This window comes from Parabacteroides faecis, from assembly GCF_014647375.1.
In the GTDB taxonomy this organism is placed as follows: domain Bacteria; phylum Bacteroidota; class Bacteroidia; order Bacteroidales; family Tannerellaceae; genus Parabacteroides; species Parabacteroides faecis.
In genome coordinates this window covers 115,343-230,685 of the sequence record NZ_BMPB01000010.1, presented here as the reverse complement: position 1 = coordinate 230,685, position 115,343 = coordinate 115,343, and the positions used below count along the sequence as shown (strand labels likewise).

Genomic DNA, 115,343 nt, shown 5'->3' with positions numbered 1-115,343 from the left:
CTGGCTTCTCTCCAGACGTTCCTGTGTTTTACGGATAGCGATCATCTGTTCCTGACCGATCATATCCATTGCACCCTTCTTTATACCTATTTCTGTGAGCACATCGTCACTATCTAACTGTAGTAAAACATCCACTAAAGCGTTTCCTAAGCCTATCGTATTCATTTTTTCAAATTTTTTCTGCAAAGATATTGCATATTTCAAAAAGAACCTCTACTTTTGCAGTGCAATTTCAGAAAGGGATGCAAGATGTCCCCTGAAGGTTGAAAATTCTTCCTTAGCTCAGTTGGTTAGAGCATCTGACTGTTAATCAGAGGGTCCTTGGTTCAAGTCCAAGAGGAAGAGCAAAAAGACATCGGGAAAGACTGAAAGACATATTCTTCCTTAGCTCAGTTGGTTAGAGCATCTGACTGTTAATCAGAGGGTCCTTGGTTCAAGTCCAAGAGGAAGAGCAAAAGACATCGGGAAAGACTGAAAGACATATTTTCTTCCTTAGCTCAGTTGGTTAGAGCATCTGACTGTTAATCAGAGGGTCCTTGGTTCAAGTCCAAGAGGAAGAGCAAAAAAAGAGATACTTCAATGAGGTGTCTCTTTTTTTATATATCTCCTATTGGAATCACTCATAACTAAGACCGAAAACAACATATTCTAAAGATAAAAAACAGATAAGATAGCTTGTACAAATTTTATTTGAGCATATTTTCACCTTGAACAATTATTTAATTCTATTATCTCCCAATAATCCTCTAAGCTAAGTTTTCGATTAAATACTTCATAAGGTATATCAGGAACCAGGATTCCATTTTCATCCATCCCCGTTACCGGAGAATCGTACTTATATTCAGACATTGCACATACCACACTGATACCGGAGTTAGGTAATATATAATTTTCACAATTCCCACAGAAATCAATTGGAGCACCAGCTTTCTCTCCTACAACTATCCCGACTTTCATTCGACGGAAATCAGCAGCAAAATCAATTGCGGCAGAATAAGTTTTTCGAGACTGAAGGAGAAAGACTTTCCCCTTGAATCCTTTTTTATTTTTAGGATAAACCACTTTGTCTTTCAATACTCCGGTCTCCACATAGTTCAACATAGCACCTTTAAATCGCCTTACTTTATAATTCAACAACCATCGCTTCAAAAAAAATTCTTTCGATATTTGTTCTTTCCATCCTTTCATCATGTTCTCTGCATTCGACTTTGCCATTGATTTATTTACATGATAACTTACACCATCTTTAACCTTTGCAACATTCAGATATTTAAAAATCAATTTATTATATTCACTATTTCCCCCACCATTTTTAGTAATATCAATAAACAAATATTTAACATGTTCTTTATCCATTATTTCAAATGCAGCCGATAATGCCCGTTCAAACAACTTTAAATCAGCTCCAATATCACAAGAATTATAATGAAATATTGCAATAGAATCTTTTTCAAAAAATTCAAAATTAAATGTTTGTTTATAATCTGCTGTATACAATATTTTTTTTGTTTCTACCGTATCCATTTTTACTACACCCGTTTCAAGATTCTTTAAACAAATCAAATAAGGTGGATGTATATCATAAAAAGAAGAGCAGAAAAATGGCAAATTAGAATTAATATATTCCTCCTTTAATAAAGAACTATACTCCCAACTAAGCATATTAGAAATTTCTTGAACTACATCTCTGACATCTTTTTTATTGATGGATAATATTAAATTATTTTGCAAAAACAAAGAGCTATCCTTTATTAAAAAATAAGGCAAGCTATCTTTTTCATGAGTTCTTCCCCAAACCTTATTTGTTAAAATCAAAGTATGACCATCTGTAAGCCCATTTATTCTCAATAACAACCGATTAAAATCTTTACAGTCCATTGAATCAACGACCTGTTTGGTCAACCTTTGCTGCAATGAATCAAATTGCATTGGAGTATATTTTTTATATAGATTCGGGTGCTTATTTCTCAGTATATCAAAATAATAATCAATATCCGTTATCATTTCTTGACGAGATAGCTTTTGGGCATCAGAAAATTGAATACTCAATGTAAAAAACAAACAAAGTACATATGTAAAAGATATTTTCATTTGTATCAGATTATATTGTATGATGGAAATAAGACTCAAGATGATCCGTTTTATTGAAAAAGGTCGGACCATTGTTTTTAATCAATGATTTAATCGGGAAAAATATACGTTGCAATATACTATAGTCTTCTGTAATAATTTCAGCAGTTCCCGTTATTTCCTGTGAGAAGGGCAAATCTATGCCATAGCTTGTTTTCATACCATCCAGGAATTGTACCTCAACCTTATAAGTCTCTTTGCTCGGTACGGCAGATATAGTACGAATCGCACCTTTTAATATGCCATATTCCATATACGGATAATTATCAAGTTTGATATTGACTAACTGACCTGTTTTCACTTTTCCAGATTTGAGAACAGGCAACTCCAGTTTGCCAATAAAAAGGCCTCCGGAAGAAGGTACTATATTTGCGAAAGTTTCTCCTTGCGAAATATATTGATTTTCAGTCCAAAAAGTAGAAAATGATATTTGTCCGGAATAAGGAGAACGAAGCACATACATCTTATCCCATTGTCCTATCCGATCACGTAATGCTTCCAATTTCTGGCGTATATCGGCAAGATAACCCTGTTGCTGTTTGCGATAATCCAATTCGAGCTCCAACAAGTTTTGTTTTAATTGGGATAGTTGTGTTTTTATATTTGCCAGAGAAGCCATATTTCCTTCCTGAGAAATCCTTTTCTGAAGTAATACACTTTTAGATTGCTCCATTTCCATTGGAGAAATTATTTGTTTTTCATGTAAAGAAGAATCCCTTAAATAATCATTCCTGGCTAACTTCATCTCATTATCGAACAAATCAATTTGATTTTTAGCATGAATTACATAATTATTCATATATTCAATTTGTTCTTCCAATAACCTTTTGTTTTGAGCATGATAATTTAGTTCTACAAATTTACTGTAATTCACAAATGCCATTTTGAGATCGAGAAAATAAGGCATAACTTCACCTAACTGCTGCTCTTTGCTAAAAATCGCATCGACGGGACTTATCAATTCCGGCTGACTGTTATTATTGATCCAGGCATTCAGCTGTAACATATCTTTTGCAGAAGACGCACTTTCCTGTACTGCCAATAATTGGTTGACCGTAACAAGCTCTTTATCTTTAACGTCCAGATTGACTAAACGTCCTCCAACTTTAGAGACTAAAGCTATCGATGGATATTCGGTCGAAATAACAATTTTTGCATTGACAATATCCGGATATCTGAACATGGAACTACCAATTAGCAACACCAAAAAGATGATAAACATAACCATTATCCCTGTTCTCATCAACCAATTAGGCGTTTTTCCCAAAATGGCCTCTATTTCGTCACTCCTTACGTTCAATTTTATTGAATTATCCTTCAATTCCATATTAGTTTGCCAGTTCTAATTGGTTTTTAACTAAGTCATAATAATAGCCATGTTGTTCAACTAGTTCCGTATGAGTACCTTCGGCTACGATTTTACCATGATCCAGAACAACTATTTTATCAGCTTTTTTTACAGTGCTTAATCTATGGGCTACAATCACAACAGTACGCCCCTGATAAAAATCCTGAAGATTATCAATAATAATACGCTCATTATTCGCATCCAGGGAATTAGTTGCTTCGTCTAAAAAAATATATTCCGGATTTTTGTAAACAGCCCGCGCTATAAGAATACGTTGTTTTTGCCCTTGACTGATCCCGCTTCCTTCCTGCCCGATCTTTGTATTGTAACCCGCTGGCAGTTCTTCTATAAATTCATGAATATTGGCTACTTTTGCCGCATAATAAAGCTTGGTGGTATCCACTCTCTCGTCACCGATTGCTATATTTTCTGCAATTGTATCGGAAAAGAGAAAACCATCTTGCATAACAACACCACAAACAGATCGCCAATAATTAGTATCGATATTTTTAAGATTAGTAACACCGACATTTATCCCTCCGGATTGTGGTTCATAATACCCAAGAAGCATTTTCAATATGGTTGTTTTTCCACTACCGCTTTCCCCTACAATAGCTGTCACTTTATTATAAGGGAAAATAAGATTCAGCTTGTCCAATACAGGAGTAGATGAAGGACCTAAATAGCTAAAAGAAAGATCTTTTAGTACCAAATCCTTGTTCCCGGGTGATAGATTCTTCTGACGGGTTTCATTCATCTTATCTTCATCCGCCCGGAAATGCACTTCACCAAGTCTTTCCAAACTTATTTTAGCATCCTGATAAGAATGCACGAAACCTATAAAATTTTCAACAGGAGCTTTTAACTGCCCTATAATATAAGAGAGAGCCATCATCATACCCAATGTAATCTGACCTTGTATAACCAGATAAGCAGAAAAAACAGATAGTCCAATATTTAAAATATTAGAAATAAAGAATGCACCAATGCTTTGTATCTGGCTAACAGTCAATCCTTTTATGCTTACTTCAAATAATTCAGCCTGAATCGTCTCCCATTTCCATCTGATTTTACGTTCACAACCATTCAACTTTATTTCTTCTGCGCCCGTAATCAATTGAATAATACTAGACTGATTGCGAGCAGATTTGTCGAAGCGTTTAAAATCCAGTTCTCTACGTATTCCTAAAAAAAGCATTACCCATCCTACATAAACAGCGTGTCCCAATACGAAACAAACTAACATCCAAATATTATAGTATCCTAAAATAATAGCAAAAATAAAAAAATTGAAAAAAGAAAATAGTGTACTTAACGACGTTCCTGTAAAAAATTCCTGAATCCGTGAATGATCACCTATGCGCTGCATTATATCTCCAGTTTTTTTAGACTCAAAAAAATTAATCGGAAGTTTCAGCATTTTTGTTATAAAATCGGAAATCAAAGAGATATTGATACGGGTTGTTACATGCAAAAATATCCAACTTTGCACAAACCCCACAGCTAATTGACTGAAAGATAATACAAATTGTGCAACTAATACGAGAATAATAAAGTTCAAATCACTATTCAAGACACCAAAATCGACCATCGATTGAGTAATGAAAGGGAAAAGTAACTGAATAATCATCCCCATTACCATTCCTAAAATCACCTGAAAAAAAAGTTTTTTATGAGGTTTTATATAGGAGAAAAAATGTAGTAAACTATATTTTTTTGATTTATCTATTTCTGACTCACTGTCTGATTCATAAAAAGATAAAGAAGGAGATAGCATCAGAACCATTCCCTTATCTTTTTCATTCTCCTTCGTACTAATCCATCCATCTAAGAATTCAACGACCGAATAAGTAACTAAGCCAAAAGCTGGATCAGCAACATATACCTTCCCTTCAAAACCTTCTTTTCTCAATTTGACTTTGATTTTATACACTACAACAAAATGATCTTGTCGCCAATGAATTATACAAGGCAGAATGACCTCTTTCCGCAATCTATCGAAACTAGTCCGAAGTCCCATACTCCGAAACCCGATCTTTTCAGCAGCATCGGAAATACCAAGCATCGTAACACCGTTTCTGTTTGCGAAACATAAATCACGTAATTTATATAATTCAAATCTCCTACCATAGTAAGCTGAAACCATTCGTAAACAGCTTGGGCCACAATCCATAGAATCATGTTGTTGGTAAAAGGGAAATTTATTCATTACATTTGTATTTTAATCTATCTAGCTTGAATAAAATAATATTAATATCCAGCATCATGTTCTCTTAAAAGTCTCATTTTTCTATTGAAATATTCAATAATAACTGTTTCTGGTGAAACTTCTGTATAATTCAGATAACATAAGTCTTTCAGATGCTCTTTAGAAGTTTCTTTGATTTTTTGTGAGCAAGGTCCTAAACATAAAGGTAAATATTTACATTTTAGACACATTGCATTTTCAAATGTTGCTTTCGAATAACGTTTTACTCTTTCTGTTTCATTCCAAACTAACTCACCGGTTTCCTTCAATACACCGGTGACATAGTCATCTGAATAATCACGAGCTGTACATGAATAAACCTTACCATCATAATTTATTTCTGCATGATAAAAACGATCAACATAACACTTATAGTATTTACCTGGCTGAAAGGCATTTGAAGGACTGTCAAATTTAAACCCCAAATTATTACATATTTGAATAATTTTTTTTCGTTCTACATTTTCTAAATTATCTTTCCCCTTCTTATCAAATGTCTGCCAAACTCGTTGAAAATTAGGAGATATTCGTCTCCTATACTGAATAGGTATATTTTCAAATACTTCTTTTAACAGATTATCTTTTAACGTTTTATCATCATAATTTATTCGCAAAGTGATATGAGAATGTTCGTTTAATTCACAAATTCTATTTATATTATTCATGATTAAATCAAAAGAGGGGATTCCTTTCTCATTTCTTATTTTATTATGTCTGACAGGAGAACCATCAATAGTAATTTGGAAATCATTCATATTGATAGAAATCATTTTATAAATCATTTCCATATTGATCTTAGAAGCATTCGTTGTAACACTAGAACTATAAGGTATATTACTAGATGCACAAACTTCTTTTGCATAAGATGAAATAGGAAAAACGATCTCATCAAAATACAATAAAGGTTCACCACCAAACCAAGATAAATGTAATGAATCAATATGCCTCTTTTCAACCATATAATCAATATGTTTCTTTATAAGTTCGACTGTATTCTTACTCATATATCCTATAGGATGATTTTCATAACAGTACCAACAATTAAAATTACATTCAAGAGTCGGATTTATTACCAGATTATAATGTCTTGATTCAATAGTAGCTTTTCTATTTCTATATCTAATAATATCTATTTCATCTACATCCTCATTAATAATAAATCCCCAATCCACAAATTTCAAAAAGACGGAATTATAATTAATTTCAAAAGATATTAAGTCATTTAACAACAATTGCAATCTCTCATGTTCTATTTTCTTAACTGAAAAACAATGATTTGACAATCCATTGGAGTATATGACACTTCCATCATTTTCAATAAAATAATTATATTTGCTTGTTTTATACATAAGATCATTTTTTATTGTTTCTATTATATTCAATTATTCGCTTATAATCTTCTATTGTAAGTATCTTATTAAATACATCATATTCAATATCAGGTAATATAAAACCATTACAGGTTTCAACAGGAGGAGTATACCAAGAATAACGAAATGAGCAAGTAAATGAAATCTTTGAGTTTGGTAATGTATAATTAACTGGTCCGGATGGGAAAGGAATAGAGCTACCATTTTCCTCTCCCACAATAACTCCTATTTGCTTTCTTTTAAACTCCTCTGCTAATATAATAGCAGCAGAATAGGTCTCCCTTCCTTGAATTAAATACACATTGCCTTTGTAACATTTTTTTAGTGTTTTAGATTTCATTCTTTCCGACACAACCCTTGTGTGTTCAAATTTCAATAGTTTTTTTCTTTTTGACAACAAAATCATTTGCTTTCTCAACCTCCCCCATAAATTATCTGGAAAACGTTTGTTTAACCTTTCATAATTACGCTTTAATTGTTCTTCTACTACAATTTTAGTCACAAGCGTATGCATTACAGTCTTATTATTGTTTTTTTTCAGATATTGCAATAAAATATTATTATAATGTATAAAACCACCTCCATTTGATCTTACATCAATAAACAAATTTTTTATCTTCAATTCATTCATTTTCGCAAAACCTAAAGATAATGATTTTTCAAATTCTCTTTCATATTTATTAAAATCACAGGAATTATAAAATATTACAGCAACAGATTCTTCTGGATAGAAATTAAACAACAATTTCTCTCTTGTTACTCTCCTAAGAGAATCTAATTGAGAAATTACACGAGTAGTCGTATCACCCTTTTGATTTATTGATTTTATAATATATGGTAATTTCACACCGTGGAATACGGACAAATATTCTGGTACTATCTTACAGATATTTAATTCATTCATATGAATACCATACTCTTTAGAAGAAAAAGATTTAACTTCTATTATTATTTCTGTAATATCTTTATTATTAATAGATAAAACACGATCATTATTAAGCATAAATGTATTATCATTAACCTTCAAATTAAGAAATACAGAGGGATCACTATTAAATATTTTTTGTTTTGAAACTTGAGTATGTCCATCTGTATATTGATTTAATGATAATAATATTCTATTAAAATCTTTAACTTCCATATCCTCTTTACATTTCGACTTCAAATCAATTCTGAGTGAATCAAATTTAGATTCATTAGTTATTTTATACAAATATGGATGGTTACATTCCAAGGTCTTAAAATAGAAATCTATATCACCGTACATTTTTTCAGAAGTCATTTGTTGAGAAAAAGACAATTGACAAAACAAACAAAATATACATATAAAAAATGTTCTCATTTACGCTATTTTTATAACTTAGTTTTCAGACATATCATATACGAGCACATCTTATATGCTCAAAATGGCATGCAAATAACACAGATTTAAGCAGATAATCATAGATAATATTTTATTTGCAAGAATATAATATGTGATCATTGTCTGATTTGCATCATCTGCATGTCATTTGATTCTTCGCAGTATCCTCTTATGCTAATTAGCTAAAGAGGGCTTTGTTAATGTAGGTTTAGGAACTGTTGGTAAATCTAAACTAACACAGATAATACCATTTATATTAACGTCAATATCTCCACAAATTACACCACAATTACATTTTCCACAATTCCCTTTTGAGCATGAGAATATATTTACACCCCAATCATCATCTCCCCCAAGAACCTTTTCCATTCTCATACTATTAAGTGTTTCTTCACTAAATAAATCACAAGCTTCATCGAATTTCATATTCAACTCAATAGCTAACTTTTGTTTGTTTTTCAAATCACTCTCACCCATAATCATTAAGTTTAATAAAATTTATACTTCATTCAACTAGCACTTCTACTTATTGATATATTTTGAATCCACTCTCACTATACAACCTCCTTTCTTTATTGATTTGACATATATTTTAAAATATCTCTATTCATTGATAAATAATCATTAATAGAACAATTAAAAATCGTCAGATAATAGGATGATTGTTCTCTGATAAAAAGCCTATCCTCTACCAATTTTTCAATAGCCTGTTTATACAAAGCTGGAATCTGTTTTTCCCAAAATTCAAACACTTGATATTTTTCCTCTCGTGGCAAAAATAACTCTGCCACCAAAAATTTATTATAGAGAAGATCTATATCTTCCGTCTTATAGGGAAAACTGTTTCGGTATAAATGCCCTGCTTCAACATGTTTCAGTAATCTGCACCTTCCACCTTCCATCCATACCTTCATCGAAATAAACTGTTCATCCAAGCCATAGGCACGTAACCCCTTCAATCCTCCCAAATATTTCCAATAAGATTTATTGCTGGCATAAGCCGCTCCTAATAGACAAACAATGTCCACTACATTTTCTCCCGGATCAGGATCTTTCGTGTTCCATTTAGCCTGCAAATCCCCATCCCTGGAAAGATCAATGTAAGCGCCGTATGTTGTCGCCCTATTTGTTTCAATTACATCGTTTCCATTCTCATCCTTTTTAAATGATATAGATTGGCAACAAAATAATGCCCGCTTATCCTTATGAAGTTCTGCAACAATCAACTCCCCCCAATCTGTCTGAAAAAAACGCATATGTCCGTCTAACAACAAAAAGAATTCAGTCGGAGAGAGATCGATGCCTTCATCTCTTGATGCAGCTACTCCTCTTCTTTCAGGGTGATATATATAGGTAGTAGCAAACTCATTCGCAACAGTCTCATAATCAAAACCATCCTCAGAAGCATCATTAATCAAGATGATGTTTATTTTATCACCGGCTGTTTCCCGCAAATTCTTTACGGTATTATATATTTCTTCTCCTTCATTTAAGAATGGAATAATTACAGTTAATTCATTCATATAATTAGTTTTCAATTAAATGAGACATCACCTCACAATAATCCTTCAGTTCTATTATTTGTTGAATATAAAGATCTTTCAATATACTATTGATTGAACAGACTTTCATATATTTCATATTATCTCTATTCAATAAATAATTAATAACGTCTTTACGTATTATATATGAGTTATTACGCATTTGATCATCAAAGACTACACTGATTTGCCTATCATGTACCCGATAATAATATAAGATTTGCGGCAAATTACACAATTTACCTCCTGCTAAGACAATATCTGCCCACAACCTATAATCTTCAGCATATATAAATCGCTTATTATAACGAATATTGTGCGTTCGCAAAAAATCTGTCCTGATCACTCCTATGGTAAAACAATTAGCCTTAGTAAAGGCTAATTCTATTTCGTCAGAATCTAAAATCATTGGAATATAGGCTGCTTCACTCGAGCCAAAGCGTTTAAGACCTGCTCCACAAGCCGCTATCTCAGGATTATATTCCATATAATTATATTGAATCAATAATCTATCAGGATGCATCTTATCGTCCGCATCCATCCTTGCGATATATTTACCCTTTGCACGATCCAATCCGGCATTTAAGGAATCTATAAAACCATGAGGATTATTAATCAGAAATATACGTTCATCGGTATATTTTTGAGCAATTTGTACACTATTATCTGTTGAACCATCATTAATCAAAATCAATTCAAAATCTCGAAAAGACTGATTTAAGACACTCTCTATGGCTTCTTCTATGTAGTGTTCTACATTATAGAAAGGCATACAAACAGATATGGCCGGTTCTTTTCTCATAGAACACTTTTTTTAATTAAGCGAGAACAATAAAATCAACGCGAGTAGACGATACAAATCTAATTAATATTATTTATGTATCTCATTTTATTCAGGAAAAGTCAAGATATTGGCACATGTTACTTAACATCAAATCAGAATTTTGTTTTTTAAAGCAGTTCTTACCTCCATATCAATTGTATCATCGAACTTACGTGCATACAAACACAATGAAGATACCAGTAAAGGAAAATCGTCAAATCGTAAGACACGCGGGTATTCCGGACCTTTCTCCCAATCAATGTATCTAAGATTATTATTACATAAAGATTTCTTAAAAAAAGAATTCACCAACACGGTTTGAAAAAACATCTCATCGGGTATGTAAGTATTTCTGTAAAAGTCATATAATGGAGCTCCCGAAACACAATTCTGCTCAATAAACCGGACACAGTCATCTGTCAATGACCACCATTGCGATCCCCCATACGGATCAAAACCAGAAGGATAAACTCTTGTCATTCCCCGTTGCTTTTGAGCTTCAACAAGAAAACAAGCTCTTTCATATCCCGATTCATCAATAAGCCATTTATAAGTCAGTCTGTCCATACCTCCATTACCGCTCCAGTTTTGATAGGGCATAGGAAAATAGTTTATAAAATTCAAGCCATTATGCCGTTCAAAGAAATCTTTAATTACGCTATTGTTTTTTAATGGAAAATCCTGACCACTTAACAAATGGACATAATCGACCTTTATTCCAGTCTTTACGAGTAATTTAATCAAACTCATTGTAGCCTCAATTTGACTAAAACCTCCCCAGGATACTTTTACACGTTCATTACAAAAAAAGACACGATCCGGAATGAAATATTTTTTTTTCACAAAAGGGACTATATCTACTTTATTATCTACATGTACAAAAAAATAGTTACTGCCATCCTGCAGTGTATCTATCAGATCGGCTAACTGAGATGGATTTTTATGGCATAATATGAGATATGCAAATTTCATAACACATTTTATATGTTAATATACTTTTGTTTTCTAAGTCCACATATCAACGAAAACATAAATTGTGAATACATGTCAAAAGAGATTACGGAATCATTCAATTGTTCTTCTAAATAAGGAACAAGCTCCTTGGTAACTTTTTCCATAAGCATATTATCTTTCTTATCAATATGAGATAAAAAATAGGATATCATCTCTCTACTGATTTTCTGTGAAATGCTTATTTGTTGATTTTTATGTACAGACGAGACTTGCGTTTCGGATATACGGTATTTTAATAAAACCAATGGTATATTAGCCAACGGTCCGTATTTTACTAACTCTGTCCAGAATTTATAATCCTCTGCAAAAATATAATTATGATCATAACGTATATGATGATCCATTACTACTTTTCTTCGAATCATGGATGTAGGATTCGCTATAGCACAAAACAACATAAGTGATGTCAACACTTCATCCGGCAATACTGGCCGTTTTATTATATTTTGCTCATTTCCTATAAATGTAAAAAAACTACCGCTAGCAACTATAGTTGTATGCTTTTCCATAAAATCAAATTGTACCTGCAACCTATTTGGCATCATTATATCATCGGCATCCATTCTTGCAATATACTTCCCCCGGGATAAATCTATACCATTATTTAAAGTAGTCAGGTAATCGTGTGGGAATATTTCGTACCGGATTCTATCATCCCCATATTCCTGGACAATGTCACAACTGCTATCCGTAGAGCCATCATCCAATATAATAAACTCAAAATCTTCAAAGGTTTGAGACAATACGCTATCTATAGCCTCCCGTAAATATTTATCTGCATTATATACCGGCATTAATACTGTTACTGAAGGCTTATTCCCCCCACTTGTTTCCGGTTTTTCCGATACTTTTATATTTCTCATGGCTATTATATATATTCAGGTTTTTACAAACATACATATTATTTTCATATGATTTAGAAACTGTTTTGACTTAACAAAAGTATTTATCAACAAACTGAAAAAATTACAGATTTACAGACTATCCGAATATCAATACTTTATATCAAGTAGTCAAAGAAGGAGTTTATTTATACATCTGCATAGAAGTTATATTTTATACAAATCTCGAAGAGTTCACCAATAGCAGATTAATCTTAATAATAAATTATTACATCATAATGAAAGGTCAAAACAAAAATCTAATTCTTATTTCTGATATAAAGGATAATTATCGATAATAATAACACTTCAACAACTGACAGTTTCCGAATCATTCTGGAGACAGAAACTGTTCAAAAACATAAGATTCTGAGCTTAAATACCTTTGCAGAAACAGCTCGTTGACTTATATTCACACTGATCAAAGCCTACTCTTGATTATTCGCATGCATAATACATAGAACAAACTGTAACAATTGACATTTACCCCATAGGCATAAAACATTTATCTCATTTTTTGAACGTCTTCAGAACGACTGGCCCCAACAAGCCACTATCCCTCAACGGAGCGTCTTTGGATGGTCCGGAAATCGTCCAAGTCTTACGATTTTCTTCCGGTTGGCCGGCATCGTACACCAATCGGTTAAACCAGGTACCCGTAACCTCTACCGTCAATATATTCTTGCCTGTCTGAACGGCATCCGTAATATCCAGGCGATAAGGAGGAGTCCATAATACACGCAGCGGTTTTCCGTTCAGAGAAACACTGGCTATCATTTCTACAGCACCAAGATCCAGCGAATAACCGGCATACTCCTTCGCATTCTCTATATCGAAAGAGGTAGTATAAGTAACTGTACCAGAAAAAGCTTTCCCTTCCGGTGAAATATCCAGGTCTTTCCAAGCCTTCAGTTCATCCGTCTTTAATGAAGCAGGAGCGCCCCATCCATCCGGGAAAGCCAATGTCCATTCATTCCCTACCGGTATTGTTCCGGCTTCTTCCAATAAAACAGGTTTTGACTCACCCTTGCGATCATGCCGGAATACAACAAAACAACTTCCAGCCCGAGGCATATCTAAAGAAACAACAGTCCGATCTCCATCCTTACGGTTAACCGCCGGTTCCATTTCTCCCGTAACAGGGTCCCATATTTCCGCGTAACCTGAATTTCTGAAACTCAAATCGCCCTTAAAGCCCTGACCTTTAGGTGCAGTAACAAAATACCAGTCAGCTCCCTTTGTTTGCCTGTGCGACCATAACGCATCCCCTGTAGCCGTTACATCCGGAGACATCTTCAGCTCACGTAATGCTTCATCGAGAGACATGCCGCTTACGACCATTCCTTTTCCTATCCGGTTACAACCTTTCGACGCTTCTCCCCAAAGTGCATGAACCGCAGCATCGAAACGCTTTTGAGCCGACTCCTGTCCGGATAACGTGGCAAGTCCTTCCGGAGCATCTCCGATAACAACAGCACCTTCACGTACCAAAGCCAGAAGTTTCTCCAAGGTTTCCGGCAGCATCCGCTTGTTATCGTTCAACCATAATACGCTGTATTCGATACCTTCCGGAGTAACGATCTTACCATTCTTCACAGATAAACGGTTCAACAGAACATCCGGATTGCAATAATCATATTTGAAACCTTCCGGGAAAGGATAATTCTGATCCGGTTTATGGCTGATTTCATCCCCCAGATACCATAACACATCGGAAACAGGACGTCCACGTTCCAGCAGATAAGTACACCGGGAAAGATAATTAACAAACTCCGGCATATATTTCCACCATGTTTGCAGACGCAGAAAAGGTGTTCCGATCCCTGAACCGAACGAGGTGCCCGGCGGTAAAAAGTCTATACGCGGATTATGTGTATAAGTATGGAATACGAGATGAGTCACTCCTTCGACACTATTGACATTCATTACCTCCTTCAGCATCGACAGATGTTCGTCCCAGGTCAGTTCAAAAGAGGTAAATGCTTCGGCAGCCACACGGGGTTTACCATACATCCGGGCAGCAGAAGCCGTCGGCTTAATCGGTTTGAAGTTGTTTGAACCGACAAAACTTTCGGAAAGCGGTTGCCAGAATTCACACATCGGTATATCCGCATATTTGAAATATTCCAGTAAGTCAGCCGGGACTATATCTCCGGCAGCCGTTTCATACGAAACCGCCAGACCATTCTGATGTGCCAGCTGGACCATACGCCCGTAGAACTTATCTGCAAAAAGAGAACCGATCGTATTACGCCAATCCAATAAGAAGCGGGCTGTTGTTTCATGGTCATTCACCACGTAACCGAATACGGCAGGCAACCATTGACGAAGAGGATAACCCGATTTCAAACTAAATTCATTCTCCATCTCCTCCGTCCAGGTTTGTGTCTCACACTCCCAGCTATCCAACAACATACCATTTAACAAACCACCCTCCAACGGTCCGTTAGCCAGTCGGCCGATATAACTTGCATAATGTATATCAGGTCCGGTTTCCGACAATTTATTACATTCCCATCCGGTTCCTTCCTTTGGAGCCGGTCCGTTCTGTTTTCCGGTACAAACATGGCCAACCCGCAAGACCGTCCATTTTCCTTCGGGAACTTCCCAATTCAAATGTCCGTTCGCATCCATCGAAGAGGTGATGTCCTTTACCTGATCCAAAGAGACGAAAGCTTCGGGTGACTGTTGCGGCTCCTCTCCGGCACGGACAAAATCACGCAACGTCCATCCCGCCTCAGCTTCCCAGTTATTTTTCCGGGCAGCAGAATACAGGCTCATATGTGAAAGAAGCAAAGGACGCTTATGGGTAAAAGAGATACGGTACGTCTTTACGCCAGGAACTTCGGACAAGGCTAATGTAAAATACTTATTATCCTGCCAGCTGCTTTGCGGGGCATCTGTCTGCAGAATATCTTTCTCCGTTCCATCCGGCAATATAGCCTGAACCTTGATATTCACTCCCGGTTCGTAGCACCAGTTATAATTATAGTTACGAACTTCGGACAATTCGATTGTACGAAGAGGCGTCGGTTGGGAAAAAGAGACTTCCACCCAATGCGGTTGCCCTTCCTCCTGGTTGATCCAATGTCCCTGATCTTTATTTTCAATCAAAAAATCACTCCAAGGATAATCGATATTACTTCGGATAGATTGCGGTCGAAGTGGCTGGTTTGTATCATCCAGCGGAGTAGGAAAAGCCAGGACTGTGATATCTTTATAATCCCGCCAGTCTTCACTACTCGGTTGAGGAACCGCCAAATCCATTGCGACCTGTTTACCTCCGTCTATATCCGTCCGGCTCCATACCAGATGACGCATCGAATTTTCCGGTTTGATCCACGGACCGCCTGCCATCGACCAGCCCGGACAGTTCTGCATCGTAAAACGCAAACCCAACCGGCGGCATTCTTCTGCAGCATGTTTTATCGTTTCTTCCCACGAAGGGCTCAGGCAGGCTATTTGCGGTTCTACTCCCGGCCAGGGGCCGCCAAACTGTCCGTGAAACAACTGGATACCGGATAACCCGGCAGCTGAGAGTGCTTCCAAATCGGCTGTGATACCCGGTTTGGAAACATTCCCGCCAATCAGGTGGAACCAAGTTTCCGGATGATAAATTTTCGGAGGTAACTGAAAGTTCTTCACATCATTTTCTCCGAAAGGTTTGTACAATTCTTTTAAAGACGGGACACCCGGTAAATTTGTCTCTTCCTGCAACGTCGATGTACAGGCGTTCAGGCTGACAATCCCGGCTATTACCACTGACATATAAACAGAACGTCTCATTATCATCCGATTTTAAATTGTATTATTATTGACTATTTTGACACATTCAAGACAAGACTATGCTTACCGGCTTCCAGCTTGATCACTTTATCGCCTTTTACATAATCAGGTAAATAAAGGGTCGCCGTACTATTTGCCGGAACAACCACTTCATACGTGATCTTTTTCCTGTTCCACTCCCATTTGGAGATGATCTGCCCGTAAGGAGAATTATGTTGCGCTTCAAAATGCTTCAGTTCTTTTACAAAGTTGGGACGTAACAAGATATGTTTGAAACCAGGTTGTTCCGGATCGGGGAAAATACCTCCCAGTCCTTTATAGAACCAGCCGCCGATCTCTCCGAACATCATATGATTATCCGAAATATCGCGCTCAGCCTTCAAATCCCAGTTCTCCAGCAAAGTCGTTGCACCATTGACAATCCACCAACCCCATGACGGATAAGTATCTTGCGCAGCTACTTTATAGGCCACTTCGGGATATCCGTTTTCACTCAGGGCATTCAGGATCGCTTTCGCACCCAGGACACCGACATCCAGATGGAATCCGGCTTCTTCCACTTTCTTTGCCAGGTTTTGTGCCACCTTGGCAATCATTTCTTCAGGAACGATCTTCCATTGCAAAGGAACACTCAGTTCTGTCTGGGAACCCTCTGCATATATTCCAGTTTCCTTGTTCAGATATTTGTCATTTACTGCCTTTTTGATCTTTTCAGCCAGAGCTGTGTAATGTTCGTAATCTGCTTGTTTATTAAACAACCTGGCTGCATTTGCCAGAATCCTGGTATCGACATAGAAATAAACAGACGATGTAAATTCTTTATTTGAACGCGATTTAACCGGAACCCAGTCTCCACGTCCCCACGTTGTCAGATGGTTAGGACTTGTGCGATCCACATAATCGACATAACGTTTGATATTCTCGTAACAATCGGATAAAGGTTTGCTGTCACCATAAAACATATACAGGTTCCAGGGGATAATAGCTATCGTACTCGTCCAGTCCAATCCGTTGTCCGTACCATATCCCCAGCCACCTGTAGGGATAATATCAGGAAGTACACCGTTAGGCTGCTGTTCATCCCGATGGTCTGCCAGCCATTTCTCATATACTGTAATACCGTCAAAATTATACAAGGCGGTTTCTATAGCAAAGTGACCGTCTCCTGTCCAACCGTTCTTTTCACGTTGCGGACAGTCGGTCGGGTAACCCATCAAATTCGAGAGATAAGCATTATTGGTTGCCCACCATAATTTATTGACAAGTTCGCTCGATGTTTTGATTGTACCAACAGGCGGAACATCGCTGTGCATAAAATAGGCAGTCAGACTATTCTGATCCAATTCTATCGGCTTATCGCTGGTTACTTCCACATAACGGAATCCTTTATAATTGAACTTAGCCATAAACTCATCTTCGCCACCGCTCAGGATCAGAATATCCGTCTGGAAAGGATCTTTTTCCTTATCTCCCCTGTAATAAACATCGATATTGGACATATCGATACGGCCATTATCAAAAAGCCGTTCCCCATGCTTAATCCGAACCTCCGTACCTTCCTGTCCGGACAGCTTTATATTGGTCACACCCGACATATTCTGACCGAAATCGAATACATAGGTTTTATCATCTATCTTATTAAGAGATTTCGCCGGAAGAGTCAGTACATTATGGATCGGACGGATCTGTTGTGCCGTCACATTTTGAGAAGGAACACCTCTGAAACCGACTCCATGCCATTTGGAATCATCGAAGTCCGGAGTATTCCAGCCCTTTTGTTCTAGGCGGGCATCATAATGTTCTCCGGTATAAATACTATTGAAGGTCAATGCACCTGAAGATGTTTTCCAACTAAGGTCGGTCGGGATGGTTTCTACAGTTCCGTCGCTGTAAGTGATGCGAAGGTCCATACAGAAAGTCGGACGGTTACGCCAGGGAGCCCGGTCGAAGTCCCAAACTGCTTTCGACTGGTGGTTATACCAGCCATTTCCTAAAAGGACACCGATCGCATTCTGTCCGTTCCGAAGTTGTTCTGTCACGTCATAAGCGACATACAGGTTGCGTCTGTCAAAACGGGTGTACATCGGATCCAAGCGATGATTGCCTATTTTCTCACCATTGATATACAATTCATACAGACCGGCAACAGCAATATAGGCACGGGCCGATTTGATCGTTTTGTTGGTTGCAAATTTCTTACGAAAATAAGGGGCTGCCTCATAATTTATATCTTTTCCGTCGCCGATCCACGCTCCTTGCCAATTCTTTATATTCATCATTCCTGTTTCAAAAGAACTGACCGGCGAAGATACTTCTTTATTTTCCAGATCGCCACCTATCACCTTCCAGTAATATTTAGCAAAAGGTTCGAGTTGTTTACCAGCATAAGTGATCAACATATCTCCGGAGTTTATTTTTCCGGTATCCCATATATCAGCTTTCCCATTGACAACTTTCATCGAGTCTTTATCCACCAACACACGATATGAAGTCTGTTTCGCTCCTTGCCTGCTGTCATCCATCCTCCATGAAAGACGGGGAGCCGGATTATCGATACCTATCGGGGTTTCAAGGTGATCACTTTGTAAGCCGGTCAAACGAACGGACTGCCCGTTAGCGCCGGAATAACTGAAGAAAGTAGTAACAGTAATAAATAATATAAGCTTTTTCATCCGCTTGTTATTTTATAGTAAAATCATTTATATGAATTATCTTAGTCAGAACATTAGCCGTTCCAAAGCTCTATATTCTAAGCAAAATATTGGTTATAAAAATGATTTTTGATGTAATATATTTGATAGTATCTGTAATGATACCCTGTTTTTTTAAAAACTCAAAAGCCAGGCTTCCAGATCTTGCAACATTTCCTTATTGTATTTGAAATCTTTCCTGCTGCCCCATCCGTGTCCTCCGGAAGGATAGATAAAGAAAGAAGCCGGCACATTATTTTCCTTTAATGCCAGGTAATAAAGTGCACCGTTTTTGGTAGGAACCGCATCATCATCGTCCGAAAAAGCGATGTAAGCTCTCGGGGTTTCTTTAGTTACCTGCTTTTCATTGGAATACAGATCTTCCAGTTCCCGGGAAGCATCCTTTCCCAATAAATTATCATGAGTGCCGAGATGCGTAAATGATTTATCCATTGTGATCACAGGATAAAACAGCACCTGGAAAGCCGGCCGCACACTTGATTTTGCATGTGTTGCCATAGTGGAAGCCAGATGTCCGCCGGCCGAAGAGCCCATGATCCCTATATCAGCCGGATTAATATTCCACTCTTTCGCCTTCTCTTTTACCAGCCGAAGCGCCTCTTCTGCATCAGAAAACGGGACTTCCCGGTTTCCACGCGGCATACGATACTTCAGAACAACCAGAGTAATACCTAATTTATTAAAGAAAGGTGCCCACTCATATCCTTCATGCCCATAAGCCAAACCTCCGTAAGCCCCACCGGGACAAGCAATAACGGCACGTCCGGTCGCTTTCTCCTTCGAGGGTAAAAAAACACGTAACGAAGGTTTGTAATTCTGGATGTTGTCATCAAAAGGTGTCCGATCTATACCATTCGTATTCGGAAGTCCGTTGGTCCATAGATCTACATCAAACTCTTTTTCCGTAAATTGAGCAGCAACAGAATTGCTGAAGACAAGAAATGTCCAAAGAATAAAAACAAATGTTCTCATAATAATAAATTTAGAATCAGTTATATAAGATAGTGTGTATCTATCCAAAGAGAAAAGCCTGGTCCCTATCTGTAAACCAGGGGCCAGGCTCTTATAAAAAATCAGTTCGCACAATTAATTACCAATCCATTGCCTGACGGGACAAAGCGCAGGACATAGTCAGTATTATTGCCTTTAACGATATTACCTTTTTTACACGTTATAGTATAATTGAATCCTCTGAATTCCGATTGGATAGAAGATTTACCGAAATTCTTGAATGGCAACTGGCCGATCCTTTCCTGAGGAACTTTCAGTTCCAGAGCCCAATCCAATTTTTTTCCGGTAGCTTTACATGAAACATCGATCTTATCTTCATAAAATGTAAAGATAAAAGTATTTCCGCTTTTATCTTTGGATTCTACTTTCAACACACTATTCGAAGGTTCACTGACAACCGGGTCTGTCAGAACTACATCCGTTTTACTTCCATTCTTATCCAGTTCCACTACTCTGAGGCCCGTTTTATCTTCGGGTGTACTCCAGTAGAACCGGTCGATTACCGGCAATGTATAATAGAAAAATTGTCCGCCTGTACCCGGAGTATCCAGATATTCCGATTTCATTTTTTCATCGAATAAGTGAATATCCCTGAAGCAAAAACCATCTTTTTCCCAATACAGGTTAGAACGATAAAAGCGACTGTTATACCATACAGACTTATTTCCTTCCTTGCGGATATCGACCAGCGTAGTAATAGCAGTAGCCGGAGTTTTAGGGAATTGTTCCTTAAACCAACGACCGGATTCTTCGAGCGTTTCTACTTTGATCTTTCCGGCTTTACTTAATGAGTCGAATATCGGAAATTGAAGTTCCAACCCTTTACCCATACCTGACCATGTAAATGAATTTTCTTGTCCGGCCTGCGCATAATTAAATGCCAGACAGGGTTCATCAACTATAGACTCCATGAAATATTCAACCCATTTTTTATCACCGCCTCCGTCTTTATAAACAGGTTCAAGAGTGATGACTCCCTGATGATTCGTTCCGATCCCTGCATCGTACTGGTACATCGGATCGCTGCCTAACATACGGAATACCGGTACCGGGATTTGGAAATCATCTGTCTGGGCAGGCATATAAGCGTTCAGCTTACTGGGATAATAAGCCTGGTTCCAATAACCGCCCCATAAAGTATATCCGTCAGTTCCTACCTGGTCTTTACAGTTGCAGGAAGCGACAATGCCGTATTTTTTATACATATACTCCAATGTATGTGAATCAACATACCAGGAACCTACGGATTTAGGATACTTACCATAAATTTCCTTGAACTTTGCCATGTAGACATCAACCAGCTTTTCTCTTTCTGCCAGAGTATATCCCGGAGTAAAGGCGATATTGGCTGTCGATACCCATGAATGCTCTCCGCGCCATTTCAATCCGGCCGCTTCCACATGAGGCTGGGTGATTTCCCACCACGCACCGAGTTCACATTTAGGGCTAAGCTTGGTTTTCATCAATTTCTGGTATTCCGGATTGATCAGGGCATCGTACTGAAACAAGAAAGTAGCGGGAAAGTCATACCGATTGACAAGGTCTATCTGCTTTTCTACCGTTTCAAACATCAGTGCATCCGAATTTTCCAGGCGATAGTCTGTCTGGCGAATAAAATTGACGATGTTAATTATTCGCGGAGATTTCTCTTTTTTATTACTTGCCGTTTCTTTTGCTGTAATGCTATCTACCGAAAACATCAAAATACTCAACAGTAATAGTACAGTTACTTTTAAATTCATGATATTATTTTTTTATTCTTTATATCCTCATCTTTATCAAAAAAAGAAGAAAAAGCACACAACGACGCAAATTAATAAATAAAAATGCTTTTTACTTATTTGATATTTGACAAATATGTGTCATTTATGCGCTTTTTCTTCTTTCAAATTAATTATAGTATGGATTTTGCTCCAATGTATAATTACTCTTTATGATTTCTGAACGGGGAATCGGTAACCAATAGTGCTGCGGAAGGAAGTTGCGTTCCAAAACAGTGATTTCAGTATATTTGAAATTACCATTTTCATCCTTTTCTATTTTCATACCGATAGAATTTTTGTTTTCATACTCATCCGCGATTTTCCATCTTCTCAAATCGAAATAGCGTTGGTTCTCAAAACTTAATTCTATTCTACGTTCGTTACGAAGCTTTTCAAGCAATTCGGTGCCGGTGGCTGTTACCGGAGGCATTTCTACGCCTTCACGGGAACGTACTACATTGATAGCTTTACGGCATTCTTCTTCATTACCTAAATAATACTGAGCTTCTGCATAATTCAGATAAAATTCTGCCAGTCTGAAGAAAGTCCATGGAGCAGTAGTCGCTTCAGATTCATTAATAACCTGATTTTCGTCATGGAATTTATGCAAATAGTAACCGGTCTTAGAGCAGTTCCAACTTCCAATAGCTCCCTGTTCGCTATCTTGTCCGTTTGGAACAAATGTTTCAACCTCACGACCTCTGAACATTGCTCCATTATGAAGAATGGTTGCATAAAAGCGAGGGTCACGACCTTCATACGGATTTGCCGGATCATAACCGGAACCTGTTTCTGCCGGCTTTTTACCGGTAGCTTTCATTTCATAATCATCCACCAAATTCTGAATAGGACAATTACCACCCCAACCTCCATAACCGTTAGGTGAGTTAAACAAGTTCACTCTGTTTGCATTTGCCTTTGTATAATAACGTCTGAAAATGACTTCGTCATTATCTTCCAGGAAAAGAGTTCTATAGTCGGAAGCAAGGCTATAACCCGGCAGATCGATGACAGCTTTAGCCGCATCACGTGCCAATTCCCATTTCTTCAAATCATTAGAAGTATTTACCAGAGGACTTGCGGCATACAACAGCACCCTAGATTTCAAAGCCTTACAGGCATCAGCAGATGCACGACCTTTATTTTCACCCTCCATCTTGGCCGGTAAATGTTCAATAGCCTCGTCTAAATCCTGTAAGATGAAATCAACGCACTCTTCATAAGTATTTCGTGTTACAGAATAATCGGAATCTTCCAATGTATAAGCTTTTGTTATAATTGGAACACCTCCAAAACGCCATATCAGATTAGAATATACAAAAGCACGAATAAATTTCATCTCTCCATACAGACGACTCTTTAGTTCTTCCGAAACCTGAGCTTCTTCATATTTTGTAAAGAACGTATTGATGTTACGCAAATACTCATACGCTGTATTCCAGTAATTAAAATTAGAAAATCGGCCGGAGTCAAAATTCTCAACATTATCCGGGTTCATTTCCCCTCTGGCAACAATATTAGAACTACCATCCCCATGGCGAGTATATGACTCATCTGTAGCCGATGATGACATTGCTTCATCAAAACCATTCGGATAAGCATTATAACAGGCTGTAACATAAGCCGTAAGTAAAGCGTCATCATTAAAAACGGCATCCTCTGTAAGCGAATCTAGCGGTTTTTTATCCAAAAAATCGTTACAAGAACTAAAGCTTAACAGTGCAGAAACTGCCAAATATATTATCTTTTTCATTTCTTTCCTTTTTTAAAAAGTTAAGTTACATCCTAGATTAAAGATTCGCATTTGAGGATAATAGTTACCTTCTCCACTACCTTCCGGATCTACATATTTTATATGATCCAGGGTAAACAGATTCTGTCCGCTCAAATAAACTCTACAATTGGATATACGCAGTTTATTAAACCACAAATTAGGTAAAGTATATCCTATTTCCAGATTTTTCAAACGTACGAAAGAAGCATTTTGTGTCCAGAAACTACACGGGTTTTCGATACCATAGTTGATAGTTCCACCAGCACGAGGCATAGTTCCATCGATATTATTTTCTGTCCAACGATCTTCTGCTCTCCATTTATAGAAATTTGAAGTGTTATCCATACGACTGATTACATCTTTTACTGCACGAGCCTGTCCCTGGAATAATACGCTAATATCGAAGTTTTTCCAATCAGCAGATAAATTCAGGCCAAAGATAATTTCCGGGAAATTAGTTAATTTCTGGCGAACACGGTCCAGTGAAGTAATTTCACCATCACCATCCACATCTTCGAAAATCAAATCACCCGGCCGAGCTGCATCCAAATGGGGGTAGGCATCCAATGCGGCCTGATCTTTAAAGATACCTATAGCATGATACTGTAGACCAGCTCCCATTTGGCCTCCTGTTTCATTCATATATTCATGTCCCTCACCCCATGGAGTTTCATCCATGAACAATACTTTATTTCTAGCGAACATAAAGTTTCCACTTGCACGGAAATTTACTTCACCGATCTTATTGAAATGACTCAACTGAATTTCCATACCCTGGTTTTGAACTCTTCCGATATTTTCATTCGGTAAATCGATCAAACCTGTATATTTAGGAATAGAGGCATTACGTTTTGCCAAAATATTAGAACGTTTTGTTTTGAAATATTCAACTTCAAAGCCTAAAAGTCCATTCCAAAATGTTCCTTCAGCACCGATGTTCCAGGTATCAGCCACTTCCCACGTTACATTATTATTAGGGAAACCTTTTTGATACAGACCGACCATATCAGTTCCGCCAAATACGTAATTACGTCCCAGATTGTATTTCAGCAAATACTGGAAAGGATCGATATTGTCGTTACCCTGCTTACCAAATGATCCACGAATCTTCAAATTATTGATCCAATCGATATTATCCTTAATAAAGCTTTCTTCAGACATTCTCCAACCGGCGGATACTCCAGGGAAGAATCCCCAACGTTGCCCAGCCTGGAATATATACGATCCATCATAACGGAAGTTGAACTGAGCCATATACTTACCGGCAAAATCGTAAGCGACACGTCCGAAATAACTGCGGCGTGCACTTTCCGAGGCATCACCGGAGTTATCATAATAATCCTTGTTTGAAGTACCTGCAAACAGCTGGTCGATAGCCGTAGACATAAAGCTACCACGAGACGCCCAGAAATTATCCTTTCTATAGCTATTCTGTTCAAAACCTAAAATAGCATCTACTCCATGACTGCCAAATGTTTTCTTATACTTCAATTTAGCATTCAATGTCAATGACCAATCAGCTAAATGTTCTTGCTTCAATGAAGTCTGCTGAACAAGTGTGTTCATGTGTTCCGTATACGTATCAGTAGCCTCATCCCATGTGTAAAATGTCCAAGGCGTCTGCCATTTTTTATGGTCTTTTCCTATACGGTCATAAGCCATATAAGCATCTACTCCCAGACCATCTAACAACCAAGACAAATTCCAGTCTGCAGTAATAGTTCCATTAAACACTGCTTTCTTATCATATTCATAACCAGTCTTATCTGTAGCCATCACGATAGGGTTACTATCCAAACCATTCGTTGGCAATCCATTCGGATATTGAGCCAAAACGGTAGGATAAGATCTGGTAATACGCCAGAATATATCACCGGCACTCATACTCGGGAAATTAGCATCTTCCAAACGGGATGCGATATCTACCGAGATTTTCAGGTCTTTAGTGATTTTAGCATCGATATTTGAACGAACATCATATTGTTCATACTTTGTCGATCCATTTTTAAAAATACCATCCTGACTGGAGTAACCACCGCCTACATAGTAACTAACAACATCCGTACCACCGGAAACTGAAATATTATGCCTCTGTTGCAAAGCTCCTTTTTTAAGTACCTCATCCGCCCAATTTGTATTCGGATAATGTATTGGATCCTGTCCGTTTCTGAATAATTCAATTTCATCGGCTGTATAACGAGGATCACGTCCGTCGTAAGATTCCAGTTCATTCGTAACTTCAGCAAAAGTCGCAGCATCTGCCAAATCCGGTACACGTGTCGGTTGCTGTACACCAACATTGAAAGAATAACTGATCGACGGTTTTCCTGTTTTACCTCTCTTAGTCGTTACCAAAATAACACCATTGGCAGAACGAGAACCATAGATAGCGGCTGAAGCATCTTTCAAAACCGTAATACTTTCAATATCATTCGGGTTAAGTCTATCCAAAGAACCACGACCTGCAATACCATCGATCAGTATCAACGGATCATTATTACCGGTTGTACTCTTACCACGAATATTGATCGTTACTCCGTCAGCACCCGGTTCACCACTGCCATTACTTACAACCAGTCCTGGCAGACGACCCGCTAATGCCTGTCCCAAGTTCTGAGTCGGACTCTTGATGATATCATCGCCCTTTGCCGTTGCGATAGAACCGGTTACAACACCCTTCTTCTGTGTACCATAACCTACTACGACAACTTCCTCTAACGCCTGAGTATCTTCTTTCAGTACGACCTCAAAACTTTTCTTATTTCCGACTTTGATCTCCTGCGATAAATAGCCAATATATGAAACTTGAATTTTTGAACCAGCCGATACAGATAAAGAAAATTTCCCATCAATATCAGTCATGATACCGTTAGTCGTACCTGCTTCTATAACATTAGCCCCTATAATCGGGAGACCGGATTCATCAACAACCGTACCGGTTATAGTTTGAGTTTTTACCTGTTGGTTACTTTCAGGAGTAATCAGAATATGACTTCCCTGAATAGAGTATGAACAACCGGCATCTTTCAATATAGTATTTAAAACGTCACTTAATTTTGTGTTTGTATAAGGCTTGTTAATACGTTTATTCGTATTAACTAATTGGTCATTATAATCTACAGAAAGATCTGTTTGCTTTTCTATTTCAACAAAAGCTTCTTTCAGTGTCATTTGACCAGTAAGTGTAATTGATTGATTTTGAGCTTTTAGATTAAAAGAACAACACATGAAAAATGCAAAGCAAATAGGTTTAGCAAAAGTATTTACCATACATTTTCGTGATTTGTTATATATTTTCATAACTTTGTACATTTAAGAATTAAATTGAATACTATCTTTTTGATTTTAGGGCATATATAATGCTCCAAAAATCGGGATGATTTTCGATTTCAGTCCGGGAAGAAGTGATTGGCCGTCAGCTTCCCGGATACCTTTTTTTCATGATATCGTTATTTTTTTTAGTTATTACTGAATATATACATCATTGTTTACAATTTTATATTTAAAGTTAACTCCAATTCTTTTTAAAACAGTCAATGCATCTTCCAAGGACTCATGTGCATGGAAACGAACAGTAAATGTCATATTTGCAAACTTAGTATCATTATAATTGATTTTTACATTATATTGTCTTTCCAATGCCCGAAAAATATTCCCCAATGTTTCCTGTTGAAAAATTAAATAACCTTTTGTCCAGGAACTTAACCGGGAAGCATCCACAGAACACCTAACAAAAGATGCGTCAGCATGATTATAAACCAACTGTTCATTAGGATTCAATATGACAGAACCGGACGAACCTATTTTATCATCCACTTTAACTCTACCTGATTCCAAAACAGTCGTAGTCTCGTTTTCTTCCGGATAAGAATGTACATTGAACACGGTTCCTAAAGCTTCTACATCCAAGTAATTCGTCTTTACTATAAAAGGCCTTTTTGGGTCCTTCATTACTGTAAAATGAGCTTCCCCTGTTAGAAAGAGTGTTCGCGTATTTCCAAATTTTTCAGGGTAAATCAAAACAGAATTAGCATTTAACCAGACTGTTGATCCATCAGGTAAAGTAATTTGTTTTCTTTCGCCATTTGGAACAAAGCATTCCAACATATGCACATTTATTCCTGAATTTTCATAATACCATGTAGTAGTAAAAATACCTAATAGAGGTAATATAATAATTGCAGCAACAATGACCAACCGATGATAGAATTGATTTTGCCCGGAATGAATACGTTTATTTACCTTTTTCAATTCTGCGTAAGAATCAAAATCCATAGTTACAGGCAAGGAATTCCATATTTCTTCCAATACTTCCTCTTTTTCGCGGGTTTGTTCCGGTCTGATAAACCACGTTGCAAACCGATTACACACATCTTTAGGAAAATCATTTCCAAAGAAGCGAGAAAGTAATGTATGTAGATGCTTTTTATCCATATTTTATTTAGTCTGTACTATTAAGACAAATGGGATAAAAAATACACACAGTCAAAAATGATTTTTTTTCAAATAAAAAAAGGAAGTACTACTTTTAAGACTTTTCTCAAATCAGATAAAGCCTGAGTTATATGGTTTTCAACAGTTCTTTTGTTGATATTCAGCTGATGGGATATTTCTTCATTGGAAAGACCATCTTTTCGGCTCATTTTAAAAATGAGCTTTCTCTGAGGAGGCATATTGTCAATTGCTATGTCCAGCAAAAGTCCTAACTCTTCAGCTAAAATACGTTCTTCCAGCAAATCATCCACCCAGATAAATTGATTTCGGTATTTTTCCAAATGATCTTCATGAATTGCATGTAACTTATAATAATTATAAATCTCATTTCGAGCCATTCGGTACAAATACGCCTTGAATGATTCGGCAGAAGCCGCAAGTTTCCGATGAGTCCAGACCTTAACGAAAACATCCTGAGCAATATCCAATACCTCATCTTCATCCTTTATAAAACCGAGTAGAAATCGTTTTACTAAAGAATGATATGACATAAACAACATATTGAACGCCTCATGATCTCCTTTTCCTAATGCTTCCAGATACTTAGCTTCTAAGTCTCTATCCATTTGCTTATCTTGTTATTTGTGGCTATTATCGTCTCAAAAGTATGTCATATTCACGGAAAAAACAAATAAGCCAATCATTTAAGCCTGCAAAAAATCAGGAAACCGATCCTTTGTCAATAATTCAACCACAGTTTGAAAGCACTAATCTTCTCGCGGCTCACAATGATCTTATCTTTAAAAGGCGGTATTACTTTCACGACCACTTTTCCCAGGAAATAACTCTCTATTTTCTGGATAGCCTGAACGCTCACCACTGTTTGCCGGTTCGTCCGGAAAAAACGGTCCGGATCGAGCTGCTCGCACAACTTATCCAGAGACAGATCTATAATGTACTCCTTATTTGGGTGGGTAACGGCAAAAGTAATCTTATTTTCAGAATAGAAATAAGCAATATCATCGACCTGCAGAGTAAACAGCTTGTCTTCGCCCGAAATAAGGAAACGTGTCCTGTATTTTTTCGCAGGGCTGGTTATATTCTGTAGTATTTCCAGGATATCCCCTTGTTGACCGAACGGCCTGTAATACTTAGAGATCAATTTCTCAAACTTCTCCAAAGCTTCGGTTAACCGTTCTTTATCGATCGGTTTCAATAAATAATCTATACTGTTCACTTTAAAGGCACGGATCGCATATTCATCGTAAGCTGTCGTAAACACGATCATACTTTCGGGATTCGCCTGTTCAATAAAAGAAAAAGAAACGCCATCGGTCAACTGGATATCCAGAAACAGGATATCCGGATGCGGATTGCTGTTGAACCATTTCACAGCCCCCTCCACATTTCCAGGCAATAACAATATTTCCCATTCAGGACGCAACTCTGTCAACATCTTGTTCAGCAGACGGGCTGCCGGAATTTCGTCTTCAATAATAGCTGCTCTTATCTTATTCATTCAGCAAAGGAATTTTGACAGTAAAACATGTTGAATCATTCTCCACGATAATATCCCGATTATTCATCAGTTTATAGCGGGAGGACAAATTCCTGAGTCCGGTACCCGACTTCACGACATTTTGTTTAAGCCTTATCTGATTACTTACTACCAACATTTTCCTGTCTTCCGTAGTATTCAGATGAATGGTCATCGGATTATCCGAATTGATTATATTGTGTTTGATCACATTCTCGGTCAACAACTGTAAAGTAAAAGACGGTATTTTCTTTTCCAACAAAGAAGGATCGATTTTGTTGTCTACAAAAATACAATCCCCCAGTCTTACCTGATGCAGGAATATGAATGATTTCAAAAAAGTCAACTCCGAACTCAAAGTGACCAGTCCTTCCTGCTGGCTTTGCAAAATATACCGGTAGACTTCCGACAACCGCTGGGTAAACACCACGGCATTCCCCGGATTATATTCTATTTCCGAAATCAGAGTATTCAGATTATTAAATAAGAAATGCGGATTCAATTGATTCTGCAAGGCGACATATTGCGCCTTTATAGCGCTCTCTTCCAATTTATTCGCCTTTTCATGAAGGACGATCAACTGCCTGTAAAAATTCGCAACCATCGTGAGACTGACAATCACCATCTCCACCAGCCAGACAACAAAGATCATTCTAATACCAGCCCCTTTTAACGCGAAAGGTGAAGGAATCTCCAACAAAACCTTCACAATGGAAAACAACAGATAATTCAGCAAAAACAAAAGTCCCGCCATCAAAATGCAATTAATCATCAATTGATTTTTCCTCTTTACCAGGAACTGATAGCTTCTCTTCTGCCATTCATTGATCAGCATTATACTGAATCCTAATGCATTAAAAACAAACACAACCAACAGGAAAGCCCAGAAAGAAATCAGCAGATGCTGGTGCTGCGGAGAAAGATCCGAATAAAGCACCATAAAGAAGTAAGAGAAACAGGCTAACCCGGAAAAAAGGAAGAAATTAAAATAATGATTGTATTTGTTCTGCATAGCTTAATAATCTATTGTAAACACAAATGTAAGGTTTTAAAGAAATAAAGAGGGTATCTGATATCGATTTTCAGATATCCTCTTTATAAGAAAAATATATATCACGAACATATCAGAAGCAAATACCGACACGGAAACCCAGATTATTCTGTCCGTTCATCGAATAAGTCAGCAAATCCGTCTGGTTTGTGGCATAACTGTAATACAAAGCCACATGAAAACCTAAACGCTTGTCAGGTACCGGATAAATATTCATTCCCAATTCAGGCGATACATAAAAACCCCACGGATTCGAATAATAACGGACTGTCGTCATATAACTCGAGTTTTCCGCGTACATAGCTCCCAACCTGACACCGACATAGGGTTTCAGATAATCGTTCTGCCCAAGACGGTAAGAAGTGGAAAGACCGAAAGGTAATTGGAAAGCCGACAACTGCTGGTCAGTCGTCAACGACTCGGTCGGCGATAATTGTAATGTCTGCCGGTCTACATATTTATGATTCGTATGAAAACTCAGGAACGCTCCCAACGACCAACGGGGAGTTACATAATACCCTGCTTCAAAATTCATACCCCAACCACTTATTTTATCAGCAAAATCCGTACTGATCGGAGCATTCATCTGCCAGTCTACATTAAAATGCAACTTATCCTCTACCTGTGCCTGTCCTTTCAAACAGAAAACGGACAGCATCATCAACAATATGATTTGTTTTTTTAAAATGTATCTTATCGTTTTCATAATCTTCCGGTTTTATTATTTATCGGTATACAATATATTGAGATAAGGAGATTGTTCAAAAGCCTGTCCGACTGCACGAAGAGTCAACTGCATGTCGATACGCGAGTTGTTATACATCAGGCCTGAAGCATACGCATGCCAGATTACCGGCAGATCGACCTTTTTGCTCTCATCAGCAGGCTTAGCTGTCAGATCGACCATTTCCGCAACAAAGGTTCCTGTATCATAGCTATAAGAAACCGGGTACGGATAATACCAATCATTCCAAAATGGTCCCCAGAAACCAGCTCCCCACCAACCATAATAACCATAACCATAGCCCGGAGAAATAATCTGCGTGGTGCTCTGGGCATACGACAATTGCAAGCCGACATCAGCTTTATCCTTGTCATCGACCCGGGTATATCCACGGTCGTCCATCTCAGTCACTACCTCATTAATGATCTTTTGGGCATTCTCGTCTTTCCAGTATTGAGCTTTCATACCGCTACCGGCAATCAGGATGCTATCAGGAAGATAATAAGAACTGAATTTGTTAAACTGAATACTGTTATCATAATTCGTATAAACAGCATAATCACTGGACAGTTTATTCAGGTCCGGATCTTTCTCACAGGAAGAGAATAAAGCTGTCACAGCCAAAGCAAATAAAAACAACTTCTTCATACGTCTTTAAATTTTAAGTAACAGAATTAATTCAAAACTCACAACGAATGTTTTTAAAATCCATCCGATCATCTATTAATAACCAGTCCCGCCTCTTCGAATAGAGACTTATCCAAAACCTCCGGAATCACTTTTTCGTCTTCCGCGACTGGTTTACTCTCTGCCTGTACCGACCTATAGTCGGCACACGTAAACGAAGCTAACAGCCCCAACAGTAATGTGTTTGCCATTTCTCTCTACTATTTTAATCCTCCAATCATTCATTTCAGTGCAAACATATTATATAGATGTAATATAAACTTACTTTATTTTGCCGAAACGAAACAGGAATCTGCCGAAACGTATTTTTTCGTTACTGAAATGAAACAATACCTCGTCGACAGCAGGAAGGATTTTATATACGAAAAAAACACTTCCGTCTACAAATTCAAAAGCACTTTCCATACAGGATTATCTTCGCCGCATAATCATAAAACAAGATTGTTATGAACAAGCGAGAAGTCATTTCAGCAGTAGCAAGCCGCTCAGGAATAGCCCCGGAGGATTGCATCAAAGTATTCGATACGTTCGAAGAGGTTTTCAGTGAAGAAATAGCACGTAGTAAATGGAAAGGCACAATCTTCGAATGTGTTTACGATATCCTGACACGCATCAAAAACAAAAAAACAATTCAATAATGAATATGCATCGTATAATTACATTTTTATTCCTGCTTATCTGGTCTGTATCCATAACCAGAAGTTACGCCCAACAAACCGGGAACAACCAACCCGCACAAACACTACGCGGAACAGTTATCGACAAAGCATCCGGTCACCCGATGCCCGATGTTACGATCATGCTCCGGGATATGCCGGGAACAGGAACTACCACCGATGAGAAAGGCCAGTTCGTACTATCGGGCATTCCGGTAGGGCGACACAATGTAGAGGCGACTTTCCTGGGATACGAACCCGGTATATTCCGGGAAGTTCTTGTCACTTCCGCAAAAGAAGTGTATCTGGACATTTCACTGAAAGAGAACGTCCGGGAGTTAAGCGAAGTCGTTATCCGTCCGCAGATAAACAAAGAACAACCACTCAACAAGATGGCAGTCACCGGTGCCCGGATGCTCAGTGTGGAAGAAGCCAGCCGCTATGCCGGAGGACTGGATGATCCCGCACGCCTGGTCAGTTCTTTTGCCGGTGTAGCAGCCAATCTTTCCAGTAACGGCATATCTATCCATGGAAATGCTCCCCATCTGCTGCAATGGAGAATGGAAGATGTGGAAATACCCAACCCGAACCATTTTGCCGACATTTCGATACTGGGCGGTGGTGTCCTTTCCTCACTCAGCAGCCAGGTCCTGGGAAATTCCGATTTCTTCACCGGTGCATTTCCTGCCGAATACGGGAATGCTGTTTCCGGAGTTTTCGACATGAAACTGCGGAACGGCAACAACCGGAAAATGGAAAACACTTTACAGGCAGGTATATTAGGTTTAGATATCGCTTCGGAAGGACCGTTAAGTAAAAAGCATCAGGCTTCCTATATTTTCAACTACCGCTACTCCACGACCGGATTACTGAACCGTATCTATCCAGGATTGGATATGGGTGGTACACTCGATTACCAGGATCTCAATTTCAAACTGAATTTCCCGACACGTAAAGCCGGAACTTTCTCGGTGTGGGGAACCAGCCTGATCGACAAATACGAAGGTGATTTCGAAGAGAATCCGCAGGAATGGGAACATACCCGCGATAATTTCAAGTCGGAAGCCAAGCAATATATGGCAGCCGGAGGAATCAGTCACCGCTATTTCTTCCCGAACGCAGCGACACTGAAAACGACTTTGGCCGCCACCTATTCCGGAATGAATGCCACCGAAGATTCTTATGCACCGGACCATACTTTTACCCCGTTCACCTATCAGAAGTATAACAATACCAATTTAACTCTGACCTCTTCCTATAACAGGAAATTCAGTGCGCGGCATACCAACCAGACCGGTTTCACCTATACCCGGATGTTCTACGATATGAGATTAAACCTCGCACCGTATGAAACAGCTCCGTTAAATACCCTCTCCAAAGGGAAAGGACAAACCGACCTGATCTCTGTTTATAGCAGTTCTTCTTTTGGGATAACCAACCGGCTTTCTGTGAATGCAGGATTAAACAGCCAGGTCCTGACATTGAACAATCACTGGACTCTGGAACCCCGTTTAGGAATGAAATGGACACCTACCACACGGACCTCATTTGCCCTGGCTTACGGTTTACACAGCCGCATGGAAAAAATGGACGTCTATTTCGTCAATTCCAAGAGTTCCGGTAAGGAATCCGTCAATAAGAACCTCGATTTCACAAAAGCTCATCACCTGATGCTGACATTCGGCTACAAATTATCCGATAACCTGCTTCTCAAAGTCGAACCTTATGCCCAGTTCCTGTACGATGTTCCGGTCATTGCCGACAGTTCTTATTCCGTCCTCAACCGGAGAGAATTTTATGTGGAAGAAGCCCTGGTTAATAAAGGGAAAGGACGTAATATCGGAGTGGATATCACATTAGAAAAATATCTGAGCAGGGGATTATATTACCTGATAACGGCTTCCGTTTTCGATTCCAGATACAAGGGTGGAGACGGTGTCTGGCACAATACCCGGTTCAACCGCCGGTATATACTCAACACTTTGATCGGGAAAGAATGGATGCTAGGGAAAAACAGACAGAATATCCTGAGTGCCAATGCCAAATTCACTTTACAGGGAGGAGAACGTTATTCCCCTCTGGATACGGAAGCCAGTCTGGCCCACCCGGATAAAGAAGCACAATATGACGAAACACGTGCCTATTCACAACAATATCCGGTGATGTTCATCGCCAACTTCACCGTCAGTTATAAAATAAACAAAAAGAAAGTCGCACATGAATTTGCGATCAAGGCACTGAATGTAACAGGTACAAAGGAATATTACGGTTATCATTATAACCTGAAATCCGGTGTGATGGAACGTAACGGAAACAGTATTCCCATCAGTAACATCAGTTATAAGCTAGAATTTTAAGCGTTTTACAGACTGGTAACAAATAAAGTAGTAATTTCGGACACTTAAAGAGGATGCCGCTATATGACAGACAGCCCTATAAATAAACAAACTTTTCTGTATCGGTTTCTGGTCAGTTCCAGATACAGAATAGCTCGCCATATCTTGTTGCTCCTGGCAGTGGCGGCGGTGTCGCTCAACCAGAATATCTACACATACGGGGCAAAAGCAGAGTTATTGGACCATTACGTTTATCTGGCAGGTTTCTGTACGTTGATCTCTTATGTCATCGTCGGCTATCTCCATCTCTATCTGCTGGTTCCCAAACTATTGCTTAAAAAGAAATATCTGGTTTATATCCTATATTCGACCAGTTCCGTTTTACTGCTTATATTGATACGGTACGTACAGGAATACTGGATATTTACTTCATCCGGTATTCCTCCGGTCAGAAGTTCTTACTTCAACATAGTCAGTATCCTGGATAGTTTATCGGATTTCATGCTGAACATGATCTGTATTACCGGTATCTCCATGACTGTTCTACTGAAACACTGGATGATAGAGAATCAACGGGTGAACCAACTGGAAAAAAAGCAGATACAATCGGAAGTGGATAATCTGAAAGAACAGGTGAACCCTTCACTGCTATTCAACACGCTGAACCGGACTGCCGTATTATCGAAAAGCGAACCGCAAAAAGCAGCCGATATGGTACTGCAATTAAGCCAGCTACTACGTTATCAACTGTATGACGGAGCACGCGATAAAGTGCTACTGAATTCAGAGATCACTTTTGTGAACAATTATCTGGCACTGGAAAAATTTTATTCCGATTCATTCGATTATCAGATCGTTCCGGATAAAGAACTGACAGGAGTACTTATTCCTCCTCTCCTGCTTGTTCCGATTATCCAGTATGCCTTGAAAAAAGCAGGGAAACAAGAATGCAGACCATCTATTCTCCTGCAAGTCAATCGGAAAGGACAACAAATTGTCATTATCTGCCGGTTTAACGATACCGATACACCGGTTATCAAAGAGCTAGACGGCTTCAATGCACGTCTCGCCCTTCTCTACCCGGATAACTATTCATTATCCGTTACGCAGGACAAAGATCAGGGGATAAGTACTATTCTATTAAAATTGAATACACATGGTAAATAATACAGATCATATAGTTCCAGATTTCCTGCTAAATCCGCAGAAAAGGATCTACAGGCATCTCCTGTTACAACTGGTCGTTTTCCTTATCACGATCAATGTATTCTGGGATACGCCGGACGAACTGATTATTACTCCGCCACGTATCCGCTCATGGATCGGTTATTTCCTGATTATAAACATGCTCATTTATGTAAATGCTTATATATTAGTACCACGATTTCTGCTAAAAGGGCGTCTCCTTCTTTATCTGATAACAGCATCGGGCCTGATCCTCATTTCTATTGTGATATTAGGCACTCTCCAAACACTTTTTGAAGATACACGTTTTGAGAGCCTGCCCACCAGCCAGTCGGTAATCCTGTTAAATATCCTGTCCTCAACGATATCCAGCGGCTTACTGGTAGCCGGTTCGTCAGCCATGATTCTTTTTAAACATTGGATCAGCAATAACCTGCGTGTCAATGAACTGGAAGCCGCCACCCTGCAATCGGAACTGAAATTCCTAAAAAGCCAGATCAATCCGCATTTCCTGTTCAATATGCTGAATAATGTCTATGTGCTGATCAGGAAAGGACGTGATGAAGCAGCCGAAGTATTGTTCAAGCTGGAAGACCTGCTGCGTTATCAGTTTAATGACAGTACCCAGGACAGGATCCAACTCAGTTCGGATATTCGTTTTATGAACGATTTCCTGAATCTGGAGAAAATACGCCGCGACAATTTTAATTATACCATTTCCAAAGAAGGCGATATCAACAGTGTATGGTTACCTCCCCTGCTGTTCATCCCTTTTGTTGAAAATGCGGTCAAACACAATACGGACGGAGAGAATGCTTCATTCGTATATATTTCTTTCAACGTGCAGGATAACCGGTTGTTTTTCCGGTGTGAAAATTCAAAGCCTGCCGAAGAGGAAGAAAAGAACAACCGTATCGGTGGCCTGGGACTGAAAAACATCCGGAGGCGGTTGGAATTATTATATCCCGCCCGCCATTCCCTGGAAATCATAGAAGATAAACAAAGTTACATCGTTAATTTATACCTGGACTTATGAACTGTATCATCGTAGACGACGAACCTCTGGCCCGTGAAGCGGTAGAGATGCTGATAAATGAAACCGGAGAACTGACGCTGGCCGGTAGCTTCAATAATGCCACTTCGGCGGCCCGGTTTATCGGAGAACATCCGGTCGACCTGATCTTCCTGGACATCCGCATGCCTAAAGTAACCGGACTGGAATTCGCCCGTACCATACCCAAAAGCACCCTCGTCATATTCACAACTGCCTATGCCGAATATGCAATCGACAGCTATGAGGTGGACGCCGTCGACTACCTGGTCAAGCCGATTATCCCCGAAAGATTCCAAAAAGCAGTAGAGAAAGCCAAAACATATCATGCACTTTTGCTGACAGAAGAAAAGGAAAACATCGAAAATGTAGAAAGCGAGTTCATGTTTGTCAAATCCGAACGTCGTTTCTTCAAAGTCAATTTCAAAGATATATTGTTCATCGAAGGATTGAAAGACTATGTGATCATTCAGCTTCCCGATCAGCGTATCATCACTAAAACAAGCATGAAAGCGATACACGAACTGCTTCCCAAAGCATTCCTTCGGGTGAACCGTTCCTACATCGTCAATACCCAACAAATAGCATCTTTCGATAACAACGACATTTATATCGACAAATATGAGATTGCCATCGGTAACAACTACCGGGATATATTCTTCGATGAATTTGTTGCAAAAATGGGAAGGGTATAATCAGTCGACCGATAAAACAAAATACAGACAATAAGTAAGATAAGCTCAGTCCGGAAGGTAAAAAATTTACTTTTAGAACTGAGCTTTTCTATGTATAAAATACTACTTTTGTTAAGGCTAACGATAAATTCTACCATCATGAAACGACTACTGTTCTTCTATCTGTTTTCTCTCTGTTCTTCTGCCATCATGGCCCAAAATACGATTTATGTATCATCCGAAACCAAAGGTATAGAAAACGGAACGCTTGAATCTCCCTATCAAACAATCGAAGCGGCCTTGAAACAAGGGCTTAATTCCACCGGAAACGATACTGTCCGTATCCATGTCCAGGCGGGTTTCTATCCTTTAAATAAAACGATCCGGATAGAAAAAACTCCTTCTGCCCCTGTTCTCATTGAAGGAGATGAAAAAGATATGCCGGTATTCAGCGGGGCGATCACTCTTACTTCCTGGGAAAAGACACCGCAGGGATGGTGGAAAACACATATCGACGAAGTAACACGCTATGGAGTAAAGATTGAACAACTGTTTGTTAATGGAAACAGGGCTATCCGTGCCCGGACACCCGATAAAGGATGGTTCTTCGTGGAAGGAGCTGAAGAAACCGTTCATTATAAAGGGACAGGCCGATCCCCCGAATATGCGACACAACGCATCAGGGTAAAACCTGAAGATATGGAATCACTGAAAGGACTTTCTGCTGAAGAACTGAATAATGTTATGGTCATGTGTTACCATAAATGGGACAATACCCGCAAATATCTATCCCAGGCAATACCTGATTCTGGTTATTTCTTCCTGAACGGACAAGGGATGAAACCCTGGAACCCTATAGGGAAAGGAAGCCGGTTTATTCTAGAGAATTACAAACAAGCCATGAATACCGAAGGGGAATGGTTTCTGGAAACATCCGGCGACCTGTATTATATACCGCGTAAAGGAGAAGTGATGGAAACATCTGTCGCTTATGCCCCGGTTTTAAACAGATTACTTTCTATAAAAGGCGATAAAGACCGTCCGGTTAAGAATATTACATTCCGAAACCTGTCTTTTGAACATGCGGGATATGTAATGCCTAAAACCGGGAATGATCCGGCACAGGCCGCCTCACCTGACGATGCAGCTATCCAACTCGATCACGCAGACAATATCCGTTTTGAGAACTGCGTAATAAAGCATACGGGAAACTACGCCATCTGGTTCCGGAAAGCTTGTACGAATTGCAAACTGGAACACTCTTATCTAACCGACCTGGGAGCCGGAGCCGTTAAGATCGGGGAATATGAAACACCCGACCCTGCATATCTCACAAAGCATATTACAATCGATAACAACATTATCCAAAAGACCGGATTCGTCTTCCCTTGTGGAGTCGGAGTTGCTATTTTCAATTCATCCGACAACAAAGTGACTCACAACGAAATATCCGATCTGCTTTACTCCGGAGTTTCTGTCGGCTGGGTCTGGGGATACGGAAAAAGTTACGCTGTCAACAATGAGATCGCTTACAACAATATCCATCATATCGGTTGGGGAGAACTGTCGGATATGGGGGCCGTTTATACCCTCGGTATCTCACCCGGTACCCGGGTTTGCAATAATGTGATCCATCACATTTATTCTTACGACTATGGAGGCTGGGGACTTTATACGGATGAAGGAAGTACAGGTGTCGTTATGGAGAACAACCTGGTATACGGTTGTAAAAGCGGCGGTTTCCACCAACATTACGGAAAAGAGAACATCATACGAAACAATATTTTTGCCTTCAACCATTACCAGCAGTTACAATTTACAAGGGTTGAAGATCACCAATCCTTTAGTTTCACTTCCAATATTATATTAATGGACCACGGAGTATATCTTGCCGGCCCCTGGGACAAAGCCAATATGGATATGGATTACAATTGCTATTGGGATTTACGCGGTAATGCAGATCCAAAGTTTCTGGATTATGACCTGAAAACATGGAAAAAGATCAAAGATAAACATTCGATCATACAAGACCCGGGATTTAAAGCCCCTTACCAACTGGATTTCCAATTCAAAGATCAGAAAGCAATCCGGAAAATCAAATTCAAACCGTTTGATTACCAGAAAGCCGGAGTTTACGGCAGTAGCGAATGGATACAAAAAGCCCGGATGAGCAAAGAACGGGAAGAAGAATTTGACAGGATCGTCCGGAATAGGGAAGAATCGGTATCTGCCTTATATGATAGAACTATATCTGATATATAAATAGAATACCTTTGGTTATCAGAAGCTAATGAGCTACTACACATAGGGGTATCACAATTTGTGATACCCCCTAATTACAATTTAGGGAGCAGTTTACCTTTTGCTTTTACAGAACAAGGAGTTGCTATGTTATCTTCCGGTTGGATATGTCATCCCGAAAAAATAAAGTATTATCTTTGCAGCATGGGAAAAAATAAGTTAGCAAAGTTTGACGATATGGCGGAGTATCCGCATGTTTTCCAGTATCCGTTTGCCGTTCTGCAAGAGAAAGGATTTGAGTTGAAAGGACACTGGCACAAGGAGTTTTTCAAGAATGACAATCCGATCGTACTTGAATTGGGTTGTGGTAAAGGTGAATATACAGTAGGACTGGCACGCCTGTTCCCTGACAAAAATTTTATCGGTGTAGATATCAAGGGTGCCCGCATGTGGACCGGAGCCAAAGACTCTTACGAATCGGGTATGACCAACGTTGCTTTCCTGCGGACCAGCATCGAACTGATCTCACATTTCTTCGCAGCCGGAGAAGTAGCCGAAATATGGCTGACCTTCCCCGACCCACAGATGAAAAAGGTCAATAAGCGCCTGACTTCTACCCGTTTCATGAAGATGTACCGCGAAATACTGTCAGGCGACGGCATTATCCACCTCAAGACAGACAGTAACTTCATGTACACTTATACCTGTGAAATGGTAAAAGCCAACAAATATCCCGTATTGTTCAGCAACGACGACCTGTATCATTCAGGATTGGTAGACGATATCCTGTCTATCAAAACCTATTACGAACAACAATGGCTCGACCGCGGACTGAACATCAAATACATCAAGTTTGTTTGTGAAGAAAGAGACGAACTGATCGAACCGGACGTAGAGATCGAACTCGACCCCTACCGCAGTTTCAACCGGAGTAAGCGCAGCGCACTGGCTTCCGGCAAATAAGACAACCAATTATACAATTATATTATGGCTATATATCCTAAACTGATCATGGACGCACTGGCAAAAGTGCGTTACCCGGGGACAGGGAAAGACCTTGTCGAAATGGGCATGGTAGAAGACAACATACGGATCGACGGCAATAAGGTTAGTTTCTCCCTCCTTTTCGAGAAACCCAACGATCCGTTTATCAAATCAGTCGTAAAGGCTGCCGAAACAGCTATCCTGACTTATGTAGGTGAAGATGTAGACATCAAAGGAAACATCGAAGTACTGGCACGTCAGGCAGCACGTCCTGAACCGGATAAACTACTTCCGCAGGTAAAAAATATCATTGCCGTATCTTCCGGTAAAGGAGGTGTAGGTAAAAGTACAGTTGCCGCCAACCTCGCAGTAGCTCTTGCCGGGCTTGGTTATAAGGTAGGTTTACTGGATGCCGATATTTTCGGTCCTTCACAGCCCAAAATGTTCAATGTGGAAGATGCCCGTCCTTATATGGAAGAGGTAGACGGACGCGACCTGATCCAACCGGCAGAGAACTATGGAGTAAAATTGCTATCGATCGGTTTCTTCGTAAACAAGGAAGATGCGGTTTTATGGCGCGGAGCTATGGCAAGCAATGCATTGAAGCAACTGATCGGCGACGCCAACTGGGGCGATCTCGATTACTTTCTGATCGACCTGCCACCGGGAACAAGTGATATTCACCTGACAATGGTACAGACACTGGCTATCACCGGTGCCATCGTAGTCAGCACTCCGCAGGAAGTTGCCCTTGCCGATGCCCGCAAAGGTATCAGCATGTTCACAGGCGAAAAGATCAATGTGCCGGTATTGGGACTGGTTGAAAATATGGCCTGGTTCACCCCTGCCGAACTGCCGGAAAACAAATATTACCTGTTCGGAAAAGAAGGAGCCAAACGTCTGGCAGAAGAACTGAATGTCCCGCTGTTAGGACAAATACCTATCGTACAGAGTATCTGTGAAGGAGGTGACAACGGAACACCTGTTGCCCTGAATCCCGATACGATCACTGGAGCCGCATTCCGCAATTTAGCAGAAAACGTAATTGAACAGATCAATTACCGCAATGCAAACATGGCTCCCACACAACGGGTACATGTTTCAAAGACGTAATCTTTAAAAACAGAAATCATCCTATAAAGAAGAAGGTATCCTTTTGGGGATACCTTCTTCTTTTTGTCATATAGGCAGGGTTTCTTTTGCCTGGAGGTTAACTCTTTAAATATTATCTTAACCTATCTTATATATTTTATTTTCAGCAACGGCAAGTACGATTTTTTACCGAAATAAACAAGAGGGAACATCCAAATCACCTCGGCTGTCTCTTTGTTTTTCATGTCATCCCTGACTAAAATATATTTTTACTTTTTTATTCTTCTTTTAATTCGATGACATAATCCTTAGAGAACTAAGTCCGATATTGGTACAAAGTAGTGAAATAAATCTTAACAATACAATCTACATTATTAAATTTAACTAATCGTTTAACATAATTTATCCAACAGCGGAGATTTAGAAGCATACACTGAATCAACCAGCCTTTCAAAAATCATTTTATCACCTTAGTTCTCTAAGAACTTATATATTGTTTAACTTTAAATTATCCGCACATGGATTTAGTATCATTGAAAAGAAAACGGAAATTGATTGTGATTCTGCCACTTTGCGTAAGTTTCATTAGCAGTTATCCGCTCTGCGCCACCGCCGGTCCGGATGACACCCCGGTGTTGAAGATTACCCAAAGCACGCACCCATCCAAACGAACTGTCGAAGGAACTGTGTTTGATGCTTCCACAGGAGAGGTGTTGATTGGTGTAAACATCCGTATCAAAGGAACAACAAGCCAGGGTACTATCACAGACACTGAAGGTAGGTTCACAATCCCTGTTACAGGCAGTCAAACAGAGTTGTTATTTTCTTACATCGGTTACAAGGAACAGACAGTAGAGGTTGGCGATTTGGGAGTCCTCACTGTAAAAATGCAATCAGACAACGAAATGCTGGATGAAGTGGTTGTTGTAGGTGCCGGTACGCAGAAAAAAGTGTCGATTACAGGTGCTATTACATCAGTTGAAGGTATTACTTTAAAAACTCCGACTTCTTCGCTTACCAATTCTTTAGCCGGAAAATTGGCCGGTGTCATCTCGACTACCAGTACCGGTGAGCCCGGACAGGCTTCAGAGTTCTATATTCGGGGTATCAACACTTTCGGAGGGGTGGCAACTCCTTTGATCCTGCTCGACGGAGTAGAAATATCCAGTGGTGACCTGAATCGTATCCCGGCAGAGTCCATCGAAAGTTTTTCTTTACTGAAAGATGCATCGGCTACAGCCATCTACGGTAACCGAGGTGCCAATGGCGTTATGTTGGTTACAACTAAAAGTGGTGCTGAAAATTCGAAGACAACTGTCAACGTATCTTTGGAAACATCTTATTTCCAACCGATGAACAAAGTTGAATTCGCCAACGGTACCACGTTCATGCGAACCTATAACGAAGCAGAGCAAGCCCGCAGCCTCACACCGATTACCCCAAGATATTCGGAAGAACAGATTCTGAATACAATGAATGGAGTCAATCCATACATTTATCCGGATGTAGACTGGTACAAATTACTCTTCAAAGAGGGAAACTTTAACCAGCGCGCCAACATTAACGTGCAGGGCGGTGGTTCACGCGTCAAATATTATATGAGCTTGCAAGCTAACCACGATACGGGTTTACTCGATGCTCCATCCGATTACTACTACAATCCGAACATCAACAATTGGGAATACAATTTCCAGAACAACATCTCCTATAAGATGACCAGCACGACCACCATCGATATGAGAATGATGGCACAAATAGGAAACAGGAAGGGCCCCAATTACAGCACCTCAGACTTATACAAGAGCGTGATGGTAGCCAATCCGGTATCTTTCCCGGCTTATTTCCCGGCTCAAGACGGTGACGAACACATCCGTTTCGGTAACACACTGATCAAATCGGGAAAGTATGGACAAAACCCGTATGAATACATGATGAGTTCATTCAAGGAAAACAACTACAACACCTTGAATACCTCAATCGCCATCAATCAGGATTTCAGTTTCATCACCAAAGGGTTATCTGCCAAGGTGCTGGTAAATTTCAAAAACTATTCATCTTCTGACTACAACCGCACAATGGCATCCTACTTCTACGAAGCAAAAAACGGTTCTTATAACCCTGAAACAAACGAATACGAACTCACCCTGTTGCGAACAGGCGAAGACTTCGTCAAGCAATCGGACATCAGTAAAGCTGCCGACCAGACATTCTACCTTGATGCACGGCTGGATTGGAAACGTAGTTTCGGTTCTCATAACATGACAGCCATGTTCATGTATATGATGCGCGAATACCGGAACGGTGCCCTACCTAACCGTAACCAAGGTTATTCCGGTCGTCTTACCTATGATTATTCCAATAAATACTTGCTGGAGTTCAACTTCGGTTACAACGGTTCCGAACGTTTGGCTAAAGAAGACCGCTTCGAATTCTTCCCGGCAGCATCTGTAGGCTGGATAATCAGTAGCGAAAAATTCTGGGAACCCATCTCTGAATATGTTAATCACTTTAAAGTCAGAGGTTCTTACGGATTGGTTGGTAGCGATGCATTCAACAGCGGTGCACAACACTTTCTGTATCAAAACCAAGTGGGTATCGGTAACGGTAGCAGCTATACCACAGGCTTACCGACAAACTCAATCGAACGTAGCGGACACTCTTTCAATATATTGGCCGTACAAAATGCAGGATGGGAACACGTTAAGAAATTAGATATCGGTACCGACATCTCACTCTTCAACCAGGTAAACATCACATTCGATTATTTCCATGATCACCGCGACCGTATATTGATGAAACGTGCTTCCTTCCCCAAGATACTGGGATACTGGGGTTCTACCCCTTGGAGTAACATCGGAGAGGTGATAAACCAAGGCGTCGAATTAAGTGTTAACTGGAATAAACAAATAGGTAAAGACTGGATTGTGGATTTCCGCGGAAACTTCACTTATAACCAGAATGAATACAAATACGTAGACGAACCGGATTATCCTTACGTGTGGCAGACCGATACAGGGAAACCGCTGAACACCTTGAAAGGTTACATAGCAGAAGGTTTATTCACAAGCCAGGAAGAAATAGACAATTGGGCGGACCAATCACAACTGGGTGCCAACATCATGCCGGGTGACATCAAATACCGGGATATAAACGGGGACGGACAAATCACTTCGGAAGACAAAGTCTTGCTGTCTACCTACAATAATATGCCTCGTATCCAATACGGTTTGGGATTGAATGTCAGATACAAGAAAATCGATTTCGGTGTATTCTTCAACGGTTCGGCTAAACGCAAAATTATGATTAACTCCGGTTACGCTCCCTTTATCTCGGCTGGCGGTGATGGCGACAACTCCGAAACTCTGCCCCGTAACCTGATGCAGTGGATTGCCGACGAACACTGGTCTGTGGACAATCCCAACCCCAACGCCACCTATCCGCGTTTAGGCACTACCGATGCCGACATATCCAACAACACGCAAGAAAGTTCTTACTGGTTACGTAACGGGAACTTCCTGCGATTCAAAACATTGGAAGTCGGTTACAATTTCCCACATTGCCGTGTTTACTTCACAGGAGATAACCTGGCCGTTTTCAGTCCGTTCAAATTGTGGGATCCGGAACTTTCATGGAACGCTTATCCGTTACAGCGTACCTTTAATTTGGGAGTTCAACTTAGATTTTAAAAATACAACACACAATAAAGATATAAATATATGAAATTCATACAAAAAACCAATCGACTAATAAAAGCATCATTGTCGATATGCCTGCTGGGATTATCCGCGTGCAGTTATCTGGACGTTATTCCGCCGGCACAACCAGATTACGATGACACGATGAAAGATGAGGCCACTACATTAAGTTTTTTATTCACGGCCTATTCTTACATACCCGGTACGAATCCTTTCATCTATCAGCATATTGAAAACTCTGCAGACGAAATGGTACATCCCAAAGATTGGGGTGTAGAGGAGCAGCAAATGTTATTTGGAACCATATCCCCCTCATCCGATCCAGCCAAGTGGGAAAGTATTTACAATTATATCGGTTACGTCCATTATTTCATGGAACAATTGGAGTTGTTACACCCCGTAGGTGTCACGGAAGAGGATAAAAACCAATACCGGGCCGAAGCTTATTTCCTGGAAGCCTACTACCATTTCCGGGCATTGGAAGCATTCGGACCCTGTCCGATCATTCCGGCAAAAGTAGACCAAAACATCTCGAAAGACGACATTCCGGGACGTTCTCACTTCGATTACTGCGTCGATTACATCGTAGACAAATTGGATGAAGCGGCAAAGGTACTTCCCGTAAAACGTGAGACAGCCGACCTGGGACGTGCCGATGCCACTATTTGCAAATCTCTGAAAGCGCGAGTTCTGTTGTATGCAGCTTCTCCATTATGGAACGGTTCGTTCTACAATAAAAATTGGCGGAACCTGAACTACGAAACACCCGGATACGGAACAGAATTGGTTAGCTCCACTTACGACAAAACGAAATGGGACCGTGCTCTGACTGCTTGTAAGGAAGCCCTGCAAGCTGCCACAGATGCAGGCTATGAATTATTCGATATCGAAACGGCCAATGCAATCGCCGACCGTATGAAAATACCGTTGCCATTTATTCCCGGCCTGGAAGAAGACACGGAGAAAAACCGTGAATTCAAAGAACGTGTCCGTATGTTCCAGTATTTGTCTACAGCTACCGAAGGTGACAACAACAAAGAAATCATCTGGGGACAGATTGTATCGAGCAGCGGACTGGGAGAAGTAAACCCGAACATCAGCCGCATGCCTGAAAGAAGCATAAAAAAGAGTGACGGCAGTTGGGCCGGAGGTTATTCAGGTTGGGCTCCCACTTTAAATGCGGTAAAGCGTTTCTATACCGTAAACGGTGAAACTCCGGAAAACGATAAAAACTTCTACCCGGAAAGTAAGTGGTATGAACGTTACTACGAAGGTACTTCAAGTCCGGAACTGGAAACAGATGGTCTGGATAAAGAAGACGTTAAAAATGACATCATCAAATTCAATGTTCACCGTGAGGCCCGCTACTATGCATGGATTGCATTCGACGGCGGTCAATATTCACCTGTTATGGTTAATAACCAACCTCTATGGTTAAACTTTAAGAATTCCAACACCAATGGTTACAGACCCGGTTTACGCAATGTGTCAGGTACCGGTTTCCTGACAAAAAAGTTCATCACACCGGATCTTATCTATAACACCTCCGGCGGACTTAGCGGAAGCCGTATACGGGCACCTTTCATCCGTTTGGCGGAACTGTATTTGAATTTAGCAGAATGTTATGCAGCTCTGGAGCAGACAGACGATGCACTCAAACAATTGAATGTCATCCGCAAACGTGCGGGTATCAAAGAACTTACCAGTTCAGATTTGTCAACAATGAGCCTAACCGAATGGATCCGCAACGAACGTTTCGTCGAACTGTATCAGGAAGGCCACCGTTATTACGATGTACGTCGTTGGACTATCGCTCCCGAAGTTCTGAAAGCCGGTGAACGCTACGGACTGAACGGTATGACCACTGACCCTTCGTTTGAAGAGTTCAACAAACCGACGCTGATAAACCAGCCGATCAAATGGGATAACAAACAGTATCTGGCTCCTATCCTAAACAGTGAGATATATAGTAATCCGCAATTGGTACAAGCTCCCGGTTATTAATCTAAAAAACAATTTGTATGAAAACAAAACTAATATTGGCGGCAGGAACTTTAATCATATTAGGAGCCTGCAACGAATCAAAATATGAATTGGAGAATTTGGTTCCGGAACAATACCATAAAGTAATGTATATAAACAATTCCGGCACAAAAGATTTGACCTTATACAACACAGGTGAAGACAATACATACAACCTCTCCATTTACAAAGGCGGAAGCGAACCGGGATTAACAGCCAACGTTAATATCGGTGTGTTACCACAGGAAACCGTCGACAGTGAATATAGTTTGCCGGAGGGAATAAACTATAAGGTCATAAGCCCGGAATGCTATTCTTTCGAAACTACCCAGCTTAGCTTTGCGTCCGAAGAGCGTTTCAAAAACGTGACAGTCTCCATCAATGTGCCGAACGTTGAAAAGATTATGGCTAATAATCCCGAAGCTACATGTGTGTTACCTTTGTACATTTACAGTGAGACTGATTCCATAAATGTAAATAAGGACGAAGTATTTCTCAAAATAACGCAGGTACTCACACCGACATTAGGCTTCACAACCACCGATCTCACTTATAAACCGTACACAATCGGTTTTACAACTGAAACAGCCGAAATAGACTTCGGACTCGATACAGACAACAAATGGGATATCGACTGCCTATTCGAAGTAGATGCCAATTATGTGGATGAATACAATGCTAAAAACGGAACCTCTTTCGTAGCCTTACCAGACGATTGTTATTCATTTGAGAAAAGCGTGACACTTGCTAGCGGAGTAACTACTGAAAAAATGGTCGTTACGATTAATGGAAGCAGCCTGCAACCTATCGACTATATGTTGCCTGTACGACTTAAGGAAGCATCACTGTTCGAAGTTTCCGAAAAAGCCTTGTATCCGTTGGCTATCCGTATTGTCGGTAAGGAATTCGACCGCTCAAGCTGGTCCATTACTGCCAATACCGAAGAAAAGAGTGGCGAAGGTGTTGGTAACGGTGTAGCAACAAGCCTGTTAGATGGTAATATCAACACATTCTGGCACTCACAGTGGCAAGGTGGTTCAATCAATCTGCCTCACGAACTGGTAGTCGATGTTAAGGAAGTTGTTACCTTCTCCCACATCGGATTAACGGAAAGACAACATGCTCAATACAAAGACGTAAAAGCCGGTGAATTCTTCGTTAGCTCCGACAAGCAGACATGGACTTCTGTCGGTAAATTTAAAGCAGAGCAGGTATACGAAAACCAAATATTCCCCATAACTCCAACGAAAGGACGTTATTTCAAAATACAAATCACCGAAAGCAACAGAGAGCAGAACTCATCTCTCGCCGAGATTTATGCCTATGGTATAAAATAACCTCATATGAAACAGGTTATAGGACCTGCGATAGAGGGGCTATCCACTTTTGGATAGCCCCTCTTGTTTATTTTGATAATAATTCGCACTTATCATTGCATAAATAAAACACAAACAAAGGCACAGGAAAAACTTATAGACAAAAAGGCTTTTGATGGGATTTAGCAAAGGCTATTTTACTGTTACAAATTGCATGCACCAATTTATTTTGATGAAAAAGTAAAAAATGTTCTTTTTCTGTTAGGGTAAAATCGGATCAAGTTGTTCCTCTCATAAAAGCAAAATATGAAAAAACATTTATTACTACTAGCCATGTTCATTACCTCCTTATATGGCTGTTCATCTAAAAACAGTGAAGTTCAAACTTCATCTGATATAGAAACAATTCCTATAACAGACTTTGAAACAATTTACGGAAAACTTTCCGATTTTGCAGAAGAGGTAAAAATGATCCCTTTAGAGTTTACAGACGAATCTATATTAGGAGAAATAAGAAAAGTCGTAATGTCAGATAAATTTATCTTTATAATAGAACAAACTAATCGGGAAGGTGTATATGTATTTGATCATACCGGCAAGTATCTGTATCGCATAGGTACCCAGGGAGAAGGACCAGAGGAATTTGTTCATTTATCAGATTTCTCTATTGATGAGGAAGAAAACGTGATTTATCTGTGCGATAGTCCCAGGAAAAGGATATTAGCATTCACTTTTGAAAATAAGTTCATCAAAGATATACCGATGGATTATGATGCCACGTGCTTTGAATACCAAAATGGACTCTTTTTCTTATACAAAGAATATTCGCAATCTTGTACACCTTCTTATTCGTTAGTCGTTAAGGATCAAAACGGAAACTTAGTCGAAAAATATTATCCAATGCCAAAAGATGTAGTAGAATATAACTCCGCCTGTATCTTTCGTAAAAGAGAAAACAATATCCTATTCGCACAAGACTTAAATGACTCTGTTCTTCTTTTATCAGAAAACAAGCTAACCCCTTTATACTACATTGATTATAAAGACAGAACTATGAGTGAAGAAGATAGAAGCGATTTAAAAAATCATGTTCGTCCTCCCCTGGATATACTTTTAGAGAAAAAGACATTAGGAGGTATCAGCGATATATTTGAAATCCATGATAAAGTTTTTATCAAACATATAGATATAGCTATTCCGATGCTGACCGTTTATGAGAAGAAAAAAAGATATGTTAAAACATTTCGATTTCTAGAAGATGAATTTCTATTTCTTGCAACTGGACACCCTATTGGTCAATACAAAGATTATCTCCTTTCATTACAGGAGCAGGAACAGATACAAAACAGCATGGACTACTTTGATACCTGGATAAAAGATGGGTATTTAAATTTAGATAAAAACAAAGCTGATGAATTAAGAAAAATGATAGAAGAAAAACTACCTAACAGAAATACAGATGAATGTAACCCAGTCCTCTTTATGATAAAAGTAAAGAAATAAAAAAAAAGCAAGGGCTCACGTCAGAAACCCTGCATATCTTTTTCCTGTACAGAAAATAGCATCCCAACAAACATTGAATATCATATCAAAAAGAGTACCTTAAAGCGACTAAAAATGATCTTATGAAAAACTATTTTGCTATTACAATTTGTATCCTTCAATTTTTTTTGATGAAAAAGTAAAAAACTTCATCTTTCAGCTAGGGCTAAATCAAAAAAAGTTGTTCTTCCTACATTATATATAGATATATGGTAAACTTTAAATATATACTATTATTAATAAGCATTACATTATTAGCTTATTATCTCATATTCCAAAATGATTTTCTATATTGGGGGAATGGTCAATGTATAGATTTGATCCGTGTAATAGATAATCAAGGGGGAGGTCCTAATGAATATCTGAGACTAGGAGAAATAAATATTAATATTACGTCTAAGGAACTTATAATAGCAGATGCAAAATATCCATAGCTAACAAGACAATATAGTGAAAGAACAAAGTGTCTAATATGTAATTCTCAATAATATGGAACAACTTATATCCAAATTCCTCTGTTTCTCCTTGGTTGGCCTACTTGGTATGGTCATTGATTTTACTGTAACATATATCTGTAAAGAGCATCTGAGATGGCAAAAGTATCTGTCAAATACATTAGGTTTTCTGACTGCTGTTTGCTCCAATTTCATATTTAACCGATCTTGGACATTTGAGAGCCGGAATCCGGCAATAGGAAAAGAGTTTGCGACTTTTACATTTGTATCATTGATTGGGTTAATGATAAATAGTGCAGCTTTATGGTTGTTGCATCAACGTCTGAAAGTTCCTTTCTATTATGCCAAAGTAGTAGCTACAGGAATAACAGTCGTATGGAATTTCTTTGCTAATCTATGTTTTACATTTAATGAATCTTGCCCGTGAAGAAGGGGCGTTTTTTAGTAGAAGAACGGAGCTCTAAAGAGGAAGAGCAGAGTATCAGTTTCCGGAGAGGAAAAATCTCAATAGATGCGAATATTAAACGATTACGCCAGATCATTCAAATAAAACACTTAAAAACAAAGTAGAAACTAAACTTCTGTTTATATTTGCAAATGATATGCAGACAGGCAAAGCGTTGCCGGATGCAACTTATTAGCAAAACATAAGCGTTTAAAGATATTATCCTAACAATGAAATCTCGACAATTTCAACTACTCTGGATAATAGACAACAAAACGCTCATGTTCTTTTCCTTGTTATACACTGACAGGTATATTATGTACTTGTGTATTCAGGATAAAGAGCGTGAGTCTGTTGTTTATATCAGAGTTGTGGGCAGTCGAGAGCCTCATTGTTAGATATATCAACAGTTCTCACGCTTCCTTTATATAAAAACCATCCACTTCGGGAACTGATGGATAAAACTCCATTTGGATTATGGGCCGATCACTTCTAATACAGCAACTAAAGGATGGTAATGAAAAAGTCTTTGAACAGATAGTTAAATCCTACTGGCCTCGTTTATATGCATTTGCCAATATTTATGTGATAAACAAAGAGGCTGCAAAAGAGATTGTGCAGGATACATTTCTGGTTCTTTGGAGTCAAAGGAAGTATCTGGAAGATAATACCTGCCTGATCACTTATCTGATGGTTGTCGGTCGTAATAAATGTCTAAACTATTTAAAGAGCCTGCAACTGCATACAATACCGATAGATGATCTGAATGAATGTACCGTTTATCAAAGAAGCAATGTATATGTTCTTGAAGATGATTCACTTGAAATACTTATCACAAAGGAATTGGCTCAGGCAATAGCAACCTCTTTAGAAAAATTACCAGCGCAGACCAAAGAGATTTTTATGCTAAGCCGATATAACGGACTCAAGAATAAAGAAATTGCAGACCAGCTAGGCATTTCAACAAAAAGCGTTGAATATCATATTAAAAACGCCTTAAAGCAACTAAAAAGCGATCTTATAAAAGACTATTTTACTATTGCCATTTGCATCCTTCAATTTATTTTGATGAAAAAGTAAAAAAACTTCATTCTCATGCTAGGGTAAAATCAAAAAAAGTTGTTCCTCTTATAAAACCAATTCTCGCAAGCTTAAACATTTCGTGAGAATGTATATTTTATTATTCAATGAAAGATTGTCATTAATAACTATATAACACTACTCATTATGATTAAAACAGTTAGGCTTTATACATTATGTATATTATCACTTTCGAGCATTTTTTCATGTACAGATAATATATCTGAAAGTGAAATCACCACTATCAAATTAACCCCTAATAAGGAGAGCCATTTACTTTTATCAAGTATTATTGACTCTCTACATATTCTACCATTAGAAACAACAGAACAAGCACTTCTAAGTGATATAAGGGAACTCGAATATGACGAAGGGTTATATTTTATTCAAAATGACCAGGATATGCTTATATACATTTTCAATAGAAATGGAAAATTTAACTGTAAACCAGCTAAGAAAGGACAGGGACCAGGAGAAATTCGTTTTCCACAAAATTTCGCCTTGAATAAAATAGATAAAGAAATCTGGTTGACAAATAATAACTCATTTTATAAATATAATTATGCGGGTAAATATCTAGGGAATAAGCCATACAGCCTTGCATTCAGCGATTTTTGTATAGAAAAAAATGGTAATATTTATTTTTATACCAATAAAACTAATAATTCTCATATCGGAGATGGCTTCTTAACTGGAAACATTACAATGCTAAGTCCTCAAGGAGAAAAGAAGACATGGTTTAAATCAAAAGCAGCCTTACAACATGAGCCCAATAAATCATATATGAGTTTTTTCACTAGAATTCCTTTTTCAGAACAGGAAGATGGTAAAATAACATGCCATTATGCATTTTGTGACACCATCTATTCTATACATAAGGATTGTATAACTCCTTCATATGTCATTGATTTTGGCGAAAATAAATCAAAAATAGATTTGGATCAAATACCTGGATCTGATGTCGACGAGTACATTCATGCTCATCCCAAAACAGTATGGTATGCTCGAGAAGTTCTTGAAACTTCAAATATAGTAAGATTCTCATACAATTTTGGATTTGAATCTTATGCAGATGTATATTATAACAAAAGTAATGGTCATATATTGGAAGGTAAACCAATAAATGATTTACTCGGAGGATATATCAAAATATTAGGAAAGAGAGGAAATACAATTATTGGATGTATACCTGCTATAGATATACAATTAAGTGATAAACTTTCTTCTTTCATTTCCCAGGAAAAATTGTCGGAACTAAAAAAAATCACACCTGAGAGCAACCCTATTCTAATAGAATTCACATTAAAAGACTTTTAATAAAATCATAAAGAAAAGAGCAGGGCCTCCCGTCGGAAACCCTGCTCATCTTTTTCCTGTACAGGAAATCAACATCACATCTCATCAAAAAGCAAATCTAACCCCGAACTGTACCGATGCACAGAGTGGCTGCTCTTTCCGGATCGTTTCAACCACACTCTTATCATCAAAATAATAGGCGATGCCGGGTTCGGCATAGATACTAACGGGTTTTGCTATATCATATTGTACCCCAAGCGATGCTAAGGCAGAGAACTGCACTTTATCAACATCAAGGTCTGTTTTACTTTTACGCTGACGGGTATTATTCAGATAATAATCCGTATTCAGACTCCCGTCCACACACATCTCCGCCATTGCTCCCGCAGAAGCGTAAAGAGATAAACGGTCTTTCTTCCAGATGGTATAATTCACTTTCACGGGTATTCCGAGATAGTGCAACCGCTGTTCCTGTTTGTAATAGTCACCTTCACCGGCAGTCAGTTCCGAAGAAAGGAAAGTGTAAACCAATCCGCTCTCCAGCGAAAAACGGTCACTGATCTTTTTCTTCACCGTCACACCTGCAGAAAGAGGGAAACGATGTTTCACCTTTGTCCCCGTCGGGCGTTGGTAATTTTCAGCAGCGATCTTCTCAAACATTGTAAAATCATCTGCATCCCGGAAGTAAGGAGCATTCGACGCCACATTTTTCATATAGTCGTCGAATGTCCCTGAACCCGGGTTATTATTCACACTTACATCCGAACGGGTTGCCGACATGCTGAACATCTGCAAACCTCCTGTGGCAGAGGTATTACCGTTAAACATATTTCCGGCATATAAACCGAATGTCCATCCTTTCGGGGAAGAAGCAGCTTTCACCGGAACCGGTTCATAACTCTTCTCCGGAACATATTCGTACCGTCCGCTTTCCACTACCGAACGATTATTGTACGAATTATTTTCCACGACATTCTCTTCTGTTATCTCCGCATGAAAATAGGCAGAGATAGACATATACACTTCCGACACCACCTGCGACAAGTCAGGCAATTCCGCTTCAACCTTTTTTACTTTAGCGACCAACGCCTTAGCGATCGGTTGCGGTTTTACAGGCTCAACAGGTACGACCGGTACAGGTGTAACAGCCGGATTCTCACTTTGTGGAACAGGAAGAACGATGTCCGACAAGACCGGTTCTATCTCCTTATCTATCCCCATAAAGTAAAGAGCAGAACCCAAAACTGCCAAAAAAGACACTGCTGCCGCCAACCAACGATAAGGGAAGCGACGAACTTCAGGAGCCGGAGCGAACGCAGCTTCCAGCCTCTCCCAGCCATCCTCCGGTAACGGCAAGCGGTATTCAACCGACCGATTCCGGTATTCCTCTATTAATTTATCTTCCATCTTCATCTTCTGGCTTCTTTCTGAATGTAATCGTTTACTTTCTTTATCAGCATTGCTTTCGCCCGGCACAACTGCGACGATGATGATCGTTCGTTTATGTGTAAAAGCTCGGCAATCTCTTTATGACTTCGTTCTTCAAATGTATATAAGTTAAACACAGTGCGATAGCCCGTCGGTAACTCCTGGACGAACTTCATCAGGACCGACGTCGGGATCTGTTCGATCTCCTCCGGAGGCTCTTCTTCTGTTTCAGCAATAATATCAAGGGGGACTACTTGTTTGAGGACGTCCTTTTTTCGAAGGTACTCCAATGCCGTATTTACAAATATACGGCTCATCCACGCTTTCAAACTCCCTTCTCCACGGTACGAAAAACTTGAGAAGGAGGAGAATACTTTCAAAAATCCGTCATGCAACAGATCGTAAGCTACGTCCATACCTCCTGTGTACCGGAAGCAGATGCTCAACATCTGTTCCGCATAAGTATCGTAGAGTTCTTTACGGGCTGCATTTGCACCCCGCATACACTGCTTTATCAGTTCTGCTTCACCCATCAACGCCGCGCGTGTTTATTATATAAATGTATTGACTGCGGGAATACTGCATGCGATTTCAAAAATTTTCTGCCAAAGTAGTAAAATAATACGGATATATCTCCTTCCACAGGGAAATAAAAGAAGTGACGTTTCTGCCTTCATCCCCTATAAGACACTATGTATAAACAACTTGAACTAAACCTTCTCAAAAAACAAAGAGATGTATCTTTACGACACATCTCCCCTAAAAATAATTCCCGGTAACCCGGTTTTCTTTAAACACACAATTATCTTGTCTGCATCTCTTTTACAAACTCATCGGTTGTATATACTTTTTCAGCCAACAATGAGAAATTTATAAAAGCAGCAGTATCCGCATCCATTCCCTGTATGCGTGCCGAAGCAGTAGCGTCGAAAACGACAGCGGCTTCGAACCCCCGCTCCTGCAATTCACGTAAATGGGATTCTGCACATAAATTACCTGACATACCGCAAATCACGACTTTATTGATCCCCCGTTTCCTCAACTGAAGGATCAGGTCGTTGTTTTCAGGACCGAACAGTTTGTGAGGAGCTGTAACAATAACTTTGTTTGTATTATTAATGTAAGGCTTATAGATATCCAGCCAGTCCGCTCCGGAACCTTCAAAACCTTCATCTGTCAACTGTCCCTTTCGCTCAAACATGCCGTTCTCATGCATCATTTTCTCTACAGGACCTTCGAACGTCCATTCATGGTCATGTTTGTAATAGTAATGCGGAGAGATGAAAACCAGCATATCTTTTTGAGCTGCCACATCAAATATCTGCCGCAAATGTTCTACCGTACCGTTCTTGGTTATATTCTCCCCAAACAATCCCCAACCTTTACCCTCTTCACTAAGGAAATCATTTTGAGGGTCAGTCATTACAATAGCAGTATGCTCATCAATAATAAATTCGTCTTTCGCTTTCTTCTCTTTCATTTCGTTTTCTTTTTTGTTTTCATTACTAACTCCGGCAAACACCATACCTGTTCCTGCAACCAAAACCAAACAGGCGACTAAAAATCTTTTCATTTTCATTGTCGTACTTCTTTCTAAGTGATTATACCTAATAAGTGATTGTCTTTTTGCTATAGCGTTTCATACCACTCATTTTTCTGATTGCAAAGTTACAATGCGGCATATCGTCCGGGAATAACAATATCGCCATTACATTTAGCAATTATCCCCAGGTAAAATTGACAAATCAACAGGTAAAACTGTTATCAAAGCAAATGATGAAACAATCTAAGGAAACGAAATCTACAAAATTTCGAACAGTCAGGATCAATCGAAAATAACACACGATCAACCTTTCCTACAACAGAACTCTCCGGAAGATAGCCGAATGACCTGCTGTCGTAAGATTCAGATGCATTATCTCCTAACACAAAATAATAATTCTGTTTTACCCGGTAAGACGAATCGGCTCTACCATTTATATATATCTTTTTCTTTCTTACAAAGGAAGAAGCATACTCATTATCAAGTATCTTCTTTAGACTCAAATAGGTCTTTTCATTAAATGTAACAGTATCCCCGGCAGAAATAATCCCTGCGACTCTCTTTACCAATAAAATATCCGGCCTCTCAGGACTATTAAAAACAATGATATCAGAGACTCTAGGATTTCTAGCACCTCCAACTCTATGATAGCCCCAGGTTATTCTTCCATCCTTTTGTCGTAAAGTCGTATTCCATGTAAACACATTTATTAATGGAATATCACTCCAACGAGCTGGTAAACGAGCACCATAGGTCAACTTATCTATCCACAACCAATCGCCGACAAGAATTGTAGGTTCCATACTGGATGACGGAACAACACATATCTCTCCTCCAAAAATCCTTACAATCACACATAAAAAAGTGATTATAAACCATATTATAAAAAATCTCCTCATCTATTCGTTTCTGAAAAGCCATTTTTAAAATACCGATTTTCTATTAGTTCAAAATAAGTATTTGCAACCTGAGGTTCATATTTATCAGGGACAAAAACATGACTCGTTCGCTTTGTACTATCCAATATAAAGCAATAAGGATAATTTATCTGTTCACAAGGAATGGGTAATTTATCGATCAAATAAACAGGATATTTAATATTCAAACGATCTATCAATATTCTAAGTGCTTTCCGATTTTGATAAGAAGCGAATAAGAGAATTCTTTTGTTGAAAAGATCACTATTATATAATCTCATCACTTTTATCAACAGAAAGCGAACACATTCATCGCAATTGGTTTCTGAAAATCTAATAACCAAGCAAGGCGCATCTGTTGGAATTTCTGACAAACTAATTTTATTTTTATTCAAATCATGAATTACAGCAGATGTATCCAATATAGAGTTATCATTACGGATACCTAATTTGAAATTATTCTCCAAAACTTCTAGCTGCCTATCATCTTCTACAGATTGTTTTCCGGATACCAACAACGTTTTATCTTTGAACAGATTCAAACATATTACACTTAATAATATGTTGACAAAAAGTAAAATACCAATTACTATCTTATACATAGAACTAAAATTTTAATTCGTAGAAGAACAAGACAGGATTACTATCTTCAGTCAAATCTTTATAAAACTCGTCGATTTCCTCCCTCTTCCCTAGTTTGTATAGTTCATTTTTATAAGCAAGAGCAATGTCCGAACGAGCATCCACAACTACCGTATTATCACCATAGCGAGCTTTAGGGGCACCAAAAAAGCAGAAAAAAGGACTATAACGAATACCAGTACAACAAAAAGTGCGTTGTTTCGCTTTTGAATAAATACCAAAACGATAAGCAGGAAATCCTGACTCAAAAATATGAAATATAGCACCATCCTTCAACTCTATAAAATCTCCATTGAAAAATGGGTTATTCCTGCGTTGTTCTTTCAATAACTCATCAGTAACATCCTCATTCAGTATCATGGGTTTAGCTCCTTCTATATTCAAATGATAAGCTAACTCAATGCCATTTGGGGTCAACAGGAAAATCGAATCTGTATTTGGGTTATTGTATAACACCCGATCTGCGAATTTTCGAATCGGATCGAAAACTGTAGTTGTATATTCCTTGCTATAATAACTCTGAAAAGCCGAAGAAGAAACATTACCTAATAAGTCTGTAACTACCAAAAGAGGTTTATAATTTTTATTTTCTCCAGGTATAACAGTCCCTCCTGACCAAAAACCAGCAATCAAATTATCAGTTATAAACTCACAACGACTAAACCAATAAGGTAGTTTCACCGATTTCACATAACGTCCATCTATACTATAATATTTTAGTCGTCCACCCTTCAAATCTGTTATGACAAGCATTTCTTTCTCCGGAGTAAAAGCTACATGATTCAATGCTCCATACTCCATCGGTCCTTGTCCTAACACTCCTATTTTATATAAATAATGACCTTTTTCATCATAGACTGTTATTGTTTTAGATTGTCTGGCATCCACCACAATAATTTTATCATCCACAAACAAAAGTTGAGAAATCTCTCCTATAAGATTATCACCGGTAGTTTCCAACTTTACATAGTTGACTTTATTCATTAAGCTATCAAAAGGCAAACAGTCTTTATTTAAATCAATATGCACTTCAACTGTTTCTTCCATATTTCTCAAAAGGGATATTTCCTTGGGATAATTCTGAGAATTTTTCTTGCAGGATAAAAAAAATACGACTAAAATAAATAATAATGTATATCTTTTCATGTCTAATTTATATTATATATAAAAATGTATCTTTAGAAATATATAGAACAAGTGTTTTGTAGACTGATATCAATCACAAAACACTTATTTTATAGAATATCTGTCACTTACAAGGATCAAAATTTACACAGACTTCTACCATATTAGCAACATCTTCACAATATAGCTTACTTGCATTATACTCTTCAGTTGTAGTTACAGTTGTCGTCGTCGTATTTCCAGTAGAACTACCTGTAGTTCCAGACGCCTCGCCAGAAACACCTCCCCATCCAGCAGAGACACCTCCACCTACAGAAGAAGAATTTCCGGAAGTAGTTGTTGTAACCGTTGTTGTTGTTTTCACACAGTGAGCAGTCGTTGATGCTTGATGCCCATGAGTTTGATCCCCACCCGAATTACTCGCTTGCGCCAATACGAATAAATCCAATGAGTTACTCTTTAAACCATAATCATCCAGTGCGTATTCCAGATTCAATCCCAGCCCCATTAACAGAGCAAACACACCACCTAACGAAATAATGTTTTTCACTTTCATAATGTAAAATATTTATATTAATAATTTGACTCAGACTATTCTGACTGAGCCTGTTTTTTATCTGTCATTTCTCTTTCTTTCAATAATTCATTGATATGAAGTTTCACTTTTTCAGTATTTTCCCAGCGTGTAGAATAAATATGTGTGTATCCCCCCAAATAAAAACTATATATCAGGAAAGCAGCAAGTATTCCTTTCCATTTATATGTATTTTCCCATTTACTTTTTAACCATACGAGTATTACAGCCATTAAAAAGACAATTCCGATATTACTTATATACGAATATCGGTCTGCAACGATTGCTTGCCTGGATGTGGAGATAATATTCAATGCCACCAATAGATGAATAAAAAAGAAACATGCACCAAACAATAACAACCTATTTTTCCTGTTGACCCATAACCAAGAAACCAGACATATCACCAAGAAAGGATAAATCCAAAACCTTATAGGTAAACTCTCCCCGGGAAGGATGGGAAACGGATATAAATAATTCAATCCAATAGGGAATAAAGACTTTGTCAAATATTCAAAAAGTGTATAGCAGGCCAAAATCATACGTTGTACAAATGGATAAACAGGAGCATCCCCTCCTCCTTGCTGAGAGAGAATTGTAATTATCCCAAAGAATAAAGACAACACGAAAAATGGGAGTTTTTCAACCCACAAATTCTCTTCTCTCAAATTTCGATGACCAAACCAATCAATGAGTATCAACAGGAATGGGAGTGTAACAGCCTGCTCTTTTGCCAGAAAGGAAACAATAAATAAAAACAGGGTCAACAAATAATCCTTCTTCGCCATTGTCCTGATATACCGGAGGTAACAAATGGCAGCCAATAAATAAAAGAAACTATATATTAAAATCTTCACGGCACTAACCCAGGCTACTGCTTCGACATTAAATGGATGAATAGAAAAAATCAAGGCTGTCAAAAATGCAATCAGATGAATATCTCTATTTGAAAAACAACCATGTATTTTTAATAACCGAACAACAAATAAGCCAACCAGACAAACACACCCCAGATGCCAACACAGATTCGCCAGATGAAACCAGAAAGGATCATAACCAAAGAAGGTATATAATATCAAGAAATTCATCTCCATGACAGACGCATACTGTCCCGCATGAAAATCAGTACAAATATGCCACAAGTTATTCCAATTCCAACCTCCAACAGTATATTGATTCATTACGATAACCTGATCATCCCAGTAATAAAGAAAATCAGCTTGAAGAACTTTAAAATAGGCAAGTACACAAACTATCAGTAAAAGACAATAGGCAATTCTTTCTTTCATAATAGAATTTTAATTTATAAGATTCTAAAGAAGAACAACTTTTTTTCAATTTACCCTAACAAGAAAAACAAAAAAATAGGTATTACATGGATAAATAATCCTGTTCGATACAGGATAAAATTATCCCCAGGTAAAATTGACAAATCAACAGGTAAAACTGTTATCTAAAGAAATACGTTATTCTTTTATTTTTGCAGGGAAATGACAGATAATAGAAGTATAATATGAAAAAGTATATATCAATTCTGGCAGGGCTTCTGATTGCAGGGGCAGCACTGGCACAAAAAGGAGGAAGTAATATGAATAATCAGGAAAGCAAATTCAGTGTAGACGAAACAATGAAGCGTATCGAACTGATACTGCATAAAAAGGATATTCCGGTATTCGCTAAGTTCGATCATGGGAAAAATGCGGAAGAAGCAGGTCTGAAACTACGCCCGAACCAGGTGATCGTATTCGGTTCGCCTAAAGTCGGCACTAAGCTGATGCAGGAAAATCCGGCTATTTCCATCGAATTGCCACTAAAGATATCGGTATGGGAAGATAAGGATGGGAAAGTATGGACTTCTTTCCCTCAAATGGAACGATTAGCTTCGGAGTACGGATTGGAGAAAGAGCCGGTTATCGGAAAGATGCAGGAATTGTTGGAAAATATAGTCTACCAGGCAGCCGGAATAAAGGAGGATAAGTAAAAGACTATTACTTTCTGGTTCAAAAACAATAGTGTTCTAATATAAAGCATACTATCTTCCATATTTTTGACCAAGGTCAAAAACGTTTAGCACCTAGGTCGAAAACGTTTACCACCCAGGTCAAAAACGTTTAGCACCCAGGTCAAAAATATAAAAGATAAGGGTATTTGGATTAGAAAGAAATTGTATTTGTATTACAAAACTACTATATTGACAACACAAACAAGAAGGTTCCTCAATCCATCAATAAACCTCCAGCTCATAAATACGAGCATCGCGGCTACCGGTTTCCTGCGCCGGTTGAGCAATCAGTAAACGGATGTAACGAACCGATTCGGGTTTCGTCAACAAACCGGTCACTTCATTTTTACGGTTGTCATCCAGACGTCCTAACGTTTTCCACTCTTCCGACAAGCTATTCTTTCCCTGAAGGAAGCAAGTACGGGTTACATAAGAATGACTTTCCTGCCCGGCATTCACCAGTTTCCAACCGCTGACCTTCCTGCTTTCTCCCAAATCGAAGTCTGCATAATTAGGCATACCGGTAATATCACACCATTTCGTCTGCGTATCTCCGTCGATCATACGTTCGGGAGACTCTTCATCATTGACGAATCCTGAACAAGCAATCACCTTTGCCCCTTTCATCAGATTTACTTTCGGAGCATTTGCCTTATTACCGTTCTGAGATTTCAAGGCCGTACGGAATAGTGCAGAAGCCGGAGAAACCTGCGGATTTTCTTCTTTCACTGCTGTTGCAGCAAACAATACAATATCTTTATTATCCGGCAGAATCAATTGGGTTGCCCCTTTGGGAATATCCATACCGAATTTAAACATATAAGTATATTCATACGCTTCGTCTCCACCCGGAGCATGCCGGTGAGTTCCTACATAAGCGATCTCCGCCTCTTTCAGGAAACCTTCCGTATGGCCCGTATGACCCCATTGGCCGATAAAGCCTGTATATTCGGGAACTGTTATCGTCTGTTCCGTTTTACCCAGTCTGAAGATACCTTCGTTGTCACCTTCTCTCGATGCGGCCAGGAAGTAAACGCGGTTATAATTGTTTCCAGCCGGCAACTCTATCGTATCCCCTTTACAAGTCAGACCGTTGGCTGCTTCTTTTTCACCCAGAATGAACGGAATGGAATTGATTACGATCGAATCGGGCAATAATTCTGCGGCATAAGAATAACCGGAAGAGAAATCTGCTTCACGACGGAATTCATTCCAGCTGACGCATTTTTTATCATAATCCAGAGCCAGGCTTGCATATAGGGGTTTATCAACCGGAGCATCTGACGATTTGAGTTTAACCTTGAAGGTTTTCACCGAATTAGGCTTGATAGATACCTGCAACTTATTACCATTGAAGGCTGCTTTGCCTATTGTCTTCTCTGTTCCGTCGGCTTCGCTTGCACTGACAATCGCATCTGCAAAAGAAATTTCGGCAGTCTGTTCCTTCACTCCACCGGTTTCATATACACGAACTACCAGTTCGTCGGATGCCTGGGCTTTCTTTAGCGTCTTGATAACGACACTTGTGTTATCCGAATTGACAAAAGAGAAAGATTTACCCAGACGGCCGGTATGTTTATTAGCTGCAAAAGCCATGATCGGTTGGTTTAACTTATCGGCAGAAACACCTGTCTGTGCTTTCTCGAACGCTCCGGCATGAGGCAGCAAACTATAAGTAAATGTATGGTAACCAAAGTCCTGACGATCCTGATAAGCATAACCGCCCTTTGTTTCCGGTGTATGAAGCAAAGTCAACCGGAGCGTATAATCGTTCGGTTTGTCCCAACCGTACTTGCTGTCATTCAGGACAGATACGCCATACGAACCGTTTGCATCCGTCAGGTCTGCCCAATACTGTGCATACACTTCATAGGCTGTCAGCGTATTATTTCCTCTCTTAACGCTTCCGATACCCAGATCATAGGTTGCTTCCGGGTTTGCGATACTCAACGGGAACTCGGCTTTCAGCAGCGCATTGGTCGATTGCCAGTCTATTTCATTGTAAAAGTCGATACGGTCGGCACGGCTTCCTTCGTACAAACGGATATATTGTTTGAATACGGACTCTCCGTGGCGCTTTTCTATGCAGAGAGACTTTCTCAACTCCCCGTTCTCGATCTGAGAGATCTTCACATCTCCGGTGATAGAGATCGGTTCTTTATCAGTCGTTTCTTTGATAATCTCCCAGGCAGGCCAGTTATACGATTTGTTCTCCGTAAAGAGAGCCAAACGGATTGCTTTGCCTTCCTTCACCAGTTCTTTATTGTTCTTCTTATCGAAAAGAGAGATGATATCTCCTTTTCCATCCAGCTGTATCTTATACAGAGAGTTTTCCAATGTGTTCGCTTCAGAAGAAACCGTACGGGTTGCCGAACCTCCTTCACGCACATCATAAACGGCATAGCCGCTTGCCGGAACGGAAGCAGCAATCAACACACGGGCTTTTCCGTTTTCATAAGAAAGCATCTGGGTGGCTACTTTCTTTCCTTTTTCATCATAAGCGGTCACCCCTTTCGGTGATTTCGGCATATCCAGTACAACTTCTACCAGATCGGTTACCGGAAAAGAATGCGCATTATGCAGGATAACCGGAGTACCTTTTACACGGGTATCCAACTGACTGGCTACGCCACTCACGGAGGATGTCAATACACCGGCAAACTGTTTGAGGGAGATCAATTCATCATTCCATGAGAATTCATAGGCCCGGGGAATACTCGTTCCCGTCAGGTCGTCATGGAACTGGTGAACGATAAACCGCTTCCAGGCATCAGTCAATGTATTCAACGGATAAGTAGCCGTTCCCAACCAGTCCGCTGCAACAGCAGCATTCTCGGCGGCATTTGCCAGGACTTCGTTCTGGCGGTTATATAGTTTCATAGCGGCTTGGGAGGTGTAACAACCGGTTCCGTGCACATCCATCAACAGTTCGCCGTCAAAGACTGGCAGTTCAGGATGTTTGCCATAAGGCATGAAGTCTTTGAACATCTGGTCGCTGGTGGCACTGATCACTTCTACCGGACCATCGCCCTTAATACCTTTTTCAACGGAGCGGACAGAGGCAAGATTAGGTGAACCGCCCGTATCGCCTGTTCCGTAATAACGATAAACGATATTGAACGGATTACGTTTGCTAAGGTCCAGCAGATACTTGCTTTCAGACAGATCTTCGTCTTTCCATCTTCTGCCGTAGTCATATCCGTGAGCCAGCATGATGGAGGCGCCGTCCACTCCCTTCCACATACCGATCATGAAAGGATGTTTGCTTTTTCCGTAAAACGGATTGTTACGCCAGTCGAGCTTCTGGGATGAGAAACCGATCAGTCCGCAATGGGAAGCGATCGTCGGCAACGTCCAGCCGAAGCCAAAGCAGTCGGGCAGGAAGATATCCGTGCTTTCCACACCGAACTCTTTCCGGTAGTACTCCTGACCGAGCATGATGTTGCGGATAAACGACTCGGTAGAAGGCACCAGCACATCCGTCGCATCCCAACTACTGCCGGAGATATGCCAACGGCCGTTCTTGATATACTCTTTCATCTCTTCATACTGCACCGGATAATATTCCTTCATCCAGGCATATTTTACACCGCCTTCGAAGTTGAACACATAGTCGGGATAGCGTTTCAACAGGAATAGATTCTGACTGAGCGTATTCCAAACATACTCTTTGATCGTTGTCTGGATGTCCCAGTTCCATTGGGTGTCCAGGTGGGCGTCGGCAACCATATAAGCCTTCGCCTTTTTGTCTTGTTTGTCGGTTTGGGCAAACGAGGCATTCCCGCTCGAAAGGATTGCGAGCGAAAGGATTGCTAATGATAATTTCATTTGTCTAAAAAATTAAGTCTGCAAATGTATAATGAATTATTTAATCTCACCGGATCTATTGATAAAAAAAGCCTGCCGCTCAATTGAAACAGCAGGCTTTTCATCAAATTAAAAACACAAATCAGTTCTGGCTTATCTTACCAGCCAGGGTTCTGTACTAGAGAGGGGCATCTTTTCAACTCTTCTTGCATAATGGGCCACAAATATGATTTCGGAGCTGTAAACACACGATTGTCTTCTACGACAAAACGCTCCATACGATATTTTTTCCCATTCACTTCAATTTTACCATTCGGGTCTTCTACCGGCTTCATACCATGAGACTGACGCAGATCTTTCGGATACGGCCATTCCGTAGCCTTCACGTTAGTAGTTGTACTATAATCCCCGGGTTGGAGATAAAGACGGGAAACCCAATAACGATTATTTTCATAGAATAACTCTACGCGACGTTCACGTTGTATATATTCTTGCATCAATTCTTTATCCGATTTAGCCGCCGGTGGCATTGGTGCCATAAAAGAACGGGCACGTACCTTGTTGATCAAATTATAAATTTCTTCATTAGGACCTGACAGCGTATTAACGGCCTCACAATAAATGTAAATGAATTCCGGTAAGCGCCAAATAGCCGGTCCGTTAATAGTATGACCACCATGACCGCGGTCCCAACCGTCTTTATAGAACTTTCTCAAATAGTAGCCAGTATGAGATGCCTGATCCAAATAACTACCGGCCACAGCATCATTGCCTTCAGCCGTATTCAACTGGTTACCTCCATACCAGGAACCATGATAACGGATATCACGATATAAACGCGGATCACGTTGAATACCTTCATAAGGATTGCCATCATCGTATCCATCTTTTTCTGCATGATTGCAATAAACCGGATAACCATATCCATCCGGGCCGATATACTCATATTCATCTACCTGTTCCTGTAAGGGGCGTTGACGGGCATGACCACCTTGTGACGGAGGCAATACATCGCCGGACCAGCCTGTGTCTTTATCTTTTGTTACGAACCAAACCCATTCATCCTGGATAGCATTCATATCAAACATCATCTGCCACAAACGCTGCTGAACTTTTTTATTATTCGTATCGGCCTTGCCATCCACGTCCCTGAAGTCATCCTCTGCATACGTTTCGTACAACTTATAACGTAAAGAACCGTCTTCTTTTGTACACTCCAAAACCGCTTTGGCTGCATCTCTTGCCGATTCCCAACGTTTCTGGTCATAACCGTATTCAGACTTGAACAAACGATTGTCGTTAGGCAACTCGCCCCCATTCCAAAGAGGTGTGGCTGCAAGCCAGCGAGCCATGGCTTTCAACCCTAAACAGGCTCCTTTATCTACACGACCGAAATATTGTCCGCCATTCCAGCTATCGACACGATTATAAGCCGAGTCGGCATCTGCACAGATCTTTTCTACCATCGAATGGAACGATTCTTTCTCGAAAGTCATGTCATCACCCGGATTTATCACATGATCGACATAAACAGCTTCACCGTAAGAACGAATCAACAGTAAATGCAAATAACCTCTCAGGAAGTAAACCTCGCCAATACGTCTTTTTAAATCTCCTGTACGTCCATCCTGCGGATTGTCCGGTGTGTTATATTTTTCAACACCTTCCAGTATGATATTGGATGAACGGATGGTAGAATACAGATCATCCCAGTATTGTCCTGCACTACTACCTGAAGGCATTCCCTGCGAAGGGCCATAGTTCCCTGTATGAAACTGGTGAGGAATTGCTCCTTCATGGCTACTGGCACTACATTCATCCGAAATACTGGACAAACTGAAGTGATTAAAGTAAATCAACGGATGCTGTGCATATTTTGCATGTGCATATAAGTCAGTCACCAAAGATTCTACTTTATCATAACGTGTGAAAACTTGCTGTTCTGTTGTTTTGTCATCCGGTGTACGGTCCAAATAATCATCACAGGATGTCACACCTAATAATCCTGCAACCAAGCCGGCCAATATATATAATTTCTTCATTGTCGTCTGTTATTAAATTAATAAGTAATATCAACACCAAAATTGAATATACGCTGAATAGGATACCAAGCTCCGTCTCCTTCTTTTGTTTCAGGGTCAACATCCACATCACCCAGGCTGTCAAAAGTAACCAGGTTCATACCTTGTATATAAAAACGGACATTCTGCAATCCGGCAAAACGAATAGCGCTTTTGGGCAAAGTATATCCAATCTCAACATTCTTCAAACGCAAATAAGAAGCATTGTATAAGAATAAACTACTGTTTGAATTCTTATTATTGTCATTTTTACCAATCGTCAAACGAGGATAAGTCGCAAAATCTTTAGTCTCTTCAGTCCAACGGTTTAAGTGCATTGGTTTTACCTTACCAATCTGGTCTTGATCATATTGCGGGAAATCCCATACACCTGCACCATTCAGCAAAATGCTGGAGTTGGCAGCTCCCTGGAATAACAGACTTACGTCAAAACCTTTATACTGAAGACCGAGAGGAATACCGAATTGAATTTCCGGAGTACGAGGATTACCCATTGCCCGACGGTCGTGTTCGTCATCGATCTTTCCATCTCCATTCAAGTCCTTATAAACTACGTCACCCGGATATAATGTGCCCCAAGGCTGGAAACCTTCTCCATTGTTCATTGCATTCAAACGATCAGCTTCTGCCTGATCATATACGAAATGATCTACTTCATAAACAAAATATTCATCGATTCGCTTACCGGTATTTGCACGCCATTCGTTATCATACGATACTTCATTCATGAATTTAATTTTATTTCGTGCAAATGTGAAATTCGGTTTGATATAATAACGGAAATCATCTCCTATATTACCATTCCAACCAATTTCAAAATCGATACCTCTATTATCAACAATACCGGAGTTAATGAAAGGAGCATCTTTTCCGACTATGCCCGGATATCCCAATTTTCCAGAATTACTTAAATTGGTAATGATATCATAACGATGTTCATAGAAGTAATCTGCCGAGAAAGTCAGACGTTCGTTGAAGAAAGATGCATCGATACCGATATTCAACTTGCGTGCTTTTTCCCAAGTCAAATTGGGATTCGCAAAATTACCTTCTTTCAATCCGTCATAACCATTTCCAAATTCATTCACACCATACGAGTAGCCATCTCCTTTTTGGAAAAATTGCAGGTAAGCAAAACGGTCGTCATTACTATCTGATATTTTATCACTACCAACCAAACCGTAAGAGGCTCTCAATTTCAAATTGCTCAACCATTTATCGGCACCCTGCATAAACTTTTCACGGGAAATAACCCATCCGACAGATCCGGCAGGGAACGTTCCGTAACGTTTGCCCGGAGCGAAGTTTTCAGAACCATTATATCCGATATTGAACTCTGCCAGATATTTATTCTGAAAAGCATATGTTGCTCTTGCCGTCAATCCCTGATAACGATAAGCGACACGATTATCATAAGTCCGATTCGAACGGTTTAACAAAACCATAGCTGTAACATCATGATCATTAAATGTACGCATATAATCCAGCTTCAATTGATAATAGGTCTTACTTTCAGCAGCATTATGACTATATGAATTCTCGATTGTCTCATCTTTATCATACCAGGGATTTCCCAGAATATATTTACCTGTATAATTCGGGTTATTCATATAAAATGAACCGTAACTACCTTCTGCCGGCTGGAATGTAGCATATTTAGTAAAGTTCATATAACCATCATCACGACCTCCCAGTTTACGGTTAACCCAATTACCTTCAGAAGCATCGTATGAGAACACACCTTCAATTTTCAGACCTTTCGTTATAAAATCAAGTTTATGCCCGATTGCAAACGATCCGTTCAGATAAGTATTCTTTTCTACCAGATATCCGGTTCTTGACAACTCTCCTAAAATATTTTTACGATGTCTATAGTCTCCGTATAGCATACCATACGGATTATTCAATACATAATCCTCATTATCCGGATTACCATTGTCCGGTAGTGTGATCGGCAAATAGGGAGGCAATGTATTACACAAACTAACGATTTGGGAAGCTGTCGTTCCCGGAGCATGACGATCCGTGATACGAGCACCTAAATCCACCCGCACATAAAAATCTTTTGTGATATCGACATCGACATTCGCACGGAAATTATAACGTTTAAACCGTGCCTGTGTATCATGTTCCGTCAAATTCGTATGCTCATAGTTTCCGCTCTGAGAATAATAGTTGGCCATCACGTAATAACGTGCACGCTCGGAACCACCTCGGATAGACAAACTATAATCCTGCTGCATACCCGGTTTAAATGCATAATCGAAATAATCCCAGTTATAACCTAAACCATCGGAATTATCTCCTTTTGCCATTCTGTAATTATTAATAGCATCCTGTGTAAACAGCTCCAACTTTGAAGGATCTGTTCCCGGATTACTATTTATCATTGCTTCATTATATAAGGTTGCATAGTCTGCAGATCCTAAATAAGTCGGGAATTTAACCGGGGCATTCGTTCCTACCGATGCTTTAAAATTCACACTCGGTTTTTCAGAAGCCTTACCACGTTTAGTCGTAACAATGATAACACCGTTAGCACCACGTACACCATAAGGAGCGGTGGCAGAAGCATCTTTCAAAATTGTAAATGTCTCGATTTCTTCAGGAGCCAGATAACTCATGTCGCGTTCAACACCATCGACAATAACGATCGGCGATTTGTCTCCGTAAGTACCCATACCACGGATACGAATGTCAGCTTTATCCACACCTGGTTCACCACCACCGAATTGGTTTGCCATCAAACCGGGCATTCTACCGGCCAGGGCATTATTCAGGTTTGCAGTCGGGCTTTGTTTTAAATCTTTAGTAGTGATAGTTGATACAGAACCGGTAATTGTGGCTTTTTTCTGAGTCGTATAACCTACAACTACTACTTCTTCCAATGCTTTGGTATCTTCCACCAATGTAACAGCCAGCATCTTTTTCCCGTCGATCTTTATTTCCTGAGGCTGATAACCTATATAAGAAAAGATCAGGCTGGCTCCTGAATAAGGGGCAGTAATCTCAAAATTACCATCCGCATCAGATATAACACCTGTCATGGTTCCCTTTACCATGATATTCACACCTGCCAAAGGGCCGAATGCATCGGAAACACTACCTTTGACCTTAAAACCTTCCTGAGAAACAACAGCTACTGTTGGCTGTGCTTTCTCTACAGGAAACAATATTACTTGCCCGTTTTCTACTTTGTACGAACAATTCTGATTAAGCAGCAATAGGTGTAAAGCCTCTTCCAATGATACATTTCCGGAATTAAGATTTACAACAGCCTCATCATTCAATACATTATTTGAATAAATGATGCTAACACCTGCTTGCTCCTGAAGCTGTTCCAGTGCATTCTTTAATGTAGTATTGTTGAACGATAAACTCACCTGCGATTTCAAGACATTTGCATACATGGTCAGTGATACACAACCACATAGCCCTACGGCCAAAAATCGTCTCCAAGGTCCCCGTTCATTCGGAACAGCTTTTCTCATGCTAGACTTCTTTCCCATAATAATAGATTCTTTTTGTTAAACAATAATTTTCCTTTTACACAGTCTTTCATAATGCTTCAATTTTATATGGATGACTTTTTATCTTTTATCAAGAATAATTTTTGTTTTTGCGGGTTATAGTTCGGAATAAGAATTCTCATCAGGACATCCATCGTTTCCTCTGCGGTGTTTTTTAGGTCAAGATTTCCTGATATCAGATATTCCAGGTATTTAGGATTAAAAAATTCGATTTTTATATTGTACGACTTTTCCAGTTTACGGATCACTTTTTCCAATGGCTCACGATTAAATCTCAACCGTCCTTCTATCCAAGAAATATAATCTCTGACATCCACTGTTCTTAATTCATCCAGGCCGGAGTCTGATTGGTAGACATAATATTGATTAGGAGTAAGTTCTATTTTACCGGCATTACTTTCCAGGCCAATCTTACCTGTGACCAATACCGCTTCAAATAAATTCTGCGTTTTATCGACTGAAACATTGAACTTTGTACCCAATACTTCTATAGCTTTACAGCTTGTCTGTACGATAAATTTTCTCTGGGATTCTTTGGATACTTCGAAATAGGCTTCGCCATCCAAATAAACTTCACGTTTATCTTTTGCAAAGACAACCGGATAAACCAGGGAAGAGCCGGAATTAAGATAGACTTTGGAGCCATCTGCCAGAATCAGTGTTGAACGTTTACCATAAGGGACATAGATTGTATTCAGATCACTTTTATCTTTTTTCTCTTTCGGAACAGTCACCGTATCATTGATCACGATCTGTCCCTTTTTATCATAGGCAACAACGGATGTATCGGACAACTCTATCTCCTTTTGATCGCTTACTGTCAATGTGATCTCCGTTTTATCCGTAATTCCGGCTAAAGCCTTTTCATATTCATAACGATCTTTTTGTTCGAAAGGGAATAAAACGACAAACAGGATAACAGCAGCCGAACAAACAGCCGCACCGATATAAGTAGCCAAACGATAACGTTTCCGACTTATCTCTTTCATGATCTGTTGTACATCTTCAGCATCCACATTCCCGGTACGGTCTGCGCTATCAATACTGATAGAAGCATACACAGCCTGCATATTCCGAAAAACTGCCTTATTTTCTTCGCTGGCTTCAATCCAGCGAAGAACTTCACGAGCTTCATCCAGTGTACATTGCCGTTCTATAAAACATATAATTAAATTGTTGTCCATATATCCTCTTTTGATGTCAGATGGAAGAGGAACAACATTTTTTAATTTTACCCTAACAGAAAATGAATCTTTTTTTGACTTTTGATGAATATTTTTTTCAAACAACAAATAAATGTCTGAAAATCAGCAACAATATTAAAGTAGTTATTTTTTTAAGATGAGATACAAGAAAACAAAAACAACGGAAATAAAATATTCCTGGGACAGATCATGTCTCAAATGACTTAATGCCTTGTTTATGTGGAATTCAACAGCTTTTACCGTTATATTCTGATGCTCGGCTATCTCCCGGTTCTTAAGACCTTCATAACGACTCATCATAAAAATAGCTCTTGTACGGGAAGGTAGTTTAGAAAGTGATGCTTCTATAGCCGATGCTAATTCTTTTGTTACTAAAATCTCTAGTGAATCGTCTTCCAATACATAAATATTACTCCGCTGATAAATAGCCGATTCTGTCAATTCATTTATTTCAACCTTTTCAAACTGCAGACTTTTCAAATAATTCAGACATTTGTTCCGGCATACAACCATTAAATAAGTTATCAGGCAAGTCTCATCGTCCAGATTTTCCCGTTGTTTCCACAGAATGAGGAAGGTATCTTGTACAATCTCTTTGGCGGCTTCTCTATCCAATACATAAATTTGAGCAAATTTATGTAAACGCGGCCAATATGATTCTACTATACCTTTAAATATCTGTTCGTTACTCTCTTTTAGTTGCCGTACATTTATGTCCATCAGAAATCGTAAACTTTGAATTTTATTCCCAGTATACTTAAAATGACTAGAAAAAACGATCGTTTTTTCTAGTCACTAATTAGGCCATAGAGTAGACATAAATGACAATTATATTTAGGGTTTAATTCCTGAATATAAAATGCAATCTATCAGTAGTTTTATATATATATAAATATTAAATAATAAAAAAATGTAGGTATCTTCGCAGTGACTAGAAAAAACGATCGTTTTTTCTAGTCACTGTAATCCAGACACAAAAACCATGCTAAAGCATTATATTTAAGCATCTTAAGCACGATATAGCGACCTATTTCACAAAAAAGCAAGATAATATCCGGCAATCAGATCATATAGAGAATACCATCCTTGATCACTGTATCTACGATATTCATTCCGATATTATAAGGTAAGAACTTATATGACGGATATTTCAATAATATCAAATCAGCCTTCTTCCCTACATCGATACTACCGGTCTTTTTCGCCAATCCTAAAGCGGCTGCACCATTTATGGTCAGCGCCGTTAAAGCTTCTTCGGGAGTCAATTTCATCTGGATACATGCCAGGGCAAATAACATTGGAATAGAACATGAGAAACAATTCCCCGGATTATAGTCAGAAGCCAATGCTACCGCACAACCGGCATCGATCATTTCACGTCCGCGGGCATAAGGCTTATTCTGTGAAAAGGAACTAAAAGGAAGCAAAGTAGCAACAATCCCGCTACATGCCAGACGTTTGATACCTACGTCTGAAACATACAGTAAATGATCGGCACTCACTGTCTTTAACTTTGCAGCCAGTTCCGCCCCATCAAAAGAAGCGATCGAATCTGTATGCATTTTCAATTTAAAACGCAGGCTGCGGGCAGCACGGAGCAAACGTTCTGTCTGCCGTAAAGAAAATAAGCCCTGGTCACAATAAACATCACAGAAAGTTACCGATCTCTCCAAACGAAGCTCCGGCAAAACTTTCTCTATCATATAAGTAATGTAATCATCTGTCTGATGAGTATATTCGGAAGGAGTAACATGTCCTCCGAAATAGGTGGAAACAACATCCATCGGATGCTCGTCATTCAAGTCTGCCATAACTCGAAGCTGTTTCAACTCCGTATCAAAATCCAGACCATAGCCGCTCTTCCCCTCTACAGTCGTTACTCCCATATTAAACATTTCATCCAGACGTTCATAACCGGCCTCCCACAATTGCTCAAAATCACAAGAACGGGTAGCACTGACAGTTCCGAGAACATCTTCGCTATATTCTACAGGCGACAAAGAATGATTCTTTTTCAAACGTTCGGAAAATACTTTCTCCCGATAACCTCCGAAAAGAAAATGTGTATGACTATCTACAAAACCAGGAAGCAAAGCCCGTCCGGTCGCATCGATTTCCAGATAATCGTCTGCATCGACTGTACGCAAAATATCATTAGTCGGTCCTACGTGTGTGATTATACCGCCTGAGATGACGACAGCACCGTCGTCAATAATATGAAGGTTAGACATTTCCGCTCCTCTTTTAGCAGCAAAACCAGAACAGGTAATAACTTGTGAGGCGTTTCTTATTAATAATTTATCTCCTTCCATTTTTTCTTTTCATTATTCAGGTCTAAACACATGTCAAATCTCTTTTTTCCGACAATTGTTCACCCAAATGTAGTCTAAATTGATGACGTTTTAACTCTTATCCACGATTCATTAAAGTGGGCTACAAGGTAATTATTTAGATGAATCCGAACAATTCCGGTTTATATGTTTAGAAGCATATCACAAAAAAGAAAAAGGCCACCCCGAAATGAGGTGGCCTTTTCTATAATTCTATGACTTCTGCTTCTTACTTAGCAAGTTCTGCAGCAGCTTTTTTGTTTATTTTCCTCTTCTGCAATTCGTATGCAATCGGAGTTGCAATGAACAGCGTAGCATAAGTACCGATGATAATACCCAACAAGATAGCAAACGTAAAGCTACGGATTGTGCTACCACCCAGGATAAAGATACACAGTACTACAACCAATGTAGTCAATGATGTATTGAATGTACGGGATAATGTAGAGTTCAATGCGTCATTAATTACCTGATAACGGTCACGTTTCGGATACAAGCCGATCGTTTCACGGATACGGTCGAATACAACCACGGTATCATTGATAGAGTAACCGATAATCGTCAGGATAGCCGCGATAAATGTCTGGTCGACCTCCATAGAGAACGGTAATACTTTCCATAATAAGGTATAGAAAGAAATGATACACAATGTTGTTACTGCAACTGATGCAAATGCACCGATTGAGAATGAGAGATCACGGAAACGGAGCAGGATATAAGCTGCCATACAGAACATCGCGAAGATAACCGCCATGATAGCGCTGTTCTTGATGTCGTCAGCCATACTCGGCCCTACTTTCTGAGAACTCTGAATATAAGTAGTTGTAAACTGATCCAATGTTGTTCCTTCCGGAAGCAGCGGTTTAACGCCTTCGAACAGTAATGATTCGATTTCCCGGTCTACTGCAGGATCTGCATCATCGATCTTAAAGTTGGTAGATACACGAACCTGGTCCGGAGTACCGATCGTGATAACACTTACAGCACCATCCAGTTTTTCATCCAGCATATTACGAACTTCATCTGTCTTTACATCCTGATCGAAACGAACGATATAGTTACGTCCACCAGTGAAGTCGATACCATTATTCAAACCAATTGTCATCATGGAGATAGCTCCCAGAATGATGATACCTGTAGGGATCAGATAACCGATCTTACGGGCACCCAGGAAGTTGATCTTCGGATTAGTCAACAGGTCTTTTGTGATAGAAGTTACGAATGTTACATTCTTCAGTTTATCTTTAGCCAGTAATGCTTCATAAACAATACGAGTCAGGAACACAGCTGTAAGGAAGGATGCGAACAGACCGATGATCATAGTGGTAGCGAAACCACGGATAGGACCTGTACCGAAGTAGAACAATACGACACCGGTAATGATAGATGTCAGGTTGGAGTCGAAGATAGCAGAGAAGGCATTGCTGTAACCGTCGGCAATAGCTTTACCTAACGATTTACCGGCTCGAAGCTCTTCTTTTGTACGTTCGTAGATCAACACGTTAGCATCGACCGCCATACCCAGTGTCAATACCATACCGGCGATACCCGGCAAAGTAAGTACAGCCTGGAAAGAAGCCAGGATACCCATTGTGAAGAAGATGTTCAACACCAAGGCACCGTCTGCGATCAGACCCGGGATAATACCGTAGAATGCACACATATAAATCATCAACAGAATCAAAGCCAGTGCAAATGAAATAACACCTGAACTGATAGCTTCCTGACCCAGTGACGGACCGACAACGTCTTCCTGTACGATATGCACAGAAGCTGCCATCTTACCTGATTTCAATACGTTCGCTAAGTCCTTCGCTTCTTCCGGAGTGAAGTGACCAGTAATTTGAGAACGTCCGCCGGTAATTTCATCGTTTACGTTCGGAGCAGAATAAACCATGTCATCCAGAACGATAGCGATCGCTTTACCGATATTTTCTTTTGTCAAACGAGCCCATGCTTTAGCACCTTCTGCGTTCATAGCCATGCTAACCTGTTGTTCAGAACGGCCGGCTTGCTGAACGAAGTCAGCGTTAGCATCCGTTACAACGTCACCACCTAAAGCAGGTGTTCCGTCGCGGTTAGTAACTTTGATAGCATATAATTCGAAGAACTGTTCTTTTTCATCGATTGCTTTTACACCCCATTTCAAAGACAGGTTACGAGGCAATACGTCTTTCACCTGTTTCATTGCCAGATATTCGTTGATCTTAGGAATGTCTCTTACGTTAGCTACACCAACGGCTGCACCACGTCCTAACTGACCATTGTACTGGTTGATCTGCAGCAAAGCAAACAACGGATGCTGTTTTGCAAATTCTTCCATCGACTGGTTAGCCTGAGTTTCAGGTTTATCCTGAGCGATCTGCTGCAGCAAAGAATCAGCTTCGCTTGTAGCAGCTGCATTATCTGTTACAGTTTCTGTAGCAGTTGCAGTCGTATCCGTACCGTCAGTAGAAACACTTTCTGTTTCAGTGACAGCAGCTTCGTCATTATGCTCTTTCAGAACTGTTGCCAGTATATTGTCGGCAGCAACCAACTGCTGGTAAACTTCCGGTAACTGATAAGTTTCCCAGAATTCCAGGTTTGCACTACCCTGTAACAATTTACGTACACGTTCAGGTTCTTTTACACCAGGAAGTTCCACCAGGATACGTCCTGCTGTTTCCAAACGCTGGATGTTAGGAGATACTACACCGAAACGGTCGATACGGGTACGCAATACGTTGAATGAATTATCGATAGCACTTTTCAACTCATTTTTCAACACTGCAACAACCTGGGCATCTGTACTCTGAGGAGTAATTTTATCTTTCAATTCGAAAGTACTGAAAACAGCAGACAGGCGTGCACCATTGTCCAGGTTCTTGTACTCTTCTGCAAACAAGTCAATGAAGTCTCTCTGACTGGTTGCCTGGCGTGCATAGGCTAAATCCAATGCTTTGTTGAAGTTTTCATCCTGGTTGTTATTTGAAAGTGAGCGGATAACATCTGCCACATTCAACTCCAGAACGACGTTCATACCGCCCTTCAGGTCAAGTCCTAAACTAATTTCCATTTCACGGCACTGCTTAAGCGTATAGCCCAGCCACACCTTCTGAGTAGATAATGAGTCCAAATAAAGACTCTCTTTCGACGGATCCCCGCCTGCATACTCAGCGGCTTTATTGTTGTAATATCTTGTTACAAATGAGAACGATAGATAGAACAAACATACAAGCGTAAGTAACACCGCGAAGACCTTTACAAATCCTTTGTTTTGCATTTGAATCTTGAGTTTATGTTATTACATTATTTATTTTCGTTTTTTCACAGGGTGCAAATATAGGCTTTTTTTCTTTGTCAAGTAGTAATTAGATTAATTATTTGTCACTCTCATAGTTAATTTCAAACACAAATATATATCTTTGCCTGTAAAAAAACACAGAATTCACCATGAGACAGCTATTATTCTTATTATTATTTATTCCTTCCCTGCTTATAGCACAGGAAGATCAGAAGTATTTAGCCGGAGCCGTTCCTGAAGATGGCGGCAAAGTTATCTTTACCAAAGAGATAAGTATGCCTTCACTTTCCAAGGATCAGATTTATAACGTCATGTACACATGGGCTGAGAAGTTTTTCAGCGAAGAAGGCCGCCGGTTGGTTTATTCAGACAAGGACAAAGGAGATATCGCAGCAGTAGGCGAAGAATATCTGGTGTTCCAAAGCACAGCATTGTCACTGGACCGTACCTTGATGGACTATCGCGTAACGATTGAATGTGAAGACAACTCTGCCAACATCAAACTGGCCGGCATCCGCTACGAATACAATGTTTCTTATCAACGTGAACCGGAAAAATATACAGCAGAAGAATGGATTACCGACAAATACGCTTTGAATAAGAAAAAAGACAAACTAAATCGCGGCAACGGTAAATTCCGCCGCAAGACAATCGATTTTGCAGACGAGATGTTCCGGAGCGCCAGTGAAGCATTCGGTGTAAAACCGGCAGCCGTAACAGTTCCGGCTTATGCTGTTACTCCAGCCCAGGAGCAAACGACCCAGGTTGTAACAGTACCCGCACAAAACATAGCTCAGGTTCCTGCAAGCAACAATACGGAAGTTTGCCAGGGTTTAAGCGCGTTCGAACCGGGCAAGGTTCCGTCAACCTTACTAAATATGTTACCTGACAGCAAAATGGAGGTAACTCCGGCCGAAAAGGAAAATCTGGAGGAGCATTATGCTACCTGGAAAGAAATGGGTAAGATGTTTGGAAAGAACATTGCTTCCATCTCCATCAGTCCGGAAAGTGAAGTTTATAAAGCGATCAGAGATAACGACATCTACACGATCTCTTTCAAGAAAAAAGATGATCCGGAAACCTGGTTTATGATCCAGTGTATCAAGCAAGGAGAATCCAGCGAAGGAGCACAAAAAATAGTGATCGGAGAAATACTTAACGTATGGATCAGATAAACAGTAAGATAATGAAGAGATTAGTAATCCTGCTACTGTCGATATGCCCTATGCTTGCCATGGCACAGGGGCATAAAGGCAGTGTAGAGGCATGCGCACCCATGAAAGAGGGTAAGGTTTGTTACAGCGATGAAGTAGATGTCGAAGGCATGAAAAAGGGCGAACTGTTCAACGCAATCGACAAGTGGGCCAAAAAGAATTATGGGAAAGATGTTTTCCTGTCAAGCGTCACTTCCAGTAAGTCGAAAGGAACGATATTTATCAACTCCAAAGTCGAATTACTGCTGAACGAAACGGACAAGACAATCGTCAAATATAAAATGAGGATTTATTGCTTCGATGAAAAATACACAATCGAACTGACCGATATCACTTATCAGTACGACCCGAATAACGAAAAGAAATACAAGACTTATCCAGCAGAAAACGTCATTGCCAATAATGGAAAAATTAATACGATCGCATTAATCAAAGATCCGTTACTTTTCTGTAATGCGACATTTTTCTTTGCAGAGAATCTGTTCGGCGATGTATTCGATGCTGCAGAAGATAGCAATTGAACAACAGAGTTACATACTCAGATAACACCACAATGGATAATGGTCCGAATATCGTATTTTATCAATGGTACAGTTCATCGACTTCATATTCTTTGAATGCAATATATTATCGATACGGAACCAAAACATATTCTGATTGTAAGTAACTCCCATCCCCTGTCCCGATTCGGCAAACGAATCGACCAAAGGTCCCTGAACGGTGCGATGGGCATATGAGATAGGCGTGTCGTTAAAGTCACCACAAACTACCACATAATCACCCTTTGCCTTAGCTATTTCAGCAGCAACCACTTCAGCTTGCCTGGCACGCATTTTAAAAGCCGGTCCCAGCTTCTGCTCCAATGCGCCCTTAATGCCGTCAAAAGTATCCGTACTGATATTTTTAATGAAAGCGGTGTAACGGCTCCGGTCTTCCATTGTCAGCTTAAACGACTCCAAGTGATTATTGATCAGGGTCAATGTCTTTCCATTCACGTTCAGTTCATGGACAGAAGAACCATTAAAATCACTTTCATATTTTATTCTCCGGGAGTTTGAGATGGGATATTTAGAAAAAACAGCAATACCAAAATTCAAATACCCCGATGAATTAATAGGAATAACAGAACGGTAAGGATACATATCCAATGCCTGATAAACCTTTTTCGGAGTCAGGAATTTCTCTGATTTACCCACTGCATATTCCTGTAGACAAACGATATCTGCTCCTGAGTTAGCGATATATTCTATGATCTTATTGGGAGACTCCTTCGTGTGGTCTTTGTATGCAAACCCCATCACATTATAAGTAAGCACCTTCAATACATTTTCCTTCGGGATATCCTTTACCCGGCTATGATAAGGAAAATACTTCTTCACAGGTCCCCAGCAGATCAGAAAAGAACATAAACCGATCAACAGGAAACGCCATTCCCACAAAAACAGCCAATAGAGAGCAAAACAAAGATTCAGGACGCATAAAACAGGAAAAGCCAATCCCAAATAGGAAAATCCCAGGATAGTATCAGGAGAAACACGATCTGAATAGGCTGAAGCAATTAACAGCACTACGATCAAAACATTGGCAAGAACGAACAATGATTTGAACAACAACTTCAGTGTCTTCATCCCTTCACTCATTTTTTACTCGCGTCAAATAATTGTCTTTTTTCATCAGCCGAAAGGCTTTCGTATCCGGAACGTTTTAGTTTATCCAGAATAGCATCTATATCAGCCGACTCCCGTTGTTTACGGGCATTATACTCATAATCGGTTTCTGCACGTTTATAGGTCACCTTCATTTTAGGCTTTCTTTTCCCCAGATTCGCTACCCAGTCGAGCACGCGGTTCATCGGAGCAGTCAGATCTTTTCCTTTTTGGATCTGCATGGCAAACCAGATACCGAACAAGGCGCCTCCTATATGTGCAATATGTCCGCCGGCATTATCAGAGGTAATAGCCAGCAGATCGATCACAAAAGTGAACAATGCCAGATAGATCAATTTGATTCGTCCGATCAGGAACAAATTAATTTCCAGATCTTTCCTGTAGAACGATACCGCAAAAACAATTGCCATCACCGAAGCCGATGCTCCCATCAGATAGCTGGAAGAAGCTACCGTCTGAAAATACGGGAAGATATTATAAGCAAGCATAAACAGAACTGCACCTGCAATACCGCCTAACAGATACAATCCCCCCAACTGACGTTCGCTGAAGAATGTAAGGAACAGTCCACCGAACCAATACAACCAAAGCATATTAAAAAGAATATGCAGGAAGTCGAAATGGGTAAACATATAAGTGATAACCGTCCAGGGCCGGTACATCAGAAGTTCCGGCGATGAAGGCATCTGTAAATATTGTAAAAAAGGTATGCCGGGAACATTAAAAAGCAGAAATATCACTCCCAGCAACCGGATCAGGATAAAAAGCCCTACATTAATATATATAAGCTTAGCCAGTATATTCCCTGTCCGGAATGTATTCTTCAGATTAGTAAAAATACTTTCCATTGCCTGCATCTTTCTTTTTCCAGTAGCGAACCATAAAGTAGCCGAACAACATCCCCCCTAGATGGGCAAAGTGTGCGACTGTATCTCCACCAAAACTGGAAACACCCATAAATAGTTCAGCCAAACCATAAAACACAACAAAATATTTAGCTTTAATTGGGATCGGGATAAACATCAGGAACAAAGGAACATTCGGAAACAGCATGGCAAACGCCAGCAGGATACCGAACACGGAACCCGAAGCACCTATCGTGATCATCATATTCAGCGACGGATCCATCCGGACCAATTGGAAAAGCGACAACCCGTTGGCACTCGCAAAAGACTGAAGGGAATATGCCCATACCAGTTCCTGTATGATACCGGCACCGATACCTGTCACCAGATAAAAGGAAAGGAAACGTTTCGGTCCCCATACATTTTCAAGTACACGTCCAAACATATACACCCCGAACATGTTAAAAAAGACATGAGCAAAGGAATGTGTATCGTGCATGAACATATAAGTAACAAACTGAAACGGGTAAAAATCTTTCACACCCGGGAAGTGCAATCCCAATAGTTGCACCAAATCTATCCCTACTTTCGGTAAAACCAGACTGGCTACCCAGAAAAGCAGGTTGATAATGATAAGGTTTTTTGTAACGGGCGGTATACTATTCAAGAACCCGGAGCCATTTTGATTCATCATATACATATCAATTTGCGGCAAAGGTAAATATATTTTGATTGTTTTTTCTTCAAATAGTACTAAAACATAGTAAATCAATAAAAAAAACAATGTTTTTCTTTGCAGAATATTAAATAAAAACTACATTTGGACCGACTTTTAGGCTATCACAGAATTGTTTAACATATTAATTATCAAACCATCATGAACAAAACAGAATTTATTACATCTGTTGCTGAAAAATCAGGATTGAGCAAGACAGATGCAAAGAAGGCAGTTGATGCTTTTATTGAAACAGTATCCGATGAAATGAAAGCCGGAGGCAAAGTTTCTCTTTTAGGTTTCGGTTCTTTCTCTATCAGCGAAAGAGGTGAACGTAAAGGTGTTAACCCAGCTACCAAACAGACCATTACAATTCCAGCTCGCAAAGCTATTAAATTTAAGGCCGGAGCTGAGTTGAACGAGAAGGTGCAGTAAAGTAATCAGGTTTATAGCATAAAAAATAATTCCAGAGAACATCACTGCCCCCTGGAACCCACACTAGTATTAATATTAAACTTACCTGATTTACAGGTCAGTATTTTATGTCGAATTTATGATGACGGGGAATGTATTTTCCCGTCATTTATTTTATACAAAGATGCTGCTTTTCAATAAATTATCCTCACATTTACGGTTCTTATAACGCATCTGGGGCTCTTCCCCGGCCACTATGTAAACAACTAACGAGATTCGAGTTTCATTTTCCGAAACAATCAATGCAATGCCATTACCTATTCCTCACAAACTGCACTACTGGAAAAAAAATGATACACATTCCAAATATTGCACCTGTTTATAGTCCGCCTTCATTCTGAAAATACCAAGTCCAACCGTTTATACTAATTCGCAATGCAAGCCACGGGTCATTATCTGAAAAGAAAAAGATGATCTTGTATTCACTCTCCCGGTCCAGATACTCTTGCGGAGTCATATTATGACCTTCAATCTTTGTCATTATCAGAAAATCGGTCAGATTGATATTAAATACTTTTTTCCCAGTCGCTTTTTCTGTTACCACAAAGCGAGCATTACGATCTTCTAAAAAACGCATCGTATTCAGCTCGACTGTTGCCGCTGCAAAATTCTTTTGCTCTATATGATATGGCCGGTAACTGAGAACATCATCATCCAGCAAGGAATTATTGTATCCCAAATATCCGTTAGATTCTATGATCTCATAATCATAAGCATTTACATTCACCCCCCAGGAGTCTTCATTACTACCCTGGAAGACAAACCGGACTTTGTTGGTATCTTTTATCAGATTGATCACCTCTGTCTGATGGGTTGTCCCGGTAAAATCAACGTTTATAATTTCTCCATACCACAAGGGTTCCACCTCTTTATCGATGATAAGGGATTCTTCACGCTTCAGGAGCAACTTCAAATCAGAAATAGAAGAGACACCTTTCTCCAATGAAGAGATATCATAGGATTCATGCGCCCCTCCCCATGCCATAAACTGATATTGCCCGACCGGAAGTACCACCGGCATCAGATAATCGCCTGTCGACAAGGCTGTTCCTTCTTCTACTTGTTTGAACAGGAATTTTCCATCTTTATCAAAGACATAAAGCTCTACTTTATCGACCTGTGCATGAAAAGCATCCGCAAATTCCATATTATAGTCATACTTGAACTTAACAAGCAGACGGCATTCCGGCAGATCCTCATTAAAGCTGTCACACGAGGTCATCAAAGAGCCGATAAGGATAACCCATATGGTAATGTGACGTAATAGGCTTTTTAGCTTCATATTCTTTCTTTTCTAGTTATTCTATATAGAGAGGAAAAGATATTTCTCTTTTCTCGTTATTTCCAATTTAGTGGACAGAACATTTCGTTCCGTCAAAATAAAAATCCCAAAGTTTTTAAGTCTCCGGAAACTTATTTGTTAAAATTGAAGTTGTGGGAGGGCTTCTCCCACAACTTCTTATAAAAAATCAGATCGTCCATTCAAAATTATAAATCTACTCCCTGCTTATACCAGGTCCAAGGATTAATATTGATCTCTATAGAGAGGAAGGCTTCTTCTTCCTCATCCTTCTTGTCTGTATCTGGAGGAGGAATAGTCGGATATCCAGGGTTCTTAATCGAATTAATAGTAATATCATATACCGAATTACGTACTACCCCAAATTCTCCAAGCTTGTTGTTTGTATTATCCTCATCATTATCATGTTTGATCATGATAGTATAATAGGAATCTCCTCCTTTATAATAAGAAACAGAACCATAGCTATCAGCACCGTGAGTACTAACTCCAGCTTGCTTGAATGAAGCAGCAATGACCTTAGCTCCAGCTTCTATTTCACTATCGCTAGAGCCATATTGAGTTGTAAAAGCTTCTTTTGTTAGAAGAGCAACCGCATCCACATCTACAACAGATTTTCCTTTCAAATAAGTAAGGTAAGTATTGAATGTAGTAGTCAACGAAGTAGGAAAGTTATCAGAATCATCACTTTTATATTTTGAAACCAATTCAGCCTCAATATATTTTATAAGCAAGCCATAGGAATAATAACCGGAACCGACCTTAATCCAATCATTTCCGGATATAATCTTTCCTGAATCATCGACATCAGCATCACTGTTAGTTGTTCCATTATAGACACCCCCATCGTTCGGAAGTTTTAATCCGGTAGGTGCGATTGTAGCTTTCAGCAATACATGTGTAGTATAGGCTTGATAATTATCAGCTTCTTCCTGAGTATTTTCCAAACAATACAATGCCGGTATCTTAGAGGCATTAGGACCTGTGGAAGGACCGGCTGTTGCAGCTGACCACTTACCTGTTGCGGTGGCATCAGCCTGAGTATAGAATTCGTAATTATCCGTATAAGGAGATGCACCGATATTAGGCATACTCGTCTTCTGACCCTCAAAATTCGGATCTTTCCTGTAAGATCCGAACTTCCATATATCATATGGAGATATACAAGTACCACGACCACCAGCTGCTGGTGTTTCCATCCACGTCTTGGATCTTTCAGACATCGGGAAATATTTTTTATTCGTTACATTCAAAGCCCATCCAACAGTAGCAACATCGATACTGTTTCCTGTATAATTATCATCTGCGAACAAACGTACTTTCGCAGCGACACGATCGACAGTCAGTTGTTGCGGTTTACTTTCCGCTTCCCCTGCAGTTGGATAGGTTACCAAGTCTATATCTTCTACATCAACAGTGCCACCAGTGTCTGTAATCTTTGTTGGTTCCAGCTTTCCTTTGGCATTTGTCATCATAAAGTTATTTTTGCCAGCACCAATCACAGAAGTCACATCAGTATTTACAATCGCTGCGTTTACGGTAGATAACTTAGCATTTGTTAAAGTTGCCGCAGTTTTAAATTCTGTGGACGGATTTAATACAACCATAAAAGCTTTCGCTGTCTTTTTTACCTTGAATGCACTTGTCGCAGTTCCACCGCCTTGTCCAGGTGTATTTATTTCCGGATCACTAGACCCCCATAGCTTTACATCTACCACGCTCGGATCAGGAGTAGGAGTATCCACATGGTTATCAAAGAATACAACCATCATTTCATTCACCTTTGTCTCATTTTCAGTACCATTTTCAGTATTGGTGGGAGTATTCAAGGATTTGGTCGTTCCTCCTGTTCGGACATTAAGGGACACCCAGGCTTCTCCATCTGTATTGTCGACACCACCGCCATCTCCGCCGCCATCCGGCAAACTTTCACTACATGCTGCAAACAGTAATGCTGCGCATGCCATCATAAATAGATTTTTCTTCTTCATTTTACTCAAATTTAATTAGTAATTTTTACTCATTTATTTATCTCATTTTATTCTCTATCTCAACTATATTGATTCTTTTCTTTTCCAATTCTTTCAAATTATTTTTAGCCGCTTCCAATCCCGAACGGGCAGCAGTGTTCAAATAATTCTCTGCCGTATCATACTCCTCTTTCAACAGTGCCAATACACCCATCGCATTATCGTATTCCGACTGAACATTTTTTACCGTCAACCGATTCAGATAACGCTCTGCCGCTACCAGATTTCCCTGAGAAAGAGCCGCTGCTGCCGCATTTATATTTGCTACATCATTCTCCGGATACATCCTTACCGCAATTTCAAAAACTTCTACAAATTCTCGGGAACCGACCGGATAACTATTCGCCACCATGAACATTTCATTCAGGCTCAGATTCTGCGGACGTCTTTTGATCACCTCTTTCGCTTCATTCACATCGAAGTTCTTCACGTTATAATTAACTTTACAAACGGCAACACGCAAACCCGGATAAATATTTTTCAGTAAATACTGATAAGGTACACCTCCGCGAAACTGTTTTAACTTCGCCTTTCGCTCGGTATCTATCGAATAAGTATCGATAATAGCCAATATCTCATTCTTATATTCCATATCTCCGGCATCAAGTACTTTCACAAGGCCCTCCCAGTTTTCACCACCAAAAACAGTACGATACTGATCTTGTGAAAAATCATACCGGGATAGCAGATAATCGCGTAAAGCCATAGCACGCCCTTCCGATAAACGTTTATTGTTCGCCAAAGAACCTTCCGGAGAAGCATAACCGATAATATCCAACCCTTTTACTTCGATACTCGGATCGGATTTCAATTCATCGATCATTGAACGGATCTTTGCCAGTTCCTGCGGATTGTTCATATATTCGGGACGAATATTCGTTTTATTCACCTCGAAATCCAGAAAACTTTCCACTTGTATGTCACGACGTTTGATATCTTCCACCACAGGTTTGATAAAAGCCATGTGAGGCACAACGACATAAGGTTCCGGTATATGCTCCAATGCAACCTTATCGGCAACCGGCTCCACATTCATTAATAATGTTTCTCCGCAACCGCATTCATCCCGTTTCACGTCCAGATGAGCATCTGCCATCCACGGCTCATAAAGCAAAGCATACCGGTACTGAATCGTTTTGTCGGTCCGCTTATTTAGACGTTCAACCAGATAAGGTTTTTCATACACAGCTTTCTCTCTGGCGCTCATCAGGGAGAGGGTACGTTCATACACACGATATTCATCCTTTCCTTTCATTGTGACTTTCGGTAAACTATACATCTTTTCTGTAGAAGTCAGTTGCGGAATAAAATCTACACCACGGGTAGATTTCACTTTCACACCGTCCAACACGATCTCCATATGGATATAAAGAGAATCGCCAACTTGTTCCAGTTGTACCGGATTCACAGTTATAGCCCCTTCATAAGAACGCGATTGTCCCATTACCGGAAAACAGCCCAGGTATAAAACAGCCATTACGCATATGATGAATTGTATATTTCTTCTCATTCTCATTTTATTATTTAATCAGATAAATAAATGATATACTCGCTTTTGTCGGTCCGAAATAATTTCGTCCCGTATCTTTCAGTTTGGAACCGCACTCCGCACAAGGATATTTCTCATATTCGATACGTGCATATCCCAATCCGACAGAAGCTTCAATACTCCAACGTTTTTTCAATATCCAGGAATGGCCGATCGACAATCCTCCACCATATAAATGTCCCTGATACCGGTTTTTCTGCATGTTATCACTAAATAGTCCCGGAAGATTTCCAACATTAAAGTCTGCATAATGTGCATGTAATCCGACAAATGTCCGGTTGAAACGCTCACAGAACCAATAACGCACTTCCGGTTGTATTCCCCAATGACGTAAACGTCTGCCGTTATCCGGTTTCCAGGGATTATAATTGACCGGAACATCCAACGTCCATTTAGGAGCCAGCCCTATTTCCAGGCCAAGATTCATGGTTGTTGTCAGATCGTACAACAGATTACTCTTGACCGCAACCTTCTGCGCTTTACTCCCGGGAACAAAATAACCGAGCATCAATAATATAAGTATAAATACTTTTTTCATCTATATGACTTTTTATTTACTAATTACCCAATTGAGCAATATCTATTTTTATACGTTGTGTAAAACTTCCTGTTGAAGAAGAACTACTTATTGTCGTAAGATTTACCACTCCCCTTCTTGCCGTACCGGAGGAATTGGGTTCCACCTCTACAAATATCTTTCCATCATCCACCGTTATATTGGTAGTATCATTACGCGACACCATAGATGAAGGACGCAGTTTGATCCAATTTTTAGTGGACGTTGCATCATCGAGAGAAGCAGAAAGACAATAATAGTTTATTGTTCTACCCGAATAACTCTCTCCTGAAGGTATATATCCAAGAACTTCCCCACCTGAAGGGACCGCACTTCTTTGTTTTATTTCTACGACTTTCTCCAGATTGCCTAAATTAAGCGTAACACGAGCCTGATCTGCCAGTCCATTTGAAATAGAAGCCTTCGCTGTCGTTTTTCGTGGATTGGTAGATTCTACAATAGGTATTATTCCATCACTTGGCGAGGTTAACCTAAACAGAGCCGACGAGATATTGCCGCTTATTGTTTTGGAGTTGGAGAAATTTATTGTACAGTTAGTTATAAAATCGAATATATTATATTCAACTGCACTACTGGTATAAGCTATAAAAACAGAATTACTCACTCCAAGGTAGTAAGAATCGTTAGCCACTATTTCATGTGTATCACTGTCATCCACCAGCAACTCGGTTTTCAGGTTCACATTAGACGCACCTGAAAGCTTAGCATCAGCAATCGTTTCATACCCCGCCCCTGATACTTGCTTAATCTGAAATATATAGGCATAATTACGTAACAGATTTTTCGGATTAAATTGGTCATACATATTAATCATCGACATCTTATAGTAATAATCTTTTCCTTCGTATTCTCCCTGAATAATCATATATGTATCATTCTCTCTTGAATTCGTTTCATAGAAATAAACCGGCTTCCCATTTGTATTCTCTCCTGCCGCATCGATCAGATTGGACGAATAAGAAGCATCCTTTCTATACTCCGTCAGATTGGTTACACTACTCATTATGTTTGTACTCAAATTGTGCAACTGCCCCTGCCGAGGGACATTACCGACCGATGTTATTCCTTTGAATTTAAAATTACCAGCCTCGTTAAAAATAAGAACATGCCCTACCACACGCGTCATTCGCAACGGAGTATCATCCGAATTCGCTATTTTGGTTGTATTATCTATATTCGTCAAACCTTGTAGCAAATAACTCATTGGAATCGTTTCACCGTTATCATACGGCATATATTTTCCATCCGAAGGAGTAAAGAGATCAGTCTTCAGATTATTACAGACAACCGATAATTTATCTCCGACAGCCAGACCAGCGGGAAAATCCACAAAATTATACACTTGTGAACCGTAGTAATATTTCTGCTTTGAATTAGCCAATATCAATATCTGATAACTGGCACCATCGGTTTGTTCTGTCAACAAGACATACCTCTTCCCTGTCCCGATCATTTCAAAAGCCTGCACAGCCTCTACGAAAGTGGCATTGTTGTCATTTCCTCTGAAAACCAGTACCCAGGGCTGCATTCCGACACTCCATTCATCCGCCGCTCTAGTCGTAGGAAGATTATGAGAGTCAGCACGATTAAAAATTTCAATTCTCACCTTGCCATCAGAGGGCTCATCAGGACCTGGCAGATCCGAGATAAGCACCTCATGGTTACAAGCCGACATAAACATGAGTATGAAAAAACAGCTTAACCTAATTATATTATATATCAACTTTCTCTTCATTTTTTTACACACCGAATTGTATTCCCAAACAAATGACTGGTAGATATGGGTTTTGTCGCATCATAATTGAATTCAAAATTCCACATATTACCATAAGGATTACCATTCTGTACTCCAGTGGATGTATCCGTCCACCCCGGAGCAACAGAAGAGGCCCAATAATATCCGGTTTCACCAGCATATTCCAAGCTGCCATCCAGATACCATCTTCTCCCTGCCGACGGCAAGAACAAAGAAGCTTTGGTACTTGCATTGAAAAACAATGTACCGAGATAAGCAGCTTCCGTATTATCCAAACTAACCCCTTTATATTTTTTAGACGATCCGGCAGGTGCACTACCTGTGGACGGGTCTCTGCTATCTCCCACAACCATATTCCTCTCCATAACAGGACGCCTGTCAAAAAAGCCATCCGCATAACATCCGTATAAGAGTTCTGCAAGAACACCAGGAGTATACAGTACCGGCTTATTAGCCGATTCAAATGGTTGATTTACTGTGTTCCATGACGCATCACCTTTCATGGGAGACGTGAACAAAGACATTCTCCAATCCGACATATAAACCTGAGCATCCGTACTATTTACTGCCCTTCGATCCAACGGACCGTCTGTCGGGCGGTAATACCCGGGAGGACATACTTCATAATACTCCTCATATTTCACACCCGACGTTGCTCTCCAGTAAGAGAAAGCCGACAACTGGATAAAATATTGATTCCCTGGCCAACCTGTGACACTCCAGGGGGAAACACTACCCAGATTCTTATTAGTCGGATGATATGCACGACGTCCCATAACTGCATTAGCTATCGGTAATCCCCATTGAAAATGAGCTCCGGCCTGAGTCGGATATTTTACAAAATCGACTTCAGTAGCAAGATTACTATAATTCATCTCATAATACTTCAAAGTCGTATTCGGGGTATTTTTAAAAGTACTCACCGTCAAATTATACGGAGAGAATTTAGCTCCGTAACTGGAAGTTCCGGACTGTCCCCCGCCTCTCATCAGATAATCAGGCTCTTCACCCTGGCGAATATATAATTGGGCTGTATAAGTAGCATTACCATGAGCATAAGTGACATTCACTACCCCATATCTCGGAGCACTTCCTTCGGCTCTTGTTTCTGCCATGCCAATCCGGAAATAAATACGTCCTCTCCCTTTCACGGAGGTACCACTTTCCCCCTGATATTGATTAGGTGTAACCGGATATTTTTCCGGATCACCAGGATTGTCAGTTCCTATATAAGGGTCAAAACTGGGAGTTGTACTTAATACTATAAAATCCCGGCCCCCGTTTGCTTCATCCACTTCTGCCGTCCAGGCATCCGCCACCCCCCATCTGTTTCCACTGATTACTCTTTCACCTTTTTCACTATTTCTGAAAAAAGCACCTATATAAGAATCATAGCCTTCAGCCTTTGATCCGAAGTCAAAGCGCACTCCATTTTGATTTACAGTGACATCAATCGTCTTTTTTATAAGATTTGTTTTACTCCAATAATCATCCGTACCTACCAATGTGAGTGTATAGGTCTTTGTTCCCGCCACATTGGGTTGGTCCAGTAAAATATCCATATAACCATCTCCCGTCGCAGGATTATAATTGAATCTTTCATTTTTATTCAAATTACTATTATCAGACCTGTAAGACAAGACATTAAAGACCTGGCTGGTTTGTAATTCAGCACCGGTACTCCGATCCACGACTTTTTCATCCACAAATACATACGGCATATTCGATTTAAACGAAATTCGTGCTCCGTTAAAATCAGTAATATTCACCTTTGTATCCGAAACATTCAATATTCTATTCCCTGGTATCTCCCAACCGATCCAATCATAATTCCAGTCAGACGCTATGATATTCACCAGTAAAAAATCCTTTATAGTTCCAGTAAAATCCAATTTCGTATTTTTCGGCAAACTATAATTTGCATCCGGTTCCGAACTAATAGCCAATCTACATGACGGGTTATACCTCGTTTCCATATTCAATGTGAAAATAACAGCTTTCGACTCATCGGTTGAAGAAGCTGGCTCATTGGCAGGTAAAATGATACGAGAAATTTTCTTAGCCCATGTAACACCGGCAATCGTCGTATCTGAAAAATAACTTGCATCGGAAGTCCTTAGCAATTGGCGGGTCACACTTCGTTCAATAGTACCTGTATAATTATCTGTCAGAGCGACCTTATCAGGTATATTACTGAATGTAACGCCTTTAAATTCTGTTTCAAAATCATCAGCTGCCTTCAGTAACACGTCAACACGAACTCCCATTCTGTTCAACTTCAGTTTCAATTCGGAGACTATCGTACCACCACTCAATTCCGCTCCTGCCCCTTTGGTCAAAACCTTAACATATTCGATTTCCTGCATCATAGGAATATTCTTATTCGAGGCAAAAGCATTTGCCGGATAAGCAATATTGTCTAAGTTGCTATATGAAGTAATCGCATCCAAAGCAGATGAAATCAAAGACTCCGTCGGTTCATTTGCCAAAAATACAAAACGATAAGTTCCCGGATCAATAGGATGTTCTACCGTGTTATTCACTAACTGTCCTGCAGAGTACAGGACATTGGATATACATAAATTTGTCACATGGTCAAAAGCCAGGACACGAAAAGAACTTACATAATAATCCTCTGCAGTACCCGGGTGAGTACCACTTAGTCCGAGTCCACTGATCGACAGATAAGAACTTTTTGTACTTTTATTAATGACTGTTTCATCTACACAAGATGAAAAAGCAATCAAAAATAAGAGACAAACCAAATTTATGTATGTGCCGCATTTATCCAACATCATCTAATAAGCCTTTTTTGATCTCCCATGAGATTTTGTAAAATTCTAGTGCTATTGGCTCTTACTCTATAAAAACTATCGACTCTAAAGTTATATCCCATCATTAACGACCACTATTTATTTTGGCGTAACTTTAAGCATATAAATTATCCCAAAAACACTCTTTCTATATCATTACAAAGATCGTAAATGTCAAATAAATCATTGCGCGATAACCGTTTCTGATATCATACACGCATTATACAATATATCTCCTATTTCACAACACCCCCACGGGCATTTTACATTTTCCGCAACTTTCTCGACATTTTAACTATATACACATGCTAACCATACATAATTCAACGGCTTTCGCATGAAAAAAGCAAGTGATCATCCAAAAAGAAGATTTATAGTAAAGGCTCGGGTTCCTGCTAATTCAAAATACCTATACGCAGGTTTTTAGAAAATAATCATGTACCTTTGCATCCAAAATAAAATCAGAATATATAGAAGTAAGAATATGGTTATTGAACAGCAGATCACCGGTGCGATCATTGCCGGAATTAAAGAACTGTACGGCGCCGAAGTTTCAGAGGCCCAGATTCAGTTACAGAAGACAAAAAAAGAGTTTAAAGGACATCTTACCCTGGTTGTATTTCCTTTTCTTCGTACATCCAAGAAATCACCGGAACAGACAGCCCAGGAAATCGGCGAGTATTTGCTGAAAAATGAACCGGCTGTATCTGAGTTCAACGTAATCAAAGGTTTTCTGAACCTGACCGTTGCCGGTCCTTGCTGGATCGACCTGTTGAATACGGTCAATGCACAACCATCTTACGGGATCATACCTGTTACGGAACAATCTCCGTTGGTGATGATCGAATATTCTTCTCCTAACACAAACAAACCTCTGCATCTCGGTCACGTACGTAACAATTTGCTTGGCTACAGTTTGTCAGAGATCATGAAGGCAAACGGGAACAAAGTCGTTAAAACGAATATTGTAAACGACCGTGGTATTCATATCTGCAAATCGATGCTCGCCTGGCAGAAATGGGGTGAGGGCGTTACTCCTGAATCATCCGGCAAAAAAGGCGACCACCTGATCGGTGATTTCTATGTATTATTCGACAAGCATTATAAACAGGAACTGAAAGACCTGGAAGCAAAGGGCCTGACTAAAGAAGAAGCTGAAGCTCAATCTACGCTTATGGCTGAAGCACGTGAAATGCTTCGTAAATGGGAAGCCGGCGATGCCGAAGTCCGCGCATTATGGGAAAAGATGAATAATTGGGTTTACGCCGGTTTTGATGAAACCTATAAAATGATGGGGGTAAACTTCGACAAAATATACTACGAATCACAAACTTACCTGGAAGGAAAAGGCAAAGTAATGGAAGGTCTTGAAAAGGGAATTTTCTACCGCCGTGAAGATGGTTCGGTATGGGCAGACCTGACAAAAGACGGGCTGGATGAAAAGCTGCTACTCCGTGCCGACGGTACTTCCGTATATATGACACAGGATATCGGTACAGCCAAACTGCGTTTCGACGATTACCCGATCAACAAAATGATCTATGTCGTAGGAAACGAACAAAATTATCATTTCCAGGTATTATCCATCCTGCTCGATAAGTTAGGTTTCGAATTCGGTAAAGGCTTGGTGCACTTCTCCTACGGAATGGTAGAACTCCCGGAAGGAAAAATGAAGAGCCGTGAAGGTACTGTTGTCGATGCTGACGACCTGATGGAAGAAATGATCGGCACGGCTCACGAAATATCTCAGGAACTGGGAAAACTGGATGAAATGACTCCGGATGAAGCGAATAATATTTCCCGCATCGTAGGATTAGGTTCACTGAAATATTTTATTCTGAAAGTCGACCCTCGTAAGAATATGACCTTCAACCCGAAAGAATCTATCGACTTTAACGGAAATACCGGTCCGTTCATTCAGTACACATACGCCCGTATCCGTTCCGTTTTGCGCAAAGCTGCCGAACAAGGAATTGTTCTTCCCGAACAATTGCCGGCTAGCACCCCCATTTCGGAGAAAGAGGAAGGGTTGATCCAGATGATCGCCGATTATGCAGTGACAGTGAAAGAAGCAGGTAAAGAATACAGCCCGGCTTATATCGCCAACTACATTTACGACCTGGTGAAAGAATACAACCAGTTCTACCATGATTTTTCTATCCTACGTGAAGAAAATCAGGAGATCAAACAATTCCGCCTTGTATTGTCAGCAAACGTAGCCAAGATCGTAAAATCTGGTATGTCGTTGCTGGGTATCGAAGTTCCGGAAAGAATGTAATCAGATCAATACATATATAATATAAAAAAACTCCTGCTGAGAAATCAACAGGAGTTTTTTTATGATCTATCGGATTATGCTTTTTTCTTTGTCGTTCGTTTCTTCGTTGCCGCAGGCTTTTCTGCAGCTTCGGTAACGATTTTCATACATTCTTCATAAGTCAGTTTCTCCGGATTCGTAACTGTCTTCGGTATCCGGTAATTGGCTTTCTTATAAGTAATGTAAGGACCATAACGGCCATTTAATATTTCCAGTTCAGGATCTTCCTCAAACTTCTTCAGAAAACGTTGTTCATCTTTCTTACGCTTTTCATCAATCAACTCAATCGCTTCCTCGGCCGTAATGGAAAGCGGATTCATATCCTTCGGTATAGAAACAAATTTCCCGTCATGGCGAATAAACGGTCCGAAACGACCGATAGCGGCTACCATATCTTTACCTTCATATTCGCCGATCGTGCGAGGCAAATCGAACAATTTCAATGCTTCTTCCAGCGTGATCGTTTCGATAGACTGGCCTTTCATCAATGTTGCGAACTGGGGTTTAGGAGCCTCTTTGTCATCCGGATGAGCCTGACCAATCTGTACAACCGGACCATACCGGCCGATTTTTACAAACACCGGATTACCGCTCTTAGGATCTACGCCCAGCTGACGTTCACCGACCTTATGCTCTGTTTTCACGGCGGCAGTTTCTTCTACGATCGGGTGGAATAACTTATAAAACTTATCGATCGCTTCTGTCCAGACCATATCTCCTTCAGCAACGGCATCAAATTCCTTTTCCACACTGGCTGTAAAATTATAATCCAGTACATCCGGGAAATAAGACATCAGAAAATCGTTCACAACCGTACCGATATCAGTAGGCATCAGCTTGTTACGGTCTGCACCGACAATTTCTTTCTTATCGACTTCCTTGATCTTATCTTTTGCAAGGGTGATCACGCTATAAACACGTTCCACACCATCTTTATCGCCTTTGATCACATATTCGCGATTCTGTATCGTCTGAATGGTAGGAGCATACGTAGAAGGACGACCGATACCCAGTTCTTCCAGACGGCGCACCAGACTGGCTTCCGTATAACGCGGCGGACGCTGAGTAAAACGTTCCGTTGCTACGATATCGTTCAACGACAATACTTCATGCAATTCTACCGGCGGCAACAGACCATTCTCCTGTTCCTTTTCGTTTTCATCATCGTAGCTTTCACGGTATACCTGAAGGAAACCGTCGAATGTGATCACCTCACCTACAGCTACAAACTTTTCTTTCTTATTATTGATACAAACGGAAATCGTCGTACGTTCCAGTTCGGCATCCGCCATCTGTGACGCAATTGTCCGTTTGCGGATCAATTCATATAATTTCTTTTCCTGCGCCGATCCGCTGATCTCCGTATTACTTATATAGGTAGGACGGATAGCTTCGTGCGCTTCCTGCGCCCCTTTGCTCTTCGTATGATACTGGCGGAATTTATAATATTTCTCTCCATAAGTTTCCAGGATAGCCTCTTTGGACGTTCCTAACGCCAGGTCACTTAAATTCACCGAGTCGGTACGCATATAAGTGATCAACCCGGATTCATACAGACGTTGTGCGATCATCATGGTCTGTGACACAGAGTATCCCAACTTACGGGCAGCTTCCTGCTGTAATGTTGAAGTAGTGAAAGGAGGTGCAGGTGATTTCTTTACTGGTTTCTTTGTGATCTCGTCGATACTAAAAGAGGCAGATTTGCAGGATTCCAAAAATTCCATTACCTCTTTTTTATCTTTCAGGCGCTTGCTCAGCTCCGCTTTCAGGATCGTTGTCCCGTCAGGAAGCGTAAAATTAGCTATGATACGATAGGCTGCTTCCGAGACAAACTCATTGATCTCACGCTCACGTTCTACGATCAGGCGGACAGCAACCGACTGTACACGACCGGCAGACAGTGCTGGTTTCACTTTCCTCCATAGAATAGGAGAAAGTTCAAAACCCACGATACGGTCCAATACACGACGTGCCTGCTGTGCATTCACCAGGTCGATATTGATATCACGCGGCGTTTCGATAGCATGCAAAATAGCATTCTTGGTAATTTCGTGGAAAACAATACGTTTAGTATTTTCCGGTTTTAATCCCAGAACTTCGTACAGATGCCAGGATATAGCTTCTCCTTCGCGGTCCTCATCGGATGCCAGCCATACCTGTTCGGCAGCCTTCGCTTCGGATTTCAATTCGGAAACCAACTTCTTCTTATCAGCCGGAATCACGTACTGCGGAGCATAATTGTGCTCGATATCGATACTAAATTCTTTTGTTTTCAAATCGCGGATATGACCGTAACTCGACATAACCTTAAAATCTTTCCCGAGGAATTTTTCTATGGTTTTTGCCTTGGCAGGTGACTCCACTATTACCAGATTCTTTTGCATAATCACTTTTCACTTTTTAGAAATCGAGTGCAAACTTACATAAATAATTAACGTAACCGTACATCAGTAACAAAAAAACAGTTTTTTAAACCGTGATTATTATGTATGTAAGCACTTCAGAATTATCTTTGTCCACAAAATATCACATTATTTCAATATGGAAACAATCAGACAACTTATCAACGATAATAAAACAGAAGAAGCCTTGCGTTTGTTGGATGAATACATAAAAAAAAATGCCTCAGACGATGAAGCATTTTACCTGCGTGGAAATGTATATCGTAAAATGGGCGATATCCGGCAGGCACTAAATAATTACCTGACAGCCATGGAACTGAATCCCGACAGTCCGGCACAAACGGCCTACAATGCCCAGATCAAAATATTAGATTTTTATAACAAAGATATGTATAATCATTAACTGCTCTGCCCATATATAAGAGTGTTTTATTGAATCTTTTCCTGCAACTCTTTCAATAGCTGGATATCTTTTGTCCGTATTTTACCGCTACGATCAGGTGGACAATTCAGGATAAGGATATTATCATTCTTTGTACACTGATGGTACAGTTTTGCCAACTCGTCAACTGGTTTATACTTTTTGTCGGTCGTATTATAGAACCAACGTTCGCTGATACAAATGGTCGATTCCCACGGCATATAATACTCTTTTCCTTCATGAGTAAAGACTTTCGGATCATTATCAGCAGGTAGATAGGGATCTCCCAGACGGAAATCACTCGGGAAGTAACGGATCGGATAACCATCCTGCTGGTTTTCCGGCAATACAGGATGAGCATCAGGATTATCCGGCAAGCCGATCGTCCAGTTTATACCGATCTGGCAATCCGGCTGTCTCGATTTTATCGTCTGATAAATCTCTTTCACCGGCCAACGGTAATTCTCTTTTTCCCAACCTCCGTCAAACCAGAACTCTACAATATTGGTATGCGGCTGCACAATATCGATCAATTCATCTAATTGGCGAAGCATGTATTCATTATAGGCGGCGTCTTTACCAGGATCTTTCACATCTGCATTCACCTTACGGTCCCATAAAGAATAGTACAGTCCCAGACCGATATCATATTTCTTACAGGATTTTGCTATCGATTCAATTACATTTGTGGTATTACCCGAACTCGCTACATCATATTCCGTATATTTACTATCCCACAGACAGAATCCTTCATGGTGTTTTGCCGTAAGAATGACATATTTCATGCCGGCCTCCTTTGCCGCCCTGATCCATTGATCGGTATCGACAGTCGTTGGCCGATAAGAAGAAGCCGGCTTGGAACCATCCGTCCATTCCTGATCCTGGAATGTATTCAGTCCGAAATGGATGAACATCCCATATTTACGGGCAATCTGTTTTTGCTGTGCCGGACTGGGTCGATGGGAAGGGACTGGTAAGATCTGTTCCTGCCCCCAGGCTAAATGCAAAAATAAAGTCAAAAATAAACAAGTTACAAAGAATTGTTTCATGGTGATATTCAATTTAATAATACAAAAATAAGATTCCTTTTTCTATATAATTAGTCAGTTTACGATCTATTCTTTGCTAAATCCGATTTTTAAGCATCATAAAGCCGGGAACAATAGTTTTTACCTGTTTTTGATGCAACAACAGAATATTTACATAACTTTGATGCAGAAAAACAAGGATGATACAAATATCTCTTATGGACACTGCCACAACAACCTACAATATACTATTTCGCAAGTATTATCCCGGATTGCTCTTCTACGCAACCCGCTTTCTACCTGAAAGTGAAGCTGAAGATATAGTACAGGATACATTTCTCGAATTGTGGAAACGAAAAGATAGTATTGAAATAGGAGATCAAATCCAGGCATTTTTATATCGTATCACCTATACTAAATGCCTCAACGCCATAAAACACAAACAAGTAGAAAACGAGTATTCGGCAACCGCCATTGAATTTTATCTGAAAAAGATTGAATTTTATGACCCCGCACAAAACGAAACCATACAACACATGGAAAACAGAGAATTGCAAGTTGAAGTATACAATGCTATCAATGAGTTACCCGACAAATGCAGGGAGATATTCAAGCTCAGTTACCTGCATGACCTTAAAAATAAAGAGATAGCCGAAACTCTCGACATATCTTTACGTACAGTTGAAGCCCATATGTATAAAGCTTTAAAATATCTGCGGGTCCGATTAAAGTATCTGCTTTTCTTATTATTCTTACTTTTGTTGAAATAAGAGTAAGTGTTTTTACTAGGTAAATTGTTTTATTTGATACAAGGAAGAACAAATATGAATGAGTTAGACGAAAACTTAATATTAAAATACTTACAAAATGAATGTTCGGATACAGATCTGAAACAACTAAACGAGTGGCTTGCCCAGTCAGAGGAAAATCCACGTAAACTTTTCACGTTGGAAGAAGCTTTCAACGCCCGGAAAAAAGAGCGTTTTTCCAGCGACATTTATATAGCCGGTGCAGAAAAAAAGCTAAACAGAAAAATAGAAGAATACGAAACACAACAAAAGAAAAAACAATATCCTTTCAGAATAGCAAAATATGCAGCCGCTATTGCTGTTCTTATTATCTGCGGAGCCGGATTAATCCGATTCTTCCAATCCGGATTCACTGCTGAGGAACTGATTGTCTCTGTTTCTGCTGACCAACCCGTAAAAGAGATAGAACTTCCGGATGGGACTAAAGTCTGGATCAACAAAAATTCTCAACTTAAATATCCTGCACATTTTGCTGATGATAAAAGAACGATCTCACTGGTTGGAGAAGCCTATTTTGAAGTAACCAAAGACCCGGAACGTCCCTTCCTCGTAACAACGGAAGCTCTCGTCGTACGGGTCATCGGCACAAAATTCAATCTGAAATATGATATGGATACCCCGACGGCAGAAGCTGCATTAATAGAAGGAGAGATTGAAGTAAAAGGGAAAAATGACGAGGGACAGATCGTTTTGTCACCTGGTCAAAAAGCGGTATTGAACAAAAATACAAAATACTTAAAGGTTATACAGGATGATACAAAACTCGATGCTGTATGGCATAACGACCTGATACCTTTTGATAAAGCCAATATCATAGAAATAGCAAAGGTACTCGAACGCTTCTATGATGTAGAGATAATAATTTTACCAGGAACTGATAACAATAATACCTATTCAGGAACTATCCCCCAAAAAGACGATATCGAATCGACATTGAATTCTTTAAACAATGTCATTCCTATCAAATATAAAATCACAGATAAAAAAGTATTTATCCAACAGACCGAATAACAACTAATATTCAAGTCATTACACAAAAGGGAAGCCACTATTTCATCCTTTTAGGGGAAAAAATAAAAAAATCAGAAAAAGAGAGTAAGTGTTTTTATTTACCTGGTTGTTTTATTGATGTTGCAACAATAAAACATAAGGAAATCACATTTTACTAACTTAATAATATCAATAGATTTTATGAGAAGCACGCGTCTATTTCAAAGGCCAGGCTTAGTGAAGGCATTACTAATTGCCATTCTATGCTGTTCCACCCATCAGTGGGCAACCTCACAGATTAATATATCTACTCCGAAAGCCACACTCGGACAGGTTATTAATCAAATCAAATCTCAGACAAAGTACCAATTCTTTTATGACGACAGATTATCCGGCATATCGGTCGACGCCGTCGATGTAAAAGATGTTTCTCTCAAAGAACTTTTGGATAAAGTACTCAAAGGGAAAAATATAACTTATAAGATAGAAGATAACATTGTCTATCTTTCTTCCAACGATAGAAGCGGTGATGCCTATTCTTCCGAACAGAAAAGAACAGCTACAGGTACTGTCGTCGATGAATCCGGAGAACCGCTTATCGGAGCAACCGTATTAATAAAAGGAACAACCGCCGGAGTCATCACTGATATGGATGGGAAATTCACTCTAACCAATATACCCGGCTCTGCCAAAACATTAGTGATCTCTTACGTAGGTATGAAAACCAAAGAAATTACTATCAGCTCTAAACCGGTAAAGGTAATATTAGAGTCGGATGCTAAAAACCTGGAAGAGGTAGTAGTCGTTGCATTCGGTAAATCCAAGAAGTCAGCTTTCACAGGTTCAGCCGGAGTGGTAAAAGCCGAAAAAATTGTCGAACGACAAGTCAGCAACCCTATTTCAGCCTTGGCGGGAAAAGTAGCCGGTGTACAGATGACCGAAGGAGGCTCACCGACCTCCACTCCGACACTCCGTATCCGTGGTATCAGTTCTATCAATGCCAGTAACGACCCGTTGGTTGTGGTAGATGGCATGCCTTACGATGGCTACTGGTATGATATCAACCCGTCCGATGTCGAATCGATCACTGTATTAAAAGATGCAGCATCCAACGCCTTGTATGGTGCCCGCGGTGCCAATGGAGTCATTATGATCACGACCAAAACAGCCAAAATAGGAAAAGCTACGATCACCTTTGACAGTAAATGGGGAGTCAACACAGATGCCAAAAAAGATTACGATTACATCAAAAAACCGGGAGAATATTACGAAGCTTATTATCTCGGATTATATAACTATTACAAACGAGCAAAGGGATTGAGCGCTTACGACGCACACCTCCAGGCAAATAATACAATGGGGCTCGAAGGTAATGAAGGAGGACTTGCGTACATTATATATAATGTACCCGACGGACAATACCTCATCGGAGAAAATGGAAAACTAAACCCCAACGCCACATTAGGGAATATCGTCAATTATAACGGTAAAGAATATTTACTTACTCCGGATAGCTGGAAAGACGAAGGACTCCGTAACGGACTTCGCCAGGAATATAACCTGAATCTTAGCGGAGGAACGGAAAAATTCCAGTTTTATGGAAGTTTAGGCTATATGAAAAACGAAGGAATCTGCTATGGTTCTGACCTGACACGTTACTCTTCTCGTATGAAAGCGGATTATCAGGCATTGGATTGGTTAAAAGTAGGTGGAAACATGACTTATACACATACCGAAACAAACGGTTTAAGCGGAGCCTTCGGAGTAGCCCACGGTATAGCACCTATCTATCCGGTCTATGTACGGGACGGACAAGGGAATATTATGACCGATAAGAATGGTAAAGTGTATGATTATGGCGATGGTGTCAATGCCGGCCTCACCCGTCCTACTTATAAAAAATCCAATGCCATACAGAGCGATTTGCTGGATGTCAGTTATAATAACAGCAATTCGTTCAATGTACAAGGATATGCGGATATTTCTTTTCTGAAAGATTTTAAACTTACACTGAATGCTAGTGTATTTGATACGGAAAACCGTTCTTCATCTGTGGGCAATTCCTTCTACGGTTACAACACCTCTTTGGGAGGATCAGTATCAATATCCCATTACCGCACCTACACCCTTAATTTCCAGCAACTCCTGAACTACAATAAAACAATCGATGCACATTCACTCTCCGTATTATTAGGACATGAGTATTATAAATTTGTACAGACAACGCTTACGGGAGCCAAAAGGAATATGTTCTCCTATTTTGGAAATCATGAACTTGCCGGAGCTATCGTAAAAAATGATATGAACAGTTACGACTCGAGATCCAATACGGAAGGTTACTTTTTCAGAGTTCAATATGATTACGATACAAAATACTTTTTATCCGGTTCTTTCCGGCGTGACGGTTCCTCTAAATTCCATCCGGACCATCGCTGGGGTAATTTCTGGTCATTGGGTGGAGCCTGGATCATAAATAAAGAGAACTGGTATAATGTTGATTGGCTAAATATGCTGAAAGCAAAAATGTCATACGGAGAACAAGGGAACGATGGTATTGGCAATTACCTATATACAGATTATTATTATATCGGTAGTATAGATAATGAGATATCATTGACCTTTGCCAATAAAGGAAATAAAAAGATAACCTGGGAAACAAACGGCAACTTTAATGTCGGAGTTGAATTTGAGTTATTCAAAAGCCGCCTTAGCGGTAGTATAGAGTATTTCCGCCGGAAAACAAATGATATGTTATTCTATTTCTCCGTTCCAGTATCATTGGGATACAGCGGATATTGGGACAATGTTGGTGATATGGTCAACAACGGTTTGGAGATAGACCTGAACACGACCATCCTTAATACCAAGAAATTTAAATGGGATGTAAATCTGAACATGACTTATTATAAAAATAAAGTCACCTATCTTCCCGAAGATAAAAAGTCGACCACTATGGATGGATACCCCGGTTATATTAGTGGTGAAAAATACATTGCCGAAGGTCTGCCGCTCAACACATGGCGTCTGAAAAAATATGCCGGAGTATCGAACGATGGAATTCCCATGTGGTATTATGATAACGAAAATGGGGAAAGACAAACAACAACTAATTATGATGAAGCGGACTATTATCTCTGTGGCAATGCCATGCCGAAAGTATATGGTGGTTTTGGAACAACCTTGTCATATGCGGGTATTGATCTGAATGTAAACTTTGCCTACTCCATCGGCGGGAAATCGTATGATTCAGGTTATTCCGGTCTGATGACAGCCCCATATGCCGATGCAACAGGGAAAAACATTCATAAGGATGCTCTCAAAGGTTGGTCGGAAACCAATCCCACCTCCGATATTCCACGCTGGCAATACGGAGATTTATATACAGCTGCCGGTTCCGACCGTTGGCTAACCAATGCAAGTACCCTGACACTCCAGAACATCAACCTGGGCTATACACTTCCGACACGCCTCACTAAAGCATTACTGATCAATAAAGTACGTCTTTATATGGCCTGCGATAATGTATTCTACTGGTCTAAGCGAAAAGGATTCGATCCTCGCACCAGCTTTGATGGTAGCACATCCGCTGGTGATTATTCTCAAATGCGTACAATATCCGGAGGTATCAATATTCAATTCTAAACTTTAAAATAAAGAAACAATGAAGAAGTTACTCAAAAATATAGTATTCATTTCTCTGGCAAGCATTACATTTAGCAGTTGTCTGGAGGAAACATTCCCAACTGATATTGCCACTTCCGATCAGGTCAGTGTATCGGAAGAGGCACTGGGCGCTTTATCCAACTCCGTTATTGCCTATATGACGACTTACGACGGGGGAACCAGTGATAATACAAATTTCGGATATGCCGGATTTATGATGTGGCGTGACGTTATGCTTCAGGATATGCCGGTATACAGTACCAGTTACGATTATTTCAATTATGGTTTCGGAACCACGAGTTATCTCGGTGATTATCCAGTGCCTTCAATGTTTTGGACCTATCATTATAACCTGATCAATAATGCCAACCTCCTGATCGGCTCTATCGACCCGGAAACAATGACCGAAACGACAAAAAGTTATTTAGGAAACGCATTGGTTTACCGCGCCATGGCCTACATGGACCTGAGCCGTTATTTTGAATATAAACACACAGGCGTATCCAGCCTCGACAGTAAGGCGGAAGCAAACGGTATTTACGGACTAACAGTACCCCTGATTACAGAAAATACATCGGAAGAGGAAGGCCGTAATAATCCGAGAGTTCCTTTCTATAAAATGTACCGTTTTATCATGAATGACCTGAACAATGCAGAGAAATACCTGTCGAATTTCCAGCGGGAAAAGAAAAACTGGGCTGATCTCAGCGTTGTATACGGAATGAAAGCCAGATTGTGGATGGAACTGGGATCACGATTCGAATTATATCCTGATGACCTGGCAACCCAGATCTCTCACGATAAAGATGCAGAACTGGAAACCTATGCCTCTCTTAATATAAATTCAGCTTCCGACTGTTATGCCAATGCAGCCAGCTATGCCCGCAAAGTGATCGACAAAGGTTATACTCCTGTTGGAGAAGCACAATGGCACGATACTGCGTCAGGTTTCAATACCGTAAATGATGCCTGGATCTTTGCCATCCTTATCGGAGCAAATGACGGACTTAGTTCGTGGAAAGCATTCATATCCCAAATAAGTCCGGAGCAGACTTTTGGAACCACACAATACGGAGCCTACAGAATGATTGGGAAAAGTCTTTTTGACAAGATTCCTGATGCAGACTGGCGGAAAACAAGCTGGATTGCCCCAGACGATGCTGGTAAAAATCCGGTTCCCTCGCAGTATAAAACATTGTTGAGTGATGAACAATGGGCTAATATCCCCGCCTACACCGGTTTCAAATTCCGTCCCAATCAGGGGAATATGGGCAATTATCTTATTGGAAATGTGGTCAACATTCCACTTATGCGGGTAGAGGAAATGTATTTTATCGAAGCGGAAGCCGTGGCTCACACACAAGGTGTACAGACTGGTATATCTTTACTGGAAAATTTCATGAATACATACCGGTATAAAGATGGTTCCTATAAATGTAACAGTTCCAACATGGAATTATTTATCGATGAATTACTGGTCCAGAAACGGATCGAATTCTGGGGAGAAGGTATTCTTGCATTCGACTATAAACGACTGGAAAAACAAATTATCCGGGGATATACAGGAACCAACACTCCTGCTACCCACCGTTATAATTCCATTAAAGGATATGCCGCCCCCTGGATGAATGTCTATATCACCAGCAGTGAATATAAGTACAATCTTAGTATCATAAATAATCCTGATCCTTCGAGTTCCATCGAAGCCTGGGAAGAATAAATCCAATCACATAAAAATAAAACGATATGACAATAACATATATAAAACACACTGCTTATTTGTTGATCAACCTGGCAATATTTTTATTTTCAGCTTGTAGCGAAGACGATAATTATGCACCCGGAACAGCAATTCCGGCAAGTTGTGAGCAAGTTTATTTCTCAAAAGAGAATGCCGCTTCCCTAATGCTCCCTATCGAAGGTAGCCGCAGTGTCACATTAATAGTAGCACGAACAAAAACATCATCTGCTTTGTCAATGCCGATAAACATCCTATCAAAAGATGATAAACTAACGATACCCTCCACCATTGAATTTACAGCAGGTAGTCCAACGACGAAACTGGAAATCACATTATCTTCCGATGCCGAAGCCGGAACGGAATACATTTTCGAACTGGAGCTTACGGGAGACAACATTGATCCTTATACAAAGCTTGATGGATCAGCTAAATTTTTCGGTTCTGTCATGATAGAAAAATGGAATACATTACAAGCCACTTTTTCTTTTGAAGACCTGTATAGTCCATGGGAGGGAGAAATTGAAAATCTGGAAGGTAGCAATAAATATCAAATCAAAGACTTTCTTAAATCTGGGAAAACGGTTGAATTTACTATAGACAAATCGACCGGAGCCATATCTTTTTCCGGAGGATATAACGATGGAACTTATTGGCAATTTTTAGAAAACGACAACTTCATCCCCTGTTATCCTACCGGATCGGATATTTATATCACATCAACTTATATCTATCTGGGTGCAAGTTATTCATACTTGAATCTCAACAAGAAATCAGGTCGCATATACCACTGGAACAACTACAGCGATAATTCAAGCAACTGGAATGCGCTTAATATAAGCTGGAAATAACAGATGTATAGGAGGATTTTTCAAGACTTTATAACTATCAAAAATCCTCCTATCCTTTTAGAAACGCCAACCGATATTGAATTGCAGGACACCGTTACGACTCTTTCCGTCTAGGTCGGAAGCGCTTATCCCAGGCACTCCTACATTTCTGATAGCAGCTGCAAGATTATCTTTATCAATAGTATTCGTCAATCCAATATTATAATTTAATGAAAACATTACCCCCATAGGTGATTGATAGCCGGCACCGATTACAAGCGCAAAATCAAAAGTTTTAAAACAATCACTGAGAGCATCTGTTGAAACAGAAGTTCCAGATTCAGACCCTTTCAATTTAGAAGAGACCTTAAATCCTAGCTGAGGACCTGCAAACAAATTAAATCCTTCATAAACATAACCTTTAAATAAAACAGGTATATTCAAATAATCATTCTTAAACTTAACGCTAACGCCACTCTCTTTACCTTTAGTTCCTTGCATCGAATAAAAGATCCCCGGTTCTATAGCAAAATTATTAGTCATCATCACTTCACCGGAAGCTCCGATATTCAAACCCGGCTTCATACTCCCTCCTGAGTTTGTCATATTGGCAAAGTTCAAACCGATCTTCGGAATAAAATGAAATTCTTGTGCACTTGCCTGAAATGCGACGAAAAGCAACAATAATAAAGCGATCTTTTTCATACTACTAAATTGTTTTAGATATTAAACACAAAATACTATCTCAATAAATTTAAACAATTATATACGTTCCATAAGGCCCGTTTTTACTCATAAACACGGACCAAAGATAAACACTAAAAGCAAAATAAAAACATTTTTACTTTTTTTAATCGTATACAGTATAAACGTTACCTGATCGAAACTATTGCAAAGAAAATAAAGTTTAGCTCACTTTTCTAAAATATTCTTTTCGGTCATTCGTCACCGATATATAGATAGGCTATCCAAACAATTACAATTTTGAATTACAACAAACCGAATGAACGGAATTAGAAATGAATCGTATGAAGACAAAGACAATTTTATCATTTATCGCTACTATATTTTTACAGCTCCTACCTGTATCGGCCCAACAAGTAACCATGTTGGGAGATTCTACATTTGTGACTACCTCATCCTTTCTCCTGGACGAAGTGACCGTAACCGCTAAATCGGTTATCAATAAAGGAGACAGACTGTCGATATTACCTTCCGAGACTCAGCGAAAAGGTTCTACGAACGGAGTTGATCTACTAAATAAAATGCAGTTATCCCGTATTATGGTAGATGTAATATCCGGAGAAATAACCACCCCGGGAAATGGAGAAGTACAATTGAGAGTCAACGGGATACTTGTCACCTATCCCGAAATAGCAGCCTTGAATCCGGAGGATATTGTCCGGATCGAATATCACGACAGCCCGGGAGTGCGTTACGGAAATGCCGCTGTAGTAATAGATTATATAACACGTAAAAAAGAATCGGGAGGCGGCATCCGTGGCGGTGCTTTTCACAGTATCGGAAAAGATCGTACCTCCATAGACGATATGCTTTCCGCAAACTATAATAACGGCAAATCAGAATTTTCAGCTAATGTCCGCTTTATCCAGCGCAAAGGTGACTGGATACGTGAATACGATGAAAAATACCTATTTCCCGATCACGAACTAGAACGAAAGGAAATAGGAGAACCCACACTTTTTAATAAAAAAGTACTGTATTCAAATCTGAATTACAGTCTGCTGGAAAAAGATAAATACATCTTCAATGTACAATTCCGGTATAGCTATAACGATTTTCCCGCCGGATATGAAGATCGTAAAAGCAAGCTCTACTCATCGGGGGTGGACATTCCTCTGTCTATTTACGACCATACGGTAGAAAAAAATCATATCCCGGCTCTCGACCTTTACTTTCACCACAATCTAAAAAGCAACCAGTCATTGATATTTAATCTGGTCGGGACTTATATAGAGACCAAGAATACCCGTATTTATCAGGAAATAAGAGAGAATATCCCTGAGACAGATATATTATCCGATATTTCAGGAAAAAAGTATTCATTGATAGCAGAAGGTATTTATGAAAAAAGAATAGGAAAAAGTCAATTCACCGGAGGTATAAAACATATCCAGTCTTATACGGATAATAAATATACAGGAACAGCAACTACCGATGTAACGATGAATCAAAGCGAAAGTTTCGCCTATGGAGAATACCAACTGAAAACAGGAAAATGGAGTTACATGGCAAACCTGACTCTCTCCCGCTTCTATTATAGCCAACGCAATAATAAGAATGAAAAATATGCCCTGCAACCGTCTCTACGCGTCACTTACAATCCAAATCAGGACCTATCTTTCCGTTACAGTGCAGCTTTGAAGAATAACACTCCCTCTATCGCTTATCTCAACGACGTGGAACAACCCATTGACGTATTACAAGTACGAAGAGGAAATCCCGGCCTGAAATCGTTCCAAAGCATCAATCAATCCTTCAATGCAGGATATAACAAAGGTCTTTTCGGAATAGACGCATTAGTAACCTATAATTATGAGCACAAGCCGATCATGGAATCCATATTCTACGAAGAGGGTAAATTTGTCCGAACATACGATAATCAGAAATCTTTTCAGAACCTAGCTTTTGAAGTAGATTTCCACATAAAACCCTGGAAAGACCACCTCAGTATCTCTGTTATTCCCGGCCTCAACCGCTACATCAGTCACGGCAACAACTATTTACATACCTATACAATGAAATCGCTTCGTGTCAATCTTGACTTTTCATATCGTCACTGGCTCGCCAATTTCGCAACCATTGTTCCTCCAAACCGATATGTTTATGGAGAACAATTGATGAAAGGCGATTTGATGCACACACTCATGGTTGGATATAAAATGTCGGCTTGGTCGGTAATGGCTGGGGTATACAATCCTTTTATCCGTACTTACAGATCTGAAAACGAAAACTGGTCGGCCCTCAATCCTGTAAAATCGGATATTCACAGTAATAATATGGCGAGAACGGTAGTCATTAAATTCAATTTCAATCTCAATTTCGGCAAACAACTGAAGAACATCCGTAAAGCCGTCCAAAACATGGACAACGACCCGAGTATCATATCAGGAAATAAAGACTAACAAAAACGGAGCTGTACCAAAAGGATACAGCTCCGTTTTTCGTTTTATAAGCTTTTAATCCTTACTTCAGCAAGCTACAAGGACAAAGATTATCTTTTTCGATATCTTTGAAGTAGTTGTATGTACCTACTTTGATATCAGCACAAGCAGCTTCATCAGCCACGATGATACCTTTCGGGTGCATCTGTAAAGCAGTGATTGTCCACATCTGATTGATGGAACCTTCAACAGCCTGCTGCAAAGCACGAGCCTTGTTATGACCGTTTACCATGATCAATACTTCTTTAGCATCCAGTACAGTACCTACGCCAACCGTTACAGAAGTTTTCGGTACTTTGTTCACGTCGTTATCGAAGAAACGTGAGTTAGCGATGATCGTGTCTGTAGTCAATGATTTTACACGAGTACGTGAAGACAAAGAAGAACCCGGTTCGTTGAATGCGATATGACCATCAGGACCGATACCACCCAGGAACAGGTCTACACCACCCACAGCCTTCATTTTTGCTTCATAAGCAGCACATTCAGCTTCCAGATCAGGAGCGTTACCATTCAGAATATTTACGTTTTCCGGTTTGATATCCACATGGCTAAAGAAGTTATTCCACATGAAAGAATGATAACTTTCAGGATGATCTTTCGGCAGACCTACATATTCATCCATATTGAAAGTGATGATATTCTGGAAGGAAATAACACCTTGTTTATTCAGCTCGATCAGGTTCTTGTACATTCCCAGCGGAGATGATCCGGTAGGCAATCCCAGTACAAACGGTTTTTCTGCTGTCGGATTCGCTTTCTTAATCTTTGCAGCAACATAATTAGCAGCCCATTTTGAGAGTTGCTCGTAATCAGGTTCAATAATCAGTCTCATAACGTTTGCGTTTTTTTCAGTTGACAGTTGACAGTTGACAAGTGACAGATATAGTCACCCTCCTCCGCGCACCGGAACTGATAGGTTATTAATAGTTTTTTTAGATCCTTTTTTAACAGTCAACTATCACTTGTCAGCCGTCAGCTGTTTCGCCATCGCTTCGCCCAAAGCCCAGCATTCTTCATACTTATCGGCTTTCAAGCCCTGTTTTTGTTCAACAGGAGTACCAACAGTTTCCCATTTCATCTTTTCTCCGAAAGCCGTCAGGCGTTTTACCGCAGCACCGGCCCAGGTAAATGAACCGAAGTAACCATACAAACGGTTCTTCACCTCGCGCATTTCGATCTTGCTCAGAATAGCTTCCACTTCCGGGAACAAACTGTTCGAGTAAGTCGGACTGCCGATGATGATACCTTTATATTTGAATACATCTTTCAATATATAGGATGCAGGACTCTTGCTGACATTATGCAACACAATATTCTTCACGCCATGTGCCGACAGCGATGAAGCGATCGCTTCCGCCATCTGTTCCGTATTACCATACATGCTTCCATAGATAACGACAACACCGTCTTCTCCTTCATAACGGCTCAGACGATCGTATATCTCAACCGCTTTCTTAGCATATTTACGCCATACAGGGCCATGAGTCGAACAGATCGTTTCGATACCCAATACAGAAAGTTTCTGTAAAGCACGCTGTACCGGATTACCGTATTTACCGACAATATTGGAATAATAACGGATCATTTCTTCCCAGTAATGATCCACATTCATTTCCTCATCGATCACACCGCCGTCCAATGTACCGTATGTACCGAAAGCATCGGCAGAGAACAGCAACTTGTCCGTCGAATCGTATGTCACCATCACCTCCGGCCAGTGTACCATCGGAGCCATATAGAAAGAAAGCTGATGACGGCCGATATTCAGCGTATCCCCTTCTTTCACTTCGTAAAGGCCGGACGTTATATTGTGATAGCCGTCCAGCATACCGAATGTCTGCTTATTACCAATGATCTGCACGTCGGGATATTGCTGGCGCAACAGGCGGATACTTCCGGCATGATCGGGTTCCATATGGTTCACGACCAGATAGTCGAGCGTCCGTCCGTCCAGTGCATCTGCTATTTTTTTCAAAAAGATATCAGAGTAGCAAACATCCACCGTATCCACCAATACAGTCTTTTCGTCTACAATCAAATATGAATTATAGGAAACACCATACGGAAGCGGCCACATATTCTCGAAGAGGGCCTTCTGACGGTCGTTAACTCCTACGTAATATACCTTATCTGCTATTTCTTTTAACTTATACATCTCCTTAATTTCGTCTTTTTAATTCTTCGTAATTGTTCGGCTTTCTCGTCAGTGCTCTCCAAACGAACCAGCAACCGGCCAAAACAAACGGAATACTGAGCCACTGGCCCATATTCAGCATCATATTATCTTCAAAAGCTTCCTGATTGTTCTTCAAAAATTCGATGAAGATACGCGATCCGAACACGATGATCATAAAGACCCCGAAAATAAGTCCTTCGCGTTTCCAGGCTTGCTTTTTAAAATAAAGCCACATACATATCCCGAAAGTGACCAGATAACACAGTGCCTCATACAACTGTGTCGGATGGCTGGGTACCGTAAAGATTGGCTCCGCTCCCATTTTCCAGGCATGTAAGTTCTCGATAAAACGGAATCCCCACGGCATATCGGTCGGATGTCCGTATATTTCATGATTCATGAGGTTACCCAGACGGATCATAGCCGCAACCAGCCCGGTCGGAACCACCAGCTTGTCGAATGTCCACAGCATACTTTTATGTGAGACACGTTTGGAATAGAAATAAATGGCGATCACAATACCTAACGTACCGCCATGACTTGCCAGTCCGCCTTCCCAAACCTTGAATATCTCTATCGGATTAGCTAGATAATATCCGGGATCATAAAACAGGCAGTGTCCTAGCCGGGCGCCGACCACAGTTCCTACCATAGTATAAATAAGCAAGGAATCGATCCATGCAGGAGGAAGTTTTTCATTTTTCCACATCCGGCTCACGATGGTGTAACCAATCCAGAAGCCGATGGCAAAAGCAAGTCCATACCAGCGAATTTCGCGTGAACCAATGGAAAAGATGGCGGGGTCAGCCGTCCAGGTAATAAAATCAAGCATATTTTTTATATTAAACTAGTCGTCTGATCAAGTCTTCTCTTTCACCGCAGATCATATCGATCACCGGTAATTCGATCATAGTGTAAGCACCCGGCTTTTGTTTGAAGCTTGCGCGGGCAACGGCAACCAGGATTTGTGCAGTAAGAGCCGGATTGTTGATCTTCATGTCAAATTCAACCAACTGGTTCTGTGTCTTGCCTGATACACCTTTGCGCACCAGATTCACACCATGTCCCATATCCAGCAGGTTATCTACGCATTCCACCTGCATCACATGCGTTTCATCGTGTGCAAAATAATCATCGGCTTTGATAGCAGCAGCCACCTGCTTGAAATCATAACCGTCTTTCACTTCGATATATACCATGCGGCGGTGAACACCTGTACCCATCGGGATCGTCATTGACAAAGCGGCTTTCACACCTTCGACCGCTTTTACAGCAACCGTATGTCCCATACTCATACCCGGTCCGAAGTTTGTATAAGTAATTCCTTTCGGAACCATTGCTTCCAGTAAGGCGCGAACAACAGAGTCGCTTCCCGGATCCCATCCGGCAGAAATAACGGCAACTGTATTATGTGCTTTGGCTACAGCATCCAACGAGCGGCGCAGGTCTACGATACCTCCGTGGATATCGAAGCTATCTACCGTATTGATACCTAATGAAAGAATTTCTTTAGCGAATGATTCAACGCTACGGGTAGGAGTTGCCAAAACGGCAACGTCTACTTTATCTAACTTAGTGATACTGTCAGTCACAGTATAAGCTTTCAGTTCGTCTGGTACGTCATTCGGATTACGACGTACAACACCTGCTACTTCAAAATCGGGAGCAGCTTCCAGGGCCTCTAACACATACTTTCCAATGTTGCCATATCCAACGATGGCGGCTCTAATTTTCTTCATACTTTAGTTTTTACTTTTCAACCAACCGCAAAGTTAATTATTTATGGCGAAAATCCATCCGAAGCTTATAAAGAAAAGTTATGAGGTGATAAATGACCTGTAACGAACGAAAGCTTTACCGCAGACAAGAGGTAGTGCCACCCTAGTGGCACAGTTGTGCCATGCTAGTGGCATTACCTTGTCATCGTAATGGCAATGGTCTGCCATAGTAGTGTCACTACTCCAGCTACGGCATAGTTTAATAGTCAGTCCTTTTTATTTCTTATCGAAGAATGCATCGAAGGCATGTCCCGAAGGCTGGAAATCCACTTGTTTAACAAAGGCACAGGATTCACGCGCACCATGTTCGCGGTCCATCGCACTGTCTTC

At 39.9% G+C, this 115,343-nt stretch carries 84 protein-coding genes, 3 tRNA genes and 1 pseudogene (2 of these 88 running past the window's edge); 31 read left to right on the top strand and 57 right to left on the bottom strand.

All coding sequences use genetic code 11. The features are described 5' to 3' along the window. Window positions 1-165: the 5' portion of an adenosine kinase gene (locus tag IEY67_RS16110; RefSeq protein ID WP_183668743.1), read on the bottom strand. It extends 813 nt beyond the left edge of the window; only the first 165 of its 978 coding nucleotides appear in the window; it begins with the start codon at window positions 163-165; the stop codon falls past the left edge of the window. Window positions 166-271: 106 nt separating this feature from the next. On the opposite strand from IEY67_RS16110, the gene IEY67_RS16105 reads away from it, so the two are divergent. The 3 genes from IEY67_RS16105 (at window position 272) to IEY67_RS16095 (ending at window position 560) form a co-directional block, all read left to right on the top strand. Then, window positions 272-345, top strand: a tRNA-Asn gene (locus tag IEY67_RS16105). 33 nt (window positions 346-378) lie between these two features. After that, a tRNA-Asn gene (locus tag IEY67_RS16100) sits at window positions 379-452 on the top strand. A 34-nt stretch (window positions 453-486) separates the two neighbouring features. Then, a tRNA-Asn gene (locus IEY67_RS16095) sits at window positions 487-560 on the top strand. A gap of 142 nt (window positions 561-702) precedes the next feature. Here the strand turns inward: IEY67_RS16095 and IEY67_RS16090 are convergent. The 24 genes and pseudogenes from IEY67_RS16090 to IEY67_RS15975 form a co-directional block, all read right to left on the bottom strand. Continuing rightward, a complete protein-coding gene (locus IEY67_RS16090; protein ID WP_183668741.1) occupies window positions 703-2,091 on the bottom strand; it encodes a S41 family peptidase in 1,389 nt (462 codons plus the stop codon). Window positions 2,092-2,101: 10 nt separating this feature from the next. Then, window positions 2,102-3,457, bottom strand: a complete 1,356-nt coding sequence (locus IEY67_RS16085) for an HlyD family secretion protein (protein ID WP_122373595.1) — start codon at window positions 3,455-3,457, stop codon at window positions 2,102-2,104. Between the two features lies 1 nt (window position 3,458). Beyond that, window positions 3,459-5,687, bottom strand: coding sequence for a peptidase domain-containing ABC transporter (locus IEY67_RS16080; RefSeq protein ID WP_183668739.1), 2,229 nt, complete (start codon window positions 5,685-5,687; stop codon window positions 3,459-3,461). Window positions 5,688-5,728: 41 nt separating this feature from the next. Further along, window positions 5,729-7,075, bottom strand: a complete 1,347-nt coding sequence (locus IEY67_RS16075; RefSeq protein WP_183668737.1) for a radical SAM/SPASM domain-containing protein — start codon at window positions 7,073-7,075, stop codon at window positions 5,729-5,731. A gap of 4 nt (window positions 7,076-7,079) precedes the next feature. Then, window positions 7,080-8,237 carry a S41 family peptidase gene (locus IEY67_RS16070; RefSeq protein WP_183668735.1) on the bottom strand — a complete coding sequence of 386 codons (1,158 nt, stop codon included), beginning with the start codon at window positions 8,235-8,237 and terminating at the stop codon, window positions 7,080-7,082. A gap of 396 nt (window positions 8,238-8,633) precedes the next feature. Next, window positions 8,634-8,936 (bottom strand): hypothetical protein, encoded by a 303-nt coding sequence (locus IEY67_RS16065; protein WP_183668733.1) that lies wholly within the window; start codon window positions 8,934-8,936, stop codon window positions 8,634-8,636. Between the two features lie 95 nt (window positions 8,937-9,031). Further along, window positions 9,032-9,982 carry a glycosyltransferase family 2 protein gene (locus IEY67_RS16060; RefSeq protein WP_183668731.1) on the bottom strand — a complete coding sequence of 317 codons (951 nt, stop codon included), beginning with the start codon at window positions 9,980-9,982 and terminating at the stop codon, window positions 9,032-9,034. Window positions 9,983-9,986: 4 nt separating this feature from the next. After that, a complete protein-coding gene (locus IEY67_RS16055) occupies window positions 9,987-10,802 on the bottom strand; it encodes a glycosyltransferase family 2 protein (RefSeq protein WP_183668729.1) in 816 nt (271 codons plus the stop codon). Between the two features lie 129 nt (window positions 10,803-10,931). Further along, on the bottom strand, window positions 10,932-11,795 hold the full coding sequence (locus IEY67_RS16050) for a beta-1,6-N-acetylglucosaminyltransferase (protein ID WP_183668727.1): 864 nt from the start codon (window positions 11,793-11,795) through the stop codon (window positions 10,932-10,934). Between the two features lie 8 nt (window positions 11,796-11,803). Continuing rightward, window positions 11,804-12,700 (bottom strand): glycosyltransferase family 2 protein, encoded by an 897-nt coding sequence (locus tag IEY67_RS16045; RefSeq protein WP_183668725.1) that lies wholly within the window; start codon window positions 12,698-12,700, stop codon window positions 11,804-11,806. A gap of 528 nt (window positions 12,701-13,228) precedes the next feature. Further along, complete coding sequence (locus tag IEY67_RS16040) at window positions 13,229-16,504, bottom strand: glycosyl hydrolase (protein ID WP_183668723.1); 3,276 nt, start codon at window positions 16,502-16,504, stop codon at window positions 13,229-13,231. A 32-nt stretch (window positions 16,505-16,536) separates the two neighbouring features. After that, window positions 16,537-19,176, bottom strand: a complete 2,640-nt coding sequence (locus IEY67_RS16035) for a glycoside hydrolase family 78 protein (protein WP_122354595.1) — start codon at window positions 19,174-19,176, stop codon at window positions 16,537-16,539. A gap of 156 nt (window positions 19,177-19,332) precedes the next feature. Beyond that, window positions 19,333-20,187, bottom strand: a pseudogene (locus IEY67_RS16030) (alpha/beta hydrolase); the annotation flags it as partial. Window positions 20,188-20,288: 101 nt separating this feature from the next. Next, window positions 20,289-21,968, bottom strand: coding sequence for a hypothetical protein (locus tag IEY67_RS16025; RefSeq protein WP_183668721.1), 1,680 nt, complete (start codon window positions 21,966-21,968; stop codon window positions 20,289-20,291). Window positions 21,969-22,116: 148 nt separating this feature from the next. Beyond that, window positions 22,117-23,742: a RagB/SusD family nutrient uptake outer membrane protein gene (locus IEY67_RS16020; protein WP_122373609.1), complete on the bottom strand. Its 1,626-nt coding sequence runs from the start codon at window positions 23,740-23,742 to the stop codon at window positions 22,117-22,119. A 12-nt stretch (window positions 23,743-23,754) separates the two neighbouring features. Beyond that, a complete protein-coding gene (locus IEY67_RS16015) occupies window positions 23,755-26,934 on the bottom strand; it encodes a TonB-dependent receptor (RefSeq protein ID WP_229801094.1) in 3,180 nt (1,059 codons plus the stop codon). 294 nt (window positions 26,935-27,228) lie between these two features. Further along, window positions 27,229-28,197, bottom strand: a complete 969-nt coding sequence (locus tag IEY67_RS16010) for a FecR family protein (RefSeq protein ID WP_183668719.1) — start codon at window positions 28,195-28,197, stop codon at window positions 27,229-27,231. Window positions 28,198-28,265: 68 nt separating this feature from the next. Further along, window positions 28,266-28,823 carry an RNA polymerase sigma-70 factor gene (locus IEY67_RS16005; protein WP_122373611.1) on the bottom strand — a complete coding sequence of 186 codons (558 nt, stop codon included), beginning with the start codon at window positions 28,821-28,823 and terminating at the stop codon, window positions 28,266-28,268. A 113-nt stretch (window positions 28,824-28,936) separates the two neighbouring features. Beyond that, a complete protein-coding gene (locus IEY67_RS16000; protein WP_122373612.1) occupies window positions 28,937-29,716 on the bottom strand; it encodes a LytR/AlgR family response regulator transcription factor in 780 nt (259 codons plus the stop codon). Continuing rightward, a complete protein-coding gene (locus tag IEY67_RS15995; protein WP_183668717.1) occupies window positions 29,709-30,746 on the bottom strand; it encodes a sensor histidine kinase in 1,038 nt (345 codons plus the stop codon). The genes IEY67_RS16000 and IEY67_RS15995 overlap by 8 nt, the downstream gene beginning before the upstream one ends. A gap of 112 nt (window positions 30,747-30,858) precedes the next feature. After that, window positions 30,859-31,491, bottom strand: coding sequence for a porin family protein (locus IEY67_RS15990; RefSeq protein ID WP_183668715.1), 633 nt, complete (start codon window positions 31,489-31,491; stop codon window positions 30,859-30,861). A gap of 15 nt (window positions 31,492-31,506) precedes the next feature. Next, window positions 31,507-32,157, bottom strand: a complete 651-nt coding sequence (locus IEY67_RS15985; RefSeq protein ID WP_183668712.1) for a DUF4136 domain-containing protein — start codon at window positions 32,155-32,157, stop codon at window positions 31,507-31,509. A gap of 68 nt (window positions 32,158-32,225) precedes the next feature. Then, on the bottom strand, window positions 32,226-32,387 hold the full coding sequence (locus tag IEY67_RS15980; RefSeq protein WP_183668710.1) for a hypothetical protein: 162 nt from the start codon (window positions 32,385-32,387) through the stop codon (window positions 32,226-32,228). Window positions 32,388-32,457: 70 nt separating this feature from the next. Continuing rightward, window positions 32,458-32,601 (bottom strand): hypothetical protein, encoded by a 144-nt coding sequence (locus tag IEY67_RS15975; protein WP_158583209.1) that lies wholly within the window; start codon window positions 32,599-32,601, stop codon window positions 32,458-32,460. A 41-nt stretch (window positions 32,602-32,642) separates the two neighbouring features. Between IEY67_RS15975 and IEY67_RS15970 the strand changes: the two genes are divergently transcribed. The 16 genes from IEY67_RS15970 to IEY67_RS15900 all read left to right on the top strand — a co-directional run bounded on the left by IEY67_RS15970 (window position 32,643) and on the right by IEY67_RS15900 (window position 54,287). Then, window positions 32,643-32,834, top strand: coding sequence for an HU family DNA-binding protein (locus IEY67_RS15970; protein ID WP_122354573.1), 192 nt, complete (start codon window positions 32,643-32,645; stop codon window positions 32,832-32,834). 5 nt (window positions 32,835-32,839) lie between these two features. After that, window positions 32,840-35,209 carry a TonB-dependent receptor gene (locus tag IEY67_RS15965; protein ID WP_183669106.1) on the top strand — a complete coding sequence of 790 codons (2,370 nt, stop codon included), beginning with the start codon at window positions 32,840-32,842 and terminating at the stop codon, window positions 35,207-35,209. A gap of 63 nt (window positions 35,210-35,272) precedes the next feature. After that, window positions 35,273-36,355 carry a sensor histidine kinase gene (locus IEY67_RS15960; RefSeq protein WP_183668708.1) on the top strand — a complete coding sequence of 361 codons (1,083 nt, stop codon included), beginning with the start codon at window positions 35,273-35,275 and terminating at the stop codon, window positions 36,353-36,355. Beyond that, a complete protein-coding gene (locus IEY67_RS15955) occupies window positions 36,345-37,409 on the top strand; it encodes a sensor histidine kinase (protein ID WP_122373614.1) in 1,065 nt (354 codons plus the stop codon). Before IEY67_RS15960 ends, IEY67_RS15955 begins: the two co-directional genes overlap by 11 nt. Then, the gene (locus tag IEY67_RS15950) at window positions 37,406-38,119 is read left to right on the top strand and encodes a LytR/AlgR family response regulator transcription factor (RefSeq protein ID WP_122373615.1); all 714 of its coding nucleotides are present in this window, start codon (window positions 37,406-37,408) and stop codon (window positions 38,117-38,119) included. The genes IEY67_RS15955 and IEY67_RS15950 overlap by 4 nt, the downstream gene beginning before the upstream one ends. Before the next feature lie 138 nt (window positions 38,120-38,257). After that, window positions 38,258-40,360, top strand: coding sequence for a right-handed parallel beta-helix repeat-containing protein (locus IEY67_RS15945; RefSeq protein WP_183668706.1), 2,103 nt, complete (start codon window positions 38,258-38,260; stop codon window positions 40,358-40,360). A 183-nt stretch (window positions 40,361-40,543) separates the two neighbouring features. After that, window positions 40,544-41,302 (top strand): tRNA (guanosine(46)-N7)-methyltransferase TrmB, encoded by a 759-nt coding sequence (trmB, locus tag IEY67_RS15940; protein ID WP_183668704.1) that lies wholly within the window; start codon window positions 40,544-40,546, stop codon window positions 41,300-41,302. 24 nt (window positions 41,303-41,326) lie between these two features. Then, window positions 41,327-42,436: an Mrp/NBP35 family ATP-binding protein gene (locus tag IEY67_RS15935; RefSeq protein ID WP_122354561.1), complete on the top strand. Its 1,110-nt coding sequence runs from the start codon at window positions 41,327-41,329 to the stop codon at window positions 42,434-42,436. A 497-nt stretch (window positions 42,437-42,933) separates the two neighbouring features. Then, window positions 42,934-46,101 (top strand): SusC/RagA family TonB-linked outer membrane protein, encoded by a 3,168-nt coding sequence (locus tag IEY67_RS15930; protein ID WP_183668702.1) that lies wholly within the window; start codon window positions 42,934-42,936, stop codon window positions 46,099-46,101. A gap of 30 nt (window positions 46,102-46,131) precedes the next feature. Further along, window positions 46,132-48,114, top strand: coding sequence for a RagB/SusD family nutrient uptake outer membrane protein (locus tag IEY67_RS15925; RefSeq protein ID WP_122373618.1), 1,983 nt, complete (start codon window positions 46,132-46,134; stop codon window positions 48,112-48,114). 17 nt (window positions 48,115-48,131) lie between these two features. Further along, complete coding sequence (locus IEY67_RS15920) at window positions 48,132-49,469, top strand: BT_3987 domain-containing protein (RefSeq protein WP_183668700.1); 1,338 nt, start codon at window positions 48,132-48,134, stop codon at window positions 49,467-49,469. Between the two features lie 285 nt (window positions 49,470-49,754). After that, window positions 49,755-50,951: a DUF4934 domain-containing protein gene (locus tag IEY67_RS15915; protein WP_122373620.1), complete on the top strand. Its 1,197-nt coding sequence runs from the start codon at window positions 49,755-49,757 to the stop codon at window positions 50,949-50,951. Between the two features lie 248 nt (window positions 50,952-51,199). Beyond that, the gene (locus tag IEY67_RS25510) at window positions 51,200-51,424 is read left to right on the top strand and encodes a 6-bladed beta-propeller (RefSeq protein ID WP_122373621.1); all 225 of its coding nucleotides are present in this window, start codon (window positions 51,200-51,202) and stop codon (window positions 51,422-51,424) included. Window positions 51,425-51,479: 55 nt separating this feature from the next. Next, the gene (locus IEY67_RS15910) at window positions 51,480-51,872 is read left to right on the top strand and encodes a GtrA family protein (RefSeq protein ID WP_122373622.1); all 393 of its coding nucleotides are present in this window, start codon (window positions 51,480-51,482) and stop codon (window positions 51,870-51,872) included. 495 nt (window positions 51,873-52,367) lie between these two features. Next, entirely contained in the window at window positions 52,368-52,970 is a 603-nt protein-coding gene (locus IEY67_RS15905; RefSeq protein ID WP_183668698.1) for an RNA polymerase sigma-70 factor, read from the top strand. Window positions 52,971-53,117: 147 nt separating this feature from the next. Next, on the top strand, window positions 53,118-54,287 hold the full coding sequence (locus IEY67_RS15900; protein ID WP_183668696.1) for a DUF4934 domain-containing protein: 1,170 nt from the start codon (window positions 53,118-53,120) through the stop codon (window positions 54,285-54,287). An 84-nt stretch (window positions 54,288-54,371) separates the two neighbouring features. On the opposite strand, the gene IEY67_RS15895 is transcribed toward IEY67_RS15900, so the two are convergent. From IEY67_RS15895 to IEY67_RS15860, 8 genes are all read right to left on the bottom strand, one after another. Continuing rightward, window positions 54,372-55,679 carry an outer membrane beta-barrel protein gene (locus IEY67_RS15895; RefSeq protein ID WP_183668694.1) on the bottom strand — a complete coding sequence of 436 codons (1,308 nt, stop codon included), beginning with the start codon at window positions 55,677-55,679 and terminating at the stop codon, window positions 54,372-54,374. Then, window positions 55,676-56,227, bottom strand: coding sequence for an RNA polymerase sigma factor (locus IEY67_RS15890; protein WP_122354537.1), 552 nt, complete (start codon window positions 56,225-56,227; stop codon window positions 55,676-55,678). The genes IEY67_RS15895 and IEY67_RS15890 overlap by 4 nt, the downstream gene beginning before the upstream one ends. Window positions 56,228-56,496: 269 nt before the next feature. Next, window positions 56,497-57,174: an isochorismatase family protein gene (locus IEY67_RS15885; RefSeq protein WP_183669104.1), complete on the bottom strand. Its 678-nt coding sequence runs from the start codon at window positions 57,172-57,174 to the stop codon at window positions 56,497-56,499. A 284-nt stretch (window positions 57,175-57,458) separates the two neighbouring features. After that, window positions 57,459-58,136 carry a signal peptidase I gene (lepB, locus tag IEY67_RS15880; RefSeq protein ID WP_183668692.1) on the bottom strand — a complete coding sequence of 226 codons (678 nt, stop codon included), beginning with the start codon at window positions 58,134-58,136 and terminating at the stop codon, window positions 57,459-57,461. Continuing rightward, window positions 58,133-58,756 (bottom strand): hypothetical protein, encoded by a 624-nt coding sequence (locus tag IEY67_RS15875; RefSeq protein ID WP_183668690.1) that lies wholly within the window; start codon window positions 58,754-58,756, stop codon window positions 58,133-58,135. Before IEY67_RS15875 ends, lepB begins: the two co-directional genes overlap by 4 nt. 4 nt (window positions 58,757-58,760) lie before the next feature. After that, window positions 58,761-59,942 (bottom strand): DUF4934 domain-containing protein, encoded by a 1,182-nt coding sequence (locus tag IEY67_RS15870; RefSeq protein WP_183668688.1) that lies wholly within the window; start codon window positions 59,940-59,942, stop codon window positions 58,761-58,763. A 103-nt stretch (window positions 59,943-60,045) separates the two neighbouring features. Then, the gene (locus tag IEY67_RS15865; RefSeq protein ID WP_183668686.1) at window positions 60,046-60,477 is read right to left on the bottom strand and encodes a hypothetical protein; all 432 of its coding nucleotides are present in this window, start codon (window positions 60,475-60,477) and stop codon (window positions 60,046-60,048) included. Between the two features lie 35 nt (window positions 60,478-60,512). After that, entirely contained in the window at window positions 60,513-61,784 is a 1,272-nt protein-coding gene (locus IEY67_RS15860) for a hypothetical protein (protein WP_183668684.1), read from the bottom strand. 224 nt (window positions 61,785-62,008) lie between these two features. On the opposite strand from IEY67_RS15860, the gene IEY67_RS15855 reads away from it, so the two are divergent. Then, window positions 62,009-62,476 carry a DUF302 domain-containing protein gene (locus tag IEY67_RS15855; protein ID WP_183668682.1) on the top strand — a complete coding sequence of 156 codons (468 nt, stop codon included), beginning with the start codon at window positions 62,009-62,011 and terminating at the stop codon, window positions 62,474-62,476. A 243-nt stretch (window positions 62,477-62,719) separates the two neighbouring features. On the opposite strand, the gene IEY67_RS15850 is transcribed toward IEY67_RS15855, so the two are convergent. From IEY67_RS15850 to secDF, 7 genes are all read right to left on the bottom strand, one after another. After that, complete coding sequence (locus tag IEY67_RS15850; RefSeq protein WP_183668680.1) at window positions 62,720-66,325, bottom strand: beta-sandwich domain-containing protein; 3,606 nt, start codon at window positions 66,323-66,325, stop codon at window positions 62,720-62,722. A gap of 137 nt (window positions 66,326-66,462) precedes the next feature. Then, entirely contained in the window at window positions 66,463-68,346 is a 1,884-nt protein-coding gene (locus tag IEY67_RS15845) for a RagB/SusD family nutrient uptake outer membrane protein (RefSeq protein WP_183668678.1), read from the bottom strand. Between the two features lie 17 nt (window positions 68,347-68,363). Beyond that, window positions 68,364-71,894: a SusC/RagA family TonB-linked outer membrane protein gene (locus tag IEY67_RS15840; RefSeq protein ID WP_183668676.1), complete on the bottom strand. Its 3,531-nt coding sequence runs from the start codon at window positions 71,892-71,894 to the stop codon at window positions 68,364-68,366. A gap of 65 nt (window positions 71,895-71,959) precedes the next feature. Then, a complete protein-coding gene (locus tag IEY67_RS15835) occupies window positions 71,960-73,099 on the bottom strand; it encodes a FecR family protein (protein ID WP_183668674.1) in 1,140 nt (379 codons plus the stop codon). A gap of 144 nt (window positions 73,100-73,243) precedes the next feature. Next, on the bottom strand, window positions 73,244-73,840 hold the full coding sequence (locus IEY67_RS15830) for an RNA polymerase sigma-70 factor (protein ID WP_122354528.1): 597 nt from the start codon (window positions 73,838-73,840) through the stop codon (window positions 73,244-73,246). Between the two features lie 341 nt (window positions 73,841-74,181). Next, a complete protein-coding gene (gene hutI, locus IEY67_RS15825; RefSeq protein WP_122373638.1) occupies window positions 74,182-75,432 on the bottom strand; it encodes an imidazolonepropionase in 1,251 nt (416 codons plus the stop codon). Window positions 75,433-75,679: 247 nt separating this feature from the next. Next, on the bottom strand, window positions 75,680-78,712 hold the full coding sequence (gene secDF / locus IEY67_RS15820) for a protein translocase subunit SecDF (protein WP_122373639.1): 3,033 nt from the start codon (window positions 78,710-78,712) through the stop codon (window positions 75,680-75,682). 170 nt (window positions 78,713-78,882) lie between these two features. On the opposite strand from secDF, the gene IEY67_RS15815 reads away from it, so the two are divergent. Together IEY67_RS15815 and IEY67_RS15810 are read left to right on the top strand one after the other, a co-directional pair. Further along, window positions 78,883-79,908: a DUF4468 domain-containing protein gene (locus IEY67_RS15815; protein WP_183668672.1), complete on the top strand. Its 1,026-nt coding sequence runs from the start codon at window positions 78,883-78,885 to the stop codon at window positions 79,906-79,908. Continuing rightward, window positions 79,896-80,468, top strand: a complete 573-nt coding sequence (locus tag IEY67_RS15810; RefSeq protein WP_373292260.1) for a DUF4468 domain-containing protein — start codon at window positions 79,896-79,898, stop codon at window positions 80,466-80,468. Before IEY67_RS15815 ends, IEY67_RS15810 begins: the two co-directional genes overlap by 13 nt. 9 nt (window positions 80,469-80,477) lie before the next feature. Here the strand turns inward: IEY67_RS15810 and IEY67_RS15805 are convergent, their stop codons facing one another. The 3 genes from IEY67_RS15805 to IEY67_RS15795 are packed head-to-tail and all read right to left on the bottom strand — an operon-like array spanning window position 80,478 to window position 83,153. Beyond that, on the bottom strand, window positions 80,478-81,575 hold the full coding sequence (locus IEY67_RS15805; protein ID WP_183668668.1) for an endonuclease/exonuclease/phosphatase family protein: 1,098 nt from the start codon (window positions 81,573-81,575) through the stop codon (window positions 80,478-80,480). A gap of 8 nt (window positions 81,576-81,583) precedes the next feature. Next, complete coding sequence (locus IEY67_RS15800; RefSeq protein ID WP_183668666.1) at window positions 81,584-82,462, bottom strand: rhomboid family intramembrane serine protease; 879 nt, start codon at window positions 82,460-82,462, stop codon at window positions 81,584-81,586. Then, window positions 82,443-83,153, bottom strand: a complete 711-nt coding sequence (locus IEY67_RS15795) for a rhomboid family intramembrane serine protease (RefSeq protein ID WP_183668659.1) — start codon at window positions 83,151-83,153, stop codon at window positions 82,443-82,445. Before IEY67_RS15795 ends, IEY67_RS15800 begins: the two co-directional genes overlap by 20 nt. 183 nt (window positions 83,154-83,336) lie before the next feature. Here IEY67_RS15795 and IEY67_RS15790 point away from each other — a divergent pair, with 183 nt between their 5' ends. Continuing rightward, window positions 83,337-83,609: an HU family DNA-binding protein gene (locus tag IEY67_RS15790; protein ID WP_122356411.1), complete on the top strand. Its 273-nt coding sequence runs from the start codon at window positions 83,337-83,339 to the stop codon at window positions 83,607-83,609. A 358-nt stretch (window positions 83,610-83,967) separates the two neighbouring features. On the opposite strand, the gene IEY67_RS15785 is transcribed toward IEY67_RS15790, so the two are convergent. The 6 genes from IEY67_RS15785 to IEY67_RS15760 form a co-directional block, all read right to left on the bottom strand. After that, window positions 83,968-84,930: a FimB/Mfa2 family fimbrial subunit gene (locus IEY67_RS15785; protein WP_122356413.1), complete on the bottom strand. Its 963-nt coding sequence runs from the start codon at window positions 84,928-84,930 to the stop codon at window positions 83,968-83,970. Between the two features lie 206 nt (window positions 84,931-85,136). Next, entirely contained in the window at window positions 85,137-86,939 is a 1,803-nt protein-coding gene (locus IEY67_RS15780) for an Mfa1 family fimbria major subunit (protein WP_183668657.1), read from the bottom strand. A gap of 37 nt (window positions 86,940-86,976) precedes the next feature. Next, window positions 86,977-88,488 (bottom strand): DUF3868 domain-containing protein, encoded by a 1,512-nt coding sequence (locus tag IEY67_RS15775; RefSeq protein ID WP_122373643.1) that lies wholly within the window; start codon window positions 88,486-88,488, stop codon window positions 86,977-86,979. Window positions 88,489-88,498: 10 nt separating this feature from the next. Then, on the bottom strand, window positions 88,499-89,065 hold the full coding sequence (locus IEY67_RS15770) for a DUF3575 domain-containing protein (protein ID WP_122356419.1): 567 nt from the start codon (window positions 89,063-89,065) through the stop codon (window positions 88,499-88,501). Window positions 89,066-89,084: 19 nt separating this feature from the next. Next, complete coding sequence (locus IEY67_RS15765) at window positions 89,085-90,779, bottom strand: DUF4906 domain-containing protein (protein WP_229801092.1); 1,695 nt, start codon at window positions 90,777-90,779, stop codon at window positions 89,085-89,087. A 56-nt stretch (window positions 90,780-90,835) separates the two neighbouring features. Then, the gene (locus IEY67_RS15760) at window positions 90,836-93,658 is read right to left on the bottom strand and encodes a FimB/Mfa2 family fimbrial subunit (RefSeq protein ID WP_122373645.1); all 2,823 of its coding nucleotides are present in this window, start codon (window positions 93,656-93,658) and stop codon (window positions 90,836-90,838) included. Between the two features lie 499 nt (window positions 93,659-94,157). Between IEY67_RS15760 and argS the strand changes: the two genes are divergently transcribed. Then, window positions 94,158-95,951, top strand: a complete 1,794-nt coding sequence (gene argS / locus IEY67_RS15755) for an arginine--tRNA ligase (protein WP_183668653.1) — start codon at window positions 94,158-94,160, stop codon at window positions 95,949-95,951. Window positions 95,952-96,025: 74 nt separating this feature from the next. On the opposite strand, the gene topA is transcribed toward argS, so the two are convergent. Further along, entirely contained in the window at window positions 96,026-98,374 is a 2,349-nt protein-coding gene (topA, locus tag IEY67_RS15750; protein WP_183668651.1) for a type I DNA topoisomerase, read from the bottom strand. 157 nt (window positions 98,375-98,531) lie between these two features. Between topA and IEY67_RS15745 the strand changes: the two genes are divergently transcribed. After that, window positions 98,532-98,795, top strand: a complete 264-nt coding sequence (locus IEY67_RS15745) for a tetratricopeptide repeat protein (protein ID WP_183668649.1) — start codon at window positions 98,532-98,534, stop codon at window positions 98,793-98,795. A 26-nt stretch (window positions 98,796-98,821) separates the two neighbouring features. Here IEY67_RS15745 and IEY67_RS15740 read toward each other — a convergent pair whose 3' ends face one another. Then, window positions 98,822-99,862, bottom strand: coding sequence for an alpha-L-fucosidase (locus IEY67_RS15740; RefSeq protein WP_183668647.1), 1,041 nt, complete (start codon window positions 99,860-99,862; stop codon window positions 98,822-98,824). A 197-nt stretch (window positions 99,863-100,059) separates the two neighbouring features. Between IEY67_RS15740 and IEY67_RS15735 the strand changes: the two genes are divergently transcribed. The 5 genes from IEY67_RS15735 (at window position 100,060) to IEY67_RS15715 (ending at window position 107,892) form a co-directional block, all read left to right on the top strand. Next, window positions 100,060-100,611 (top strand): RNA polymerase sigma-70 factor, encoded by a 552-nt coding sequence (locus IEY67_RS15735; RefSeq protein WP_183668645.1) that lies wholly within the window; start codon window positions 100,060-100,062, stop codon window positions 100,609-100,611. A gap of 54 nt (window positions 100,612-100,665) precedes the next feature. Continuing rightward, on the top strand, window positions 100,666-101,661 hold the full coding sequence (locus tag IEY67_RS15730; protein WP_183668643.1) for a FecR family protein: 996 nt from the start codon (window positions 100,666-100,668) through the stop codon (window positions 101,659-101,661). Between the two features lie 216 nt (window positions 101,662-101,877). Next, entirely contained in the window at window positions 101,878-105,282 is a 3,405-nt protein-coding gene (locus IEY67_RS15725) for a TonB-dependent receptor (protein WP_183668641.1), read from the top strand. Window positions 105,283-105,301: 19 nt separating this feature from the next. Further along, window positions 105,302-107,023: a RagB/SusD family nutrient uptake outer membrane protein gene (locus IEY67_RS15720; RefSeq protein WP_183668639.1), complete on the top strand. Its 1,722-nt coding sequence runs from the start codon at window positions 105,302-105,304 to the stop codon at window positions 107,021-107,023. 26 nt (window positions 107,024-107,049) lie between these two features. Next, window positions 107,050-107,892 carry a hypothetical protein gene (locus tag IEY67_RS15715; RefSeq protein ID WP_183668633.1) on the top strand — a complete coding sequence of 281 codons (843 nt, stop codon included), beginning with the start codon at window positions 107,050-107,052 and terminating at the stop codon, window positions 107,890-107,892. Window positions 107,893-107,949: 57 nt separating this feature from the next. Here IEY67_RS15715 and IEY67_RS15710 read toward each other — a convergent pair whose 3' ends face one another. Beyond that, window positions 107,950-108,576: a porin family protein gene (locus IEY67_RS15710; protein WP_183668631.1), complete on the bottom strand. Its 627-nt coding sequence runs from the start codon at window positions 108,574-108,576 to the stop codon at window positions 107,950-107,952. A gap of 323 nt (window positions 108,577-108,899) precedes the next feature. On the opposite strand from IEY67_RS15710, the gene IEY67_RS15705 reads away from it, so the two are divergent. Beyond that, complete coding sequence (locus IEY67_RS15705) at window positions 108,900-111,017, top strand: TonB-dependent receptor plug domain-containing protein (protein ID WP_229801091.1); 2,118 nt, start codon at window positions 108,900-108,902, stop codon at window positions 111,015-111,017. A gap of 61 nt (window positions 111,018-111,078) precedes the next feature. On the opposite strand, the gene nagB is transcribed toward IEY67_RS15705, so the two are convergent. From nagB to IEY67_RS15680, 5 genes are all read right to left on the bottom strand, one after another. Further along, the gene (gene nagB / locus IEY67_RS15700) at window positions 111,079-111,891 is read right to left on the bottom strand and encodes a glucosamine-6-phosphate deaminase (RefSeq protein ID WP_122356435.1); all 813 of its coding nucleotides are present in this window, start codon (window positions 111,889-111,891) and stop codon (window positions 111,079-111,081) included. A gap of 126 nt (window positions 111,892-112,017) precedes the next feature. Beyond that, entirely contained in the window at window positions 112,018-113,214 is a 1,197-nt protein-coding gene (locus tag IEY67_RS15695; RefSeq protein WP_183668629.1) for an FprA family A-type flavoprotein, read from the bottom strand. Window positions 113,215-113,218: 4 nt separating this feature from the next. After that, complete coding sequence (lgt, locus tag IEY67_RS15690) at window positions 113,219-114,067, bottom strand: prolipoprotein diacylglyceryl transferase (protein WP_122356439.1); 849 nt, start codon at window positions 114,065-114,067, stop codon at window positions 113,219-113,221. A 10-nt stretch (window positions 114,068-114,077) separates the two neighbouring features. Continuing rightward, window positions 114,078-114,974, bottom strand: a complete 897-nt coding sequence (locus IEY67_RS15685) for a diaminopimelate dehydrogenase (protein ID WP_183668627.1) — start codon at window positions 114,972-114,974, stop codon at window positions 114,078-114,080. A 255-nt stretch (window positions 114,975-115,229) separates the two neighbouring features. Next, window positions 115,230-115,343 carry the 3' end of a sugar phosphate isomerase/epimerase family protein gene (locus tag IEY67_RS15680; RefSeq protein WP_183668625.1) on the bottom strand. It continues 879 nt past the right edge of the window, so only the last 114 of its 993 coding nucleotides appear in the window; the start codon falls outside the window, past its right edge; it ends in the stop codon at window positions 115,230-115,232.

Coding starts and splice junctions, on each gene's coding strand:
- IEY67_RS16045 (WP_183668725.1), bottom strand. CDS start 12,700: ATGAGAAATATAAAAGTATCGGAAAAACCGGAAACAAGTGGGGGGAAT.
- IEY67_RS16040 (WP_183668723.1), bottom strand. CDS start 16,504: ATGAGACGTTCTGTTTATATGTCAGTGGTAATAGCCGGGATTGTCAGC.
- IEY67_RS15975 (WP_158583209.1), bottom strand. CDS start 32,601: ATGGAAAGTGCTTTTGAATTTGTAGACGGAAGTGTTTTTTTCGTATAT.
- IEY67_RS15865 (WP_183668686.1), bottom strand. CDS start 60,477: ATGAAAGTGAAAAACATTATTTCGTTAGGTGGTGTGTTTGCTCTGTTA.
- IEY67_RS15845 (WP_183668678.1), bottom strand. CDS start 68,346: ATGAAGAAATTATATATATTGGCCGGCTTGGTTGCAGGATTATTAGGT.
- IEY67_RS15730 (WP_183668643.1), top strand. CDS start 100,666: ATGAATGAGTTAGACGAAAACTTAATATTAAAATACTTACAAAATGAA.
- IEY67_RS25510 (WP_122373621.1), top strand. CDS start 51,200: ATGGTAAACTTTAAATATATACTATTATTAATAAGCATTACATTATTA.
- IEY67_RS15780 (WP_183668657.1), bottom strand. CDS start 86,939: ATGAAGAAGAAAAATCTATTTATGATGGCATGCGCAGCATTACTGTTT.
- IEY67_RS15920 (WP_183668700.1), top strand. CDS start 48,132: ATGAAAACAAAACTAATATTGGCGGCAGGAACTTTAATCATATTAGGA.
- IEY67_RS15945 (WP_183668706.1), top strand. CDS start 38,258: ATGAAACGACTACTGTTCTTCTATCTGTTTTCTCTCTGTTCTTCTGCC.
- IEY67_RS15925 (WP_122373618.1), top strand. CDS start 46,132: ATGAAATTCATACAAAAAACCAATCGACTAATAAAAGCATCATTGTCG.
- IEY67_RS16035 (WP_122354595.1), bottom strand. CDS start 19,176: ATGAAAAAGCTTATATTATTTATTACTGTTACTACTTTCTTCAGTTAT.
- IEY67_RS16085 (WP_122373595.1), bottom strand. CDS start 3,457: ATGGAATTGAAGGATAATTCAATAAAATTGAACGTAAGGAGTGACGAA.
- IEY67_RS16055 (WP_183668729.1), bottom strand. CDS start 10,802: ATGAGAAAAGAACCGGCCATATCTGTTTGTATGCCTTTCTATAATGTA.
- IEY67_RS16050 (WP_183668727.1), bottom strand. CDS start 11,795: ATGAAATTTGCATATCTCATATTATGCCATAAAAATCCATCTCAGTTA.
- IEY67_RS15995 (WP_183668717.1), bottom strand. CDS start 30,746: ATGCAGAACAAATACAATCATTATTTTAATTTCTTCCTTTTTTCCGGG.
- IEY67_RS15790 (WP_122356411.1), top strand. CDS start 83,337: ATGAACAAAACAGAATTTATTACATCTGTTGCTGAAAAATCAGGATTG.
- IEY67_RS15815 (WP_183668672.1), top strand. CDS start 78,883: ATGAGACAGCTATTATTCTTATTATTATTTATTCCTTCCCTGCTTATA.
- IEY67_RS15795 (WP_183668659.1), bottom strand. CDS start 83,153: ATGATGAATCAAAATGGCTCCGGGTTCTTGAATAGTATACCGCCCGTT.
- IEY67_RS15835 (WP_183668674.1), bottom strand. CDS start 73,099: ATGGACAACAATTTAATTATATGTTTTATAGAACGGCAATGTACACTG.
- IEY67_RS15900 (WP_183668696.1), top strand. CDS start 53,118: ATGATTAAAACAGTTAGGCTTTATACATTATGTATATTATCACTTTCG.
- IEY67_RS15775 (WP_122373643.1), bottom strand. CDS start 88,488: ATGAGAAGAAATATACAATTCATCATATGCGTAATGGCTGTTTTATAC.
- IEY67_RS15760 (WP_122373645.1), bottom strand. CDS start 93,658: ATGATGTTGGATAAATGCGGCACATACATAAATTTGGTTTGTCTCTTA.
- IEY67_RS15735 (WP_183668645.1), top strand. CDS start 100,060: ATGGACACTGCCACAACAACCTACAATATACTATTTCGCAAGTATTAT.
- IEY67_RS16070 (WP_183668735.1), bottom strand. CDS start 8,237: ATGGAAGTTAAAGATTTTAATAGAATATTATTATCATTAAATCAATAT.
- IEY67_RS15850 (WP_183668680.1), bottom strand. CDS start 66,325: ATGAAATTATCATTAGCAATCCTTTCGCTCGCAATCCTTTCGAGCGGG.
- IEY67_RS15910 (WP_122373622.1), top strand. CDS start 51,480: ATGGAACAACTTATATCCAAATTCCTCTGTTTCTCCTTGGTTGGCCTA.
- IEY67_RS15870 (WP_183668688.1), bottom strand. CDS start 59,942: ATGAAAAGATATACATTATTATTTATTTTAGTCGTATTTTTTTTATCC.
- IEY67_RS16060 (WP_183668731.1), bottom strand. CDS start 9,982: ATGAATGAATTAACTGTAATTATTCCATTCTTAAATGAAGGAGAAGAA.
- IEY67_RS15715 (WP_183668633.1), top strand. CDS start 107,050: ATGACAATAACATATATAAAACACACTGCTTATTTGTTGATCAACCTG.
- IEY67_RS16005 (WP_122373611.1), bottom strand. CDS start 28,823: ATGGATAGAGACTTAGAAGCTAAGTATCTGGAAGCATTAGGAAAAGGA.
- IEY67_RS16020 (WP_122373609.1), bottom strand. CDS start 23,742: ATGAAAAAGATAATATATTTGGCAGTTTCTGCACTGTTAAGCTTTAGT.
- IEY67_RS15960 (WP_183668708.1), top strand. CDS start 35,273: ATGACAGACAGCCCTATAAATAAACAAACTTTTCTGTATCGGTTTCTG.
- IEY67_RS15965 (WP_183669106.1), top strand. CDS start 32,840: ATGCATCGTATAATTACATTTTTATTCCTGCTTATCTGGTCTGTATCC.
- lgt (WP_122356439.1), bottom strand. CDS start 114,067: ATGCTTGATTTTATTACCTGGACGGCTGACCCCGCCATCTTTTCCATT.
- IEY67_RS15840 (WP_183668676.1), bottom strand. CDS start 71,894: ATGGGAAAGAAGTCTAGCATGAGAAAAGCTGTTCCGAATGAACGGGGA.
- IEY67_RS15985 (WP_183668712.1), bottom strand. CDS start 32,157: ATGAAGAAGTTGTTTTTATTTGCTTTGGCTGTGACAGCTTTATTCTCT.
- IEY67_RS15875 (WP_183668690.1), bottom strand. CDS start 58,756: ATGTATAAGATAGTAATTGGTATTTTACTTTTTGTCAACATATTATTA.
- IEY67_RS15885 (WP_183669104.1), bottom strand. CDS start 57,174: ATGAAAGAGAAGAAAGCGAAAGACGAATTTATTATTGATGAGCATACT.
- IEY67_RS15895 (WP_183668694.1), bottom strand. CDS start 55,679: ATGAAGATGGAAGATAAATTAATAGAGGAATACCGGAATCGGTCGGTT.
- IEY67_RS15980 (WP_183668710.1), bottom strand. CDS start 32,387: ATGGCAAACACATTACTGTTGGGGCTGTTAGCTTCGTTTACGTGTGCC.
- IEY67_RS15950 (WP_122373615.1), top strand. CDS start 37,406: ATGAACTGTATCATCGTAGACGACGAACCTCTGGCCCGTGAAGCGGTA.
- IEY67_RS15695 (WP_183668629.1), bottom strand. CDS start 113,214: ATGTATAAGTTAAAAGAAATAGCAGATAAGGTATATTACGTAGGAGTT.
- IEY67_RS15990 (WP_183668715.1), bottom strand. CDS start 31,491: ATGAAAACGATAAGATACATTTTAAAAAAACAAATCATATTGTTGATG.
- IEY67_RS15970 (WP_122354573.1), top strand. CDS start 32,643: ATGAACAAGCGAGAAGTCATTTCAGCAGTAGCAAGCCGCTCAGGAATA.
- IEY67_RS15685 (WP_183668627.1), bottom strand. CDS start 114,974: ATGAAGAAAATTAGAGCCGCCATCGTTGGATATGGCAACATTGGAAAG.
- IEY67_RS15860 (WP_183668684.1), bottom strand. CDS start 61,784: ATGAAAGAAAGAATTGCCTATTGTCTTTTACTGATAGTTTGTGTACTT.
- secDF (WP_122373639.1), bottom strand. CDS start 78,712: ATGCAAAACAAAGGATTTGTAAAGGTCTTCGCGGTGTTACTTACGCTT.
- IEY67_RS15810 (WP_373292260.1), top strand. CDS start 79,896: ATGGATCAGATAAACAGTAAGATAATGAAGAGATTAGTAATCCTGCTA.
- IEY67_RS15890 (WP_122354537.1), bottom strand. CDS start 56,227: ATGGGTGAAGCAGAACTGATAAAGCAGTGTATGCGGGGTGCAAATGCA.
- trmB (WP_183668704.1), top strand. CDS start 40,544: ATGGGAAAAAATAAGTTAGCAAAGTTTGACGATATGGCGGAGTATCCG.
- IEY67_RS15930 (WP_183668702.1), top strand. CDS start 42,934: ATGGATTTAGTATCATTGAAAAGAAAACGGAAATTGATTGTGATTCTG.
- IEY67_RS15720 (WP_183668639.1), top strand. CDS start 105,302: ATGAAGAAGTTACTCAAAAATATAGTATTCATTTCTCTGGCAAGCATT.
- IEY67_RS16065 (WP_183668733.1), bottom strand. CDS start 8,936: ATGGGTGAGAGTGATTTGAAAAACAAACAAAAGTTAGCTATTGAGTTG.
- IEY67_RS16080 (WP_183668739.1), bottom strand. CDS start 5,687: ATGAATAAATTTCCCTTTTACCAACAACATGATTCTATGGATTGTGGC.
- IEY67_RS16025 (WP_183668721.1), bottom strand. CDS start 21,968: ATGAATTTAAAAGTAACTGTACTATTACTGTTGAGTATTTTGATGTTT.
- IEY67_RS15710 (WP_183668631.1), bottom strand. CDS start 108,576: ATGAAAAAGATCGCTTTATTATTGTTGCTTTTCGTCGCATTTCAGGCA.
- IEY67_RS16075 (WP_183668737.1), bottom strand. CDS start 7,075: ATGTATAAAACAAGCAAATATAATTATTTTATTGAAAATGATGGAAGT.
- IEY67_RS15705 (WP_229801091.1), top strand. CDS start 108,900: ATGAAGACAAAGACAATTTTATCATTTATCGCTACTATATTTTTACAG.
- IEY67_RS15740 (WP_183668647.1), bottom strand. CDS start 99,862: ATGAAACAATTCTTTGTAACTTGTTTATTTTTGACTTTATTTTTGCAT.
- IEY67_RS16010 (WP_183668719.1), bottom strand. CDS start 28,197: ATGGATAAAAAGCATCTACATACATTACTTTCTCGCTTCTTTGGAAAT.
- IEY67_RS15805 (WP_183668668.1), bottom strand. CDS start 81,575: ATGAAGACACTGAAGTTGTTGTTCAAATCATTGTTCGTTCTTGCCAAT.
- lepB (WP_183668692.1), bottom strand. CDS start 58,136: ATGAGGAGATTTTTTATAATATGGTTTATAATCACTTTTTTATGTGTG.
- IEY67_RS15905 (WP_183668698.1), top strand. CDS start 52,368: ATGGGCCGATCACTTCTAATACAGCAACTAAAGGATGGTAATGAAAAA.
- IEY67_RS15765 (WP_229801092.1), bottom strand. CDS start 90,779: ATGTCGGCTTGTAACCATGAGGTGCTTATCTCGGATCTGCCAGGTCCT.
- IEY67_RS15915 (WP_122373620.1), top strand. CDS start 49,755: ATGAAAAAACATTTATTACTACTAGCCATGTTCATTACCTCCTTATAT.
- argS (WP_183668653.1), top strand. CDS start 94,158: ATGGTTATTGAACAGCAGATCACCGGTGCGATCATTGCCGGAATTAAA.
- IEY67_RS16090 (WP_183668741.1), bottom strand. CDS start 2,091: ATGAAAATATCTTTTACATATGTACTTTGTTTGTTTTTTACATTGAGT.
- nagB (WP_122356435.1), bottom strand. CDS start 111,891: ATGAGACTGATTATTGAACCTGATTACGAGCAACTCTCAAAATGGGCT.
- IEY67_RS16015 (WP_229801094.1), bottom strand. CDS start 26,934: ATGACACTGAAAGAAGCTTTTGTTGAAATAGAAAAGCAAACAGATCTT.
- IEY67_RS15800 (WP_183668666.1), bottom strand. CDS start 82,462: ATGGAAAGTATTTTTACTAATCTGAAGAATACATTCCGGACAGGGAAT.
- IEY67_RS15955 (WP_122373614.1), top strand. CDS start 36,345: ATGGTAAATAATACAGATCATATAGTTCCAGATTTCCTGCTAAATCCG.
- IEY67_RS16000 (WP_122373612.1), bottom strand. CDS start 29,716: ATGAATAAGATAAGAGCAGCTATTATTGAAGACGAAATTCCGGCAGCC.
- IEY67_RS15855 (WP_183668682.1), top strand. CDS start 62,009: ATGAAAAAGTATATATCAATTCTGGCAGGGCTTCTGATTGCAGGGGCA.
- topA (WP_183668651.1), bottom strand. CDS start 98,374: ATGCAAAAGAATCTGGTAATAGTGGAGTCACCTGCCAAGGCAAAAACC.
- IEY67_RS15830 (WP_122354528.1), bottom strand. CDS start 73,840: ATGGACATAAATGTACGGCAACTAAAAGAGAGTAACGAACAGATATTT.
- hutI (WP_122373638.1), bottom strand. CDS start 75,432: ATGGAAGGAGATAAATTATTAATAAGAAACGCCTCACAAGTTATTACC.
- IEY67_RS15745 (WP_183668649.1), top strand. CDS start 98,532: ATGGAAACAATCAGACAACTTATCAACGATAATAAAACAGAAGAAGCC.
- IEY67_RS15770 (WP_122356419.1), bottom strand. CDS start 89,065: ATGAAAAAAGTATTTATACTTATATTATTGATGCTCGGTTATTTTGTT.
- IEY67_RS15935 (WP_122354561.1), top strand. CDS start 41,327: ATGGCTATATATCCTAAACTGATCATGGACGCACTGGCAAAAGTGCGT.
- IEY67_RS15785 (WP_122356413.1), bottom strand. CDS start 84,930: ATGAAGCTAAAAAGCCTATTACGTCACATTACCATATGGGTTATCCTT.